A 110,961-nucleotide genomic window follows, 5' to 3' on the forward strand; every position below is an offset into this window, starting at 1 on the left:
CGGCCGACAGGATCGAGGCAAAGCTCATGGCGATGTTCTGTACAAACGCGGCGTCGACCGTGTTCAGGGTCATCACCACGGTGTGCGGGTCGGTTTTCTCGACCTTGGCAATGTTCTTGTTCAGGCTCATCCCGTTGAAGTACGGAAACTCAGTGGGGTAGGCCTTGCGAAACGGGTGGTCGGGGTCAAGCATGCGGTTGAAGGTGAACAGCACGTCGTCGGCGTTGAAGTCGCGGGTCGGCTTGAACTCCTTATTGCTGTGGAATTTCACCCCTTCACGCAGGTGGAAGGTATAGGTCAGGCCATCTGGCGAAATATCCCACTTGGTTGCCAGCCCAGGCACCACGTTAGTCGCCCCCTTTTCAAACTCAACCAGGCGGTTGTACAGCGGCTCGGCCGCATCGTTGTCGGTGGCGGTGGTGTACTGCGCAGTGTCAAAACCTGCCGGGCTGCCCTCAGAGCAGAACACCAGGCTCTTTTTCTCGGCGGCTTGGCCCATCGTGGCCACAGCCAGCAGGCTGGTGGCAAACATTGCGGATAGAACGGTGGTATGGCGCATGACGATCCCGATCCTTGTTTGTAGTTGTCATCAGCGAGCAATCACCCAGGCATGGAGCCCGGGAGACATCACTGATCCCACATACAGCAAGTGCCCATCAGATTGATGCTGCTGCTGTCCTACGACGTTATGGGTCGTAGACCTCGCAGTAAATGCGCCGAATCTGACTGACCTTGTAGGTAACGGAGGCACGAATCGCAGCTCGTTGCCGTAGGACGGCAACGGTTGCGGGTGTGGTCTGTTTCCTATGGTCCAGGCGGATGCAATAACGGCGACGTTATGAAACGTCGCCGTTATTGATCCTTACTTGCCGCTTACGCTCACGCCGTAGAAGGAGTTCAAGCCAAACGGGCTGATCTTGAAGTCCTGTACGTTGTTGCGCATGGGTTGATACACCGTCGAGTGCGCGATAGGTGTCATCGGGACTGCGTCTTTGAGGATATGTTGCGCCTGCTTGTACAGCTCGGTGCGTTTGGCGACATCCGACGTTGCCTTGGCTTCTTTTACGACGCCGTCGAATTTCTTGTCACACCATTTGGAGAAGTTGTTACCGGCCAGCGAGTCGCAGCCGAACAGCACGTTCAGCCAGTTGTCCGGGTCACCATTGTCGCCGCTCCAGCCAATGATCATGGCCTGGTTCTCGCCGCCTTTGGAACGCTTGATGTACTCGCCCCATTCGTAGCTGACGATGTTGACCTTCAGGCCGATCTGTTTCCAGTCGTTCTGCAGCATCTCAGCCATCAGCTTGGCGTTCGGGTTGTACGGACGTTGAACCGGCATGGCCCACAGGGTGATTTCGGTACCCTCTTTAACGCCGGCCTGCTTGAGCAGGTCCTTGGCCTTGGCCACGTCGTACGGCGCATCTTTGATGGTGGTGTCGTAGGACCATTGGGTCGGCGGCATGGCGTTGACGGCCAACTGACCGGCGCCCTGGTACACGGAATCGATGATCTGCTGCTTGTTCACCGACATGTCCAGAGCTTCACGTACGCGCAGGTCGGACAGTGGGTTAGGCGCGGTCTGGCCTTTCAAAACAGGCATGACGTTGTAAGCGATATAACCCAGGTTGAAACCGGCCTGGTGCGGCAGTTTCAGGTCCTTGTCGTCGCCCAGCGCCTTAAGGTCGGCCGGACGTGGGAACAGGGTGATCTGGCATTCGTTTTTCTTGAGTTTCTGGATACGTACCGACGGGTCGGTGGTGATGGCGAAGATCAGGTTGTCGATCTTCACGTCATCCGGTTTCCAGTAGTCCTTGTTGCCGGTGTAACGAATGTTCGAGTCTTTCTGGTAGCTCTTGAACACGAACGGGCCAGTGCCGATCGGCTTCTGGTTGATGTCCTGTGGCGTACCGTTTTTCAACAGCTGGGCTGCGTATTCAGCGGACTGGATCGAAGCGAAGCTCATTGCCAGGTTCTGGATGAAAGCGGCGTCCACGGTGCCAAGGGTGAACTTGACGGTGTGGTCATCGACTTTCTCGATGTTCTTGATGTTGGTGTCCATCCCCATGTCCGTGAAGTACGGGAACTCGGTGGGGTAGGCTTTGCGGAACGGGTCGTCCTTGTTGATCATGCGGTTGAACGTGAACAGCACGTCATCGGCATTGAAGGTACGAGTCGGTTTGAAGTACGAGGTGGTGTGGAACTTCACGCCGTCGCGCAGGTGGAAGGTGTACGTCAGGCCATCCGGGGAAACGTCCCAGCTGGTGGCCAGGCCAGGAACAACGGCGGTGCCGCCACGTTCGAACTGGCTAAGACGGTTGAACATGGTTTCGGCCGAAGCATCGAAGTCTGTTCCGGTGGTGTACTGGCCTGGATCAAAACCGGCCGGGCTCCCTTCGGAGCAGAACACCAGGTTAGTCGCCGCGTGGGCGAAAGGAGCTGCGGCCATAAGGCCAGCACTCACTAAAAGCGGAAGGACTGCGTGTTTAAGCATGTTGGCCTCATGATTTGTTGTCATTTTTGGTGGTGAGGGCGACCTCGTGAGTCGGCCTGCGGATACTTATGCAGGGGCCATACCCATTGCAAGATGCTGAACCGTTGCAAGAGTGAAACTGTGGTACGAACGTACAGGAATGTCGCATTTATGAAAGTTCCTACACAAATGCGTATATATGGGCGTTTTTTTCGGTGCGCGAGGTGCACCAAAAGGGCTCAACCGAGGCGTTTTGCGCACTCGGTTGGGGCGACTCTGTTACTTATCTAGACTGACACCGTAGAACGGCGTGAGCCCAAAAGGGCTGATCTTGAAGTCATGCACTTCCTTGCGAAGTGGCTGGAAAACCGTCGAGTTCGCAATAGGCGTTATAGGTACTTGTTCCTTAAGGATTTTTTGTGCCTGTTGATACCACTTGATGCGCTGCTCGCGGTCGTTGCTGACCTTGGCCTGCTGCACGAGTTTGTCGTAGGCGGGGTTACACCATTTAGCGTAGTTGCTGCCCTTGACCGCAGCACAACTGTAGAGCACGCCGAGCCAGTTATCCGGGTCGCCATTGTCTCCGGTCCAGCCATAAATCATCGCGTCGTGCTCGCCATTTTTGGCGCGCTTGATGTATTCGCCCCACTCATAGCTGATTATGTTGGCTTTGATACCGACTTTATCCCAATCCTGCTGGATCATTTGTGCGGACATTCGCGCATTGGGATTTGAGGCGCGCTGAACGGTCATCGCCCAGAGATTGATGGTGGTACCTGGTGCAACCCCTGCTTCTTTTAGTAGCGCCCGCGCCTTGGTCGGGTCGTAAGGCGCGTCCTTGATATTCGGGTCATAAGACCACTGCGCTGGTGGCAGTGCGTTCTGCGCCAATTGCCCGGCGCTCTGGTACACAGCCTTGATGATTGCCGGTTTGTCGATGGCCATGTCCAGGGCCTGACGCACCTTGAGCTGGTCCAGCGGTGGGTGGGTCACGTTGTAGGCCAGAAAGCCCAGGTTGAAACCGGCTTGTTGCAGCACGCGCAGGTTCGGATCCTGTTTCATCACTTCAATGTCGGAGGGGCGTGGGTAGCCGCTGACCTGGCATTCGCCGGCCTTGAGTTTCTGCAAGCGTGCGGCGGCGTCCGGGGTGATCGCGAACACCAAGTTATCCAGCTTCACATCCTCAGGCTTCCAATACTGTTTATTGGCGACGTAGCGAATCTGCGAGTCTTTCTGGTAACGCTTGAACACGAACGGCCCGGTGCCGACCGGTTTCTGATTGATCTCCTCGGCTTTGCCTTCCTTCAATAGCTGGGCGGCGTATTCGGCGGATTGCACCGAGGCAAAACTCATGGCCAGGTTCTGCACGAACGAAGCATCGACATTGTTCAGGTTGAAACGCACGGTGTGGTCGTCGAGTTTGTCGACGCTTTTGATCGTTGTGTTCAAGCCCATGTCGGTGAAATACGGCGACTCGGATGGGTAGGCCTTACGGAATGGACTGTCGGCATCCAGCAGGCGATTGAAGGTGAACAACACATCATCCGCGTTGAAATCGCGGGTAGGGGTGAAGAAATCCGTGGTGTGGAACTTGACGCCATCACGCAGGTGGAAGGTGTAGGTCAGGCCGTCTTTGGATACATCCCAGCTCGTCGCCAGGCCGGGTTCGATTTCGGTGCCGCCACGCTTGAACTGGGTCAGGCGGTTGAACACGGTTTCGGCGGAGGCATCAAAATCGGTGCCGCTGGTGTACTGGCTGGGGTCGAAACCGGCAGGGCTGGCTTCGGAGCAGTAGACCAAGGTGCTGGCCGCGTGGGCCATTGGCATAAAGGCCAGGAGGCCTGCGGCGAGGAGGAGCGGTTTGATGGCGATTCTTTCCATGGAGACCCCTGAAGTGGCAGGCATATAAGCCGCCCAAACGAAAACGGCGGTCACCGAGGTTACCGCCGTTCAGGTTTGTCAGGTAGAGGTCACTGCATCTGCACTTCAATCACGCCGTCGGCGCTCATATTGACTTGGCTGGTGCCGGCTTCCACTTCAGGCGTCGGCGCTGAATCCGCCATAGCCGCTTTCATCATCATCCCGCCATTTCGGGCGTACGGTTGTGGGTAACCATTGGTGTTGAAGTTCAGGTTGACGATCTTGTAACCCTTGCCGCCCAGCGCGTCGGTGGCCAGTTGCGCACGAGCCTTGAACGCGGCAACGGCGTCTTTGAGCAGCGCATCTTCGCTGGACTTACGCGTGCTGTCGGCGATGGCGAAGTCCATGTTTTCCATTTTCAGGGTGTTCAGCAGGTCACCGGTGAGCTTGGACAGTGCCGGGAAGTCCGCGCTTTCCAGGCGCAGTTCAGCGCGCTCACGCCAGCCGGTGATCTTCTGGTTCTTGTTGTCGTAGATCGGGTAGCTGTTACGGCTGCCCTGGCGCAGGGTCACGCCTTTGACTTCGCGTGCCTCGCCCAACGCCTTGTTCATGGTGGTGGTGATTTCGGCGGCGAGCTTGGCCGGGTCGCTGTTCTGGGACTCGGTGTAAAGGGTGACGATCATCTTGTCGCGGGCAACCTCCTGGCTGACCTCGGCGCGCAGGGAAATCTGGTTGTAATTCAGCGCATCGGCGGCGATTGCCGGGAGGCTGGCAAGGGCGCCAACGCTGAGGGTGATAACAGCTGCACTGCGAGTGAAACGAGACATGGAAGCTCCTTAAGGGTGTTCGTGTTCGGTATGACTGTAGACGGTGGCATCGGGTTCTTCGGGTTTACACATTACCTACAAGTTGTCGGGGTGCCGACGAACGGTCATTTGCCAAGCCTGCGTCAAAGAGCCACACATGCCGTGCCAGCAGGTCTGCTTCGTTTATACTCCTGCCGATCCGCCTGCAGCGCTCATCGGGAGAGCTCATGCTCGCCGCCGTAAAACTGACTTCCGCCACACGCCAGAACCTTTGGCGCCTGACGTTCATTCGCACCTTGGTACTGGCCGCACAGGCCGGCTCCGTCGGGCTCGCGTATTGGTTCGACCTGTTGCCGTTGCCCTGGCTGCAACTGGGCGTGACCCTCGGTTTCTCCATCGTGCTGTGTGTGTTCACCGCCATTCGGCTGCGCACCACGTGGCCGGTGACCGAGTTGGAGTATGCCCTGCAACTGGCCTGCGACTTGTTTATCCACAGTGTGTTGCTTTATTTCTCCGGCGGTTCCACCAACCCGTTTGTTTCTTATTACCTGGTGCCACTGACCATCGCTGCCGTGACTTTGCCATGGCGCTACTCGGTGGTGTTGTCAGGTATAGCGCTGACTCTGTACACCTTGCTGCTGGCGCGGTTCTATCCCTTGCAAACCTTCCCCATCGCCCGGGAAAACCTGCAGATCTACGGGATGTGGCTGAGTTTTGCGCTGTCCGCCGCAGTCATTACTTTCTTCGCTGCACGCATGGCCGAAGAGCTGCGCCGCCAAGAGGAGTTGCGCGCCATTCGCCGCGAAGAGGGCCTGCGTGACCAGCAACTGCTGGCCGTCGCCACCCAGGCCGCCGGCGCCGCCCATGAACTGGGCACGCCGCTGGCCACCATGAGCGTGCTGCTCAACGAAATGGCTCAGGATCACCATGACCCGGCGTTGCAAGAGGATCTCGGCGTGCTGCGCGAGCAGGTCAAGCAGTGCAAGCACACCTTGCAGCAACTGGTGCGCGCCGCTGAAGCCAATCGCCGCCTGGCGGTGGAGATGCAGGACGTTACCCAGTGGCTCGACGAGGCCCTGAACCGCTGGCATTTGATGCGCCCTGAAGCCAGCTACCGCTTCCATTTGCTGGGTCAGGGCAGTGTGCCGCGCATGGCGCCGCCGCCGGACTTGACCCAAGCCTTGCTCAACCTGCTGAACAACGCCGCCGACGCTTGCCCCGAGGGTTTGGGCGTGCAACTGGACTGGGACGCGGAAAACGTGACCATCAGTATTCGTGACCACGGTGCAGGCGTGCCGCTGGCGATTGCCGAGCAGATCGGCAAACCCTTCTTTACCACCAAGGGCAAAGGCTTCGGCCTGGGCCTGTTTTTGAGCAAGGCCAGCGTGACTCGCGCGGGCGGCTCAGTGAAGCTCTATAGTCATGAGGAAGGTGGCACGCTCACCGAGCTGCGCCTGCCCCGTGTCGCACGAGGAGATATCGATGAGTGACGAGATCCAAGTCGAAGGCGAAGAACTGCCGCACCTGTTGCTGGTAGATGACGACGCCACCTTTACCCGCGTCATGGCGCGTGCCATGAGCCGTCGTGGTTTTCGCGTGAGCACCGCAGGCTCGGCCGAAGAGGGCCTGACCATTGCACAGGCCGACTTACCGGACTACGCCGCGCTTGACCTGAAAATGGACGGCGACTCCGGCCTGGTGCTGCTGCCCAAACTGCTGGAACTCGACCCGGAAATGCGCGTGGTGATCCTCACCGGTTATTCCAGCATTGCCACCGCCGTCGAGGCCATCAAGCGTGGCGCCTGCAACTACCTGTGCAAACCGGCCGATGCCGACGACGTGCTGGCCGCCTTGCTGTCCGAGCACGCTGACCTCGACACCCTGGTGCCGGAAAATCCGATGTCGGTGGACCGTCTGCAGTGGGAGCATATTCAGCGCGTGCTGACCGAACACGAAGGCAATATATCCGCCACTGCCCGCGCCCTGGGCATGCACCGCCGCACCCTGCAACGCAAGCTGCAGAAGCGTCCGGTACGGCGCTGAACGAAGTCTGAACAATCTGCTTCAGGCTGCACGGAGCCCTGAACCGATCGTCTATGATCGGTTCAAACGCCTGTCATTTTTTCCCTACCGAGCCTGAACGATGAATCAGAACGCTGAGTATTGCGCGGTCAACGACGCGGTGCGTGGGCAATTTTTCCGCCGAACCTGGGCGATGATCACGCCCTATTGGCGCAGTGAAGAGAAGGGCAAGGCCTGGTTGTTGCTGGCCGCAGTGATCGGCCTGTCGCTGTTCAGTGTGGCGATCTCCGTGTGGATCAACCACTGGTACAAGGATTTCTACAACGCTCTGGAGAAAAAGGACACGGCTGCCTTCTGGCAACTGATTGGCTATTTCGGCGGGATCGCTGCCGTGGCCATTCTCGGCGCGGTGTACCGCCTCTACCTGACCCAGATGCTGACCATCCGCTGGCGTGCCTGGCTCACCGAAAAACACTTCGCGCGCTGGCTAGCGGACAAAAACTACTACCAGCTGGAGCAGGGCGGCTATACCGATAACCCGGACCAGCGGATTTCCGAAGACCTTAACAACTTCACTTCCAGCACTTTGAGCCTTGGGCTAGGGTTGCTGCGCAACGTGGTCAGCTTGGTGTCGTTCTCGATCATCCTGTGGGGCGTGTCGGGCAGTATCGAAGTTTTTGGCATCACCATCCCCGGTTATATGTTCTGGTGTGCGCTGCTGTACGCCGCCGTAGGCAGTTGGCTGACGCACCTGATAGGTCGTCGCTTGATCGGCTTGAGCAACCAACAACAACGTTTCGAGGCGGACCTGCGTTTTTCCATGGTTCGGGTGCGTGAGAACGCCGAAAGCATCGCTCTGTACAATGGCGAGCCGAATGAAAAGCAGCGCTTGAGCACGCGCTTCGGTCAGGTGTGGCACAACTTCTGGGACATCATGAAAGTGTCCAAACGCCTGACTTTCTTCACCGCCGGCTACAGCCAGATCGCAATCATCTTCCCGTTTATCGTCGCCGCGCCGCGCTACTTTACCGGCAAGATCGAGCTGGGCGAGCTGATGCAAATCAACTCGGCGTTCGGCAACGTGCAGGAAAACTTCAGCTGGTTTATCAGCGCGTATTCGGAATTGGCTTCGTGGCGCGCTACCAGCGATCGTCTATTGAGCTTCCATCAGGCCATGAGTGACAACGAGCAACGTGCCCCGGCAATCGATGTACGCCCCGAGGGCGAGCGGCTGGTGGTGCAGGATCTGGGCATGGATCTGGCCGACGGCCGCCACTTGCTCACCGATGCCGACATGACCGTGGAACCGGGTCAGCGAGTCATGCTCAGCGGCCGTTCCGGCAGCGGTAAAAGTACCTTGCTGCGGGCGATGGGTCACCTTTGGCCGGCAGGTCACGGCAGCATTCGCCTGCCGGCTGCGCGTTATTTGTTCCTGCCGCAGAAGCCTTACTTGCCGATTGGCACCTTGAAGGCTGCCTTGAGTTATCCACAGGACGACAGCATCTACCCGACAGAACGTTATGCACAGGTCCTGGAGACTTGCCGTTTGCCGCATCTGGTCGCGCGTTTGGATGAAGCTAACCATTGGCAGCGCATGCTCTCGCCGGGCGAGCAGCAGCGTTTGGCTTTTGCACGAGCGTTGTTGTTTGCACCGCAGTGGCTGTACATGGACGAGGCGACTTCGGCGATGGATGAAGAGGATGAGGCGACGCTGTATCAAGCGTTGATCGATGAGTTGCCGGGGCTGAGCATCGTCAGTGTCGGCCATCGCAGCAGCCTCAAACGCTTCCATGGGCGGCATGTTCGGATTGAGAGTGGGTTGTTGCAGGAGCAGCCGGTCTGATGGAGTGAACACCCACAAAAAAGCCCGGCTGATCATCGATCAGTCGGGCTTTTTTAGTGCTTGAAAATGACTTACTTCTTCAAGCCGTAATGCTCATCCAGCATGCCTGGGGCGTTCGGCGTTTTTGGCGCGTAGTCCCGTGGTGGCTCCTGATTTTCCCGGGGTGGGGTCAGGCGTTCCCGTGGCGCTTGCGGTGTATCGGAATGCAGCGCGGCCAGCAGGCGCTGACGCGTGATGTCGTCGAGGGCCAGGCGGTTGGCGCCATCGGCGAGGTGGTCCTGTACTTCCTGGTAGCTCTGGGTGAGTTTCTTGACCAGGGTCGCGGTGCTGTTGAAGTGGGTAACAACCTCGTTCTGATAACTGTCAAAACGTTCCTGAATGTCATCCAGCTGACGCTGCGTGCGGTTAGGCGCGGCATTCGGCAGCAGGCGAGCAACCAGGAATCCAATGGCGACACCGGCAACCAGGGCGAGAGTCGGCAACAACCAAACTAAGAGCGAGTGTTCCACGAGTCCTTCCTCTATAAACGGCTTTGCTTTACGTTAACGGCTCGGACCTGCGCTGTATACCGCGATTAAGCTCGCAATGATGCCATGCACAGACTTTTAGCTAGACGAGTCGACCCTTTGAGAGGTCACGGAGTTCATTCCTTGCTCATGCGTGAAACCCCCGTTTTGATCGATGGCCCGGTAGGCCAATTGGAAGCCCTGTACCTGGATCACCCCGAACCACGTGGCCTGGCGCTGATTTGCCACCCTAACCCGGTGCAGGGTGGGACCATGCTCAATAAAGTCGTATCGACCCTGCAGCGCACTGCTCGTGATGCGGGTTTGATTACGTTACGTTTCAACTACCGTGGCGTTGGCGCGAGTGCCGGCACCCACGATATGAGCACCGGTGAAGTGGACGATGCCGAAGCGGCTGCCACCTGGCTGCGGGAAAAGCACCCCGACCTGCCGATCACCTTGCTCGGTTTTTCATTCGGCGGCTATGTGGCTGCCAGCCTCGGCGGGCGTCTTGAAGCCAAGGGCGAAAAGCTCGCGCACCTGTTCATGGTCGCCGCCGCAGTGATGCGCCTGCGCGACACCGACGTGTTGCCTCAAGGCTGCCCATTGACCTTGATCCAGCCGGAAACCGACGAAGTGGTTGATCCGCAGACCGTCTACGACTGGTCCGCCGCCCTGAAACGCCCCCATACGCTTCTGAAAGTGGCAGAATGCGGACACTTTTTTCATGGCAAGCTCACCGATCTCAAGGATCTGGTGCTGCCGCGCCTCTCGAATTGATAGCAGTCTGATAAGCGATTACCCATGACGACTCGTACCCGTATCCTCACCGGCATCACCACCACCGGCACGCCGCACCTGGGCAACTACGCCGGTGCGATCCGCCCGGCGATCCTCGCCAGCCAGGACGCCAATGCCGATTCCTTCTACTTCCTGGCCGACTACCACGCCCTGATCAAATGCGATGACCCGCAGCGCATCCAGCGCTCGCGTATGGAAATCGCCGCGACCTGGCTGGCCGGTGGCCTGGATGTGAACCGGGTGACCTTCTATCGACAGTCCGACATCCCGGAAATCCCCGAGCTGACCTGGCTGCTGACCTGCGTCGCCGCCAAAGGCCTGCTCAACCGCGCCCACGCTTATAAGGCGTCGGTGGACAAGAACGTGGAAAACGGCGAAGACCCGGATGCGGGCATCAGCATGGGTTTGTACAGCTACCCGGTGCTGATGGCGGCGGACATCCTGATGTTCAACGCGCACAAGGTGCCGGTTGGCCGCGACCAGATCCAACACGTGGAAATGGCCCGCGATATCGGCCAGCGCTTCAACCACCTGTTCGGCAACGGTAAAGAATTCTTCACCATGCCTGAGGCGTTGATCGAAGAAAGCGTCGCCACCTTGCCGGGCTTGGATGGTCGCAAGATGTCGAAGAGCTATGACAACACCATCCCGTTGTTCACCAGCGCCAAGGACATGAAAGACGCCATCTCGCGGATCGTCACCGACTCCCGCGCGCCCGGCGAGGCCAAGGACCCGGACAACTCGCACCTGTTCACCTTGTTCCAGGCATTTGCCAGCAAGGCACAGGAAGCAGAGTTCCGCGCTGAGCTGTTGCAGGGCCTGGGTTGGGGTGAGGCGAAGAACCGTCTGTTCCAACTGCTGGACGAGCAACTGGGCGAGGCCCGTGAGCGCTACCACCAACTGATGTCGCGCCCTTCGGACATGGAAGACCTGTTGCTGATCGGTGCCAAGAAAGCCCGTGCCGTGGCGGCACCGTTCCTGGCCGAGCTGCGTGAAGCGGTGGGCCTGCGTTCGTTCGTCGAGCAGGCTGCGGCGCCGGTCGCGACCAAGAAGAAAGCCGCTAAAGCTGCGCGTTTTGTGAGCTTCCGCGAAGACGACGGCAGCTTCCGCTTCCGCCTGTTGGCGGCCGATGGAGAACAACTGCTGTTGTCGCGCAATTTTGCCGACGGCAAAGCGGCTGGCGCGGTGACCAAGCAGTTGCAAAGCGGCGACGCGTTGGACGTGCGCACTGAAGCCCTGAGCTTCAGCGTATGGCTGGACGGTGATGTCGTGGCCGACAGTGCCGAGTTCGCCGACGGTGCATCGCGCGATGCCGCCATCGCTGCCTTGCGCGTTGCGTTGACCCCAATCGAGGATTAACCCGACCAAGGGTTGATTGCCATTATCCAGGGCCGTCGTTACAGTGGCGGCCCGTTTTTGTTGCCTTGCTAACGAATTATGACGCCCCTAGAACGATATCAAGCTGATCTGAAACGCCCTGAATTCTTCCATGACGCAGCCCAGGAAAATGCGGTGCGTCATTTACAGCGCCTGTACGACGACCTGGTCGCGGCCTCGCAAAGCAAACCAGGGATGTTCAGCAAGCTGTTTGGCAAGAAAGACCACACGCCGGTTAAAGGCCTGTATTTCTGGGGTGGCGTTGGCCGGGGCAAGACCTACCTGGTAGACACTTTCTTCGAAGCGCTGCCGTTCAGGGAAAAGGTCCGCACGCACTTCCACCGCTTCATGAAGCGTGTGCACGAAGAGATGAAGACCCTGCCGGGAGAGAAAAACCCGCTGACCATCATCGCCAAGCGCTTCTCCGACGAAGCACGGGTGATTTGCTTCGATGAATTCTTTGTCTCCGACATCACCGACGCCATGATCCTCGGCACGCTGATGGAAGAGCTGTTCAAAAACGGTGTGACCCTGGTCGCCACCTCGAACATCGTGCCTGACGGCTTGTACAAGGATGGCCTGCAACGTGCACGCTTCCTGCCGGCCATCGCGCTGATCAAGCAGAACACCGAGATCGTCAACGTCGACAGCGGTGTCGACTACCGCTTGCGTCACCTTGAGCAGGCGGAGCTGTTCCACTTTCCGCTGAACGAAGCGGCGCACGAGAGCCTGCGCAAAAGCTTCCGCGCCCTGACGCCGGAATGCACTCAGGCGGTGGAAAACGACAAGTTGATGATCGAGAACCGCGAAATCATCGCATTGCGCACTTGCGATGACGTGGCCTGGTTCGACTTCCGTGCATTGTGCGACGGCCCGCGCAGCCAGAACGACTACATCGAACTGGGCAAGATCTTCCACGCGGTGATCTTGAGCGGCGTTGAACAGATGAGCGTTACCACTGATGACATTGCGCGCCGTTTTATCAACATGGTCGACGAGTTCTACGACCGTAACGTCAAGTTGATCATCTCGGCGGAAGTCGAGCTCAAGGACCTCTACACCGGCGGTCGCTTGAACTTCGAATTCCAACGCACGCTGAGCCGCCTGCTGGAAATGCAATCCCACGAGTTCCTGTCGCGCGGGCACAAGCCTTAAGCACATGCACGGGCGTTCCCACGCGGAGCGTGGGAACGATCATGTGCTTACGCGGCCTGTTGGAACTGCTGGCGGTACTGGTTAGGCGACAGCTCGGTGTGCTGCCTGAACAACCGCGCAAAGAAGCTCGCATCGTCGTAACCCACCTCGTAACTGATGGTCTTGATGCTTTTGCGGCTGGCCGAGAGCAAGCCCTTGGCGGTCTCTATACGTAAGCGCTGCAAGTAGTGCAGGGGCTTGTCACCGGTGGCTGTCTGGAAGCGGCGCATGAAGTTGCGAATGCTCATGCCGTGTTCCCGGGCGACGTCTTCGAAGCGGAACTTGTCGGCGAAATGCTCTTCGAGCCAATGCTGGATCTGCAGGATAATCACGTCCTGATGCAGCTTCTGGCCACCAAAACCAATGCGTCCCGGCGAGTAGCTGCGTTGCACTTCATAGAGAATGTCGCGGGCCACGGCCTGGGCGATGTTGGCGCCGCAGAAGCGTTCGATCAGATAAATATAGAGGTCGCAGGCGGAGGTGGTGCCGCCAGCGCAATACAGGTTGTCGGCGTCGGTAAGGTGCTTGTCCTGGTTGAGCTGCACCTTGGGGAAGCGTTCGCTGAAGGCGTTGAAAAAACGCCAGTAGGTGGTCGCTTCCTTGCCATCGAGTAACCCTGCTTCGGCGAGCCAGAACACCCCGGTGGCCTCACCGCACAGTACCGCGCCGCGTGCGTGTTGTTCGCGCAGCCACGGCAGCACTTGCGGATATCGGGTGCACAGGGCGTCGAAATCATCCCAGAAGGCCGGCAACACAATGATGTCGGCGTTTTCCAGGCCGCCGTCCACCGGCATGATCACATCACTGAAGCTGCGCACCGATTGCCCGTCCGGGCTGACCAGGCGCGTTTCAAACGCCGGGGTCAGGCCCAGGCCTTGTTGCTTGCCATACCGCAGGCTGGCGAGATGGAAGAAATCCTTGGCTTGCATGAGGGTGGAAGCGAATACCCGATCAATGGCCAAAATGCTGACGCGCCGCAAGGGCGTGGAGATTTGGTTAGACATAATTTCATTTATTCTTATAGGGGAAAGTGGTCACCAGACGGCTGGATCGTCTTATTTTTTGTCGCATGTGTCCAGTGTCCCGTGACGCCTTCGCGGCATAGTCTCTGTGGACTCGTCCTTGTCCGACAATCCACGCAGGTGACCCATGATCCCCAGAACCTTGTTCAGCTCGGAGCACGAACTCTTCCGCGAGAGCGTGCGAACCTTCCTCGAAAAGCACGCTGCACCGTTCCATGGGCAGTGGGAAAAACAGGGTTATATCGACCGTGATCTATGGAACAAGGCGGGGGAGGCGGGCATGTTGTGTTCCCATCTGCCGGAGGAATACGGCGGCCTGGGCGCGGACTTTTTGTACAGTGCGGTGGTGATCGAAGAGATCAGCCGATTGGGTTTGACCGGCATTGGTTTTTCCCTGCATTCGGACATTGTTGCGCCGTACATCCTGCATTACGGCAGCGAAGCGCTGAAGCACAAATACCTGCCCAAATTGATCTCCGGCGAGAAGGTTACGGCCATCGCAATGACCGAGCCGGGTGCCGGTTCCGACCTGCAAGGGGTCAAGACCACTGCGGTTCTGGACGGTGATGAGTATGTGATCAATGGTTCGAAGACTTTTATTACCAACGGCTATCTTGCTGACCTGGTGATTGTCGTGGCCAAGACCGATCCCAAGGCCGGTGCCAAGGGTACCAGCCTGTTTCTGGTGGAAGCCGACACGCCGGGATTCGACAAGGGCAAGCGCCTGGAAAAGGTCGGCATGAAGGCTCAGGACACTTCGGAGCTGTTCTTCCAGGACGTGCGGGTGCCCAAGGAGAACCTGCTGGGGCAGGCGGGCGCAGGCTTCGCGTATTTGATGCAGGAGTTGCCGCAGGAGCGTTTGACTGTGGCGATTGGTGCGTTGTCGTCCGCTGAGGCTGGGCTGCAGTGGACGCTGGACTACACCCGCGAGCGCAAGGCGTTCGGCAAGGCGATTGCCGATTTCCAGAACACCCGGTTCAAGCTGGCGGAGATGGCCACCGAGATTCAGATTGGTCGCGTATTTGTGGACAAATGCATGGCGCTGCATTTGGAGGGCAAGCTCGACGTGCCCACGGCTGCGATGGCCAAGTACTGGGCGACGGACCTGCAATGCAAAGTGCTCGACGAGTGCGTGCAACTGCACGGCGGCTACGGCTTCATGTGGGAATACCCGATCGCGCGGGCCTGGGCGGATGCGCGGGTGCAGCGGATTTATGCGGGGACTAACGAGATCATGAAGGAGATTATTGCGCGGGCGCTTTGAAGGTTTTGTGGTGTGCCGATCGTTCCCACGCTCCGCGTGGGAATGCCGCACTGGACGCTCCGCGTCCGCTTTAAGGTCGTGACGCAGAGCGTCACAGGATGCATTCCCACGCGGAGCGTGGGAACGATCATTGCGGGCTAATCAAGGTGCTGGATTCGGGTGATCCTTTTGAATCGCCTCAATCCCCGCCAACACTTCAGCTGACAACTTCAAATCAGCACTGGCGATGTTGCTATCCAGCTGCTCCAGGCTCGTGGCGCCGATGATGTTGCTGGTCACAAACGGTTGCTGCGTCACAAACGCCAACGCCATCTGTGCCGGGTCCAGGCCGTGTTCCCGAGCCAGTGCCACGTAACGGCTGCACGCCGCCTCCGACTGCGGGTTGAAGTAGCGGCTGAAGCGGCTGTATTCCGTCAGGCGGGCTTTTGCCGGGCGTGCACCGCCTTCGTACTTGCCGCTGAGCATGCCGAACGCCAGGGGCGAGTAGGCTAGCAGGCCGCATTGTTCACGAATTGCGATTTCCGCCAGGCCCACTTCAAAGCTGCGGTTGAGCAGGTTGTAGGGGTTCTGGATTGATACGGCACGGGTCCAGCCACGGGCTTCGGCCAGGGCCAGGAATTTCATGGTGCCCCACGGCGTTTCGTTGGACAGGCCGATGTGGCGGATCTTGCCGGCCTTGACCTGCTCATCCAGCACTTCGAGGGTTTCTTCCAGTGGTGTGAGGTTGTCTTCGTCCTTGTGCTTGTAGCTCAGTTGGCCGAAGAAGTTGGTGCTGCGCTCCGGCCAGTGCAGTTGGTAGAGGTCGATCCAGTCGGTTTGCAGGCGTTTGAGGCTGGCGTCCAGGGCTTCGACGATGTGCTTGCGGTTGTGGCGCAAGTGACCGTCGCGGATGTAGTCGATAGTGTTGCCGGGGCCGGCGATCTTGCTGGCGAGAATCCAGTCGGCACGGTCGCCGCGGCTTTTGAAGTAATTACCGATGTAGCGCTCGGTGGTGGCATAGGTGTCGGCCTTGGGCGGTACCGGGTACATTTCCGCTGTATCGAGGAAGTTGATCCCTGCGGCCTTGGCCCGTTCGATCTGCGCGAAGGCCTCTGTCTCGCTGTTTTGCTCGCCCCAGGTCATGGTGCCCAAGGCTATCGCGCTCACGTTCAGATCCGTACGGCCCAGCTGTCGATAATCCATCGGGTACTCCTTCGGGGAAAACAATCATAAAAGCAGGTTGAATTTTTTTTCGCAATCTGCATAATTGCCCACCTCTTTCTGCAGTGGAAGTGATGCGCCGCCTGCCGAAGAATCTTGCCGTTGAACGGACGCGCCGACCCGAGCCCCCGATAGCGTCTGTATCCGGCTGCCTTTGACTTGTCAAAGTACGCACTATTCAGTAAGATCCGCCGTCTAATTTACAGGGCGGCCCCTGAGGCTATTAAAGAATGACAACTTTTACTGCAAAACCGGAAACAGTTCAGCGCGACTGGTTTGTCGTCGACGCCGCTGGTCAGACCCTGGGTCGTCTGGCCACTGAAGTCGCCAGCCGTCTGCGTGGCAAGCACAAGCCTGAGTACACCCCTCACGTTGACACCGGTGACTACATCGTGATCATCAACGCTGAGCAGGTACGTGTTACCGGCAACAAAGCGCAAGACAAAATGTACTACCGTCACTCCGGTTTCCCAGGCGGTATCAAGTCTTCCAACTTTGAAGGCCTGATTTCCAAGAAGCCTGAAGCCCCGATCGAAATCGCGGTCAAAGGCATGCTGCCGAAGGGCCCACTGGGTCGCGATATGTTTCGCAAGCTGAAAGTCTATGCGGGCGCTGTACACCCTCATGCTGCTCAGCAGCCCCAAGAACTGAAGTTTTAACGGAATAGTTCATTATGTCGGCGACTCAAAATTACGGCACTGGCCGTCGCAAAACCGCAACCGCACGCGTTTTCCTGCGTCCGGGCACTGGTAACATCTCGATCAACAACCGCACTCTGGAAAATTTCTTCGGTCGCGAAACTGCCCGCATGGTAGTTCGTCAGCCGCTGGAACTGACCGAGACCGTTGAAAAGTTCGACATCTACGTCACCGTTATCGGTGGCGGTGTAAGTGGTCAAGCTGGCGCAATCCGCCACGGTATCACTCGCGCTCTGATGCAGTACGACGAAACCCTGCGTGGCGCTCTGCGCAAAGCTGGCTTCGTAACTCGCGATGCCCGTGAAGTTGAACGTAAGAAAGTCGGTCTGCGTAAAGCGCGTAAGCGTCCGCAGTACTCGAAGCGTTAATTCGCTTTACGTTCCACAAAAACGCCCAGCCTCCTCACGGAGCTGGGCGTTTTTTATTGCCTGCGATTTATGCACAAATTTCTCCGTGACAACTTGCCACATCCGTAGACCCCCTATACTACAAGGCCTGGAGGCGGAGGCCCGGGCAATTCCCTTGTCAGACGTGGGGCTTTTCATTACCATTCGGCAAAATTTTTATAAGTTCAGATTTAATACTTAGTAGACGCCTGATTTAACAGGCCAAAAAGCTGATGGGAGAGGACTGAATGAGCAATGACGGCGTGAATGCAGGCCGGCGTCGCTTCTTGGTAGCAGCCACATCCGTGGTGGGTGCTGCAGGAGCGGTGGGGGCTGCGGTCCCGTTCGTGGGGTCATGGTTTCCCAGTGCCAAGGCGAAAGCCGCAGGTGCACCGGTGAAGGTGAATATCAGCAAGATCGACCCAGGCCAGCAAATGATTGCTGAGTGGCGCGGTCAGCCAGTGTTCATTGTTCGTCGTACCGAGGAAATCCTGGGGAATCTGAAGAAAATCGAAGGTCAGCTGTCTGACCCCGACTCGAAGAATTCCGACCAACCCGCCTACGTCGATAAGGAAATCCGTTCGATCAAGCCAGAGATTCTGCTGCTGATCGGTATTTGCACCCATCTGGGTTGCTCGCCTACCTTCCGCCCCGAAGTCGCTCCTGCTGACCTGGGCAAGGACTGGGTCGGTGGCTACTTCTGCCCTTGCCACGGTTCTCACTACGACCTGGCCGGCCGCGTCTACAAGTCACAACCCGCACCCTTGAACCTGCCGGTTCCACCACATCACTACGAGACTGACAGTGTCATTGTCATTGGCGTCGACGAGGGGGAGAAAGCCTGATGAGCAAGTTCATGGATTGGGTCGATGCGCGCTTCCCCGCCACCAAAATGTGGGAAGACCATCTCAGCAAATATTACGCTCCAAAAAACTTCAACTTCTTCTACTTCTTCGGCTCCCTGGCACTGTTGGTGTTGGTCAACCAGATCGTCACCGGCGTCTGGCTGACCATGAGCTACACGCCATCGGCAGAAGAGGCGTTTGCGTCCGTCGAATACATCATGCGTGACGTCGAGTACGGCTCGATCCTGCGCCTGCTGCACTCCACTGGCGCCTCGGCATTCTTCATCGTCGTCTACATGCACATGTTCCGTGGCTTGCTCTACGGTTCGTACCAGAAGCCCCGCGAGCTGGTGTGGGTCTTCGGCATGTTGATCTACCTGGCGCTGATGGCCGAAGCCTTCATGGGTTACCTGCTGCCGTGGGGCCAGATGTCGTACTGGGGTGCCCAGGTGATCATCTCGCTGTTTGGTGCGATCCCGGTCATCGGCAACGACCTGACCCAGTGGATCCGTGGTGACTACCTGATCTCCGGCATCACCCTGAACCGCTTCTTCGCCTTGCACGTGGTGGCCCTGCCGATCGTGATTCTGGGCTTGGTGGTGCTGCACATTCTGGCGCTGCACGAAGTGGGTTCCAACAACCCGGATGGCGTGGACATCAAGAAGCACAAAGACGCAAACGGCGTACCGTTGGACGGCATTCCGTTCCACCCGTACTACACCGTGAAAGACATTGTCGGCGTGGTGGTGTTCCTGTTTATCTTCTGCTCGATCGTGTTCTTTTTCCCGGAGATGGGCGGTTATTTCCTGGAGAAGCCTAACTTCGAACAGGCCAATGCCTTCAAGACACCTGAGCATATTGCCCCGGTCTGGTACTTCACGCCGTTCTACGCCATCTTGCGGGCCATCCCCGACAAGCTTATGGGCGTGATGGCGATGGGCGCTTCGATCGCACTGCTATTCGTCTTGCCGTGGCTCGACCGCAGCCCGGTCAAGTCCATGCGCTACAAAGGCTGGCTGAGCAAGATCTGGCTGTGGGTATTCTGCATCGCGTTCGTGATCTTGGGTGTACTGGGCGTATTGGCGCCAACCCCTGAGCGTACGTTGCTGTCGCAGGTCTGCACCTTCCTGTATTTCGCCTACTTCATTCTGATGCCGTTCTACACCCGGCTCGAGAAGACCAAACCGGTTCCGGAAAGGGTGACTGGCTGATGAAAAAATTATTCGTTGCATTGATGCTTGCGGCCCTGCCGCTACTGTCCTTCGCGGCCGAGCACGGCCCGGATCTGGAAAAAGTCGATATCGACGTATCTGACAAGGCCGCCATGCAAGACGGCGCCCGTACGTTCGCCAACTACTGCATGGGCTGCCACAGCGCCAAGTTCCAGCGTTATGAGCGAGTTGCCGATGACCTGGGCATCCCGCATGACGTGATGCTCAGTAACCTGGTGTTCACCGGTGCCAAAATTGGCGACCACATGACCATCGGCATGCAACCCGCCGACGCCAAGACCTGGTTTGGCGCTGCGCCGCCTGACCTGACCCTGGTGGCTCGCGTTCGCGGCACTGACTGGCTGTATGGCTACTTGAAATCCTTCTACGAAGACCCTGCGCGTCCTTACGGCGTGAACAACAAAGTCTTCCCGAATGTCGGTATGCCTAACGTTCTGGTCGGCCTGCAAGGCAAGCAAGTGATAGGATGTAAGCAGATTCAGCTCGTTGAAGACGGCAAGAAGCAATACGACCCGTTGACCGGTACGCCTTTGACCCATGAAGCGTGCGATCAACTGAAGATAGAAACCCCAGGTTCGTTGACTGACGAGCAGTTTGACGAGAAGGTCAAGAATCTCGTGACCTTCCTGGCCTACTCGGCCAACCCGGTCAAACTGCAACACCAGCGCATTGGTACCTACGTGTTGCTGTACCTGGCGTTCTTCTTTGTATTCGCCTATCTGCTCAAACGCGAATACTGGAAAGATGTGCATTGATCCAACCGTAAGCAATTGCTGTTAATCTTGCGCGCCCAGCGGCATCTCTGAATATGTAGTGGTCGGGTTGAACCTGATGCTACAGAGATGCTCTCTGGGCGCGCTCGTTTTTGAGCTTTCGATAATTTCAACAAGCGAGGAGGACCGCCATGGGCGTGACCAACCGGTTGGCCTGTTACTCCGACCCCGCCGACCACTATTCCCACCGAGTACGTATCGTGCTCGCAGAGAAGGGTGTCAGCGCCGAGATCATTAGTGTGGAAGCGGGTCGTCATCCGCCGAAACTGATCGAAGTGAACCCTTACGGCAGCTTGCCCACCCTGGTCGATCGTGACCTGGCGTTGTGGGAGTCGACCGTGGTGATGGAATACCTGGATGAGCGTTATCCGCATCCGCCTTTGCTGCCGGTGTACCCGGTGGCGCGTGCCAACAGCCGCCTGCTGATCCATCGGATCCAGCGTGACTGGTGTGGGTTGGTGGATGTGATTTTAGATACACGAAGTAAAGAAGCGGCACGTGTGCAGGCGCGTAAGGAATTGCGCGAGAGCCTGACCGGTGTTTCGCCGCTGTTCGCCGACAAGCCTTTTTTCCTCAGCGAGGAACAAAGCTTGGTGGATTGCTGCCTATTACCGATACTCTGGCGTTTGCCGATTCTCGGTATTGAACTGCCGCGGCCGGCCAAGCCGTTGCTTGATTACATGGAGCGCCAGTTTGCGCGTGAGGCTTTCCAGGCAAGTCTGTCTGGTGTCGAACGCGATATGCGCTAAGGCTTAAGGAGCCGCTGATGAACTCCAGTCGACCCTATTTGGTCCGCGCGCTCTATGAGTGGATTGTGGACAACGATTGCACCCCGCACATGCTGGTCAACTCCGAATTTCCGAAGGTTGACGTACCGCAGGGCTTTGCCAGTGATGGGCAAATTGTGCTGAACGTATCGCCGAGTGCCGTGCGCCACCTGCACATGGACAACGAGGCGGTGAGCTTCGAAGGGCGTTTTGGTGGCGTGCCGCATACGCTGTTCGTGCCGATTGGCGCGATTCTCGGGATCTATGCCCGTGAGAATGGCCAAGGCATGGTGTTCGATCTGGAGTCGCCTTTCGAGGACGACGAATCGATCGAAGGCGAAGACGGTGATGATGTGCCGCCGCCGGATGCCGAGCCACCTCGTCCAAGCGGGCGCCCGAGCCTGAAAGTGGTGAAGTAAGCGGTTTCCACCCTCGGGTGAGCCTGAAGGATGCCTCGACCTGTGTCGGGGCATTTTTTTGCGCGAAGGATATGGATGAAAGTCGTGACAGGACGGTGATCGTACAACCGCCATGGGCTATGATGCCCCCTCAAGTTCGCCGAGAAAGATGATTCATCATGGAAAACGCCAACACCGCCCCTCGTCTTCCCCGCAAGCGCCGCAGCCTTGCCCAGGAATTGGTCACGGTGTTGTCCGAGCAGATCCGCGACGGCCAACTCAAACGTGGTGATAAATTGCCCACCGAGTCGGCAATCATGGACGCCCATGGGGTCAGCCGCACCGTTGTGCGTGAAGCCATCTCGCGTTTGCAGGCGGCAGGGCAGGTGGAAACCCGTCATGGTATCGGCACCTTTGTGTTGGACACGCCAAGCCCGAGCGGCTTCCGGATTGACCCGGCCACGGTCGTGACGCTGCGTGATGTGTTGGCGATTCTGGAGTTGCGTATCAGCCTGGAAGTGGAGTCTGCCGGCCTGGCAGCTTTACGCCGTAGCGACGAACAACTGGCAGCCATGCGTGCAGCCCTTGATGCCTTGAATGAAAGCGCGGCGCACGCCGGTGATGCGGTAGCGTCAGACTTTGCCTTCCACTTGGAAATTGCGTTGTCCACCGGCAACCGTTACTTCACTGACATCATGACCCACCTGGGCACCAGCATCATTCCGCGTACCCGTCTGAATTCGGCCCGCCTGGCTCATGATGACCAGCAACACTACATGGGTCGCCTGAGCCGCGAACACGAAGAGATTTACGAGGCGATTGCCCGCCAGGATTCGGACGCGGCGCGAGCGGCCATGCGGCTGCATTTGACCAATAGCCGTGAGCGGCTGCGCCATGCCCATGAAGAAGCAGAAGCGCAGCGTAATTAGACTGAGCGATCCTTCCCACGCTCCGCGTGGGAACGCCACCCTGGACGCTCCGCGTCCCGATGCCGGCGCATGGCTCAAGCCCTGCGCAAGGTGACGCGGAGCGTCACGGGATGCATTCCCACGCTGAGCGTGGGAACGATCAGTCAGACAGGTTGGTTGGGCTTGTAGTCCTTGAGCAACAGATAAGTGCTCCAGCCCCACCAATCATTGGTCCAGTGCTTGTCGTTCAAGTCATTTACGTCCTTGCGGCGCAGCACCTTGTCTCCTTCCATCTTGAACAGCGGCGAGAAATTGTTCGCCGGGTTCTGCGCAGCGTTCAAGTCCGGCACATACAGCGGGGCCTTGAAGTTGGCCGGGGAGGGCGCTACACCGCTGATAAAGGTCTCGAAGATCTCATCGGCCGACGCTTGTACTGCGCGTTTGACCTGCACCCGATTGGCTGCGTCGATAGTGTCGAAGTAGCGTTTATCCCCGTAGGCGTGCCATTGATCACCCATGGCATTGCGCACCTTGAGCCCGAACTTGCTGTCTTCGTCGTGCATGAAGCGGCTGATCAGCGAGCCTAGTTCTCCCGGTGTCACCACGGCTGCCAATTGTTTGCGTGGCACTCGCAGGTGGCCCGCTGAAAACAAGTCGGTCAAAAAGTGATCAGCGAAACTGTTCATGGCGTAAGCCAATTCCAGTGCCTGGTCGGTACCGGTTTGATGAGCCACGACTGCCTGTTGCAGTGCCGCCGTATGGCCAGCCAAGTACGCCGACAGCGCCCACTCACCGAAGTGGTCGGCGTTGTCCGCCGCCAGTTTCAAGTAGCGCCCCAGCGGAATCAGAGCTGAAACAGCACTGCCACCGCCGGTGATGCGGTTCCATTCCTCGGACAACGTATCGCCCAGGGCGTCATAGGCTTCATGGGCTTGTTTGCCATCCTTGATTGCCTGGTTGACTGCGTTGATCTCCTTTTGCATCACCGCGAGGATTTTTTGAGCCTCTTCCCGCGAGGCGGGTAGCACTGCCAGCGTGTTGAAGGCCGCCGTAAAGCGTTGCACGCGATCGGCCGGGGAGGCGCCATCGCTGATGGGCTGGCCGGGAATGCCATAAAAATCGCCACCCAGAGCGATCACTTGTCCATAGGTCAGCGCCAGCCCGTTGGGCAGGTGCAACTCGACTTGTCGTGCAGGAATTGCCGGTGCGTCCTTGACGAAACGCAATAGGGTGTCATCGCCGATGGCGGTGTGTTCACCCCCTTCGAAACGCAGGGTAGGTGGGTTTTTTTCGGGTGCTGCGAGTTCTAGACCTGACATGTTAGCTCCTTGCTATGTCGTAGGAATCTTCCTTAATAACTGTATATACATACAGCTATTCGGAGCATATATGAATAATTTCCTACGTCAAGAGGGCGTGTTTAAACACCCGATCTGAGATGAGGCCCGATGAATTGCAGTTGACGAATTTATTTATAGTTGTACGATGACGTACGACATCATCACAACCAACAACCTTTCGACAGAAAGTCTTCGCCCAGGGTGTTCGAATAATGAATCCACAAGAACTGAAGTCCATCCTCTCCCACGGTCTGCTGTCTTTCCCCGTGACCGATTTCAACGCCCAGGGTGACTTCCACCAGGCGGGCTACATCAAGCGTCTGGAATGGCTGGCCCCTTACGGCGCCACCGCATTGTTCGCAGCGGGCGGCACCGGTGAGTTTTTCTCCCTGGCCGCCAGTGAATACTCCCAGGTGGTGAAGACTGCAGTTGATACCTGTGCCACCAGCGTGCCGATTCTGGCCGGTGTCGGTGGTTCGACCCGCCAAGCCATCGAGTACGCCCAGGAAGCCGAACGTCTCGGCGCCAAAGGCTTGCTGCTGCTGCCGCACTACCTGACTGAAGCCAGCCAGGACGGGGTTGCCGCCCACGTTGAAGCGGTGTGCAAGTCGGTCAAGATTGGCGTGGTGGTCTACAACCGCAACGTCTGCCGCCTGACCGCGCCACTGCTGGAACGCCTGGCTGAGCGCTGCCCGAACCTGATTGGCTATAAAGATGGCCTGGGTGATATCGAGTTGATGGTGTCGATCCGCCGTCGCCTTGGCGACCGTTTCAGCTACCTCGGTGGCCTGCCGACTGCAGAGGTTTACGCCGCTGCCTACAAGGCCCTGGGCGTGCCGGTGTACTCCTCGGCGGTGTTCAATTTCATCCCGAAAACCGCGATGGACTTCTACCACGCGATTGCCAAGGACGATCACGCCACCGTCGGCAAGATCATCGACAACTTCTTCCTGCCTTACCTCGACATCCGTAACCGCAAAGCGGGTTATGCCGTGAGCATCGTCAAGGCAGGTGCAAAAATCGCCGGCTATGACGCAGGCCCAGTACGCACGCCGCTGACCGATCTGCTGCCGGAAGAATACGAAGCTCTGGCCGCGCTGATCGACAAGCAAGGTCCGCAGTAACCCATCTACAAGGCCGCTGAGAAATCAGCGGCCTTTTGCGTCAGGAGAAGATTTGTGTCCCAAGCCAAGCGTTTTGAAAACTACATCAACGGCCAATGGGTGGGCGGCGCGGACTATTGCGTCAACATCAACCCGTCGGAGTTGTCCGATGTCATCGGCGAATACGCCAAGGCTGACGTAGCTCAGGTCAACGCTGCCATCGATGCGGCCCGCGCGGCGTTCCCGGCCTGGTCGACGTCCGGCATTCAGGCTCGCCACGATGCCCTGGATAAAGTCGGCAGCGAAATCCTCGCCCGTCGCGAAGAACTCGGCACTTTGCTGGCTCGGGAAGAGGGCAAGACCCTGCCCGAAGCCATTGGCGAAGTGACCCGCGCCGGCAATATCTTCAAGTTCTTTGCCGGTGAATGCCTGCGTTTGTCTGGTGACTACGTGCCGTCGGTGCGCCCGGGCGTCAACGTTGAAGTCACCCGCGAAGCCTTGGGTGTGGTCGGCCTGATCACCCCGTGGAATTTCCCGATTGCCATCCCCGCCTGGAAAATCGCTCCGGCCCTGGCCTATGGCAACTGCGTGGTGATCAAACCGGCTGAATTGGTGCCGGGCTGCGCCTGGGCCCTGGCCGAAATCATCTCCCGAGCAGGTTTCCCCGCCGGTGTGTTCAACCTGGTGATGGGCAGCGGCCGTGTGGTTGGCGACGTGTTGGTCAACAGCCCGAAAGTCGACGGCATCAGCTTCACAGGTTCCGTGGGTGTGGGGCGCCAGATCGCCGTCAGCTGTGTGTCGCGTCAGGCCAAAGTGCAGTTGGAAATGGGCGGTAAGAACCCGCAGATCATCCTCGACGACGCCGATCTCAAACAGGCTGTCGAGCTGTCGGTGCAGAGCGCGTTCTACTCCACCGGCCAGCGTTGCACCGCCTCCAGCCGCTTGATCGTTACCGCCGGTATCCACGACCAGTTCGTTGCGGCCATGGCTGAGCGTATGAAGTCGATCAGAGTCGGCCACGCCTTGAAAAGCGGTACCGATATTGGCCCGGTGGTTTCCCAGGCCCAATTGGATCAGGACCTGAAATACATCGACATCGGCCAAAGCGAAGGCGCGCGCCTGGTAAGCGGTGGCGGCCTGGTGACCTGCGATACCGAAGGCTACTACTTGGCGCCAACCCTGTTTGCCGACAGCGAAGCCGCCATGCGCATTAGCCGTGAAGAGATCTTCGGCCCGGTGGCCAACGTGGTGCGCGTAGCGGATTACGAGGCAGCGCTGGCCATGGCCAATGACACCGAATTCGGCCTGTCGGCGGGTATCGCTACCACGTCGCTGAAGTATGCCAACCACTTCAAGCGCCACTCCCAGGCCGGGATGGTGATGGTCAACCTGCCGACTGCCGGTGTGGACTATCACGTTCCATTCGGTGGCCGTAAGGGCTCATCCTATGGTTCGCGTGAGCAAGGTCGCTATGCGCAAGAGTTCTACACCGTGGTGAAAACCAGCTACATCGGTTCGTAGGACGCGTAACCAGTGGGAACCGGTTGCCTGTCGGTTCCCACACCCAAAACAGAAATGATTACCCGCAAAAAAAATAATTAGTGGGAGTACTTTTTCATGCAAGCGACCAAGCCGACCCATGTCCGCTATTTGATCCTGCTCATGCTGTTCCTGGTGACCACGATCAACTACGCCGACCGGGCCACTATCGCCATCGCGGGCTCCAGCCTGCAAAAAGACCTCGGCATCGACGCGGTTACCCTCGGTTATATCTTTTCCGCATTCGGTTGGGCTTACGTGGCCGGGCAAATTCCCGGTGGCTGGCTGCTGGACCGGTTCGGCTCGAAAAAAGTCTATGCCCTGAGTATCTTCACTTGGTCGCTGTTCACCGTGCTGCAAGGCTATGTCGGCGAGTTTGGTGTCTCCACCGCTATCGTTGCGCTGTTCATGCTGCGCTTCCTGGTGGGGCTGGCCGAAGCACCCTCCTTTCCCGGAAATGCCCGTATTGTTGCGGCGTGGTTTCCTACAGCTGAACGCGGCACTGCGTCGGCGATCTTTAACTCGGCGCAGTATTTCGCCACCGTGTTGTTCGCACCGTTGATGGGTTGGATCGTCTACACCTTCGGCTGGCAACACGTGTTTATCGTGATGGGCGGCATCGGCGTTGTGTTCTCATTGATCTGGCTGAAAGTTATCCACAGCCCACGCCAGCATCCGATGATCAACGAAGCCGAACTCAAGCACATCGCTGAGAACGGTGCGATGGTCGACATGGATCAGGACAAGGCCAAGGGGCAGAAAACCGACGGTCCGAAGTGGGATTACATTCGCCAACTGCTGACCAACCGCATGATGCTCGGCGTGTATCTGGGCCAGTACTGCATCAATGGCATCACTTATTTCTTCCTGACCTGGTTCCCGGTGTACCTGGTGCAAGAGCGCGGCATGACCATTCTCAAGGCGGGTTTCATCGCTTCGCTGCCGGCTATTTGCGGCTTTATTGGGGGGGTATTGGGCGGGATCATTTCCGACTACCTGTTGCGCAGGGGGCACTCGCTGACCTTCGCTCGTAAGGCGCCGATTATTGGTGGTTTGCTGATTTCCAGCAGCATCGTCGCGTGCAACTACGTGGACATTGAGTGGATGGTGGTGGGCTTCATGGCCCTGGCCTTCTTCGGTAAAGGCGTTGGCGCACTCGGTTGGGCGGTGGTGTCCGACACCTCGCCGAAACAAATCGCCGGGCTCAGTGGCGGGTTGTTCAACATGTTTGGCAACCTGGCCTCGATCAGTACGCCAATCGTCATCGGCTACATCATCAGCACCACCGGCTCGTTCAAATGGGCCTTGGTGTTCGTCGGTGCGAACGCACTGGTGGCGGTGTTCAGCTACCTGGTGATCGTCGGCCCGATCAAACGCGTGGTGCTCAAAGAGCCGCCAAGCAAAGGGTCCGAACTGACCAAACTGACCCAAGCGCATTCCTGAGGGGCGATGTAATGCAGTTGATTGAACATGCCGATTCGCCGCGCTCGATTCGTTTGCACGAGCGCGACAACGTAGTAATCGTGGTCAATGACCAGGGTGTACCGGCCGGGACTGAGTTCCCCGACGGCCTGGTGACGGTGGATTTCATCCCCCAGAGCCACAAGGTGACCCTGGAAGATATCCCTGAAGGCGGTCAGATTATTCGCTACGGCCAAACCATCGGTTACGCCCTGGCGCCGATCCCGCGCGGCAGTTGGGTGCAGGAAGATCAACTGCGCATGCCCACCGCGCCACCGCTGGACAGCTTGCCGCTGTCCACCGAGGTACCTGAAACCCAGGCGCCGCTGGAAGGGTTTACGTTCGAAGGCTATCGCAACGCCGACGGTACCGTGGGCACGCGCAATATCCTGGGCATCACCACCACGGTGCAATGCGTCACCGGTGTGCTGGACCACGCGGTCAAGCGCATCAAGGACGAGTTGCTGCCCAAATACCCGAACGTTGATGACGTGGTGGCGCTGACCCACAGCTACGGCTGCGGCGTGGCGATCACCGCAACAGATGCGTATATCCCGATCCGTACGGTTCGCAACCTGGCGCGCAACCCAAACCTGGGTGGCGAAGCCTTGGTGATTAGCCTGGGCTGCGAGAAGTTGCAAGCCGGGCAGGTGATGCACGACAACGACAGCTCCGTCGACCTGAGCGAGCCGTGGTTGTATCGGTTACAGGACTCCAGCCACGGCTTTACCGAGATGATCGAGCAGATCATGGGGCTGGCTGAAACCCGCTTGAAGAAACTCGACCAGCGTCGCCGGGAAACCGTGCCGGCCTCGGAGCTGATCCTGGGTATGCAGTGCGGCGGCAGTGACGCGTTTTCCGGCATCACCGCCAACCCGGCGCTGGGGTATGCCTCGGATTTGCTGTTGCGGGCCGGGGCGACCGTGATGTTTTCCGAGGTCACTGAAGTCCGTGACGCGATTTACCTGCTGACGTCTCGCGCCGAGACCAAGGAAGTTGCCCAGGAGCTTGTCAGGGAAATGGACTGGTACGACCGTTACCTGGCCAAAGGCGAGGCTGATCGTAGCGCCAATACCACGCCGGGCAACAAGAAGGGCGGGTTGTCGAATATTGTCGAGAAGTCCTTGGGCTCTATCGTCAAATCCGGCAGCAGCGCGATCAACGGCGTGCTGGGTCCGGGCGAGCGTTTCAAGCGCAAGGGCCTGATTTTTTGCGCCACGCCGGCCAGCGATTTTGTGTGCGGTACGTTGCAACTGGCAGCGGGCATGAACCTGCATGTGTTCACTACCGGGCGTGGCACGCCTTATGGGCTGGCGATGGCGCCGGTGGTGAAGGTGTCGACACGTACAGAGTTGGCGCAACGTTGGCCGGACCTGATCGATATCGATGCCGGGCGCATTGCCACCGGGCGAGCGACCATCGAGGCGTTGGGTTGGGAGTTGTTCCACTTCTATCTGGATGTGGCCAGCGGCAAGAAACAGACCTGGGCGGAGCGGCATAAGCTGCATAACGACATCACGCTGTTCAACCCGGCACCGATTACCTGAGTGATCGTTCCCACGCTCCGCGTGGGAATGCTCCGCATCCCTCTTACAGCAGACGCGGAGCGTCCAAACAAGCATTCCCACGCAGAGCGTGGGAACGATCGTGGTGAATCTGGCTTATCATTAGCCACCTGACGACGCTCACCAAGGTTCTCCCCGGCATGCTGGCAATTTTCCTCACCACCCTCACCATCACCGCGCCGGTGTTTGCCATGCTGTTCCTCGGTGTGCTGCTCAAGCGCATCAACTGGATCAACGACAACTTTATCCACACCGCTTCGTCCCTGGTGTTCAACGTCACCATGCCGGCGTTGCTGTTCCTGGGCATTCTGCATGCTGATCTGCACTCGGCGCTCAAGCCGGGTTTGCTGATCTATTTTGCCGTCGCTACGTTGCTGAGCTTCGCCCTGGCCTGGGGCTGGGCGATTTTTCGTTGCCCGCGTGAAGACCGAGGCATCTACACCCAAGGCTCATTTCGCGGCAACAATGGAGTGATTGGCCTGGCGTTGGCCGCCAGCATGTACGGCGACTACGGTATCTCCCTCGGCGCAATCCTCGCGGCGCTGGTGATTCTGTTCTACAACACCCTGTCGACCATTGTGCTGGCGGTGTACAGCCCGGTGATCAAGTCCGACCCGTGGAGCATCTTCAAAAGTGTGGTGGCCAACCCGCTGATCATCAGTGTGATTGCGGCCACGCCCTTCGCCGTCTTCCAGATTGGCTTGCCGGGTTGGCTGGAGTCGTCCGGCCAGTATCTGGCGGACATGACCTTGCCGCTGGCGCTGATCTGCATTGGCGGCACCTTGTCGATGGCGGCGTTGCGCAAAAGTGGCAGCATGGCGTTGAGTGCCAGCCTGGTGAAGATGATCGGTTTGCCCGTACTGGCGACGCTGGGCGCCTGGCTGCTGGGTTTCCGGGGCCCGGAACTGGGGATTTTGTTTCTGTATTTCGGCGCGCCGACCGCTGCGGCGAGTTTCGTGATGGCCAGGGCGGCCGAAGGCAATCATGAACTGGCGGCAGCGATTATCGTGATCACTACCCTGATGGCGGCGGTGACCACGAATGTCGGAATCTTCGTGCTGCAGGCAGGCGGCTGGATCTAGCCTTCTTTCTGATAGGTATCAATCACTTCCTGAGCCGCACGGAACGCATCAATCGCCGCCGGCACGCCCGCGTACACCGCGCAGTGCAGCAGTGCTTCGCGAATCTCCTCCACGGTGCAGCCATTGTTCAACGCGCCGCGCACATGGCCCTTGAGTTCCTGCGGGCATTTGAGGGCGGTGAGCGCGGCGAGGGTGATCAGGCTGCGCGTCTTCAGCGGCAGGCCTTCGCGGTTCCACACGCCGCCCCAGGCATGTTCGTTGACGAAATCCTGCAACGGTTGGGTGAACTCGGTGGCATTGCCCAGAGCGCGGTCGACGAACACATCGCCCATCACCTGGCGACGCATCTCAACACCGGTTTTCTTCTGATCGGTCATTGCGATTCCCTCTTGTGTTGGCGGCGCCAGGCTCGTAGCGACGTGAACAGCAGCAAAACCACTAGCGCTGGCAGGACGTAATACAGCATCAATTGCTCGAGCTTGTTGGCCAGGGGCATGCCGGTGGTGAAGGCCATCACGTGCAGGCCGTACGCCAGGTACAGCCCCAGCATGACCAAGCCTTCGGCGCGTGTGATGCGGTAGCCGGTATAGAACACCGGTAGGCACAACACGACCGCCCCGAGCATCACCGGCAGGTCGAAGACCAGCGCGTTGGGCGACACCGACAGTGGCGAGGGCGCTACCAAAGCGGTAAACCCCAGCACCCCCAGCAGGTTGAACACGTTGCTGCCGATTACGTTGCCCACGGCAATTTCCCGCTCGCCGCGCAGGGCGGCAATCAGCGAGGTGGCGAGACAGGGCAGCGAGGTGCCCACACCAATCAGTGTCAGGCCGATAATGCGCTCCGACAGACCCCAATCGCTCGCCACATCCACCGCCGCACCCAGCAGCAAATGCCCGGCTAGCACCAGCACCAATAACCCACCGAGCATCAGCAGTACGCTGCTCAGCCAAGGTGCCTTGGCCACGGTGTCCAGCGTTCGCGGGCGGCGGGAGTGGCGGGTCTGGTAGTGCAGCAGGGCGAGGTAGGCCAACAACGCTGCGAGCAACACAAGCCCGTCGAACGGCGTCAGCTCCTCATTGGCCGCTAAGGTAAACAAGAGGAGGCTGGCGAGGATCATCACCGGGATGTCCAGGCGTACCAGTTGTCGCGACACCCGCAACGGAATGATCAGCGCGGACAGGCCCAAGGTGACGAGGATGTTGAAGATGTTGCTGCCGATCACGCTGCCCACGGCGATATCAGTATTGCCGGCGAGGGTGGCTTGCAGGCTGACAGTCATCTGCGGAGCGCTGCTGCCGAAGGCAACGATGCTCAAACCGATGATCAAGGGCCGTACCTTGAGGCTGGCCGCCAGGCGCACGGCGGCGCGCACCAGGATTTCGGCGCCGACGATCAGCAGTGCCAGGCCGCCGATCAGTTCGATCAGGCTCCAGGGCGAGAGGGCGGTTAATCCGAAAATGGTCAGGCTCCCTCGTCAGTTGCTCATGGCTTGCACACGAACCCGCGCGGTGCCGCTGCTCAGCATACCCAGCTGCTCGGCGGCCTTGCGTGAAAGGTCGATCAGGCGCCCACGGGTATGTGGGCCGCGATCATTGATGCGCACCACGACGGATTTGTTGTTGTCGAGATTGGTGACCTTGACCTGGGTGCCGAAGGGCAGACGCCGATGGGCGGCGGTCAGGGCGTTCTGGTTGAAGGGTTCACCACTGGCGGTTTTCTTGCCATGGTGCTTGGCGCCGTAATAGGACGCGGTGCCGGTTTCGTCATAGCCGTTGGGGTCGATGAGGCCGCTGGCGCAACCGGCCAACAGGGAGAACAGGGCCAGGAGGCCGAGTAGACGCTTCATGCAATGGTCCCCGAAAAGTCCCTGTAGGAGCCGGCAAGCTGGCTCCTACAGGGATGTGTGCAGCTTGTCAGCCTTCGAGCTTGCTTTTCAGCAGTTCGTTCACTTGCTGCGGGTTGGCTTTGCCTTTGGAGGCCTTCATCGCCTGGCCGACAAAGAAGCCGAACATCTTGCCGCGCTTGGCTTCGTCTGCCGCGCGGTATTGCTCGACCTGTTCAGCGTTGGCCGCCAGCATCTCATCAAGTACGGCCGAAATCGCGCCGCTGTCGGTGACTTGCTTGAGGCCGCGCTTTTCGATGATTTCGTCTGCGCTGCCTTCACCGCCGGCCATGGCTTCAAACACGGTCTTGGCGATTTTGCCGGAGATGGTGTTGTCCTTGATGCGCAGCAGCATGCCGCCCAATTGCTCGGCCGACACCGGTGCCTCGTCGATTTCCAGGCCCTGCTTATTCAACAGGCTGCCCAGTTCAACCATCACCCAGTTGGCCGCCAGTTTGGCGTCGCCGGCGATGCTCAGCACTTTTTCGAAGTAGTTAGCTTGTTCACGGCTGGAGGCCAACACGCTGGCATCGTAGACCGACAGGCCGAACTCTTCCTGGAAACGCTCGCGCTTTTGCTGCGGCAATTCCGGCAATGTGGCGCGCACGTCATTGAGGAACGAATCCTCGATGACCACCGGCAACAGGTCCGGGTCGGGGAAGTAACGGTAGTCGTTGGCTTCCTCCTTGCTGCGCATGGCGCGGGTTTCGTCTTTGTTCGGGTCGTACAGGCGGGTTTGCTGGATGACCTTGCCGCCGTCTTCGATCAGTTCGATCTGGCGACGCACTTCGCTGTTGATCGCTTTTTCGATGAAACGGAACGAGTTGACGTTCTTGATCTCGCAGCGAGTGCCGAATTCGACCTGGCCTTTTGGACGAATCGATACGTTGCAGTCGCAACGCAGCGAGCCTTCGGCCATGTTGCCGTCGCAGATACCCAGGTAGCGCACCAGCGCGTGGATCGTCTTGACGTAAGCCACGGCTTCCTTGGCGCTGCGCATATCCGGTTCGGAAACGATTTCCAGCAACGGTGTGCCGGCACGGTTCAGGTCGATACCGGTAGCGCCCGGGAATTCTTCGTGCAGGCTTTTGCCGGCGTCTTCTTCCAGGTGCGCACGGGTCACGCCGACGCGCTTGATCGTGCCGTCTTCCAACGGGATGTCCAGGTAGCCCTTGCCGACGATCGGCAACTCCATCTGGCTGATCTGGTAGCCCTTGGGCAGGTCCGGGTAGAAGTAGTTTTTGCGCGCAAACACGTTGTGCTGGCCGATCTCGGCATCAATCGCCAAGCCGAACATCACCGCCATGCGCACGGCTTCCTGGTTCAGCACCGGCAGTACGCCGGGCATGCCCAGGTCTACCAGGCTGGCCTGGGTGTTCGGCTCGGAACCGAACGTGGTGGCGCTACCGGAGAAAATCTTCGATTGGGTGGCGAGCTGGGTATGAATCTCCAGCCCGATCACAACTTCCCATTGCATAGTGTTCTCCTCAGAAGCCGGTAGGGGTGCGAGTGTGCCAGTCGGTGTTCAACTGGTACTGGTGCGCCACATTGAGCAGGCGGCCTTCCTGGAAATACGGAGCGAGCAATTGCACGCCCACCGGCAGGCCATCGACGAAACCTGCGGGCATGGACAAGCCCGGCAGCCCCGCGAGGTTGGCGGTGATGGTGTACAGGTCTTCCAGATACTCGGCGATTGGGTCGCCGGTCTTGGCGCCGATTTTCCAGGCCGGGTTCGGCGTGGTTGGACCAAGGATCACGTCGACTTCATTAAAGGCAGCCATGAAGTCGTTCTTGATCAGGCGACGGATCTTTTGCGCCTTGAGGTAGTACGCATCGTAGTAACCGGCCGACAGGGCGTAGGCTCCGACCATGATTCGGCGCTGTACTTCCACACCGAAGCCTTCGCCACGGGAGCGTTTGTAGAGGTCGGTCAGGTCTTTCGGGTTTTCGCAGCGATAGCCGAAACGCACGCCGTCGAAACGCGACAGGTTGGAGGACGCCTCTGCCGGTGCAATCACGTAATAGGCAGGAATCGCGTGCTGGTTGTTCGGCAGGCTGATTTCCTTGATCACCGCGCCGAGCTTTTCCAGCTCCTTGATGCTGTTATGCACCAATTCTGCGATACGCGGGTCGAGGCCGGCGCTGAAATACTCTTTCGGCACGCCGATGCGCAGGCCTTTGATCGAGGTATTGAGGCTGGCGCTGTAGTCCGGAACCGGCTCATCGATGCTGGTGGAGTCTTTAGTATCGAAGCCTGCCATGCCTTGTAACAATATTGCGCAGTCTTCAGCAGTGCGCGCCAAAGGGCCGCCCTGATCAAGGCTGGAGGCATAGGCGATCATGCCCCAGCGGGAAACTCGACCGTAGGTCGGCTTCAAACCGGTGAGGTTGGTGAAGGCCGCAGGCTGGCGGATCGAGCCGCCGGTGTCAGTGGCCGTGGCCGCCGGCAGGAAACGCGCGGCAACGGCTGCAGCCGAACCGCCGGACGAGCCGCCGGGCACGTGCTCCAGGTTCCACGGGTTTTTCACCGCACCGTAGTAGCTCGATTCGTTGGCCGAACCCATGGCGAATTCGTCCATGTTGGTCTTGCCCAGGGTCACGGCCCCGGCGGCAGCCAGCTTGGACACCACGGTGGCGTCGTAGGGTGCTTTGAAGTTGTCGAGCATCCTGGAGCCGCAACTGGTGCGAATGCCCTGGGTGCAGAACAGGTCTTTGTGGGCGATCGGTGCGCCCAGCAGTGCGCCATTCTCACCGTTGGCGCGACGTACGTCGGCGGCCTTGGCCTGGCTCAGGGCCAGCTCTTCGGTGAGGCTGATGAAGCTGTTGACCTGTGGGTCCAGCGCGGCAATGCGCGCCAGCAGGGTCTGGGTCAGCTCTTCGGAGGAAAACTTTTTGTCGGCGAGACCGCGGGCGATCTCGGCCAGAGTCATGTGATGCATGAAAGGCTCTTTCCCTTTAGTCGATGACTTTCGGAACCAGGTACAGGCCGTTTTCGACCGCTGGTGCGATGGACTGGTAGGCCTCGCGATTATCGCGCTCGGTCACGACGTCAGCGCGCAGGCGCTGGCTGGCTTCCAACGGGTGAGCCAAGGGCTCGATGCCGTCGGTATTCACGGCCTGCATTTGGTCAACCAGCCCGAGAATGCTGTTCAGGGCTGCGGTGGTCTGTGGAAGATCGGCGTCATTCAGGCCAAGCGAGGCCAGATGCGCGATTTTTTCCACGTCGGAGCGTTCAAGCGCCATGGGATTCTCCAGTGGAAAACAGAACGGAGGGCGTCCGTGTGTTAGATTGTCGGAACACTACCGCATTTCTACGGTCATAAGGCCGCGATTGTGGGGGTTGGTGCACAGAAAGTCGGCCAATTTAGCACATTGGCGCCTTGCCCAAAATCCCTGTCGTTGTTAGAGTTTGCCGCACTTTTTTACCCACGCGTTGCCTAGGGTCCTTTCCCCATGTTCAAGAAACTGCGTGGCATGTTTTCCAGCGATCTTTCCATTGACCTGGGCACTGCCAACACCCTTATTTACGTGCGCGAGCGCGGTATCGTTCTGAATGAGCCATCGGTTGTGGCCATTCGGACCCATGGTAATCAGAAAAGTGTCGTTGCCGTCGGCACCGAGGCCAAGCGCATGCTCGGCCGTACACCAGGCAATATTGCTGCCATTCGTCCGATGAAAGACGGCGTGATCGCCGACTTCAGTGTCTGCGAGAAGATGCTGCAGTACTTCATCAACAAGGTTCACGAAAACAGTTTCCTGCAGCCCAGCCCCCGTGTGCTGATCTGCGTTCCATGCAAGTCCACCCAGGTGGAGCGTCGTGCCATCCGTGAATCGGCCCTTGGCGCCGGTGCCCGTGAAGTGTTCCTGATCGAAGAGCCAATGGCTGCTGCGATCGGTGCCGGCCTGCCGGTTGAAGAAGCGCGCGGTTCGATGGTGGTGGATATCGGTGGGGGTACCACTGAAATCGCCCTGATCTCCCTGAATGGTGTGGTGTATGCCGAATCCGTACGTGTGGGCGGCGACCGCTTCGACGAAGCGATCATCACCTATGTGCGTCGTAACTACGGCAGCCTGATCGGTGAATCCACCGCCGAGCGCATCAAGCAGGAAATCGGCACTGCCTATCCGGGCGGCGAAGTTCGCGAAGTTGATGTTCGCGGCCGCAACCTGGCCGAAGGCGTTCCACGTGCCTTCACCCTGAACTCCAACGAAGTGCTGGAAGCTCTGCAAGAGTCCCTGGCCACCATCGTTCAGGCGGTGAAGAGCGCCCTGGAGCAATCGCCGCCGGAACTGGCTTCCGACATCGCCGAGCGTGGTCTGGTACTGACCGGTGGTGGCGCCTTGCTGCGTGACCTCGACAAGTTGCTGGCCCAGGAAACCGGCTTGCCGGTGATCGTTGCCGAAGACCCGCTGACTTGCGTCGCCCGGGGCGGTGGTCGTGCACTGGAAATGATGGATAAACACACCATGGACCTGCTCTCCAGCGAATAAGATCGCTTGGTCGGTACATGCTTCGTCGGCAGGCAGCACTTTGCAGTGCTGCCTGTTGGCGTTTATCTTCTTCAATCTGCATCCAGGCCGGTTAGATGCCGTATGAATAAAGAGAACATTTGCCCGGGAGGAGCGGCTTATTAAACCGCTTTTCGCCAAAGGCCCCTCATTGGGCGTGCGCTTATTGGTGCTGGTCGTGCTATCGGTCGCGCTGATGGTGGTCGATGCCCGTTTTGCACTGCTCAAGCCCGTGCGCAGCCAGATGTCGCTGGTATTGATGCAGACCTACTGGATCACCGACCTGCCGCAACGTCTGTATCAGGGTGTGGCCAGCCAATTCGGCAGCCGCACTGAGCTGGTCGCCGAGAACGAAAAACTCAAGACTGAAAACCTGCTGTTGCAGGGGCGCATGCAAAAGCTCGCGGCCCTCACCGAGCAGAACGTTCGGCTGCGTGAGTTGCTCAATTCTTCGGCACTGGTCAACGAGAAGGTCGAAGTGGCCGAGTTGATCGGCATGGACCCCAACCCCTTTACCCATCGCATCATCATCAACAAGGGTGAGCGCGACGGTGTGGTCCTCGGCCAGCCGGTACTCGATGCCCGTGGCCTGATGGGCCAGGTGGTCGAGCTAATGCCTTACACCTCGCGAGTATTGTTGCTGACGGACACGACTCACAGCATTCCGGTGCAGGTCAACCGCAACGGCTTGCGCGCCATTGCCAGCGGCACCGGCAACCCGGAGCGTCTGGAGCTGCGTCATGTGGCCGACACTGCCGACATCAAGGAAGGCGACCTGCTGGTCAGTTCCGGCCTGGGGCAGCGGTTCCCAGCCGGTTACCCGGTAGCGACGGTGAAAGAGGTGATCCATGACTCTGGTCAGCCGTTCGCCATCGTTCGCGCCGTGCCGACCGCGGCCCTGAACCGTAGTCGTTACCTGCTGCTGGTGTTCAGTGACAACCGCACGCCGGAAGAACGCGCTAACGAAGCCGCTCAAGCCCAGGAAGCGGAAGACAAGAAGAACGGCACAGCGCCGATTGTTCCTGCGACAGTGCCGAAGCCGGCATTCGTTGGGCCACCTGCACCTGCTGCGGCGCCGGCAGCACCGGTGGCAACGCCGGTCAAGCCTGCTGCCCGTAGCGTGCACCCGGTTAAGCCGGCGGCCGTCAAACCACCTGCGTCGACGCCCGCAGCCACAACTCCGGCGGTTAAGCCGCCAGCGGCTGTCACTCCGGCAACCCGGCCAGCGGCCGCCGCGCCTGCAACTACACGGCAGAGGGAGGAATAATGGCCGGTACTCATTCGCGCAATGGTTGGATCGTCTGGCTGACCTTCGCCATCGGCTTGCTGCTCAGCGTTTCGCCATTGCCGCAATTCATGGAAATCCTGCGACCGCTGTGGCTGGCGTTGCTGCTCGCGTTCTGGTCATTGAACCTGCCACATAAGGTGGGCATGGTTACCGCGATGTTTCTGGGCTTGGCGGAAGATGTGCTCTATGGCACCTTGCTGGGCCAGAACGCGTTGATCCTGACCCTGATTACGTTCCTGGTGCTGTCGTTGCAACAGCGTTTGCGCATGTTCCCGATGTGGCAGCAGTGCCTGGTTATCCTGGTGATCTTCGGCCTGGCGCAGTTGGTGCAACTCTGGCTCAGCGCCTTGACGGGTAATCGCCAACCAACCTTGGCGTTGGTGTTGCCGGCCCTGGTCAGTGCGTTGCTGTGGCCATGGGTCAGTTTCGGTCTGCGTGGGTTACGTCGTCGCTATAAAATAAATTGAATGGATTGCGAGGCTCTGCCTGGTTATCGAACCCTACAGGGAGAGTCTGGAATGAATTCGCTTTATCTGGCCTCGGGCTCCCCAAGGCGGCGTGAACTGCTGACCCAGATCGGTGTGCCCTTCACCGTGGTCAGCGCCGCAATTGATGAAACTCCTCTTACAAACGAATCTGCCGTTGCCTACGTCGAGCGTCTCGCTCGCAGTAAGGCAGCGGCGGGTTTCGCTACGCTTGAAGACGTCTCGGGCGCCTGTGTGCTGGGTGCTGACACTGCCGTCATCGTTGATGGACAGATCCTCGGCAAGCCCCTGGACCAAGCCGATGCCCTGGCGATGTTGCGGGCCTTGGCGGGGCGTGAGCATGAGGTTCTCACCGCCATTGCCGTGACAGATGGGCTGCGCTGCGAAACTCGATGTGTAAGCAGCCGTGTACGTTTTCGCGGTATTTCTGTCGAGGAGGCTACAACCTACTGGCACAGTGGCGAACCTCAGGACAAGGCGGGCGGCTATGCTATCCAGGGGCTGGGGTCGGTGTTTGTCGCCGGGCTCAATGGCAGCTATTCCGCCGTGGTAGGCCTGCCGGTGTGTGAAACCGCGCAACTGCTCGACCAATTCGGCATACCCTGCTGGCAAAACCTTACCGCGCGCTGAGCGCCTTACTTGCGCGCCAAGCCTTAAGCGATCGGTCACTATTGTGAAAACGCCTGAACGAGACCCAGCCATGAGTGAAGAGATTCTGATCAATATCACGCCGATGGAATCGCGCGTGGCGGTGGTAGAGAACGGTGTTCTGCAAGAAGTGCACGTCGAGCGCACTCAGAAACGCGGGATTGTGGGCAACATTTATAAAGGTAAGGTGGTGCGGGTATTGCCGGGGATGCAGGCCGCATTTGTCGACATAGGGTTGGACCGTGCCGCGTTTATCCACGCTTCGGAAATTTCCCTGCGCGAAGGCCCTGCGGTGGAGAGCATCAGCGCCCTGGTGCATGAAGGGCAGAGCCTGGTGGTACAAGTCACCAAGGACCCCATCGGTTCCAAAGGCGCGCGACTGACCACCCAGCTGTCGATCCCTTCGCGTTATCTGGTGTACATGCCGCGCACGGCCCATGTCGGCATTTCTCTGAAGATTGAAGACGAAGCCGAGCGTGAGCGCCTGAAGAAGGTGGTCAGCGATTGCGTGGCTGCCGAAGGTATCAAGGAGGCGGGGGGCTTCATCCTGCGCACTGCGGCAGAAGGTGCAGGTGCCGATGAAATCCTCATGGACATCCGTTACCTGCGGCGCCTGTGGGACCAAATTGGCGCGCAGATCAAGACTATTGGCGCCCCAAGCGTCATCTATGAAGACCTGGGCCTGGCACTGCGTACGTTGCGCGATTTGGTCAGCCCGAAGATTGAGAAAATTCGCATCGACTCGCGGGAAACCTTCCAGCGCACCACGCAATTTGTTGCCGAGCTGATGCCGGAAATTGCTGACCGACTGGAGCACTACCCTGGCGAACGACCGATCTTCGATCTGTATGGCGTCGAAGACGAAATTCAGAAAGCCCTTGAACGCAAGGTCCCGCTCAAGTCCGGCGGCTATCTTGTGGTGGACCCGGCGGAAGCCATGACCACCATTGACGTCAACACAGGCGCGTTCGTTGGTCATCGCAACCTCGAAGAGACCATCTTCAAGACCAACCTCGAAGCGGCCACCGCGATTGCCCGCCAACTGCGGCTGCGCAACCTCGGCGGGATCATCATCATCGACTTCATCGATATGGAGGACGAAGAGCATCAGCGTCAAGTGCTGCGCACTCTCGAGAAGCAGTTGGAGCGCGATCATGCCAAGACCAACATTATCGGCATCACCGAGTTGGGCCTGGTGCAGATGACCCGCAAGCGCACCCGTGAAAGCCTTGAGCAAGTGCTGTGCGAGCCGTGCAGCAGTTGCCAGGGGCGCGGCAAGTTGAAGACCCCGGAAACAGTTTGCTATGAGATTTTCCGGGAAATCTTACGGGAGGCGCGAGCCTACCAGGCTGAAGGCTATAGAGTGCTTGCCAACCAGAAAGTGGTCGATCGATTGCTGGATGAGGAGTCCGGCAACGTCGCGGAGTTGGAGGTTTTTATCGGGCGTACGATTCGCTTCCAGGTTGAAACCATGTATTCCCAGGAACAATACGACGTGGTGCTGCTCTGATCCCCATTCGCTTTCTTTTCTTGAGACCGGCCGACCTTGATCTGCCGTCCGCTAACTGCCTTGAGGGTCGCCTGACATGGAGCGTCTGAAACGCTTTTTTGCCGCTTTGACCCGTTGGGGCCTGGGCCTCTGTGCGCTGTTGCTGGTGTTGGCGGCGGTGTATGTGAGCCTGGGTCGTGAACTGACCCCACTGGTGGCCGAGTACCGCGCCGAAATCGAAGCCAAGGCCCAGGCAGCGGTGGATATACCCTTGCACATCGGTCGCCTCGAAGGGCGCTGGAGCGGCTTTGCCCCGGTATTACTGGCCCACGACGTGATGGTTGGCGAGGGCAGCAGTGCCTTGCGCCTGGATCAGGTCGAGGTGGTGCCGGATATCTGGGCCAGCCTAATGGCGCGTGATGTACGTATCGCCCATCTGGAGGTCAGTGGCCTGCAAGTGAGCGTCAAGGAGGACAAGGACGGCCACTGGGCGCTACAAGGTCTGCCGGTGCAGGACGACCAGCCGTTGGACCCGGAGCAGTTACTAACACGTATGCAGATGGTCAAGCGCGTGTCGTTGCTTGATAGCCAAGTCACCTTGCAGCCGTTCGACCAGGCGCCGTTGACCCTGACTTATGTGGGCCTGAGCTTGCATACCGGGATGACCCAGCAACGTTTGGATGCACGCCTGACGCTGCCCGATGGCCAGCCGCTGGCCTTGAGCCTGCGTAGCCGCATTCGCGCGAGCCAATGGAAAGACGGTGAAGTCCAGGCCTACCTCAGCCTTCCCCAAAGCGACTGGGCCAAATGGATTCCCGCGAAGCTAACCCAACAGTGGAAGCTCACGCAGTTCAAGGCGGGGGGTGAGTTCTGGCTCACCTGGGCCAAAGGTACCGTCCAAAGTGCTGCGGTACGCCTTAATTCGCCGCAAGTGAAGGGCAGCTACGCCGACCGCCCCCCCGTGAATATTGAAAACCTTGCCCTGACGGCCTATTTGCAGCGCAGTGACAGCGGCCTCAACGTGCTGTTCGACACGCTGGCGATGAATCTGGGGGATACCCGTTGGGAGTCGCGCCTCCAATTGCAGCAAAGCCTGGCCACCGACAAGGATCAGGAAGTCTGGAAGCTGCAAGCCGATCGCCTGGACCTGACCCCAATTACCCCGTTGCTTAATGCCCTGGCGCCGCTACCGGAAGGCTTTGCCAAGACCCTCGAACACCTGAAGGCCACGGGCCTGCTGCGTAACGTGTTGGTAGATTTCCGGCCCCAGGACACCACCGACCAGAAAATCAGCTTTGCGGCTAACCTTGAGCGCATTGGCTTTGACGCCTATTTCGGCGCGCCGGCTGCGCGTAACGTATCCGGCAGCATCAGTGGTGACCTGGGCCATGGCGAGTTGCGCATGGACAGCAAGGACTTTTCCCTGCACCTGTTTCCGATTTTCGCCAAACCCTGGCAGTACATCCAGGCCAATGCGCGTTTGACCTGGAAGCTGGATAAGGAAGGCTTCACGCTGATCGCCCCTTATATCAAGGTGCTGGGCGAAGAAGGCAAGGTCGCCGCCGACTTTTTGATTCGCCTGCATTTCGACCATAGCCAGGAAGACTATATGGACCTGCGGGTCGGCATGGTCGACGGTGATGGCCGTTTCACGCCTAAGTATTTGCCCGCAGTGTTGAGCCCGTCTTTGGACGAATGGCTGCGCACGGCGATTCTCAAGGGCGCTGTAGATCAAGGTTTCTTTCAGTACCAGGGCTCGCTGAATCACGATGCGCTTGCGGCTGCACGCAATATCAGCTTGTTTTTCAAGGTGCATGACGCCGAGCTGGCGTTCCAGCCGGGCTGGCCGCATGTCGGCAAGGTCAATGGCGAAGTGTTTGTCGAGGAGAGCGGCGTGCGCATCGTGGCCAGCAAGGGCCAATTGCTCGACACCAAGGTCAAGGATGTCTACGTCAATATTCCCCACGCGCCTGCCGGCAAGGACAGCCATCTACTGATCACCGGTGGGTTTGCAGGTGGCTTGGGTGATGGTCTGAAGATCCTCCAGGAAGCACCGATCGGCACGGCTTCGACCTTCGCCGGCTGGAAAGGCGAGGGTGACCTGCAAGGTAAGCTGGACCTGGATATCCCTCTGGCCAAGGGCACTGAGCCCAAGATCGTGGTGGACTTCCAGACTGATAAAGCCCGTCTACAATTGGCCGATCCGCCTCTGGACCTGACCCAGCTCAAGGGCGATTTCCGCTTTGACAGCGCTAAAGGCTTGAGCGGCCAGAATATCTCGGCCCAGGCATTTGATCGACCAATCACGGCGCAGATTGTTGCCGATGGCAAGCCTGGCAATATCAGCACGCGCGTTACCGCCAAGGGCCAGGTTACGGTCAAGCGGCTGACGGATTGGTTGAAAATCAGCCAGCCTCTACCGGTGTCCGGCGATATTCCCTACCAGTTGCAGCTCACCCTGGACGGCGCTGACAGTCAATTGATGGTCAGTTCCAATATGAAGGGCGTTGTGGTGGACCTGCCGGCGCCTTTTGGCATGCCCGCCAGCCAAGGCCGCGACAGTGTATTTCGCATGACCCTGCAGGGTGCCGAGCGTCGTTATTGGTTCGATTACGGTGAGCTGGCGAACTTTACTTTTGCGTCGCCTCCCGACAAATTCAACGATGGCCGTGGTGAGCTGTTCCTGGGTAATGGCGACGCCGTACTGCCTGTCACCAAAGGCTTGCGCATTCGCGGTGTGCTGTCAGAGCTGGACGTCGACCCATGGAAAAAGCTGGTAGACCGGTACGCAGGCAATGACCCGGGCGGCAGTGCCAAGCAACTGCTCAGTGGCGCCGACTTCAAGGTGGGCAAGCTGACCGGCTTGGGTACCCAGTTTGATCAGGTCAACTTGCAGCTTGATCGCAAGCCGACGGCTTGGGGTTTGCAACTCGACAGCCAGCAGGCCAAAGGTACTGTGAACCTGCCGGATGCCAAGGGCGCGCCCATTGCGATTAACCTGCAATACGTAAAGTTACCAGCGCCGGACCCGACGGTGCAGGCGGATGAAAATTCGCCGGACCCGTTGGCAAATATCGATCCCAAGGACATCCCAGCGCTGGATATCGCCATCAATCAACTGTTTCAGGGGGCGGACCTGGTGGGTGCCTGGTCGCTGAAGATCCGGCCAACCGCCAAAGGCCTTGCCTTCAACAACCTGGACTTGGGCCTCAAGGGCATGCAGCTCAACGGCGCCGGTGGCTGGGAGGGCGCGCCGGGTGCCAGCAGCAGTTGGTACAAGGGCCGCCTGGATGGCAAGAACATCGCTGATGTGCTCAAGGGTTGGGGCTTTGCACCGACCGTGACCAGCGAGGACTTCCATCTGGATGTGGATGGTCGTTGGCCAGGTTCACCGGCCTGGGTCGGGCCCAAGCGTTTTTCTGGCAGCCTGGATGCGGCGTTTCGTAAAGGTCAGTTCGTTGAAGTGGAAGGCGGCGCCCAGGCCCTGCGGGTGTTTGGTTTGCTCAACTTCAACTCCATCGGCCGCCGTCTGCGCCTGGACTTTTCGGACTTGCTCGGCAAAGGCTTGAGCTATGACCGGGTCAAAGGTTTGCTGGCGGCCAGTAATGGTGTGTTTGTGACCCGTGAGCCCATCACCATGACCGGGCCCTCCACCAACCTGGAGCTCAATGGCACCCTGGACCTGGTCGCTGATCGCGTCGACGCCAAGCTGCTGGTCACTCTGCCTGTGACCAATAACCTGCCGATTGCCGCGCTGATTGTTGGTGCGCCCGCCATTGGCGGCGCGTTGTTCCTGATCGACAAGTTGATTGGTGACCGTGTTTCGCGCTTTGCCAGCGTGCAATACAAGGTGGAAGGCCCATGGAAGGACCCAAAAATCACCTTCGACAAACCATTTGAAAAACCAAACTGAGAGCCTGTGGAGTAGCATGACCGCATGCCCATTACGGAGTGTCGGCCCATGTCCTTTGCGGTAATTCAAATGGTCAGCCAGAGTGATGTGCTGGCTAATCTGGCCCAGGCTCGGCGCTTGCTGGAGCAAGCAGCGGCAGGCGGTGCGAAGCTTGCGGTGCTGCCGGAAAACTTCGCTGCGATGGGTCGCCGCGACGTGGCTGATATCGGCCGCGCCGAGGCGTTGGGTGAGGGTCCGATTCTTCCGTGGTTGAAACAGACCGCCCGCGACCTCACCTTATGGATAGTGGCCGGCACCTTGCCGTTGCCGCCAGAGGATCAACCGAGCGCCAAGTCCAACGCCTGCTCGCTGCTGATCAATGATCAGGGTGAAATCGTTGCCCGTTACGACAAGCTGCACTTGTTCGATGTCGATGTCGCCGATGCGCGAGGTCGTTATCGCGAATCCGACGACTATGCTTTCGGGAGCAATGTGGTGGTGGCGGATACGCCTGTCGGTCGGTTAGGCCTGACGGTGTGTTACGACCTGCGTTTCCCCGAGCTGTACAGCGAATTACGTGCTGCAGGGGCTGAATTGATTACCGCGCCTTCGGCCTTTACGGCGGTGACCGGTGCTGCGCATTGGGATGTGCTGATTCGCGCGCGGGCCATCGAGACCCAGTGCTACTTGCTGGCGGCCGCCCAGGGCGGTGTGCATCCGGGGCCACGGGAAACCTATGGCCACGCGGCAATTGTCGACCCTTGGGGGCGCGTGCTGACACAACAGGATCAAGGCGAAGCGGTGCTGCTGGCCGAACGTGACAGCAGTGAACAAGCGTCGATAAGGGCGCGCATGCCGGTGGTCAACCATCGGCGCTTTTTCTCGCAGGGCGCGCAGCGGCCTGCTTCGGAACGATGAATTTAAGGCCAAACCTATGAGCGAGTTGTTGTCCTCAGTCAGTGAACACCTCCTGGCACCCGGTGGCGTGACCATCGAAAGTTTGCAAACCGTACTCGGCGATTTGGCCGGGCCAGGCATTGATGCGGCCGACCTGTATTTTCAGGGGCAGATTTCCGAGTCCTGGGCCCTCGAAGACGGCATCGTCAAGGAAGGCAGTTTCAACCTTGACCAGGGTGTGGGTGTGCGTGCGCAGTCCGGTGAAAAGACCGGTTTTGCCTACAGCAACGCAATCACCCTGGAAGCCTTGGGCCTGGCGGCCCGTGCAGCACGCTCAATTTCCCGCGCTGGTCAAAATGGCACGGTGCAGGCGTTCAGCACCCAGGACGTGGCCCAGTTGTACGCGCCGGATAACCCCCTGGAAGTGATCAGCCGTGCGGAAAAGGTCGAGCTGCTCAAGCGCGTCGACGCGGCCACTCGTGCCCTGGACCCGCGTATCCAACAGGTCACCGTGAGCATGGCCGGTGTGTGGGAGCGTATCCTGGTGGCGTCCACCGACGGCGGGCTGGCGGCGGATGTACGGCCGTTGGTGCGCTTTAACGTCAGCGTGATCGTCGAGCAGAACGGTCGCCGCGAGCGCGGTGGCCACGGCGGCGGTGGGCGTACTGACTACCGTTATTTCCTCGCGGATGACCGCGCCATGGGTTATGCCCGTGAAGCGCTGCGCCAGGCACTGGTCAACCTGCAAGCCATTCCTGCACCGGCGGGTACCTTGCCGGTGGTGTTGGGCTCGGGTTGGTCTGGTGTCCTGCTGCACGAAGCGGTTGGCCATGGTCTGGAAGGCGATTTCAACCGTAAGGGCAGTTCGGCCTACAGTGGGCGCATGGGCGAGATGGTTGCATCCAAGCTTTGCACCATTGTCGATGACGGCACGCTGGCCGGGCGCCGTGGCTCGTTAAGCATCGATGACGAAGGCACTCCGACCGAGTGCACCACGTTGATCGAGAACGGTGTGCTCAAGGGGTATATGCAAGACAAGCTCAACGCCCGTCTGATGGGTGTGGCGCGTACTGGTAACGGCCGTCGCGAGTCCTATGCACACCTGCCGATGCCGCGTATGACCAACACCTACATGCTCGGTGGCGAAAGCGATCCGGCGGAAATCATCGCCTCGGTAAAACGCGGGATCTACTGCGCCAACCTCGGTGGCGGCCAGGTGGATATCACCAGCGGCAAATTCGTGTTCTCCACCAGCGAGGCGTACCTGATCGAAGACGGCAAGATTACCGCGCCGGTCAAAGGGGCGACGCTGATTGGTAACGGGCCGGAAGCCATGAGTAAGGTGTCGATGGTCGGTAACGACCTGTCGCTGGACAGCGGCGTGGGTACGTGCGGTAAGGATGGGCAGTCGGTGCCTGTGGGTGTCGGCCAGCCAACGCTGAAAATTGATGCGATCACCGTGGGTGGCACGGGGTCGTAAGAGGGGGAGCTTCGGGTGGCGCAGACCGCCACCCGGGGAAGAGGATCAGCGCAGGCCGCGTTGAGTCTCGTCCAGCTCTCGGATGTACTTGAAGATTTTACGGCTGGTGGCCGGCGCCTTGTTATGCGCCTGTTCGTGCTGGGCCTGACGGATCAGGGAGCGCAGTTGCTGGCGGTCCGCGTCCGGGTAGTCCAGTACGAATTTCTCCAGCACCGCGTCATCGCCCGAGATCAGGCGGTCACGCCAACGCTCCAGGTTATGGAAGCGTTCGTTGTACTGGCGAGTGGAGGCATCGGTTTGATCAAGCAACGCCAGAATCGCGTCAGTGTCCTGATCGCGCATCAGCTTGCCGATAAACATGATGTGCCGTTTACGCGCAATATTCGCCGTGTGCTTGGGGGCGTCCGCAAGAGCCCGGCGCATTTCGTCGGTCAGTGGCAGTTTTGCAATCAAGTCTTTCTTGAGCGTTGTAAGGCGCTCGCCAAGGTCAACCAGAGCATGCAGCTCACGTTTGACCTGGGTTTTGCTTTTCTCCCCATCGAGGGAGTCGTCGTAAGAATCAACCATGGTGGCAGTCCGCAAAGAAACGCCGCCATGATAACCAGTCGGGGGCCGCTTGTCCGGCCCGGTCGCTCGATGGCCTTAACCGAAAGCAGAATTTGAGTGGAGAAAACCATGAGTGCAGCCCAAAGCGTCGGTCCGCAAGCGTTACCGGCACTGCAGGAACAAGTCGAGCAGATCATTGCCGAGGCCAAGCGCCAGGGGGCCAGTGCCTGCGAAGTGGCGGTGTCGCTTGAGCAGGGGCTGTCGACGTCGGTACGCCAGCGGGAAGTGGAAACCGTTGAATTCAACCGCGACCAGGGGTTTGGCATCACCTTGTATGTGGGGCAGCGCAAAGGCTCGGCCAGCACCTCTGCCAGCGGCCCTGAAGCGATTCGTGAGACCGTCGCTGCTGCTTTGGCGATCGCCAAGCATACGTCCGAAGATGAAAGCTCGGGCTTGGCCGACAAGGCGCTGATGGCTAAGGACTTGAAGGATTTCGATCTGTTCCACGCGTGGGACATCACGCCCGAGCAGGCCATCGAAAAAGCGTTGATCTGCGAAGCGGCGGCGTTTGATGCCGATGCCCGGATCAAGAACGCGGATGGGACCACGTTGAGCACCCATCAGGGTTGCCGTGTATATGGCAACAGTCATGGGTTTATCGGCGGTTACGCCTCCACTCGTCATAGCTTGAGCTGTGTGATGATCGCCGAAGCTAATGGCCAGATGCAGCGTGATTATTGGTATGACGTGAACCGTCAGGGCGAATTGTTGGCTGACCCCGTCAGCATTGGCCAGCGTGCTGCACAGCGTGCCGCGAGCCGCCTGGGTGCGCGCCCGGTACCGACCTGTGAGGTGCCGGTGCTGTTTTCGGCTGAACTGGCCGGTGGTTTGTTCGGCAGTTTCCTGGGGGCGATTTCCGGCGGCAACCTGTACCGCAAGTCCTCATTCCTTGAGGGCACGATCGGCCAGAAGCTGTTTCCTGAGTGGTTGACCATCGATGAGCGCCCGCACTTGATGCGCGCCATGGGCAGTTCGGCGTTCGACGGTGATGGTCTGGCAACTTATGCCAAGCCGTTTGTCGAGAAGGGTGAGTTGGTCTCATACGTGCTGGGTACCTACGCCGGTCGTAAACTCGGCCTGCCAAGCACCGCCAACTCAGGCGGCGTACATAACTTGTTCGTGACCCATGGCGACGAGGACCAGGCGGCGCTGTTGCGTCGTATGGGCCGTGGCCTGCTGGTGACCGAGTTGATGGGCAGCGGTTTGAACATGGTCACGGGTGATTACTCCCGCGGCGCGGCGGGTTTCTGGGTAGAAAACGGCGAAATTCAATTCGCCGTCCAGGAAGTGACCATCGCCGGCAACATGCGCGACATGTTCAAACAAATCGTTGCGGTGGGTAACGACTTGGAACTGCGCAGTAATATTCGCACGGGTTCTGTGCTGATCGAGCGGATGACTGTCGCCGGCAGCTAATACCACCGACGCTCAAAAAAGGCGCGCCATCTCACAGATGGCGCGCCTTTTTTATGCCTGTGTCACAGGCGGATTGATATGGCATGCTTGTTTTGATTCTCAATATCATTTAATAATAAATATCATTACCGAATGAGTGCGGATCATGAGCCCTGTCCTGCATGAGGATCCTTACCTGGAAAGCTGGCGTTGGATGAGTCGTCAGATTCGCTGCGCCCTCGACCCGAATGAACCTCGCCTGATCGAACATTATCTCAATGAAGGTCGATACCTGGCGTGCTGCACCGCGACCCATCCGTGGACGATCGCCGAAACGTCATTCCGTCTGCTGATCGATACCTCCAGCGATATCGCCTTACCCTGGCACTGGCGATCCATGTGCCTGGACCAGGCCTGGCGCCCGTTGCGCGACCTGGAAAAACTCTCTCACTGTGCCTGCCGCCTCAAGCGCTGGCAGACCTTTGCCTGGCAATTGGCGACCTGCGAATTGCTGCCGTCTATTTCTCACTCCGACTTGGTGCAAGGATCTTCCGATGAGTAACACCCGTATCGAACGCGACAGCATGGGCGAACTGCAAGTGCCTGCCGAGGCCCTGTATGGCGCCCAGACCCAGCGCGCGGTGAACAACTTCCCGATCAGCCAACAACGCATGCCGGCGCAATTCATTCGCGCCCTGATTCTAGCCAAAGCCGCAGCAGCGAAGGTCAACGTCGACCTCAAGCAGATCAGCGAAGGGCAGGGCAAAGCCATCGTCGACGCCGCCCAAGGCTTGCTGGAGGGCGATTTCATGCCGCACTTCCCGGTGGATATCTTCCAGACCGGATCCGGCACCAGCTCCAACATGAACGCCAACGAAGTGATTGCCACGTTGGCCACCCGATTGCTGGGCGAGCCGGTCAACCCCAATGATCATGTGAACTGCGGACAAAGCAGCAACGACATCATCCCGACCACCATCCACGTCAGCGCCGCCTTGGTCCTACATGAACAAACGCTGCCAGCCCTGCTGCACCTGGTGCAGGTGATCGAACGCAAGGCCGAGGAGGTCCATCCGTTTATCAAAACCGGCCGCACGCACCTGATGGACGCGATGCCGGTACGCATGAGCCAGGTGCTCAATGGCTGGGCGCAACAGCTCAAGGCTAACATCGGCCACCTGCAGGATCTGCTCCCGAGTTTGCAGGCCCTGGCCCAGGGCGGCACGGCGGTCGGCACCGGGATCAACGCACACCCTGAATTTGCTGCACGTTTCAGCCAGCAACTGAGCAGCCTGACCGACGTAAAATTCACGCCAGGCAAGAACCTGTTTGCGCTGATCGGCTCCCAGGACACCGCCGTCGCAGTCTCCGGGCAGTTAAAGGCCACCGCCGTTTCGCTGATGAAAATCGCCAACGACCTGCGCTGGATGAACTCCGGCCCGTTGGCTGGCCTGGGGGAAATTGAACTGGAAGGCTTGCAGCCTGGCTCCTCGATCATGCCAGGTAAGGTCAACCCGGTGATCCCGGAAGCGACCGCCATGGTTGCCGCGCAAGTCATCGGCAATGACACAGTGATTACCGTCGCCGGTCAGTCGGGAAACTTTGAGCTGAATGTGATGCTGCCGATCATCGCCCAGAACCTGCTCAGTAGCCTCGAGCTGCTGGCCAATTCCAGCCGCCTGCTGGCCGACAAGGCCATCGCCAGCTTCAAGGTCAATGAAGCCAAGCTCAAGGAAGCGCTGTCGCGCAACCCGATTTTGGTCACTGCTCTCAACCCGATCATTGGTTACCAAAAGGCTGCTGAAATCGCCAAGAAGGCCTATCAGCAAGGCCGCCCGGTGATTGATGTCGCCCTTGAGCACACCGACCTGCCGCGCAGTCAGCTGGAAGCTCTGCTAGATCCTGAAAAACTCACGGCCGGCGGCGTGTAATCACCAAACCTGCTTTGGAGGCTCACCATGGAGCATTGGAAACGTACGATCGAGCGGGCCAATCGCTACTTTATGCAAGGCGATCTGGTCGACGCTCGTGAGGCCTACTTGCAAGCCCTGGCCCTGGCTCAAGTGTTATTCGAGCGCTGGGCAGATGCCGACGAAGCAGTGGCGGCTTGCGTCATTTCCCATCACAACCTGGCGGACCTGCACCTGCGTCTTAACCAGCCTGAAGAAAGCGCGGAGTACCTCTGTGCCATTCACCAGCGCCTGCTCCAGACCATGCAGAACCCGCGTTTGAGCCAGCAATTGCGCGAGGCGGCGCTGCGTCAGAGCAGCAAGACCTACGTCGAACTGTTGAATTTCATCAGCGACCACGGTGAGTACCCGCGTACTTATCGCTTGCTGGGCGGCACTGCGACGCAACCGGATGCGTCGACCCGCAACAGTCCTTATTACGGAGCACATTGATATGTCCTACACCTTGCCTGCCTTGCCTTACGCATACGATGCCCTGGAGCCGCATATTGATGCGCAAACCATGGAGATTCACTACACCAAGCACCATCAGACCTATATCAACAACCTCAATGCCGCCGTCGAAGGCACCGAATTCGCAGGCTGGCCGGTAGAAAAGTTGGTTTCCAGCGTCCAGCAATTGCCGGAAAAACTGCGTGCTGCGGTGATCAACCAAGGTGGTGGCCATGCCAACCACTCGCTCTTCTGGGCGGTAATGTCGCCCAATGGTGGTGGTAAGCCCGAAGGCGCATTGGGCAAGGCCATCGACGAGCAACTGGGTGGTTTCGACCGCTTCAAGGATGCCTTCACCAAGGCGGCGTTGACTCGTTTCGGCAGCGGTTGGGCCTGGCTGAGTGTTACCCCACAAAAGACCCTGGTGGTGGAAAGCAGCGGTAACCAGGACAGTCCGCTGATGAGCGGAAACTCCCCGATCCTCGGCCTGGATGTCTGGGAGCACGCCTACTACTTGCTGTACCAGAACCGTCGTCCGGAATACATCAACGCCTTCTACAGCGTCATCAACTGGCCGGAAGTTACCGCGCGCTACCAGGCCGCCTTGGCCTGATATTCCTCTATAACAAGATCTAAGGCCGACTATGGGCACTGAAACACTGGCGATCAGCAGCGTGCGAATGTTTCGTTATGCGTTTGGTTCGCTGCTGCTATTGGCAGGTACTGCGTTGTTGGTGGCCCAAGGGCTGGCCTGGCTGGACCTGGAACCGCGCATCCTGCGCGCCTTGCAGGGTGGGGCGATTTGCGCGCTCGGCACGGCGTTGGGGGCGGTTCCGGTGTTGGTGATTCGCCGGATGCCGGTGGCGCTGAGCGATACCTTGCTGGGGTTTGGTGCCGGGGTGATGTTGGCTGCGACAGCGTTTTCATTGATCGCTCCCGGCATCACTGCGGCCCAAAGCCTGGGCCTCTCGCCTTGGGGCGCCAGTGGTTTGATCAGCTTTGGCATCATGCTGGGCGCGTTTGGGCTGTACTTGGTTGACCGCAAGGTCTCCGGCGCAAGCCCGGAAATGCTGGTGGGCACCCCGGATAAACCGGTGATCCCCCCGCGCATCTGGTTGTTCGTATTTGCCATCATTGCCCACAACATTCCGGAAGGTATGGCCGTGGGAGTCTCCGCGGGTGGTGGTATGCCGGATGCTGACAGCCTGGCCATGGGGATTGCCCTGCAGGACGTGCCGGAAGGTCTGGTAATTGCGCTGGTTCTGGCTGGGGCGGGGATGTCGCGGGTCAAAGCGTTCTTGATTGGCGCAGCATCAGGCCTGGTCGAACCGGTGTTCGCCGTGCTCTGCGCCTGGCTGGTTAGCCTGGCCGAAGTACTGTTGCCCTTAGGGTTGGCGCTTGCCGCGGGTGCGATGCTGTTGGTGGTGACTCATGAAGTGATTCCTGAATCACGCCGCAATGGTCATGAAAAGCTTGCCAGCCTGGGGCTGTGCATTGGGTTTTGTTTGATGATGGTGATGGATACTGCGTTGGGGTGAAGCTGTTGCGGCTTCACCTGTCTTATTAAAAGGTGGGCTTACTCACCCTCATCAAAGAAGTTATTGATCAGCGCCACCAGTGCGTCCATGGCTTCCTGTTCTTGCTCGCCTTCCGTCTTCAAGTGAATCTTGGTGCCCTTACCGGCGGCCAACATCATCATGGCCATGATGCTTTTGCCATCCACCATGGATTCCGGGGTACGCCCGGCGCGTATCTGACAGGGAAATTGCCCGGCAACACCGACGAATTTTGCTGAGGCGCGGGCATGCAGACCCAGCTTGTTGATGATTTCAATTTCCAGAGCGGGCATCGCGGGGGTGTTCCTTTCAGCTAAGGTCGCGGTGGCGAACCTGGACGTTCTTGAGGGTTTGTTGCAGCACCTGGCCCAGGCGTTCGGTCAGATAGACGGAGCGGTGGTGACCGCCGGTGCAGCCAATGGCAATCGTGACATAGGCCCGGTTGCTCGCAGCGAAGCGCGGCAGCCATTTGAGCAGGTAGCTGGAGATATCCTGGAACATCTCCTCGACATCCGGTTGTGCGGCCAGGTACTCGGCCACAGGCTGGTCCAGCCCGGACTGGTCACGCAGCTCCGGTTTCCAGTAAGGATTAGGCAGGCAGCGTACATCGAACACCAAGTCGGCATCCACCGGCATTCCACGCTTGAAACCAAACGACTCCACGAGAAACGCCGTGCCAGGCTCCGGCTGATTCAGCAGGCGCAACTTGATGGCGTCGCGCAACTGATACAGGTTCAGGCCGGTGGTGTTGATCTTGAGATCGGCGAGGTCAATGATCGGCCCCAGCAGCGCGGTCTCGTCCTCGATGGCTTCGGCCAGGGATCGATGAGGACTGCTGAGGGGGTGGCGTCGACGTGTTTCAGAGAAGCGTTTGAGCAGCGTCTCTTCATCGGCATCCAGGTACAGCACATCGCAATGAATGTGCTTGGCCCGTACTTCCTCAAGCAGCTCAGGGAACCGCGAAAGGTGGCTGGGCAAGTTGCGGGCGTCAATCGAAACGGCGACCAGAGGTTGCGCCAGTTCGGTATGGATCAGGGCACGCTCTGCCAATTCTGGTAGCAGGCCGGCGGGCAGATTGTCGATGCAATAGAACCCGCTGTCCTCAAGAACATTGAGGGCGGTGCTTTTACCCGAGCCGGAGCGGCCGCTGACGATGATCAAGCGCATGATTACTGCCCGTTTTGTTCATCCAGGACAACCTGATAGAGCGCTTCATTGCTTTTGGCGCTGCGCAGTTTGTCACGTACTTCCTTGCGGTCGAGCATGCTGGCGATCTGCCGAAGCAGTTCCAGGTGCGCATCGGTGGCGGCTTGCGGGACCAGCAGCACGAACAGCAGGTCGACCGGAGCACCGTCGATGGCGTCGAAGTCAATGGGGGCGTCCAGGTGGAGCAGGGCGCTCACTGGAGACTCACAGCCTTGCAAGCGGCAGTGAGGAATGGCGATGCCGTTGCCAAAACCGGTCGAACCAAGTTTTTCACGGGCGATAAGCGCTTCGTACACAGCTTGCGTGTCCAGTTCGGGCACTTCGCGGCCGATCAGGTTGGCAATTTGTTCGAGGGCACGCTTTTTACTGCCGCCCGGCACGTTCACAAGGGAACGGCCGGGGGTCAGGATGGTTTCAAGTCGGATCATGGGGGGAGAGTTAGCGACCTGTACCTTGCATCAGGTGCAGATTCTTTTCCTTATGCTTTATGAGTTGGCGGTCCAGCTTGTCGTAGAGCGAGTCAATCGCCGCGTACATATCTTCATGCTCCGCATTGGCGACGAGCTTCGCATTCGGTACGTGCAGGGTGGCCTCGATTTTCTGCTTGAGCTTATCGACCTCCATGATGACCTGCACGTTGGTTATCTTGTCAAAATGCCCCGCAAGCTTGTTCAGCTTACTCTCGGTGTACTCACGCAGGGGCTTGGTCACTTCCAGTTGGTGTCCACTGATGTTGACTTGCATACAGCTTCTCCTTCGTTGCCAGTGCATAAAGCGGCAGGCAGAAATGCCTACCACTGGAACGCTATGGCCCGCCCGTCACATCAAACGCTTACGCTCGCTGGAAGGCGCGATCCCGAGGGACTCGCGGTACTTTGCGACCGTTCGACGGGCGACCTGAATGCCTTGTGCCTCCAGTAAACCAGCGATCTTACTGTCACTCAATGGCTTTTTCTGATTTTCCGCGGCAACCAGTTTTTTGATGATCGCGCGGATCGCCGTGGACGAGCATTCGCCGCCTTCGGAAGTGCTGACATGGCTGGAGAAAAAGTATTTCAACTCATAAATACCCCTCGGGGTATGCATGAATTTTTGCGTGGTAACCCGGGAAATCGTCGACTCGTGCATGCCTACCGCCTCGGCGATGTCATGCAGCACAAGCGGTTTCATCGCTTCGTCGCCATACTCCAGGAAGCCGCGCTGGTGCTCGACGATCTGGGTGGCCACTTTCATCAATGTTTCGTTGCGGCTTTGCAGGCTCTTGATGAACCAGCGTGCTTCCTGCAACTGGTTGCGCATGAAGGTATTGTCGGCGCTGGTGTCGGCACGGCGCACAAAGCCTGCGTATTGCGGATTGACCCGCAGGCGCGGCACCGACTCTTGGTTCAGCTCGACCAGCCAGCGCTCGTTGTCCTTGCGCACGATCACATCAGGGACGACGTATTCGGCTTCACTGGACTCGATCTGCGAACCCGGACGCGGGTTCAGGCTCTGTACCAGCTCGATGACCTGTCGCAGGTCATCTTCCTTAAGCTTCATGCGGCGCATCAACTGGCTGTAGTCACGGCTGCCCAGCAGGTCGATGTAGTCGGTGACCAGGCGCTGCGCTTCGGTGAGCCACGGCGTCTTGGTGGGCAGTTGGCGCAGTTGCAGTAGCAAGCATTCACTCAGGGTGCGCGCACCGATGCCGGCGGGCTCAAACTGCTGGATGCGGTGCAGTACGGCTTCAATTTCGTCCAGCTCAATGTCCAGTTCCGGGTCGAAGGCCTCAAGGATTTCCTCAAGGGATTCGTCCAGGTAGCCCTGGTTGTTGATGCAGTCGATCAAGGTGACGGCGATCAGGCGATCGGTGTCGGACATCGGCGCCAGGTTCAGTTGCCACAACAAGTGGCTCTGCAGGCTCTCGCCGGCGGAGGTGCGGGTGGTGAAGTCCCACTCGTCATCGTCATTGCTGGGCAGGCTACTGGCGCTGGTCTGATAGACGTCTTCCCAGGCGGTGTCCACGGGAAGTTCGTTGGGAATGCGCTCGTTCCATTCGCCTTCCTCAAGGTTATCCACCGTAGGGGCGGTTTCCTGATAAGAGGGTTCCTGAACGTCGGCGTTGGGTTTTTGCTCTATGTTGTCAGCCAGCGGGTCTGCATTATCGAAGTCGTCGCCTTCTTCCTGGCGTTCGAGCATCGGATTGGACTCCAGGGCCTCCTGGATTTCCTGTTGCAGGTCCAGGGTCGACAATTGGAGCAGGCGGATGGCCTGTTGCAGCTGCGGTGTCATCGTCAGCTGCTGGCCCATTCTCAGGACTAGCGATGGTTTCATGGCAGGGGCTTAACACCTTATTCGCCGGCGCAATGCGCCATCCACGACAGGGCGCGTGAGCGCCAAACATAAGCAAATTATATGCCTGATGTCGGGGGCTTTGCCTAGAGCGCGGTAACAATAAAAAAAACGAGGTTTTTATTGACTCCCGCGCGCCTTGGCGAACAGCCGTGACACCGCTCTGCTTACAGGCGGAACTCGTGGCCCAGATACACTTCCTTAACCAGTTCGTTGGCCAGGATAGTGGCGGAATCGCCTTCGGCGATCAGTTGGCCGTCATTGACGATATAAGCTGTTTCACAGATATCGAGGGTCTCACGGACGTTGTGGTCGGTGATCAGTACACCGATGCCCTTGGCCTTGAGGTGATGGATGATCTGCTTGATGTCGCCGACCGAGATCGGATCGACGCCGGCAAACGGTTCGTCCAGCAGGATGAACTTCGGCGCGGTGGCCAAGGCACGGGCGATCTCCACGCGTCGACGCTCACCACCGGACAGGCTCATACCGAGGTTGTCGCGAATGTGGTTGATGTGGAACTCCTGCAACAGGCTTTCCAGTTCCTTGCGGCGGCCGTCACGGTCGAGTTCCTTTCGGGTTTCGAGGATCGCCATGATGTTGTCTGAGACTGACAATTTGCGGAAGATCGACGCTTCCTGGGGAAGATAGCCGATACCTGCGCGCGCACGGCCGTGCATCGGCTGGTGGCTGACGTCCAGGTCGTCGATCAGTACACGGCCTTGGTCCGCCTGGACCAATCCGACGATCATGTAGAAGCAAGTGGTTTTGCCGGCGCCATTGGGGCCGAGCAAGCCGACGATCTGGCCGCTGTCGATCGACAGGCTGACGTCGCGCACGACCTGACGGCTTTTATAGGCCTTGGCCAGATGCTGGGCTTTCAGGGTTGCCATTACTCGGCCTTCTTCTTCGGCTGGATAACCATGTCGATACGCGGACGAGGTGCAGTGACCTTGTTGCCATTGGCACGACCGGCGTTAGCGATCTGTTTCACGGTGTCATAGGTGATTTTTTCACCTTCCGTGGTGTTGCCGTCGGTGCTGATAACCTTGGCCTGGTCGATCAGGATGATGCGATTCTGTTGGGCGTGATACTGGATGGTCTTGCCATAGCCCTTCATCGGGGCGGTATCGGCAGGCGCCTGCTTCTGCTCGAAATACGCCAGATTGCCTACCGATGTCACGACATCAATGTCGCCGGCTGGGGTGCGCGTGAGCGTCACCGTATTGCCGGTGATTTTCATCGAGCCCTGGGTAATGATCACTGCGCCTGTGTAGGTCGCAACGCCTTGTTTATCATCCAGTTGCGCATCGTCAGCCTGAATGTGGATCGGTTGCTGGCTATCGTTCGGCAGAGCCCAGGCGCTCACGCTTCCCAGTGCTGCGCCCAGACCGAGCAAAATAGGGAGGGTTTTAACGAGCCTCATACTGTCCTCTTACGTTCGATAGCAGGTGTATCCTGCTTTCTTTCAAATACGCTTTCATTCCCTTGCCAGTCGATACACCGCCAGCGCCGTCAATTCTAACGTCTTGCTCGGTCTGCGCATATTGCTGTTGTGGGAATACGGTCATGCGACTGCTGGTAATAATGGTGTCACGGTTCTTGTCGTCAGTGCGTGCAACACGTACCGAGTCGATCAGCTCTACCTGGGTGCCGTCCGGGTTGACCTCGCCACGTTTGCTGGTGACGTGCCACGGAAACTCGGTGCCTCGGTACAGGTTCATGTCCGGGTTCGTCAGCAAGGTGACCTCTGAGGCCTTCAAATGCTCGACCTTGTCGGCGGTCATCTCGTACTGCACCTTGCCATCGGGTAGGAACTGCACGCTGTAGGCATTGGTCGCGTAATAGTCGATAGCGCCTTCGTCAAGCTGCGCGACAGGCTTGTCCAGGAAGCGCTCCGGGCTGATATTCCAGTAGCCCACCGCCAGGAACAGCGCGGCGATGACCCCGAATAACAGGAAGTTGCGAATCTTTTTGCTCAGCATAAAACGCTCTATAGGTAGGCGGCGTGGGCCGCTTCAAGACTGCCTTGGGCACGCAGAATCAGCTCGCAGAATTCGCGGGCGGCACCTTCACCGCCGCGGGCGGTGGTGATGCCATGTGCGTGTTCGCGTACAAAAGCCGCAGCATTCGCGACGGCCATACCCAAGCCCACCCGGCGAATGACCGGCAGGTCAGGCAGATCGTCGCCCAGGTAGGCGACCTGCTCATAGCTTAGGTTGAGTTGGCCAAGAAGCTCGTCCAGGACCACCAGTTTATCCTCGCGGCCCTGATACAGGTGAGGAATCCCCAGGTTTTGTGCGCGGCGTTCCACAACCGGTGTTTTTCGACCACTGATAATCGCCGTTTGCACACCCGCTGCCATCAACATTTTGATGCCTTGGCCGTCGAGGGTGTTGAACGTCTTGAATTCGCTGCCGTCTTCGAGAAAGTAGAGGCGGCCATCGGTCAGCACGCCATCCACGTCGAAGATTGCCAATTTGATGTTTTTGCCGCGTTTCAGCAGGTCGCTGGTCATTTACATCACTCCCGCACGCAGCAAGTCGTGCATGTTCAGGGCGCCGATCGGGCGGTCGTCATTATCGACCACCACCAGTGCGCCGATCTTGTGGTCTTCCATGATCTTCAGTGCTTCGGCTGCCAGCATTTCAGGGCGGGCGGTCTTGCCGTGGGGCGTCATCACCGCATCAATGGTTGCGGTGTGGATGTCGATGGTGCGGTCCAGCGTGCGGCGCAGGTCACCGTCGGTGAATACTCCGGCCAGGCGTCCGTCGGCCTCCAGAATCACCGTCATGCCAAGCCCTTTGCGGGTCATTTCCATCAACGCGTCCTTCAACAGCGTACCGCGTTGGACGTGGGGTAGTTCATCGCCGGCATGCATGACGTTTTCCACTTTCAGCAACAAGCGACGGCCCAGGGCGCCACCTGGGTGGGAAAATGCGAAGTCTTCAGCGGTAAATCCACGGGCTTCCAGCAGCGCCACGGCCAGAGCATCGCCCATAACCAGTGCAGCGGTAGTGGAGGACGTTGGAGCAAGATTCAGCGGGCAGGCCTCGTGATCCACGTGAACATTCAGGTTGACTTCGGCGGCCTTGGCAAGCGTTGATTCCGGGTTGCCGGTGACACTGATCATCTTGATGCCCAAGCGCTTGATCAGCGGCAACAGGGTCACGATTTCGTTGGTGGTGCCGGAGTTGGACAGCGCCAGGATGATGTCATCCTTGGTGATCATGCCCATGTCGCCGTGGCTGGCTTCGGCCGGATGCACGAAAAACGCAGTGGTTCCGGTGCTTGCCAGGGTGGCGGCGATTTTGTTGCCGACGTGGCCTGATTTGCCCATGCCGACCACCACAACGCGGCCCTTGCTGGCCAGAATCATCTCGCAGGCGCGTACGAAATCCGCGTCGATGTGGGCCAGTAAGCCTTCTACGGCTTCAAGCTCGAGTCGGATGGTACGTTGTGCGGATTGAATAAGGTCGCTGGATTGGCTCATGTCTGAAATCGTATAGCCTGACGAAAAGTCGGCGATTATAGCGGTAATGATCAATTCCCTCACGTAAGTTCGTCAGGCTTTATTCTGTGGCTACCTGAGATTCATAGTCAGTAACATAGCCGGCAACGTTTTTTCCCTGTCCTGAATCTGAACGAGCTCAGTTCCGGCCTTGGGGGCTCTGTACCAGCAGTGATATAGTTCGCCGCCAGTTCGGTCCGCCCAACCCATGTGGCTAACTATTGCGCATCCGTTGCAAACGAAATCCGCAAGCATGGTGTCTGAGTGAAAGGCTGCATCCCAAGGAGATTAGATGAGTGCCGATAACGCCTACGCGGTCGAGCTGAAGGGACTTACCTTCAAGCGCGGGACGCGCAGCATCTTCAATAACGTCGATATTCGCATTCCCCGCGGCAAGGTCACGGGCATCATGGGGCCCTCCGGTTGTGGCAAGACCACCCTGTTGCGCCTGATGGGCATGCAATTGCGCCCCAGCGCCGGCGAAGTGTGGGTCAACGGCCAGAACCTGCCGACGTTGTCGCGCAGCGATCTGTTCGATGCGCGCAAGCATATGGGTGTGCTGTTCCAGAGCGGCGCCCTGTTCACAGACCTCGATGTTTTCGAAAACGTGGCATTTCCGCTGCGGGTGCACACCCAGCTGTCCGACGAAATGATTCGTGACATCGTGTTGCTGAAACTGCAGGCCGTGGGCCTTCGTGGTGCCATCGACCTGATGCCCGACGAGTTGTCCGGCGGCATGAAGCGCCGTGTTGCCTTGGCGCGAGCTATCGCTCTTGACCCGCAGATCCTCATGTACGACGAGCCCTTCGTAGGCCAGGACCCGATCGCCATGGGCGTGCTGGTGCGCCTGATCCGTCTGCTCAACGATGCGCTGGGGATCACCAGTATCGTGGTGTCCCACGACCTGGCCGAAACAGCGAGCATTGCCGACTACCTTTATGTCGTCGGCGATGGTCAGGTTTTGGGTCAGGGCACGCCTGAGGAACTGATGAACGCCGACAACCCGCGTATTCGTCAATTCATGACCGGCGATCCCGACGGCCCGGTGCCTTTTCATTTTCCGGCAGCGGACTACCGCTCAGATCTTCTGGGGAAGCGCTGATGCGCAAGACATCTCTCATCGAGAAGGTTCGCCTTTTCGGCCGCTCGGGCATCGACATTGTCGAAGTGCTGGGCCGTTCGACGATTTTCCTGTTCCATGCCTTGTTAGGTCGCGGCGGCATTGGCGGCGGTTTCGGTCTGTTGATAAAACAGTTGCACTCGGTGGGCGTGATGTCCCTGGTGATTATCGTCGTCTCCGGCGTGTTCATCGGCATGGTGCTGGCGTTGCAAGGCTTCAATATCCTTTCCAGCTACGGTTCGGAGCAGGCAGTGGGGCAGATGGTCGCCCTGACGCTGTTGCGTGAACTGGGGCCGGTGGTGACCGCGTTGCTGTTCGCCGGGCGTGCCGGCTCTGCGCTGACCGCCGAAATCGGCAACATGAAGTCTACTGAACAGCTGTCCAGCCTGGAAATGATCGGCGTGGACCCGCTCAAGTACATTGTTGCCCCGCGCCTGTGGGCCGGCTTCATTTCCCTGCCGCTGCTGGCGATGATTTTCAGCGTGGTCGGCATCTGGGGTGGTTCTTGGGTGGCGGTTGACTGGCTGGGCGTCTATGACGGCTCCTACTGGGCCAACATGCAAAACAGCGTGACGTTCAGCGGTGACGTGCTCAACGGCATCATAAAGAGCATTGTCTTTGCGTTTGTAGTGACCTGGATTGCCGTATTCCAAGGCTACGACTGTGAGCCCACCTCAGAAGGGATCAGTCGCGCCACCACCAAGACCGTTGTGTACGCCTCGCTGGCGGTACTGGGCCTTGACTTCATTTTGACCGCCTTGATGTTTGGAGATTTCTGATGCAAAACCGCACTGTGGAAATCGGTGTCGGCCTTTTCTTGCTGGCTGGCATCCTGGCTTTACTGTTGCTGGCCCTGCGAGTCAGTGGCCTTTCGGCCAGCCCTACGGCCGATACTTATAAACTTTACGCGTACTTCGACAATATCGCCGGTTTGACTGTCAGAGCTAAAGTGACCATGGCCGGTGTCACCATCGGCAAGGTCACGGCAATCGATCTGGATCGCGACAGCTTCACGGGCCGAGTGACGATGCAGGTGAACAAGAAGGTAGATAATCTGCCGACTGACTCCACTGCATCTATCCTCACTGCGGGTCTGCTGGGCGAGAAGTACATCGGTGTCAGCGTGGGTGGGGAAACAACCCTGCTCAAGGAAGGTTCGACCATCCACGACACACAGTCGTCGCTGGTGCTTGAAGACCTGATCGGTAAATTCCTGCTCAACACGGTCAATAAAGACGCTAAATGAGGAATCTGTTCATGATCTCTACCTTGCGACGTGGCCTGCTGGTACTGCTTGCAGCGCTGCCGCTGATGGCCAACGCGGCAGGTTCTGCGCACGATCTGGTGCAGGACACGACTACCAAGATGTTGGCTGACCTGACTGCCAACAAAGCACAGTACAAGCAGGACCCGACCAAGTTTTACGATGCACTGAACACAATTGTTGGTCCGGTGGTCGATGCTGAAGGCATTTCCCGCAGCATCATGACGGTCAAGTATTCGCGCAACGCTACGCCTGCGCAGATGCAGACATTCCAGGAAAACTTCAAGAAGGGCCTGTTCCAGTTCTACGGCAACGCCCTGCTGGAGTACAACAACCAGGGTATTACCGTCGACCCTGCCAAGGATGAGTCGGGCGACCGCACCAGCATTGGCATGACCGTCAAAGGCAACAACGGCGCCGTCTATCCTGTGCAGTACACGCTGGAGAAGGTCAACGGTGAGTGGAAGCTGCGCAACGTAATCATCAACGGCATTAACATCGGCAAGCTGTTCCGTGATCAGTTCGCCGACGCCATGCAGCGCAATGGCAATGACCTGGACAAGACCATCAATGGTTGGGCCGGTGAAGTCGCCAAGGCCAAAGAAGAAACCGACAAACAAGCTGCCGGGAAGCCCGCACAATGACCGAGTCGGCTGTTCGTCTCGGTAATGCCGGCGAGCTGTTCCTCAGCGGTGTGCTGGATTATCGCTCGGGGCCTGAGCTGCGCAAGCAGGGCCAGGCGCTGATCAAGACCAGTACTGCGCCTGCGCTGGTGCTGGATTGTTCGGCGGTGACCAAGTCCAGCAGTGTCGGCCTGTCGTTGCTGTTGTGCTTCATCCGTGACGCCGAAGCGGCGAAGAAACCGGTCAGCATCCGTGCATTGCCTGAAGACATGCGTGAAATTGCTGAGGTTTCTGGTCTGACCGAGCTGTTGGCGCATCCTTAATACACATTTTCAAGGAAGCCCCCCGTCAGAGTCCTGCTATGCGGGGTTCGCAGGCGCGGGGCTTTTTTGTATGATGTGCGACCCGTGCGCACTGGGCGCCGATAGAGGTTGAGCATGCAGGCCCTAGAAGTTAAAAGCTTCCTTGAAGGAAAGCTGCCGGAAACGAACGTAGAAGTTGAAGGCGAAGGCTGCAACTTCCAGCTGAATGTGATTAGCGATGAACTGGCGGCATTGAGCCCGGTCAAGCGTCAACAGCAGATCTATGCCCATTTGAACCCGTGGATCACCGATGGCAGCATCCACGCGGTCACTATGAAATTTTTCAGCCGCGCGGCCTGGGCCGAGCGCACCTGAGCCCCCAAGGCGTCGAGATTCTTATGGATAAATTGATTATTACCGGTGGTGCCCGCCTAGATGGCGAGATTCGTATTTCCGGTGCGAAAAACTCCGCCCTGCCGATCCTGGCAGCGACCCTGCTGTGCGATGGCCCGGTGACTGTGGCCAACCTGCCGCACCTGCACGACATCACTACCATGATCGAGCTGTTCGGTCGCATGGGTATTGAGCCGGTGATCGACGAGAAACTGTCGGTTGAAATCGACCCACGTACCATCAAGACCCTGATTGCTCCGTACGAACTGGTGAAAACCATGCGTGCGTCGATCCTGGTGCTGGGCCCGATGGTTGCCCGTTTCGGCGAAGCCGAAGTGGCTCTGCCTGGCGGTTGCGCCATTGGTTCGCGTCCGGTCGACTTGCACATCCGTGGCTTGGAAGCCATGGGCGCGACCATCGACGTCGAAGGTGGTTACATCAAGGCCAAGGCGCCGGAAGGCGGCTTGCGTGGTGCGCACTTCTTCTTTGATACCGTAAGCGTGACCGGTACCGAGAACATCATGATGGCGGCTGCACTGGCCAACGGTCGCAGTGTCCTGCAAAACGCGGCACGCGAACCAGAAGTGGTCGATCTGGCCAACTTCCTGATCGCCATGGGTGCCAACATCACCGGCGCCGGTACTGACACCATCACCATTGAAGGTGTTAAGCGCCTGCATTCGGCCACCTATAAAGTGATGCCGGACCGTATCGAGACCGGCACCTACCTGGTTGCTGCTGCCGTCACCGGTGGCCGCGTCAAGGTCAAGGATACCGATCCGACTATCCTTGAAGCCGTTCTGGAAAAACTCAAGGAAGCCGGTGCTGAAATTACCACCGGTGACGACTGGATCGAGCTGAACATGCACGGTAAACGGCCAAAAGCCGTCAACTTGCGTACGGCTCCGTACCCAGCGTTCCCGACCGACATGCAAGCGCAGTTCATCTCCCTGAACGCAATTGCCGAAGGCACCGGTGCGGTGATCGAGACCATCTTCGAAAACCGCTTCATGCACGTGTATGAACTGCACCGCATGGGCGCCAAGATCCAGGTCGAAGGCAACACTGCCATCGTCACCGGCATCGACAAGCTCAAGGGCGCGCCAGTGATGGCCACCGACCTGCGTGCCTCGGCCAGCCTGGTCATTTCGGCGCTGTGCGCTGAAGGCGACACCTTGATCGATCGCATCTACCACATCGACCGTGGTTACGAGTGCATCGAAGAAAAACTGCAGATGCTTGGCGCGAAAATTCGCCGCGTACCGGGCTAGTCCCCGCTGCATGGGCGCAGGGAAGCGCCCGCCCGGGGTGTGCACGTGCATTGGTGCTTGCACACCCCGGCTGAATTTGTTTCAAATCGAGGCTGTAATGGCCTCGATCTGTGTCTGGCGCCGTTTGCGACCGGACAGCAATAGCCTGATGAAGGACTGACGTTTCCCATGTTGACCATCGCACTGTCCAAGGGCCGCATCCTTGACGACACTTTGCCGCTTCTGGCTGAAGCGGGCATCGTGCCGACCGAGAATCCGGACAAGAGCCGCAAGCTGATCATCCCCACGACCCAGGACGACGTCCGCCTGTTGATCGTACGGGCTACCGACGTGCCGACCTACGTTGAACATGGCGCTGCAGACCTCGGTGTCGCCGGTAAAGACGTGCTGATGGAATACGGTGGTCAGGGTTTGTACGAACCGTTGGACCTGCGTATTGCCCTGTGCAAGCTGATGACTGCCGGCCGTGTGGGTGATGTCGAGCCCAAAGGCCGCCTGCGAGTTGCCACCAAGTTCGTCAACGTCGCCAAGCGCTACTACGCCGAACAAGGCCGTCAGGTCGACATCATCAAGCTCTACGGCTCGATGGAGTTGGCGCCGCTGATCGGCCTGGCCGACAAGATCATCGACGTGGTCGACACTGGCAACACCTTGCGTGCCAATGGCCTCGAGCCTCAGGATTTCATTGCTGACATCAGCTCCCGCCTGATCGTCAACAAAGCTTCGATGAAGATGCAGCACGCCCGTATCCAGGCGTTGATCGACACCCTGCGCAAGGCAGTGGAGTCGCGACACCGCGGTTGACCTACCTGCGCGGCCCTAGGTCGCGCCCGTCTATCCGCCTCATAGCCAGAATTCTCAGGTGCCCAAGCGGATCGACTGCTAACTTTCGGCGCCTGAGCATTTTTGCCAATCCTATGAGGCCCTCGCTATGACCACGTCCACTGCAATTGCCCGACTCAACGCTGCCGACCCGGATTTCGCCCATCATCTGGATCATCTGTTGAGCTGGGAAAGCGTGTCTGACGACTCGGTCAACGGGCGAGTGCTCGACATCATCAAGGCTGTGCGTGAGCGCGGTGATGCGGCGCTGGTGGACTTCACTCGCCAGTTTGACGGCCTGGACGTAAAGTCCATGTCCGACCTGATCCTGCCTCGCGAACGCCTGGAACTGGCCCTGACGCGCATCACTGCGCCCCAGCGCGAAGCCCTGGAAGTCGCAGCGGCGCGGGTGCGCAGCTACCACGAGAAGCAGAAACAGGATTCCTGGAGCTACACCGAGGCCGACGGCACCGTGCTGGGCCAGAAGGTCACGCCGCTGGATCGTGCCGGTCTGTACGTGCCGGGCGGTAAAGCCTCTTATCCGTCGTCGGTGCTGATGAACGCGATCCCGGCCAAAGTGGCGGGCGTGATCGAAGTGGTCATGGTAGTGCCGACTCCGCGCGGTGAAATCAACGAGCTGGTACTGGCAGCGGCGTGCATTGCCGGTGTCGACCGCGTCTTCACCATTGGCGGCGCCCAAGCGGTAGCAGCCCTGGCCTACGGCACTGAAAGCGTACCCAAGGTCGACAAGGTGGTTGGGCCAGGCAACATTTATGTCGCCACCGCCAAGCGTCATGTGTTTGGCCAGGTCGGCATCGACATGATCGCAGGTCCCTCGGAAATCCTGGTTGTATGCGATGGCCAGACCGATCCGGACTGGATTGCCATGGACTTGTTCTCCCAGGCCGAGCACGACGAAGATGCCCAGGCGATCCTGGTCAGCCCGGACGCAGAGTTTCTCGACAAGGTCGCCGCGAGCATCGACAAGCTGCTGCCGACCATGGACCGTGCCGAGATCATCGAGAAGTCGATCAATGGCCGTGGCGCGCTGATCCTGGTGCGCGACATGGAGCAGGCCATCGAAGTGGCCAACCGTATTGCGCCGGAGCACTTGGAGCTGTCTGTGGCCGATCCACAGGCCTGGCTGCCGTCGATTCGCCACGCCGGAGCGATCTTCATGGGGCGCCATACCAGCGAAGCCTTGGGCGACTACTGTGCTGGCCCGAACCACGTGCTGCCGACTTCCGGCACCGCGCGCTTCTCGTCGCCGCTGGGGGTGTATGACTTCCAGAAGCGTTCGTCGATTATCTTCTGCTCGCCGCAGGGCGCTTCCGAGCTGGGCAAGACCGCCTCGGTGCTGGCCCGTGGTGAATCGCTGAGCGCGCACGCACGCAGCGCTGAATATCGCATCGTTAAGGGAGAGTAAGACATGAGCAAATTCTGGAGCCCTTTCGTCAAGGACCTCGTGCCTTACGTGCCCGGCGAGCAACCGAAGCTGACCAAGCTGGTCAAGCTCAACACCAATGAAAACCCCTACGGCCCGTCGCCCAAGGCGCTGGCCGCGATGCAGGCCGAGTTGAATGACAACTTGCGCCTGTACCCGGACCCCAACAGCGACCTGCTCAAGCAGGCCGTGGCCAAGTACTACGGGGTCGACGCCGGCAAAGTGTTCCTCGGCAATGGTTCCGACGAAGTCCTGGCGCACATCTTCCACGGTTTGTTCCAGCACGACCTGCCGCTGCTGTTCCCGGATATCAGCTACAGCTTCTATCCGGTTTACTGCGGCCTCTATGGCATCAAGTCTGACCCGGTACCGCTGGATGAGCAGTTCCAGATTCGCGTAGCGGACTATGCCAAGCCCAACGGCGGGATCATCTTCCCCAACCCGAACGCGCCGACCGGCTGTGTGCTGGCACTGGACGCGGTTGAGCAGATCCTCAAGGCCAGCCCGGACTCGGTGGTGGTGGTTGATGAGGCCTACGTCGATTTTGGCGGCGAAACGGCGATTAGCCTGGTGGATCGTTATCCGAACCTGCTGGTCACCCAGACCCTGTCCAAATCGCGTTCACTGGCCGGTTTGCGCGTTGGGCTGGCGGTGGGCCATCCGGACCTGATCGAGGCGCTGGAGCGGGTCAAGAACAGCTTTAACTCCTACCCGTTGGATCGCCTGGCGATTGTCGGTGCGGCGGCGGCGTTTGAAGATCGTGAGTACTTCGAGAAGACTTGCCAACGGGTGATCGACAGCCGCAACAAGGTGGTCGCGCAACTGGAGGGCAAAGGTTTTGAAGTATTGCCGTCGGCTGCGAACTTCATCTTTGCTCGTCACCCGAAACACGATGCAGCGGGCCTGGCGGCCAAGTTGCGCGAGCAAGGCGTGATCGTGCGGCATTTCAAGCAGGAACGGATTGCCCAGTTCCTGCGGATCAGCATCGGTACGCCGGAGCAGAACCAGGCGCTGATCGATGGTCTGGGTGAGCTTTAACAACCACTGAAAATGATCGTTCCCACGCTCCGCGTGGGAACGATCTGGTTACAGTAACGGCTCATCCGGCTTCTTGTTCTTCCAGCCATCATTGCCCGGTAGCAGCAGGTTCAAACCAATCGCTACCACCGCGCACAGGGCAATGCCCTTGAGGCCGAAATCGTCCGGGCCAGTGCCGGTGCCGACCAGCACACCACCAATCCCGAACACCAGGGTCACCGACACAATTACCAGATTGCGCGCCTCCCCAAGGTCGATCTTGTGACGGATCAGCGTGTTCATGCCCACCGCGGCAATCGAACCGAACAGCAGGCACAGAATCCCGCCCATCACCGGTACCGGGATGCTTTGCAGCAGGGCACCAAACTTCCCGATAAACGCCAGGCTGATGGCAAACACTGCCGCCCAGGTCATGATTTTCGGGTTGTAGTTCTTGGTCAGCATTACCGCGCCAGTCACTTCGGCGTAGGTGGTGTTCGGCGGGCCGCCAAACAGTCCGGCGGCCGTGGTGGCAATGCCGTCACCCAGCAGGGTGCGGTGCAGGCCAGGCTTTTTCAGGTAGTCGCGTCCGGTCACGCTGCCTACCGCAATCACTCCGCCGATATGTTCGATCGCCGGCGCCAGGGCCACTGGGACGATGAACAGAATCGCCTGCCAGTTGAATTCCGGTGCGGTGAAGTGGGGCAGGGCGAACCAAGGTGCAGCGGCGATTTTTGCGGTGTCGACCACGCCAAAGTAGAACGACATGGCAAAACCGACCAACACGCCGGAAATGATTGGCACCAAGCGGAAAATACCTTTGCCGAACACCGCCACGATCAGTGTGGTCAGCAGCGCTGGCATCGAGATCAGCATGGCCGTCTGGTAGTGGATCAGCTCGCTGCCATCACCGGCTTTGCCCATCGCCATGTTAGCGGCAATCGGCGCCATGGCCAGGCCGATGGAGATTATCACCGGGCCGATCACCACTGGCGGCAGCAGTCGGTCGATAAAACCGGTGCCCTTGATCTTCACCGCCAGGCCCAGGAAGGTATAAACGAAACCGGCCGCCATCACACCGCCCATGGTCGCTGCGAGGCCGAACTGGCCCTTGGCGAGAATGATCGGGGTGATAAACGCAAAGCTCGATGCCAGGAATACCGGCACCTGCCGCCCTGTCACCACCTGGAACAGCAACGTGCCCAGGCCTGCGGTAAACAGTGCGACGTTTGGATCAAGACCTGTGATCAGCGGCATCAACACCAGCGCGCCAAATGCCACGAAGAGCATTTGTGCGCCAGACAGGATCTGGCGCCAAAGCGGGTCGTTGAATTCATCCTGCATGCTCACGCGTCCTTCTGTTTGGTGCCGAAGATCTTGTCACCGGCATCGCCCAGGCCCGGGATGATGTAGCCGTGTTCGTTCAGGCGCTCATCGATGGATGCGGTGTAGATCTGTACATCCGGGTGAGCCTTTTCGACGGCCGCGATACCTTCTGGCGCAGCGACCAGCACCATCGCGCGGATATCCTTGCAACCGGCCTTTTTCAGCAGGTCGATGGTAGCGACCATGGAGCTGCCGGTGGCGAGCATCGGGTCGATGATCATCGCCAGTCGCTCGTTGATTTCCGGGACGAGTTTTTCCAGGTAGGTGTGGGCCTGCAGGGTTTCTTCGTTGCGGGCCACGCCCACGGCGCTGACTTTGGCGCCCGGGATCAGGCTGAGCACGCCTTCGAGCATGCCGATACCGGCGCGCAGGATCGGGACTACGGTGATTTTCTTACCGGCGATTTTCTCGACCTGGACAGCGCCAGCCCAACCTTGGATCTCGTAGCTTTCCAGGGGCAAGTCTTTGGTGGCTTCGTAAGTGAGCAGCGCTCCGACTTCCTGAGCAAGCTCACGGAAATTCTTCGTGCTAATGTCGGCACGGCGCATAAGGCCGAGTTTGTGTCGGATCAGCGGGTGGCGGATCTCGCGAGTGGGCATGGGAAAGGCTCCGGCGGCGGGCAAAAAAACCGGCCTAGATTAATCTATCCGAGGGTGTTGTCCTATAGACATCTAGTACGTTAGTCCATTAAGGCTTGATCGTTGCGCCTCACATGCGTACCTTTGCCCGCTTTTCTTGCCACAGCACCCCCTTGGAGAGCGCCATGTCCGCTGATCTCGAGCATATCCGTCAAATCATGCGCGAGGCTGACTGCCTGTACACCGAAGCGCAAGTCGAAGAAGCGATCGCCAAGGTTGGCGCACACATCACCCGCGAAATGGCTGACACCAACCCGGTGGTCTTTTGTGTGATGAACGGCGGCTTGATCTTCGCTGGTAAATTGCTGACCTACCTGCAATTTCCGTTGGAGGCGTCCTACCTGCACGCTACTCGCTATCGCAACGAAACCAGCGGCGGCGACCTGTTCTGGAAAGCCAAGCCGGAAGTCTCTTTCATCGACCGCGACGTGCTGATCATCGACGACATCCTCGACGAAGGTCACACCCTGGGCGCGATCATCGACTTCTGCAAACACGCCGGTGCGCGCAAAGTGCACACCGCTGTGCTGATCGACAAAGACCACGACCGCAAGGCTCGCCCGGACCTGAAAGCCGACTATGTTGGCCTGCCGTGCATCGACCGCTACATTTTCGGCTACGGCATGGACTACAAAGGCTACTGGCGTAACGCCAACGGCATCTACGCCGTTAAGGGGATGTAAGCCATGACCCGCTTTCTTGATCAGACGCTGTTTGCCGAATTGGCCGAGAAAGCGGCCGCCAGTCCTCGGGGCCGGCACCACAACAACTTTCACCAGATGGAAGAGCCGTGCCATCGTCTGGCGGTGGGCCTGCAACCCAACACTTATGTGCCCCCTCATCGGCACCTGAGCGCCGACAAAGCGGAAACCCTGCTGGTGCTCAAGGGCAGCCTGGGCTTGCTGGTTTTCAGCGAGGCCGGTGAAGTCATCGCCAAACGTGTGATGCAGGCCGGTGGCGAGTGCTCCGGCGTCGATCTGCCGCCGGGGGTGTTCCATGGTTTGGTGGTACTGGAGCCTGACACGGTAATGTTCGAGTGCAAGGCCGGACCTTATCGGCCAGCGGGCGAGGGTGAGTCGGCTGATTGGGCTCCCCGTGAAGGTGATGCCGGCGTGGCCGAGTATCAACGCTGGATGCTTGCCCAGTTCGATTGAGCTACAGTGCTCGGCCATCTTCCACGGAGCGGCCCATGAGCCTGTTGATACGCACTTGCGCCGCCCTGGCGCTGACCCTCAGTCTGCCTCTCGCCGCCGCACCGACACCGATGCACAGCCAATTCCTGCCGCCGGACGAGCTCACCCTTCGCGCCGAGACCCCGGACCAGCAGCAACTGCTGCAAGTCACCGAGTATGCGGTGGTGGTGGGTAACCAGCGCCAATCCAGCCAGCAGCCGATTCCGATAACGTCGCCGCTGATGATTCGCCTCAAGGGCAAATCCTTGAACAAGGGCGCGACCATTGCTCAGGTGGTGCTCAATTTTGACGCCGAAAGCAAAAGCCTGAAAAAGCCGGCCTTCGATGACAGCAGCAAAACCCTGACCTTGTCCTATCCGATGTCCCAGTACCGCGTGATTGTCGATCTGCTGCGCAATGAAACCCTGTATGTGCAGTTCCTGAGCTACGCCAATGGCCATATTTGGGCGGATCTGCATACTGGCGCCGTTCGCTCTAAATAGCACACTGCTACGGACGTAAATGGTGTGGGTGCTTTCGAAGAAAAGGCCCCGCAGGTAGACTTCTAGCCCCGTGTAAATGTCTGCAGGCTGGAGTCGGTAATGCGTAAAGATAAGAAACAGGTGATTGGTGATGAGATCGGCGACGATCAGATCAAATTGTTCCTGGACTTCGAGCCGGTTGACGCGACTTCACCGTCCCTGCACAAACTGATCAAGGCCTACCGTGGCCTGCGTATCGACGACTTCGAGCGGTTCCTGGGCTTTTTCAAGGAAGCTGGCCTGGACCTCGACGGCAAGGATGAGCATGGCCAGACGTTCGTCGACCTGATCAAAGACCAGCGCAACGCGGACGAGTACATCGAGTTGATCGAAAACGCTCGCGGCTGATTATTCGTGACATAAAAAACGCCCCGTTCTCATGAGGAGAGCGGGGCGATCGTTCCCACGCTCTGCGTGGGAATGCATCCTGTGACGCTCTGCGTCACGACCTCAAGCGTAGCTTTCGGCCTCGCTGCTTTGTTCAACCAGCTCTAGGCTGATGTTGTTCTGCGTGTTGATCTTGCGGTACAGCTCGGCATCGGTCTCAAGGACCTTTTCCCGCGCCGGGAAGATCTCGTGCAGCTTGGCTGCCCACTCGCCGGCAGCCTTGGCCGGGAAGCAGCGCTCGATCAGTTCCAGCATGATCGAAACAGTCACCGAAGCGCCTGGGGACGCGCCCAGCAGGGCTGCCAGCGAACCATCTTTAGCCGCGACCAGCTCGGTGCCGAATTGCAGCACGCCGCCTTTTTTCGGGTCTTTCTTGATGATCTGCACCCGTTGGCCGGCCACTTCCAGGCGCCAGTCTTCGGCTTTCGCCTCAGGGTAGAAGCGGCGCAAGGATTCCAGGCGTTGCTCCATGGACTGCATGACTTCGCTGACCAGGTACTTGGTCAGGTCCATGTTGTCCCGGGCCACGGCCAGCATCGGGCCGATGTTGCCGGCGCGAACCGACATCGGCAGGTCCAGGAACGAGCCGTGCTTGAGGAACTTGGTGGTGAAACCGGCGTAAGGCCCGAACAACAGGGACTTCTTGCCATCGACCACGCGAGTGTCCAGGTGCGGCACGGACATCGGCGGCGAACCCACGGCAGCCTGGCTGTAGACCTTGGCCTGGTGGTGCTTGACCACTTCCGGGTTGTCGCAACGCAGCCACTGGCCGCTGACCGGGAAGCCGCCAAACCCTTTGCTTTCTTCGATGCCTGAAGCTTGCAGCAACGGCAGGGCCGCGCCACCGGCGCCGAGGAAGACGAACTTGGCGTCCACTTCACGGCTGTTGCCGCTGTTGACGTCCTTGATGCTCACGGTCCAGCCCGCGCCGTTGCGCTTGAGGCCGGTGACGCGCTTGCTGTACTTGACCTGGGCATCGGCCGAGCTGGTCAGGTGGCTGAGCAACTGGTTGGTCAGGGCGCCGAAGTTGACGTCGGTGCCATTCATTACACGGGTGGCAGCGATTTTTTCGTCGAGCGGGCGGCCCGGCATCATCAGCGGCATCCACTCGGCCATCTCGCTACGGTCTTCGGTGTAGTGCATGTCCGAGAACGCGTGGTGCTGGCTGAGGGTTTCAAAGCGCTTCTTGAGGAAGGACACGCCGTTTTCGCCCTGCACGAAGCTCAGGTGCGGCACTGGGCTAATAAAGGATTTGGACGAGCCAAAGGTGCCCTTTTTAGTCAGGTACGCCCAGAACTGCTTCGACACCTCGAACTGGGTGTTGATGTGCACGGCCTTTTTGATGTCGATAGAGCCGTCGCCTGCCTGCGGTGTGTAGTTCAGCTCACACAGCCCGGCGTGGCCGGTCCCGGCGTTGTTCCACGGGTTGGAACTTTCCGCGGCACCCGAATCCATCAGCTCAACGACTTCCAGCTTGAGGCCGGGGTCGAGCTCTTTGAGCAGTACGGCCAGGGTGGCACTCATGATGCCGGCCCCTACCAGTACTACGTCGACTGCTTCGTTATGCGCCATTTAACGCGTCTCCAAAATCTGCAGCACCAAATTGACGGCATGGCTGCCAGGAGTGACGGGGCGGTTCACGTGTTGCCCCAGGTTACCCATGGCCAGGATCGCCATGTCCGTTTCGCAATTCTTTGCAACTTCAGCACACGCTTCCTGCCGGGCTAATCTGCCTATGAACGCATTCATGGGCCCCTGTGGCAATTCGACTTATGGTCAAAGCGTGCGATTCGTGCAACCAATCCGTAGCGGACAGGCTCAAGCTCCGGTTTTTGAGGAGTACTCGGTCCTGTGTGGTTGGGCTGTTCCAGACGCTGATGGTGCTTGTACAAACGCCAAACTATTCATTTGCTCGCCACACTCTTGTGAAGTTGTGAAAACCCGTTTTTTCACGCTCTTTTGAAGACGTGAACCTCAAAAAAGGGCTGCCCCAGCCTGGCACCTGGCCCGAAATCCATGCCGACACGCGGCAAAACGGGCAAACAACTCAAGTGGCCGAGCGCAATGGCAGCTCTGGCAGATTCGGTAAAGGCGGGTGGTTTGCAACGAAAACAGCAAGCGCGCCAGCTTCACTCGATCTGTGTGGGCGGCTCTCTGTGGGCGATTTTTGAGTTAATACCGAGGCATTAACGATGTTGCGAGGCCCGATCAGGAGACGTCCTTATAATCGGGGGGAGATTGTAGCGAAGAACGCCAAGGAAATGGGTGTGTTTTATGACTTTTATTAGTGCTCCAGTCAGGAGACCAGTGCTTGCTGTGGTTGTGCAAGCACGACCTGTGGGCAGACCCGCGCACTGGCCGGCAGCGGGCGGTGCATCCAGCCCAGGTGAGTTTCTGCGACTTCTACCCAGCCCTCGCCGACGGGCGGCAGGCTGCACTGCTTAAACGCCAGGCAATGACCATGTGCGTCGAGCAGGGCATAGTTGCGATGGCGGGCGTGTGGCATGAACAGCGTTTTGAGAAGGCGCATGGCTTTGTACCTGTTACGTTACATGCTCGAAGAATGCCAGTGTGCCATGACATTGGAATGACGGATTTATACGAAATTGTAATTTCAACATGCCTTCAGCTGCCGTTCAGGATTGCTGGTGAGTGGCGCACGTGCACCGTTATACTGGCGGCCTGTTTGCACCTAGTCCTGGAGAAATGAGTATGTTGCAACGCCTGTTGTTCGGTTTGATCACTGTGACCAGTTTGACCCTGGTTGGCTGCGCCAACAGCCCGCAACAACTCAGCCCGCAACCGAAAATCACCACGCAGCTGGCCCCGGTCGGCCACGGCCAGCCGGTATCGGTGCGTGTGGTGGATGGTCGTCCATCGCCAACCCTCGGTTCCCGTGGTGGTCTCTACCCGGAGACCGCCCTTATTTCAGTGACCGGCCAAGACGTGCTCCCCAAGCTGCAAGCCCAGGCTGAAGCTGCCGTGCGCCTGCTGGGTTTCACCCCGGCCAACTCGCCAGGCGCTCCTCAATTGACCATCACCTTGGCCGAACTGAAATATCAGTCGCCGAAGGAAGGCCTGTATGTGACTGAAGCCACCATCGGCGCGGCATTCAAGTCCGACGTCAGTGCTGGCACGCGTCGCTACAGCGGCCGCTACGGTGCCTCCCTGAACCAGCGCTTTGGTATGTCGCCGAACGAGGAAACCAATACCAAGCTGGTCAGCGATGTGCTGAGCGATGCACTGACCCGTCTGTTTAAGGATCCAAGCATCGGCCAACTGCTCAGCTCGCAGTAACTGCCGACAAGCTGTTCACAAAAAAACCGGGCTCAGTGATGAGTCCGGTTTTTTTGTACCTGCAGTTTCACGCCGCGGTGTCGATACAGAAGTCCAGCAGGCTCACCCCGGTCAACAAGTCCGCCTCCGGCAAGTCCGCATGCTGGTGCCCTCCGAGGGCGCAATACACCAGCCAGTGGCGGTCCTGGACGTTGAATGCCAGACCGCCGACCAGTGCCTCCTGCTCGTCGCTTTGGGCAATCAGATACAGCCGATCCTGGTTTTGCGCGTGCAACATGACAAGCTCCTAAGCGTCGAAGGGCAACAGAGTGGCTTGTTAAGGTGACGTTCAGGTGACGCCGCAAATTACTGGATACATTGGCGGTTATTGGAGCCGGTAGTCGCAGGAGGCGGATATCATTCAGGTTTGTATCTGAATTGATACTCTGACACTGATTCTCCGAGGTTTGCGATGGCACCGCCCGCACTGCTTATCAATGCTGCCGCTTTGTTGGTCGCCTGCCCGAGTTCGGCGCTGCTGTTCATTACCCGCCTGCGAGCGCAGCGCGCGATGGCCGAGCTGGCCGCACGAAGCGAAGATCGCGCGATCGACCAACCGATGTTGTTTCTGGATGTGCGCACCGAACGGGCGCATCGCCTGGCTTACCGCGTCGGGTTTGCCTTTCTTGGGCTGGCACTGGCGACGTCTTGGCTCAGCACCCACCTTTAAGAACACCGCAAAGCAAATGTGGGAGCTGGCTTGCCTGCGATACAGACACCTCGGTCTATCCGTCAGACCGTAGTGATGCTATCGCCGACAAGCCAGCTCCCACATTTTGTTTCGGTGTTTACAGAGGGATCCCGGCTTTAACTCGATACTGATTACGCACAGGCGTTGCATATTGCACCACCAAAAACGGTCGGTGCTCTGCCGGGCATTCGTTCAGCCTCCGTTCCCACTCCGCTTTCGCCTTGGCCAACTCATCGGCCGGGAAGACCTCGGCTGCCGTCGGCACCTGCAATTGTGGGTCAGCGTCGTTCCACTGCGCGTACGCCAGGTAGTGCACCGGGAATAACCGATAGCCACCGAGAATCTGTCGGTCCATTTCCACGGCCAGCAGCTTGGTGTCTTCAAAGCGCTCGGTGATCGGCGGCGCAAAGTTCACGTGCACCCGGCCCTTGTAGCCGGTGATGCCCAAGGCAATGCTCACATCGTCTTCGCCCGGCGCCTTGCTGTAGGTGCCGGTGGTGGCGCGGACGTACAACTCGCGGGCCTTGGCTGCATCGCACGGGTCGTATTCGTAACTGATGGAAACCGGCGTCAGGTTCAACGACTGGATCACCTCGGCAAACGGCTCGTCCTTGCGGCTGACGTGGAACATCTTGAGGATCGCCGATTCGGTGCGATCATCCCCATCCTTGGCACGGCCTTCGGCTTGGGCGATCCAGATCGACTGGCAATCGTTGCGGATCGAATGGTTGATGTAGGCCGACAGCAGTTGGTACGCCGCCATCTTTTCCTTTCGGCCAGTGATCGAGCGGTGCACGATAAAACTCTTGTTCAGGCGCATCAGGTCGCTGACAAACGGCTTTTGCAGCAGGTTGTCGCCGATGGCGATGCGTGGCGTCGGCAAACCGGCGTGGTACACGGCGTAGTTGACGAAGGCCGGGTCCATCACGATGTCGCGATGGTTGGCCAAAAACAGGTAGGCGGTGCCGGACTTGAGCTGCTCGACGCCGGTGTAGGTCACGCCGTCGGTCGCCCGATCAATGGTGTGATCGACGTAATACTCGACTTTGTCCTGGAGCGTTGCCACGGTGGTGACACCGGCGAACTCACGGCGCAGTTTGCGGGCGATCATCGGCTTGAGCAGCCAGCCCAGGGCGCCTGCAAAGCGCGGGAAGCGGAAGTGGGTCAGGATGTCCAGAAAGGCCTTGTCACTGAACAGACGTGCCAGCACCGCCGGGACTTCGCTGTCGTTGTAAGGTCGGATGGTATCGAATTCGCCCATCATGCTCTCTTGTTAGAAACGGCTAGGGTAAGTAAAGGAAGTATCAGGGTGCGGCCGCAGTATTGGCGTTGCCGAGAATGGCCCTGTAAATAGACCGGCGATTATACGCACAAGTCACCTGGGAGACCGCGATGGAAGAGGAGTCGTACGAATGTCCTTATTGTGGAGAGGTGGTCACGGCGTTGCTGGACCTGTCCGCAGGCGATCAGGAATATATAGAAGATTGCCCGGTGTGCTGCCGGCCGATTACTTTTGAACTCCAGGTGCACGGAAACGAATGGATGCTGAACGTGCGCAGCGAAAACGAATAACAGGTACGCCCATGCAGCGAATTTATGAACCTGAAAACCTGATGGAGGGCGAGTTGCTGCAGCAGATGCTCGCCAGCGAGGGGATCGAGGCGCATTTGGTGGGGCGCCATTTGCTCGGTGGCACCGGCGAGCTGCCGATTTTCGGGCTGCTGGGGTTGGAAGTGGACAACGATCAGGCCGTCTACGCCCGCGAGCTGATTACCGGCTACATCGGCGCGCAACCCCTGCCCGGTGATGAACCCGACAGCTTCCCCGACGTGTTGGTCTGTTAGGCTGTCGGTCGGTTTACCCCAAGAGTCGTGTTACCCCATGTGTGGACGTTATGCCCTGTTTCGCTGGAACCCCGCCTTTGCTGCCTTGCCGGGCTTTCCGGTCGACCAGCAGGCCCAGTGGAACATCTCCCCCAATGATTCGGTGCTGATCCAGCGTGCCACTGACGGCCAGTGCACCCTGGCGCGCGCCCGCTGGGGGCTCACGCCGCCCTGGCTGACCGATCTTTCCCGTACCCCGGCCCATGCCCGCGCCGAAACCCTGGCTGAGCAACCGATGTTTCGCGAGGCGTTTCGCCAGCGCCGCTGCCTGCTGCCGGCCAACGGTTTTTACGAGTGGCGTGGCACTCAGCGCAAGCGCCCCTATTGGCTGACGCCGGGGGAGGGCTCGACCCTGTTTTTTGCGGCGATCTGGGAAGCCTATCCGGTGCAGGAACAGGTGTGGTTGAGCACGGCGGTGGTGACTCAGGCGGCGCAGAGTCAGCGGCGGCCGCTGATTCTGGATGCGGCGGGGCAGGAGGCTTGGTTGAATCCCGAGACGCCGTTGCCTGTGCTTCAGGCCTTGTTGGCCAGTGAGCCTGCCGCTCTGCGTGAGCGGGTATTGGCCAATATGGTGAATGATCCGAAGCTGAATGGGCCTGAGTGTTTGACGCCGGGTTGAGGGCTGATCTGAAACCTTGAGCTGATTAATCAACCGCCGTTGCTGGTGTGTAGGATGTATCCGAAATTCAGCGGTTACACGTCTGTTGTATCTGGCGCCGATACAAATGACCGCCTACGATACGCGCCATGTTTTCAGGGAGCGTGTTCATGAAGAAGTCATTGGCGATAAGTGGATTGGTTGTAGCGATGCTGTTGGCCGGTTGCCAGTCGGTTAACACCACCAGTGGCGGTGCCGTTGGGGTAGAGCGCAAGCAGTACATGTTCAGCATGCTGTCGAGCCAGGAAGTCGACCAGATGTACGCCCAGTCCTATCAGCAGACGTTGGGTGAAGCCAGTGGTAAAGGCTTGGTGGACAAGACCAGTGCCAACGCCAAGCGCGTGCAGGCCATTGCCAATCGCTTGATCGCCCAGGCGCCTACCTTCCGTCCGGATGCGGCGCAATGGAAGTGGGAAGTGAACCTGATCAAGAGCGATGAGATGAACGCCAACTGCGGGCCTGGCGGCAAGATCTTTGTGTACAGCGCGTTGATCGACAACCTCAAGCTCACCGATGACGAACTGGCTGCGGTAATGGGGCATGAAATTGCCCACGCTTTGCGCGAACACGGCCGTGAAGCCATGTCCAAGGCTTACGGCATTCAGATGGCCAAGCAGGGCGCCGGTGCCTTGTTCGGCCTGGGTCAGGACAGCATGGCATTGGCCGATACCGTGGCCAACTACGGTATGACCTTGCCCAACAGTCGCGCCAACGAAAACGAAGCGGACCTGATCGGCTTGGAACTGTCGGCCCGCGCCGGCTACAACCCAAATGCAGCCATCACGTTGTGGAACAAGATGGCCAAGGCTTCGGAAGGCGCGCCACCTGAGTTCATGAGTACTCACCCGGCTTCCGATAGCCGAATTGCCTCGTTGCAAGCGGCGATTCCAAAAGTGATGCCGCTCTACCAGCAGGCCAAGAAGTCCTGATAATCCAAGCCTTGTGATCGTTCCCACGCTCCGCGTGGGAATGCATCCTGTGACGCTCTGCGTCACGCCTCCAGGAGCCGACGCAGAGCGTCAGGTGCGGCGTTCCCACGCGGAGCGTGGGAACGATCATGAGGTTTAGATCCAGCCGCTGCTCTGCATGGCTTTGTAAACCGCCACCACCGCCAGGATGAAAAACGCCGTGGCCGCCAGTCGACGAATCAAGGTCAGCGGCAGTTTCTCAGCCGCAAAACTCCCCGCCAATACCACCGGCACGTTGGCAATCAGCATGCCCAGGGTGGTGCCGATAATCACCAGCCACAATTCGGGGTACTGTGCCGCCAGCATCACCGTGGCGATCTGCGTCTTGTCGCCGATTTCCGCGAGGAAGAATGCAATCAGTGTGGTCAGGAATGGCCCGAATTTGCGCGTGGTACTGGCTTCGTCGTCGTCGAGTTTGTCCGGCACCAGGGTCCACAACGCCGTGGCGCAGAAGCTCGCCGCGAGGATCCAATGCAACACCGCATCCGAGAAGAAGCTTCCGAACCAGGCCCCCACGGCACCGGCCGCCGCATGGTTGGCCAAGGTCGCGGCGACGATGCCGGCGATGATTGGCCAAGGTTTGCGAAAGCGTGCAGCAAGGATGAGTGCGAGCAGTTGCGTCTTGTCGCCAATTTCGGCCAAGGCAACGATTGCGGTAGGAACGAGTAATGAATCCAGCATCAGGTAAGTTTCCGGGGGCGGGTCGACACGGCTATGACACGTACAGCCTTCCCGCCCCGGGTAAGGTGTGCGTGTCATAGGTCTTGTCAAACCCCGGTCCGTCTGTGCGGACTCCTGGGTCGCATACGCCATGGTCTGTTGACCAAGTATGTTGACGTATGCCGGACGAGCGTGGCGCTCGTGGGAGACTACTCCCCTAGGACGGAGCGGATTCTGCCTAGGCAAAATCCATTCGGCAAGCCTTCTTTTTCAAACGCTCGTCAGCCGCGCTTGGCACGGTAAATGCGGAAACCATTGCCTTCTGCCTTGATTGCACACACGCCCAAGTGCTCTTCGATCAGCGGCTGGTACTTGAGGAAACTATTCGCAACCAAGCGAAGTTCGCCACCTTTTGCCAGATGTTTAGCTGCTTTTCGCAGCAGGTTTTCAGTGGCGAAATAATCGGTGTGTACCCCGACGTGGAACGGTGGGTTGCTTAAAATCGCGTTCAAACCCATGGGTGCTGCGTCGATGCCGTCACCGGTTAACACCTCGGCTTCCAGACCGTTGGCGGCCAATGTCAGGCGACTGCTGGCGGCGGCAAACGCATCTACATCCAGCAGGGTTACGCTGTTATGCGGGTAGCGACGTTTGACCGCAGCGCCTAGCACCCCCGCGCCACAACCGAAGTCCAGCAGATGACCGCTGGGTAGCTTGTCCAAATGTTCCAGCAACAACTCGGTGCCGCGATCCAGGCGACCGTGGCTGAATACGCCCGGCAGGCTCACCACCTTGAGAGGCCCTTCGGCCAGCGGGACTTCGAAAACTTGGGCGAGGCTCTCCAATTCGACCGCTTGTGGCGCGTTGGCCACGGTGACTTGCCACAGCTGGCAGTGCCGCGCGTTATCGAGCTTGCGCGGTTTGCCGAAGGGAAGCATCTGTTTGGCGGCGCTTTCGATACCGCCTTTTTTCTCCCCCACCAGAAACAGCTCGGCGCCCGGCAGGCGCGCAGCCACGGCGTTGAGCAGGTAGTCGGTGAGGTCCTTGGATTTGGGCAGGAAAATCACCGCTGCATCAAATGAACGCTCGGGCACGTTCACACCGAACTGGCTGCGCTCGGGGAAACGTGCATCCAGCGCCGCCTGGTCACCGGCGTGCCAGCACCAGCCGTGGGCGTTGGGCAGGCGACCTAGCAGGTCGTCGGCGGGCAGGCCGACCAGCAGCAAGTTGCCTTGAAAAAGTTCGGCCTGACGAAGCAGTACTTCACTGCGCGGATCCATGGTCTGCTCCTTGAAAAGGGGCGCAGTTTATCAACTGACGACGCGCAGCGGGGCGCCGCTGAAAAAGCCCCGGGCGTTTTCAGCCAATTGGCCGACGATACGCTGTCGCGCTTCGCGGCTGCCCCAGGCGTTGTGGGGCGTGACGATCAACCGAGGAATGTCACCGGCCAACAGCGGGTTGCCATTCACCGGTGGCTCCACGCTCAGTACATCGGTCGCCGCACCGCCCAGGTGGCCGTTGCGCAAGGCGTCCGCCAGCGCTTGTTCGTTGATCAAACCGCCGCGTGCCGTGTTGACGATAAACGCGCCAGGCTTGAGCAACGCCAGCTCGCGGGCGCCGATAAAGTTGCGGGTGTGATCGTTGAGCGGGCAGTGCAGGGTCAACGCATCGACCTGCGCCAGCAGTTCATCCAGCGGCACGCGGTCGGCACGGGCAGGGCGGCCCGGAATCGCGCCGAGCACTACGCGCATGCCAAAGGCTTCGGCCAGGCGTGCCACGGCACGACCCAGTTCACCATGGCCGAGCAGGCCGAGGGTTTTGCCCTCCAGCTCAACAATCGGGTAATCCAGCAGGCAGAATTGCTTGGCTTCTTGCCACCTGCCGGCGCTGACGTCGCGTTGATAGTCGTTCAAGCGCGTCGCCAGGTTGAGCAGCAGCATGATCGTGTGTTGCGCCACCGACGGCGTGCCGTAGCCCTGGCAGTTGCTCACCGTGATGCCGTGGGCGCGGGCGGCGGCGAGGTCGACGTTGTTGGTGCCGGTGGCCGACACCAGGATCAACTTGAGCTCAGGGCAGGCCGCCAGGGTTTCGGTGTTAAGGGCGATCTTGTTGCTGATGGCGACTTGGGCGCCTTGCAGGCGTTCGACCACATTCTGCGGTGTAGTTTGCTCAAACAACTGCAAGTCGCTGAAGCAGTTTCGCAGTTCGCTGAGGTCGAGGTCTCCCAGGTCCAGGGACGGATGATCAAGGAAGACGGCGCGGCGATTGTTCGTCATCAACTGTACCTTTTGCGACTGGGTTCGAAGGCGTAATCTGCCGAGCCTATCAGATGAAATAATCAGTTACTTAATGGAGTGAGCATGTACGTCGCCGAGTTTTTGACCGTAGCCTTGATTCACTTGTTGGCGGTAGCCAGCCCCGGCCCGGATTTCGCCGTGGTGGTGCGCGAGAGTGTTACCCATGGCCGTCGCGCCGGTACGTGGACTGCCTTGGGTGTCGGTTCGGCGATTTTCCTGCACGTGGGTTATTCGTTGCTCGGCATTGGTTTGATCGTGTCCCAGTCCATCGTGCTGTTCAACGCGTTGAAATGGGCGGCAGCCGCTTACCTGCTGTACATCGGCTTCAAGGCCCTGCGCGCGCAGCCGGCCAAGCCTGCCGGCGAAGATGACCTGCATCGCGAAGTGGGTGAGCGCACTGCTCGCGGCGCGTTCACCTCGGGCTTTGTGACCAATGGCTTGAACCCCAAGGCCACGCTGTTCTTCTTGTCGCTGTTCACTGTGGTGATCAACCCCCACACACCGCTGGCGATCCAGGCCGGTTACGGCGTGTACCTGGCGGTGGCGACGGCGTTGTGGTTCTGCCTGGTGGCCATGTTGTTCAGCCAGCAGCGTGTTCGCGCCGGTTTTGCGCGCATGGGCCACTGGTTCGACCGGACCATGGGCGCGGTGCTGATTGCCATCGGTGTGAAGTTGGCGTTTACCAGTATCAAATAAGTCGAATGCTGGCGCAAAGCTAGCATTCACTGGGGTCTGCAAATCATTCCTTTGGCTGATTTGGCTGACACATAAGGTCTCTACAGTGCAGGTCTTCAAGCCAAGACCGTGCAGTCATATAAGGGATTCGTATGTTGCAGACCCGTGTTATCCCGCCCGCCGAAGGCGCTTACCAATACCCGCTCTTGATCAAACGCCTGTTGATGTCCGGGACCCGTTACGAGAAGACCCGGGAAATTATCTACCGCGACAAACTGCGCTACACCTACCCGACCCTGATCGAGCGCGTCGCTCGCCTGGCCAATGTGCTGACCGAAGCCGGGGTCAAGGCTGGTGACACCGTCGCGGTGATGGATTGGGACAGCCATCGTTACCTGGAATGCATGTTCGCCATTCCGATGATTGGTGCGGTGATTCACACCATCAACGTGCGCCTGTCACCGGAACAGATCCTCTACACCATGAACCATGCCGAAGACCGCTTTGTACTGGTCAACAGCGAATTTGTGGGCCTCTATCAGGCCATCGCCGGGCACCTGACCACGGTCGACAAGACCTTGCTGCTGACCGACGGCGACTCCAAAACCGCCGAGTTGCCCCACTTGGTCGGCGAGTACGAAACCCTGCTGGCGGCCGCCAGCCCCAAGTACGACTTCCAGGACTTCGACGAAAACTCCGTCGCCACCACCTTCTACACCACCGGCACCACCGGCAACCCGAAAGGGGTGTACTTCACCCATCGCCAACTGGTGCTGCATACCATCGGCGTGGCAACCATCATGGGCAGTGTCGACAGCGTGCGCCTGTTGGGCACCAACGACGTGTACATGCCGATCACGCCGATGTTCCACGTGCATGCCTGGGGCCTGCCGTATGTGGCGACCATGCTCGGCCTGAAGCAGGTCTACCCTGGCCGTTACGACCCGGAATACCTGGTGGAGTTGTGGCGCAAGGAAAAGGTCACCTTCTCCCACTGCGTACCGACCATTCTGCAAATGCTGCTCAACGCCAAGGCTGCCCAGGGCGTGGACTTTGGCGGTTGGAAAATCGTCATCGGCGGCAGCGCGCTCAACCGCACGCTGTATGAAGCGTCCAAGGCGCGTGGCATTCAACTGACCGCTGCGTACGGTATGTCCGAGACCGGGCCGCTGGTGTCCTGTGCCCACCTCAACGAAGAGTTGATGGCCGGCAGCGAAGATGAACGCACCACTTACCGCATCAAGGCTGGCGTGCCCGGGCCATTGGTGGAAGCGGCGATCATCGACAGCGATGGCAACTTCTTGCCCGCTGATGGCGAGTCTCAGGGCGAGCTGGTGCTGCGTGCGCCGTGGCTCAGCGAAGGTTATTTCAACGAGCCACAGAAGGGCGCCGAGCTGTGGGCCGGCGGCTGGATGCACACGGGCGATGTGGCCACCCTCGATGCTTTCGGGGTGATCGATATCCGCGACCGCATCAAGGACGTGATCAAGACCGGCGGCGAGTGGATTTCCTCCCTGGCCCTCGAAGACCTGGTCAGCCGTCACCCGGCGGTACGTGAAGTAGCGGTAGTGGGCATCGCCGACCCGCAATGGGGCGAACGCCCATTTGCGTTGCTGGTAGTGCGTGATGGCCATGTGATAGATGCCCGCGAGCTCAAGGAACATCTCAAGCCCTTCGTCGAATTGGGCCATTTGAGCAAGTGGGCGATTCCGAGTCAGATCGCCGTTGTTACTGAAATTCCCAAGACCAGTGTCGGCAAGCTCGACAAAAAACGTATCCGCGTTGACATCATTGAATGGCAGGCCAACAACAGCACGTTCCTGTCCACCCTTTGAGGCCTCTCGCCGCGCCCGTCCGGGCGCGGCAATGCTCTATCTTGCGCCTTCACTTGTGATTTACCGATTTTCAGCCATCCTTGCCGCGTCGACCTTCGTCGGCGTGGCGAAAGGGCTGTGGCAGACGGGTTGGTGATGCAAATCACACTTTAGAGGGATCAAGCGGTACCCCCTGCTGGCTATAGTCCCTTCCAGAGTTTTTCAAGGATGTTGCGCTTCGGGCCATGGGGGCTCGGTTGCCGTGCGGCATTGGAATCGTTGTATTCCGGCCGTTACATGCATCCAGAAGAAAGAACTCACTGCCATAACAATAATGCACATGGAGTAGCGTCGATGACCTCAGTAAACCAGTTCTGGCGCCGGGCGAGATTGCCCCTGGCCGTCAGTCTCGCTTCTACGCTCGCCGGGCCCGCATTCGGCGTCAGTTTCAACATTGGTGAAATCGAAGGTAGCTTTGACTCATCCCTGTCGGTAGGGGCGAGCTGGTCGACTGCCGGTCGCAATAAAGACCTGATCGGCGTTAACAACGGTGGCAGAGGGTTGTCGCAAACGTCTGATGACGGTCACCTGAACTTCGACAAGGGCGATGCCTTCTCGAAGATCTTCAAGGGTATCCATGACCTTGAGTTGAAATACGGCGATACCGGCGTATTTGTCCGGGGCAAGTACTGGTATGACTTCGCGCTGCAAAATGAAGACCTGGACTTCAAGAACGTCAGTAACGAGCATCGACCAACGGGGGCCAGATCTTCCGGCGCGCAGATTCTCGACGCCTTCGTCTACCACAACTACTCGATTGCCGATGAGCCGGGTTCCGTGCGTTTGGGTAAGCAGGTGGTGAGCTGGGGTGAAAGCACCTTTATTGGTGGCGGTATCAACGCCATCAACCCGATTGACGTGTCCGCGTTCCGTCGTCCAGGGGCTGAAATCAAGGAAGGCCTGATTCCGGTCAACATGTTCTACCTGTCGCAGACCTTGACCGATAACTTGTCGGCTGAGGGCTTCTATCAGATTGGCTGGGACAAGACCGTTACTGATAACTGCGGGACCTTCTTCTCGCAGCCGGACATTATTACCACCGGTTGTAACGATAACCTGCGGGTTCTCAACAAGCGTTCGACGATTCCAGTGCCGTCGGCTACTTTGCCGTTGCTCGCAAGAAATGGCGTGGACGTGAACGAAGAAGGTGTTCTGGTTCGTCGTGGTGCAAACCATAACGCGAGGGATAGCGGCCAGTTTGGTGTAGCGCTGCGTTACAACTTCGAGCCGCTCGATACCGAGTTCGGCGCGTACTTCATGAACTACCACAGCCGGGCGCCGATATTCAGTGCACACGGCGCTCCGCAGTCGGTGTATGACCGTATCCGCTCCGGTGGCTTGGGGCCTTTTGGCGCGCTTGCTCCGCTGGTGGTCGCAGGTAACTCCAATTACTTCGTTGATTACCCGGAAGACATTCGTCTCTACGGTTTGAGCTTCTCGACCACCTTGCCTACAGGCACGGCGTGGAGCGGTGAATTGAGCTATCGGCCGAATGCGCCGGTGCAGTTGAACTCTACCGATATCTTGTACGCAGGCGTGGTGCCGCTGGGTGGCCCGCTGTTGGGTAATGCTTCGCTGTTGAGGGGTGTTCCAGGGCAAGACCTCGATGGTTATCGTCGTAAGGAAATCACTCAGCTTCAAACCACGTTCACGCACTTCTTCGATCAGGTCATGGGGGCAAGTCGCCTGACGCTGGTGGGTGAAATCGGTATGACTTATGTCGGTGGTTTGGAGAGCAAGTCCAAGGTCCGTTACGGTCGTGATCCGGTGTTTGGCCCAGGCACTTTGCCTAACGGTGCGTGCGCTGCCCTCAACAACTCGACAGCTCAGGGCGCAGGGCTGCCTAACGCGTCGAGTCTGAACACCAACTGCAATAACGACGGCTTCACCACCGCCACTTCCTGGGGCTACCGTGGCCGGGCCATCTGGGAATACCCGGATGTATTTGCCGGTGTGAACCTCAAGCCGAACATTGCCTGGTCTCACGATGTGAAAGGCTACTCGCCTGGCCCTGGCGGCAACTTCGAAGAAGGTCGCAAGGCCGTCAGCCTGGGTCTGGATGCTGAATACCAGAACACCTACACCGCGAGCCTGAACTACACCAACTTCTTTGGTGGGGACTACAGCACCGTGGATGACCGCGACTTTATTGCTCTGAGCGTTGGCGTGAACTTCTAAGCACACTGTATTTCAGGAAGAACCAGAACATGAAAATAACTAAAAGTCTGTTGCACGTGGGTGTGCTTGGGCTGTCGATCCTGGCGAGCAACGTCATGGCGGCAGTGTCGGCGGATGAAGCCGCCAAGCTGGGTACGACCCTGACTCCGATGGGCGCCGAGATGGCCGGTAACGCGGCAGGCACCATCCCAAAATGGTCGCCACTGCCCACCAACGCCGGTGCCGTCGACGCCCGGGGTTTCCTGGCCAACCCTTACGCCAGCGAACAACCGCAGTTCACCATCACCGCGCAGAACGTCGAGCAGTACAAAGACAAGCTGGCCCCAGGGCAGTACGCGATGTTCAAGCGTTACCCGGACACCTTCAAGATGCCGGTCTACCCGACCCATCGCGGCGCAACCGTGCCGGCTGATGTGTTTGCCGCCATCAAGAAGAACGCCACCAACACCAACCTGGTGTCCGGCGGCAATGGCCTGGAGAACTTCGAAACCGCCGTGCCGTTCCCGATTCCTAAAAGCGGCGTCGAAGTCATCTGGAACCACATCACCCGTTATCGCGGTGGCAGTGTGACCCGTCTGGTGACCCAGGCTACCCCGCAAACCAACGGCTCGTTCAGCCTGGTGTACTTCCGCGACCAGTTCGTGTTCCGCGACAAGATGAAGGACTTTGACCCGAAAAACCCGGGCAACGTGCTGTTCTACTTCAAGCAGCAAGTGACCGCCCCGGCGCGTCTGGCCGGTGGTGTGCTGCTGGTGCACGAAACCCTGGACCAAGTGAAAGAGCCGCGTTCGGCGTGGGTCTACAACGCGGGTCAGCGCCGTGTGCGTCGGGCACCGCAAGTGTCCTATGACGGCCCAGGTACTGCCGCCGACGGCCTGCGGACGTCCGACAACCTCGACATGTACAACGGCGCACCGGATCGTTACGACTGGAAACTTGAAGGCAAGAAAGAAATCTACATCGCCTCCAACAGCTACAAGCTCGACGATCCGAAGCTCAAATACGTCGACATCATCAAGGCTGGCCACATCAACCAGGACCTGGCGCGTTACGAGCTGCGCCGCGTCTGGCATGTGGTCGCCACCTTGAAGGAAGGTCAGCGTCACATCTACGCCAAGCGTGACTTCTTCATCGACGAAGACACCTGGCAGGCTGCCGTGATCGACCACTACGACGGCCGTGGCCAACTGTGGCGCGTCGCCGAAGCCCATGCCGAGAACTACTACGACAAGCAAGTGCCGTGGTATGCCCTGGAAACCCTCTACGACCTGCAGTCCGGCCGTTACCTGGCCTTGGGCATGAAGAACGAAGAGAAGCAGGCCTATGACTTCGGCTTCACCGCCACCACCAGCGACTTCACCCCAGCGGCCCTGCGCCAGGACGGTGTTCGCTAAACCGCGTTAACCGAGGCCGCATCCTCGGAAGGAAGCCCCGACTGGTTCGGGGCTTTTTTATGTGGCGATATTTTTTGTCGCAGTTCTTTTTCAGGCAAATGTTGCAAAGATCTACAAAACCACCACTTTTACCGCTAGTCTGCGGACATCTGCAATGCCGACAACAGCCTTCTACAAGAGCCCGGCGATGACTGATCTGTCCCGAATCCAAGGGCCTGCTAGCGCAGTGATTCCGACCCTGGAAGCGCGCTTCTACAGGCCTCCGCTGCCTGACGGCTACGTGCTGCGACCGCGCCTGTGCGAACGGCTGAGTGCTGGCCTGGAAGGGCGATTGTTACTGGTCAGCGCGCCTGCCGGGTTTGGCAAGAGTTCGTTGGCGGTGGAGTTCTGCCAGAGCCTGCCGGCGCATTGGCAAAGCCTGTGGCTAGGCCTGAGCCCACGGGATAGCGACCCCGGCCGTTTCCTCGAGCGCCTGCTCGACGGTTTACAACAATACTTTCCGCAACTCGGCGCTCAATCCTTGGGCTTGCTGAAAATGCGTCAGCGCCATCAACCCTTTGCCTTTGAGGAATGGCTTGATGGTTTACTCGATGAGCTGGCGGAGCATTTGTCCACAAGCGCGCCTTTATTGCTGGTGCTGGATGACTACCATCTGGCCCAAGGCCCTGTACTTGATCGCTGCCTGCAGTTTTTCCTCAATCATTTGCCCGATGGGTTGGTTGTACTGGTCACCAGTCGCCAGCGCCCGGATTGGCACCTGGCACGACTGCGGTTGTCGCGGCACCTGCTGGAGCTGCACGAACAAGACCTGCGCCTGACCCACGACGAGTCCCTGGCTTTGCTGGATCGGCATAGCAGCTCATTGCGCGGCGAGGCTTTGGACAACTTGATTCGTCGCAGCGAGGGTTGGGTGGCCGGTCTGCGTTTCTGGTTACTGGCCGTCTCCGAAGCGGGCAATGAAGGTTCGTTGCCGCAAAATCTGCACGGCGGGGAAGGGCTGATTCGTGATTACCTGCTCGAAGAAGTCATCGACTGCCTGCCCGCAGAAGTTCAAGCGTTCTTGTACGACACCGCCCCCCAGGATCGTTTTTGCAGCGAACTGTGTGACGCTGTACGTGAGGCCCACGACAGCGCGGAAGTCCTGCGTTATTTGCAGGCTCATCAAGTGTTTCTGGTGCCGCTGGACGAGCAGGGTCACTGGTTCCGCTACCACCATCTGTTTTCCGACTTGCTGCGTACTCGCCGTGCAAGCAATGCCGCATTGTCGATTGCCAGCCTTCACCTGCGTGCATGTCGCTGGTTCAACGCCCAGGGTTTGATTGATGAGGCGGTGGAGCAAGCGTTGCGTGCGGGCCACCTCGATGTGGCGGCGAACCTGGTGCAGAACCTGTCGGAGGAGCAACTGCTGGCGGAGCAGAATGTCGGCATGCTGCTGCGCTGGAAAATGGACTTGCCCGACAGCCTGCTGATCAGCACGCCGCGGTTGATCGTGCTCTACAGCTGGGCCTTGGGTCTGGCCTGTCAGTTGGATGCCGCAGAAGAGTTGTCCGGCTACCTTAGCCGCTTCTTGCCGGCACCGTCGGCCACTGCGCAAAAATCGATGTTGGCCCAATGGCTGGCGCTGAGCGGGATCATTGCCCGGGGGCGAGGGGATCGCGAGTTGACCCAGCGCTATTGCGGCGAGGCTTTGGAGAGCCTGCCGCACAAGCGCTACGGCCAACGCCTGATGTGTCTGTCGACCCTTTCCAACCTGGCCATCGTCGACGCCGACCTGTGGCGTGCCCGTGGCCTGAACCGCGAATCCCTTGAGCTGGCGCAGCGCGTCGGCAACCCGCTGTTTGAAGCCTTGGCCCATTACGACCGGGCACGTGTCTTACAAGCGCGGGGCGAAATCCTGCGTTCCCTGGACGAAGTCCGCCAGGGCTTGCAACGGCTGCATGGCCTGGCGCCCCAGAGGCTGTACGCCGTACGCGCCCGGTTATCACTCTATGAAGGTTTTTTGCTGTTGGTGCGTTATCAGCCTGACGCCGGCCTTGCCCGCCTGCGCGCGGGCCTCGGCGAAGCACGCGCCTGCCGGGATATCAGTGTGCTGATCGGGCATTGCGTCATCGCCAATTTTGAAGGGCGACGCAATGACTTTCCCAAAGCCTTCGCCGAACTCGCTGAGGCCGAGCGCTTGATGCATATCTGGGATGTGCCGCCGATCTACTACCTGGCGATGATCACCCTGATCAAATGCGAGTTGTGGCTGGCCCAAGGCCGCACAGACCTGGCTGACGCCTGGTTGACCCGGCTGGGGCAGACTTACAACGGCGAGCACGCGGCCGCCGCACCGGAGTTTCATCCGCACCTGCCGCAACATATCGAGCTGCAACAGGCGGCGCTGGATGCCACTCGCCATCAGCCCGCCGCGGCGTTGCAACGGCTCGAAGAGCTGGCGCAACAGGCCCATAACAGTGGGCGTCAGATGATTGCCTTGATGGCTCTGACCCAGCAGGCGCATTTGCTGTTGGAGTGCGGCCAGGAAGCCAAGGCGCGGCGGATAGTGGCCCAGGCTCTTGAGGCGGGTGCTGGTGGTGCGTTGCAACCTTTCCAGCGTCTGCTGGAAAGTTACCCGGACTGGATGCGCGAACAACTCGGCAAAGACCCGCATGGCTTGCTGAACCAGAGCTTGCTGGCGCTTCTGCCGGCAGTCGTTGTCGTTGAGGCCTCGTCCAGCCACGAAACCCTGAGCACCCGCGAACTGGCGGTATTGCAACTGATCGCCCAAGGCTGCTCAAACCAGGAGATCAGCAATCAGCTGTTCATCTCCCTGCACACAGTGAAAACCCACGCCAGCCATATCAACAGCAAGTTAGGCGTGGAGCGCCGAACCCAGGCGGTGGCGCGGGCCAAGTCAATGGGTTTGCTGGTCTGAGTGCACGGCGGTTCACTTCGTGGTCGGGCACTCTGTCAGGGGCTTGTCGGCCACCTGGCTGATCAGAGTCGCCAAGCGCTTGAGGTTGTTCTGGTGTGCAATCACCAAGTCATCAATGGTCGGGCCGGCGGGTGACTGCAAGGTTGTGCGGCAGGTCAACGGCGGGCGATCACCACCACCGGTTTGCCTGAGACGCCACCTGACGTCGAGCAGCGCGTACTGCCCGGGCACCGAGTCAAAACGTTGCACTTCAAGGCGCAAGGACACGGCTTGCCGGGCGTGACTGTTGGCCAATTGGTCCACCAGCGCACTCTTGAGCTCGTCCGCCAGGCTGGCGGCCCACCACTGGGTTTCAAGAATCGCCACGCCACTGTCGCCCTGGCGAATCACAATCTGCGGGCGGTCCACCTGGGGCGGGACGCTGATGCTTTCAATGCGGATATCGCCTGCATCAGACCGAGTCGTGTTGCTCCAGTGCGCCGGGGTCAGGGTGTGGAACGCAATCGGCTCACTGCTACACGCTGCGAGTAACAGCAACGTGGCAACAGAGGTGATTTTCAACGGAAACGTCATGGCTGCTCCAATGCTCATTTGCGTGGTGGCCCTTGCAGGTCCAGTGGCGCGGCGTTGTCCGGGCGACCGCGAATCAGCGATTCCGGATGCCGGCCGAGGTAATCCGACAGCTCGCGCAACGAGCGCGACATGCGGCTCAGTTCATCCAGGGTTTGGGTCAGTTGCTCGCGCTGCGGCGAGTCTTCGGCCAAGGTTGAACTGGCTGATTGCAAGGTCTTGCTCACGTCGGCCAGGGTGTTCTGCACGCCGGGCAGGGTCTTGGCGTTGAACTGGGTCAGCCCCTTACGCAGCTCAACCAGGTTACTGTCGAGGTTGCCGGCAATCCGTTCGATGGGCAGTTGGTTGATCTTGTTGACGATGCTTTCGAGTTTTTCCTGCAACTGCTCCAGGTTGCCGGGAATGGTCGGAATGCTCACCGGGCGCAGGCTCGGGTCAAACTTCACCTTCTCGGCTTTCGGGTAGAAATCCAGGGCGATGTACAACTGGCCGGTCAACAGGTTGCCGCTGCGGGCTTGGGCGCGCAGGCCGTTTTCGATAAACGTGCCGATCAACTGTACGCCGCCCACTTCATCGCTGACATTATGATTCATGGTCTTGAGCAGCTTGGTATGCGCCTGACCAAGCAACTGTGGATAGATCACAATGCCAACGTTGATCGGAAAGCTGCGTTTCTGGGCATCGAAGTCCAGGTTGACCGACACCACCTTGCCGAATTCGACACCGAGGAACTCCACCGGCGCACCAACCTTCAGCCCCCGCAGTGCCTGATCAAACCGCAGGGTCATATATTGCCCCTCGCCACTGGGCGGGGCGAGGGCGCTTTGCTGATCGTCGAACAGCTCAAAGGAGTGCTCTTCGTCGGCTGGCTTGTCGTTGGGGCTGTAGGGGGGCGCCACGAAGGCGATTCCTCCAACCAACATTGACGACAAGGATTCGGTTTTCAGCGCGAAGCCATTGGCGCCGACGCTGAGGTCTACACCACTGGCATTCCAGAAACGGGTGTTTTCGGTGACATACACATCATTGGGTGCATGTACGAAGACCTCGATATTCACGCCCTTGCCATCGGCGTCCAGCTCGTAGGCCACGACTTGGCCTACCGGGATTTTCCGGTAGTAGACCGGCGAACCGATATCCAGCGAGCCCAGGCCCTGGGTATGCAGGGTGAAGCGTTTGCCTGGCTCGCCGTAGGTAATGGGCGGCGGGTTTTCCAGGCCTTTGAACTGTTTGGCGCGCGTGTCGGACTGGCCGATGTCGGCGCCGATATAATCACCTGAGAGCAAGGTATCGATGCCGGAAACTCCGCCGGCGCCGATGCGCGGCCTGACCACCCAAAATTTCGAATCTTCGCGGGTGAAGCTTTCAGCCTGCTTGGCCAGTTTGATGGTGGCGTTGACGCTTTTCTGGTCATCACTCAAGGCGACGTCGGAGACTTGGCCGATTACCACGTTGCGGTATTTGACGTCGGTTTTGTTGGCGACCAGGCCGCTGCCGGTCTTGAAGTTGAGGACGATGGTCGGGCCCTGTTGAAGCATGCTGTGAACCACCAGCGATATGCCCACCAGCACTGCGACAATTGGCACGATCCACACCAGCGAAACGCTGAAGCGTCGTGTCTTGATCTCGGGCGATCCTGGGGGCGTGTCAGTGTTGTGTGGCGTCATCCAAGATTTCCTTGTTGTGTGGGTTTTCCCAGATCAATCGTGGATCGAAACTCATGGCCGCCAGCATCGTAAACACGACCACCAGGCCAAAAAACAGGATGCCCAGGCGTGGCTCGATGGTGCCCAGCGCCTGGAACTTCACCAACGCGGCTACCAACGCGACCACGATCACATCCAGCATTGACCAGTAGCCAATCAGTTCGACAAACCGAAACAGCTTCGAGCGTTCCTTGCGCGCCCAGAGGCTGTTGCGTTGCGCGGTGACCAGCAGCAGCGTCAGCGACACGAACTTGATGCCCGGCACCGCAATACTGGCGATGAAAATGATCAGGGCAATGTCCCAGGCGCCGTGCTGCCAAAACTCCAACACGCCGCTCATGATGGTGCTGTCAGCCCCCGAGCCGAGCATGGTGGTGTTCATCACGGGTAATAAATTCGCTGGAATATAAAACGCCAGTGCTGTGAGCATATAGGCCCAGGTCCGAGTCAGCGACTGTACTTTGCGTCGGTGCAGGGGCGCGCCGCAGCGGTCGCACTCGGTGGGCCCAGTGCTCATGTCGCAGGTCTGGCCGCAGGTGTGGCACAGGCACAGGTTGAGTTCGCGGGCAGTCGGCGGTGAGTTCATACGGTGTCCCACAGGTCGCGCACATCGCGCCCGGCAATGCGGATCAGCAACAGGCTGAGGACGGCCAGCGCAAACAGTCCGGTACCGGGCACCACGTCGAGCATGCCGGCCAGCTTGAACACCGCCACCATGGCGCCCAGCAGGCAGACCTCCAGCATGCTCCAGGGCCTGAGTGCTTCCAGCCAGCGCATGCACAGTTTGAACGCCGGAGAGCGCCTGCCGGACAGGGCGAAACTCAAGACCCAGGTCAGCAAAACCAGTTGAAACACCGGCGCGATAATGATGGAAATCGCCGCCACCAACGCAATAAAGGTGATCGGCCCCAGGCTCAACGCGACCACCGAGTCCCATAGGGTCGCACTGCTTTTCAAGCCCTGCAGGCTGATGCTCATCACCGGATAAAAATTGGCGAACGTCCATAAAACAGCGGCAGTGACGGTCAGGGCGAGCCGCTGTTGCACCGACAGGCCGTTGTAGCGCTGGAGTACGCCTGCGCAGCGTGTGCACAGGGCTTTTTGATGTTTGGCGAGCGTGACTTTTTCGTACACGCAGTCGCAGTGTTCGCAGATGATCCGTTGATTCGCCATAGGTCTTGCTCCCAACGCGAAGCGCTGCGGTCTTGGATGATTCAACTGATTTAATGGCGCTTGCCAAGCTTAGCAGTGGGGGCATCACAGGCTTGATCCCTTCCGGAATCGGGGCAGCGTCACCCATACTGCGTCTGGAATGTGCCACAGAGCTTTCAGGAACGCCCATGAATATCGAAAAAAACGCGTTGATCCGCGAAACCTTTCCCGTCGGCCCGTTGCAGTGTAACTGCACTATCATCGGTGACCCGATCACCAAAAAAGCGATTGTGGTGGATCCTGGCGGCAATCACGAGCTGATCCTTGCACGGCTTGATGCGCTGGGCCTCAAAGTGGTGAGCATCATCCACACGCATGCTCACCTTGATCACTTCCTGGCGTCCGGCCAGTTGAAGGAGAAGACCGGTGCAACGTTGCACCTGCACAAGGAGGATCAATTCCTGTGGGATAACCTGGAAATGCAATGCCAGATGTTTCGTGTGCCTTATACCCCGGTGCCGTCGCCTGATCGCTGGCTGGAAGATGAGGAGGAGTTGGCCTGTGGTTGCGGTGTGGCGTTGCACACTCCTGGACACACACCGGGCTCGATGAGCTTCTGGTTTGCCGATGCCAAGTTGCTGATCGCCGGCGACACGTTGTTTCGTCGAGGTGTGGGGCGAACGGACTTGTGGGGTGGGGACCAGGCGACCATCGTACGCTCGATCAAGCAGCGCTTGTACACCTTGGATGAGGGCGCGACGGTGGTGACAGGTCATGGGCCTGACACGCGCCTGGGCGACGAAATGCGTGAGAATCCGTTCGTGAGGGCTTAAGTGACAAGTCGGTATATTTGCGGATACCAAGTGGCGACCGTCCGGCGATCCATATAGAGAAAACGACAATTCCCGTTCAGGAAGTCTCTGCTAGGGTTTTAGTGTGCTCACTTGTTGTAGAGCGCGGGCCTGCCGGGCAGGGAATTTTTACCGTTTGTCGCGTTCCAAGCTCGGCACAGGTCTTTTGCCAACGTCCTCTGCATCACAGAATGCAAAAGTAGGAGCTTCCTTCATGTTCACGTCACGTCGTCTGCTTGTCGTTGCCACGGCTGTTGCCTTGTTGTCCGGCTGTGCTTCCCCCAACCCTTATGATGGTAGCCAAGGACAGGCAAACGGCTCCTCGGGTGTCAGCAACACGGTCAAGTATGGTGGCCTGGCGGCAATAGCCGGTGGGTTGGCCGGTGCCGCGATCGACCATAACAACCGTGGCAAGGGCGCCCTGATTGGTGCCGCTGTCGCAGGTCTTGGTGGTGCGGGTTATGGCTACTACGCCGACCAGCAGGAAAAGAAGTTGCGGGCCAGCATGGCCAATACCGGGGTTGAAGTTCAGCGCCAGGGCGACCAGATCAAGCTGATCATGCCGGGCAACATCACCTTCGCCACCAACTCGGACGCGATCTCCAGCAGCTTCTACACGCCGCTGAACAACCTGGCTAACTCGCTCAAGCAGTTCAATCAGAACACTATCCAGATCGTCGGCTACACCGACAGTACCGGTAGCCGTCAGTTGAACATGGACCTGTCCCAGCGCCGTGCGCAGAGCGTGGCCAACTACCTGACTTCCCAGGGTGTCAGCCCGACCAACCTCAGCGCTCGCGGTGCCGGCCCGGATAACCCGATTGCCAGCAACGCCGACGTGAATGGCCGTGCCCAGAACCGTCGCGTAGAGGTCAACCTCGGCCCGATCCCTGGCCAGCAATACGGCCAGCCTGCTCAGCAGCAACAGCAGGCGCCACAGCAGAATAACCAGTTCCAAGGCAACCCGTACCAGCAGTACCAATAAACGCTGGACACTAAAAAGGGCGCCGTGCAGTCAATGCACGGCGCCCTTTTTTGTGGCTGTCGTTTACATCAGTCGATGTATTCGAACACCTTCACGATCTTCTGCACGCCGGATACGCCTTGTACCAGGTTGGCCGCGCGGGTGGCTTCCGCCTGGGTCAGCAGGCCCATCATGTAGACGATACCGTTATCGGTGACGATTTTGATCCGCGAGCCGGGAACCGCGTTATCAGTCAGCATCTGTGCCTTGATCTTGGTCGTCAGCAAGGCATCGTTGCTGATGGCCAGCAGTGTGATCGGGTCCATGACCTGCAGTTCGTTGTGAACCTTCTTCACCCGTTGCACGGCGGCAGCGGCTTGTTCGGCCTGGGCCTTGAGGTCGGCACGCGGTGTTTGGCCGGCGAGCAGTACCACACCGTTGAAGCTGGTCACGACGATGCGCGATGCGCCGTTGCCCAGATCCGTTGCGGCTTTGGCGACGTTGACTTCGACCTTGGTTTCAATCAACGAGTCGTCAATTTTGCTGCCAAAGGTGCGTGTGCCCTTGTCGTCCTGGATGGGGGTGTCACGTGTCGCAGTGATTGCCGTGCTGCAGCCGCTGATGGCGAGGCACAGCGTGATGGCCAAAAGGCTGATGCGGTTAACGGTCATTCTTCACTCCCGAACAGTTGGCTGTCGATCAGATCACACAAGCAGTGGATCGCCAGCAGGTGGACTTCCTGAATGCGTGCAGTGACATTGGCCGGGACGCGAATCTCCACGTCCTCAGGCAGTAGCAACGAAGCCATGCCGCCGCCATCGCGTCCAGTCAATGCTACGACAATCATTTCACGATCATGTGCGGCCTGGATCGCTTGAATAATATTTGCCGAGTTGCCGCTGGTGGAAATCGCCAGCAGCACGTCGCCTGGTTGGCCCAGGGCGCGGATCTGCTTGGAGAAAATTTCGTTGTAGCTGTAGTCGTTGGCGATCGAGGTGATCGTCGACGAATCAGTGGTCAGGGCGATGGCCGGCAGGCTCGGGCGCTCGCGCTCGAAGCGGTTGAGCAGCTCGGAGGAGAAATGCTGGGCATCACCGGCCGAACCGCCGTTGCCGCACGAAAGCATTTTGCCCTCGTTGAGCAAGGCATTGACCATGACCTGACTGGCTTGCTCGATGTGCGGTGCAAGTACGTCCATCGCCTGTTGCTTGGTGTCGATGCTGGCCTGGAAAAGCTGGCGAATTCGGGATTGCATGTCCATCTGTGTGACCTTAAGTAGCGCGGCTGTTTGGCACAGGAATGTGCAGCCCGCAAAGCAAAGAGCAAAAGTGTGTGGTGAAGATGTCCGGTGAATCAGCTGTCGAAGGCATTTTTGAGCCAGTTCAGATCAGCGTGAGCAGGCGGTGTGCTTTCTATGGCAACCACATCGAAACGACAGGGGGAGTCAGCCCAGCGATGCTCTTTTTGCAGGAAAAACTGCGCGGCGAGTATCAGCTTTTGACGCTTGCGCCCGTCGATACTGGCGAGCGCGCCACCCCATTGTGCATGTTTTCTGTAGCGGACTTCGACGAATACTACTGTATCGCCGTCAAGCATGACCAGATCAAGCTCACCGCGTTTACACAACCAGTTCTGCGCCAGAAGGCGCAGACCCTGTTGTTGCAGATACTTTAGGGCTTGAAGTTCGGCATCCTTGCCGCTTTGTGCGCTGGACCGCTCGGGCATCAGCGCGGGGTGTCCGGCAGGCGCTGGATATCGCCACCGACGAACTTGGCCCATGGCATCTGGCGGTCAACGCGCTGGTTGGCGCTGATGCCCAGGCTGCCTGAAAGGCCGTCAACACGCGTATCCGGCAGCGCCTTGAGTTGACCCAGGCGTGGTGCCAGGCGGTAGGCGTCGACGCCCATCGCGTACAGGCGGCCGAGGCTGCCGTTGGCCTGTGGCCATTGCGCGGCAACCTGGTTGCGCAGCGGGTCGGTGGTGTTAAGCAACCAAGGCGTTTCGCAGAACATCACGTTAGTCATGTCCAGGTACTGGTTCTTGTCGCCACTGGCGCTGAATACATGGGACGTCGCGTAGACAGGCACATCACCGGCGTACTGGAAGTTCAGGGTCGGCTTGATCTGCTGTGCCAGTTGCGGGGGCACGGCCAGGAAGATGAATTCGATGTCCTGGCGACGTGATGGCTGCGCGGCTACGTCGGTACCGACGGTGCTTTGCAGGCTCTTGGCGCGACCTTCGCTTTTACGCAGTTGGAACAGGTCGGCAATCTGCTGGGCGAGAGCAACCGGCTGATCGACGTACTCGACGCCGACGACGGTGCCGCCATTGGCTTCCCAATCCTGGCGGAAGGCTTTGTAGACCCGCTCGCCCCATTCCCCTTTCGGCACCATGGCAGCGGCGCGGTGCAGGCCGTCAGCGCGGGCGCGGCGCGAGACTTCGCGGGCTTCATCTTCGGCGGCCAGGCCGAACTGGAACAGTTGCGCCGGGTTCTGGTTGATTTCGCTGTAGTTCAGCGCGAGGGTGGTGATAGGCAGTTGCGGGCGGGTGCTGAGTTGTTTGACCAGCGGCTTCTCCAGTGGGCCGACTACCAGTTGCACGCCAGCGGCCTGGGCCTTGGCGTAGAAATCGTCGATGGAGGTCAGGCGCGAGCTGTCATAGAACTCGATAACCGGCGGCTTCTGCCCGGCTTGTTCGGCTTGGTAGTGAGCGGCCATAAAGCCTTCACGCAGCGCCTTGCCTACGGAGGCCAACGGACCTTCCTGTGGCAGCAGCAGGGCGATCTTGTTCAGGGGCTGGCTTGCCAGTTCCTTGAGCTTGGTCAGCGGCAATGGCAGTTGTACCGCCGCTGGGTGGCCTGGGTTCTGAGCGCGCCAGGTATCGATGGCGGCTTGTTGTTGCTCCAGGGTGCCGGCGCCCTTGACCGCCTGGGCCAAGGTGATCCAACCGTCCAGTACCGGGTTGCCACTGGCTTGCAGTTGTTCCGCAGGTAGCGCAGCAATCAACGCCCAGATGGCTTCGTGGTTGCTTTTGGCAGCATCGCCAGTGAGCAGCGGAGCCAGGGCGACACGCTCGCGAGCGGCGGCCAGGGTCTGGCCATCGGCTTCATAAGCACGGGCATGCACGGTGCCTGTGCGGATCTGCTGGTCTGTCGGCAGGTCCTTCAGGCTTTGCAGGCTAGGGTGGCTCAGGGCTGTCAACGCTGCCTTGGGCTGGTTGCGCGCCATGGCCAATTCAGCCGCCAGGGTACTGGCAAAAACTTGTGCGGCCGGCTTCAGGGTGTCCAGGGGCACTTGCGCAAGAATCTGCGACGAGCGACTGGGGTTGTTCTGGTGGTACGCCAGGTCTGCCGCACTCAGGCGCAGTAATGCGGCCTTTTCTGGCGTCTTGGCGGTCGAGGCCTGTTCGAGCAGTTGCTCGATACTGGCGTCCGGGGTCCGTGGAAGGTCGCCAAGACCGGACGAGGGCGAGCTGGCGCAAGCGGCCAACAGGGCAGCGAGGCAGAGGGCGGAGAGCAGCCGCAGGCAAGCGATCATGTAAGTGTTCCTGATACCGATCAAATTAGCGTGGAATTGTACCCAAGCACTGGCTCAGGCGCGATGTTACTGGCGTGAAACCGTCGATTTAGGTCGTGCAAATGTTGCGATTGGCCATCGATTACTAAAAAGGCATCGACCTTGATGGCGCATTTTCAAGGCGTCTACGCGCTACAATGTGGCTTTTGCCAACCATCGAGGTGTGCGTTTTGACTGCTCCAGGTCCTTTGAATTCCACTGCAGGCTCGCTTTTTGTCGTGGCGACGCCCATTGGCAACCTGGACGACATCAGTGCCCGGGCGCTGAAAGTGTTGCGCGAGGTTAAATTGATCGCGGCGGAAGACACGCGTCACTCCCAACGTTTGATGCAGCATTTTGGTATCAGCACGCCATTAGCCGCGTGCCACGAGCACAACGAGCGCGAAGAGGGCAGCCGTTTTATCACCCGATTGCTGGCCGGGGATGACGTGGCGCTGATCTCCGATGCGGGCACGCCGCTGATTTCCGATCCTGGTTACCACTTGGTGCGCCAAGCGCGCGCCGCTGGTATCAATGTAGTGCCTGTTCCGGGGGCGTGCGCGCTGATTGCTGCATTATCCGCTGCCGGCTTGCCGTCGGACCGCTTTATTTTTGAGGGTTTCCTGCCGGCCAAGGCTGTTGGGCGTCGCGCACGTCTTCAAGCCTTAAAGGAAGAACCGCGCACTCTGATCTTCTACGAAGCCCCGCATCGCATTCTGGAGTGCCTGCAGGATATGGAGCTGGTGTTCGGCGGTGAGCGTCTGGCGTTGCTGGCCCGCGAACTGACCAAGACCTTTGAAACCCTCAAGGGCCTGCCACTGGAAGCGTTGCGCGCCTTTGTCGAGGGCGATAGCAATCAGCAGCGAGGTGAGTGCGTGGTGTTGGTGGCCGGCTGGACCGCGCCGGAAGATGAAGATGCTGTTGGCAGCGAAGCCATGCGTGTCCTTGATTTGTTACTTAAGGAGATGCCACTTAAGCGGGCCGCCGCCCTCGCCGCGGAAATTACCGGCGTGCGCAAAAATGTGTTGTATCAAGTGGCGCTGGATAAACAGAAAGGCGAATAGTTCCGGGGTTAAACTGGTATTCCGTCCGAACGTGATGGCACACCTGCACTTTAATACTTGTCCTAAGTCCGCTGTGCCGTTAACCTGCGCGGCGGAGAGTCGATTGGACAGTCGCTGCCCTCTATGAAAATTAGGGGGGGGAGGAAAGTCCGGGCTCCATAGGGCGAAGTGCCAGGTAATGCCTGGGAGGCGTGAGCCTACGGAAAGTGCCACAGAAAATAACCGCCTAAGCACTTCGGTGCCGGTAAGGGTGAAAAGGTGCGGTAAGAGCGCACCGCACGACTGGCAACAGTTCGTGGCTAGGTAAACCCCACTTGGAGCAAGACCAAATAGGGTCCCAAGGCGTGGCCCGCGCTGGGACCGGGTAGGTTGCTAAAGATGTCCAGTGATGGCCATCGTAGACGAATGACTGTTCAAGACAGAACCCGGCTTACAGATCGACTCTCCACCTTTTTCCTTCTGTCCGAATCTCGTGCAGAAAACCGGTAGTAACGCAAGAATCCCTCCCTGCCAAATCATTGGCAGATGCATCTTCGTAATACCAAAAAAATCTTACTCTTAATAAATTACTTTAACTTTAAGCCGTAGCTCTATGAGCTATTTGCGATTGTTGAGTCAAAAACACCGCCGAACTCTCGTTTCTTCTCCTTTTACGTTCCTAAATCTCCGTTCTGTAAGGCTTTTCCTTGAATCCGCGCCTTGACGGTGTGGTGGGCGCATTCCTATAGTGTGCGCAAGTGGCGGAAAGTGGCATAAAGTGGGTTTTTTGAACGTAAAACGCTAAAATTTGGAGAAACGCATCTGTGTTTCGCGGAGCTAACGCTATCAGTCTCGATGCAAAAGGCCGTCTCGCTATGCCGAGCCGGTATCGTGACGAGCTCATTTCGCGAAGTTCCGGACAGTTAATCATCACGATTGATGCCGTTGACCCTTGTTTGTGTGTTTACCCCCTCGATGAGTGGGAGTTGATTGAAACCAAGTTGCGCGCTCTGCCTTCATTGCGTGAAGAAAACCGCCGCCTGCAGCGTTTGCTGATTGGTAATGCCGTCGATCTCGAACTCGATGGCAGTGGTCGTTTCCTGGTGCCTCCGCGTCTGCGCGAGTACGCCAAGCTCGACAAGCGCGCAATGCTGGTGGGCCAACTGAACAAGTTCCAATTGTGGGACGAAGATGCCTGGGATGCTGTTTCTGCAGCAGACCTGGCTGCTATTCAACAACCGGGCGCTATGCCTGATGAACTGCGTGATTTGATCCTGTGACTATTGATAGCGGCTTTAACCACATCACCGTACTGCTTGACGAAGCCGTTGAGGCTCTCGCCGTACGCGCGGATGGCTGCTATTTGGATGGCACCTTCGGCAGAGGCGGGCACAGCCGGTTGATACTCAGCCAGCTCGGGTCCGACGGTAAACTCCTCGGGTTCGACAAAGACCCTCAAGCGATTGCCACCGGGCAAGCGCTAGCGGCCGAAGACGGCCGCTTTGTCGTTGTGCAGCGCAGCTTTGCCGAACTGGGTGCCGAAGTGGCCGAACGCGGCATGGCAGGCAAGGTGGCCGGGGTTTTGCTCGACCTGGGTGTGTCTTCGCCACAGCTAGATGACCCTGAGCGCGGCTTCAGCTTCATGAACGACGGCCCGCTCGACATGCGCATGGACCCCACTCGTGGCGTCAGTGCTGCCCAGTTCATCGCCACCGCTCCCCATGAAGAAATCGCCCGTGTGTTCAAGGAATACGGTGAAGAGCGCTTCGCCGGTCGAATGGCTCGTGCCGTGGTCGAGCGCCGCGAAATCCAGCCGTTCGAGCGCACCGCCGATTTGGCCGAAGTACTGAAAGTCGCCAACCCGGCGTGGGAAAAGGGCAAGAACCCGGCCACCCGTGCGTTCCAGGGCCTGCGAATTCACGTCAACAACGAATTGGGCGATTTGGAGGCTGGCCTCGAGGCTGCCCTGGAATCACTGGAAGTGGGCGGCCGCCTGGTGGTGATCAGCTTCCACTCCCTGGAAGACCGCATCGTCAAACTGTTCATGCGTCGTCTGGTCAAGGGCGAGTCCGACAACCTGCCGCGCAATCTGCCGGTGCGTTTCGAAGCCTTTGTGCCGAAAATCAAAATCCATGGCAAAGCGCAGTTCGCTTCCGAAGCTGAACTCAAGGCCAACCCACGTTCCCGTAGCGCCGTCATGCGTGTTGCGGAGAAGTTGCGGTGAGCAAGCTTTTCGCCAAGCCCCTCCCGGGCGGCAGCTTCTTTATGTTGCTGCTGTTTATCGGCGTGCTGGTGTCCGCGATTGCGGTGTCTTACAGCGCGCACTACAACCGCCAGTTGCTCAATACCTTGTATGGGGAATTGAGTGTGCGTGACAAAGCGCAAGCGGAGTGGGGGAGGCTGATCCTTGAGCAAAGCACTTGGACGGCCCACAGCCGCATCGAAGTGCTGGCTACTGAACAGCTGAAAATGCATATTCCGGGCGCGGCCGAAGTTCGCATGGTGGCGCCATGATGAAACTCGAAGGTGCACTCTACCCGTGGCGCTTCCGCCTGATGCTCGGTCTGTTGGCCTTGATGGTCGGCGCGATTGCCTGGCGGATCATTGACCTGCAAGTGGTCGATCGCGACTTCCTGATCGGGCAGGGCGATGCCCGTAGCCTGCGGCACATTCCGATTCCTGCACACCGCGGTCTGATCACCGACCGTAACGGTGAGCCCCTGGCTGTCAGTACCCCGGTGACCACCCTGTGGGCCAACGCCAAGGAACTGCAAACCGCCAAGGAAAAATGGCCGGAACTCGCTGCTGCGCTGGGGCAGGACCCGAAAGCCTTGGCTGAGCGCCTGGACGCCCAGGCCAATAAAGAATTCATCTATCTGGTTCGCGGGCTTACCCCTGAGCAAGGTCAGCAAGTGCTCGACCTTAAAGTCCCCGGTGTCTACGGCATCGAGGAGTTTCGTCGTTTCTATCCGGCCGGTGAAACCACCGCACACATGGTCGGCTTTACCGACATCGATGACCACGGTCGCGAAGGTGTCGAACTGGCCTACGATGAATGGCTGGCCGGGGTTCCTGGCAAGCGCCAAGTCATCAAGGATCGTCGCGGCAGACTGATCAAAGATGTCCAGGTCACCAAAAACGCCAAGGCTGGTAAGCCCTTGGCGTTGTCGATTGACCTGCGCCTGCAGTACTTGGCCAACCGCGAACTGCGTAACGCCATTATCGAGAACGGCGCCAAGGCCGGTAGCCTGGTAATCATGGACGTGAAGACCGGCGAGATTCTTGCCATGGTCAACCAGCCGACCTACAACCCGAACAACCGTCGCAACCTGCAACCGGCGATGATGCGTAACCGCGCAATGATCGACGTGTTCGAGCCTGGGTCGACCATGAAAGCCATTTCCATGAGTGCTGCTCTGGAAACCGGGCGCTGGAAGCCAAGCGACAAAGTCGAGGTCTACCCAGGTACTTTGCAGCTGGGTAAATACACTATTCGTGACGTGTCCCGTACCGAAGGGCCAGTGCTGGATCTGACAGGTATCCTGATCAACTCCAGTAACGTGGGCATGAGTAAGGTCGCTTTCGATATCGGCGGCGAAACCATCTATCACCTGGCGCAAAAAATCGGTTTGGGCCAACCCACCGGCCTGGATTTCCCAGGCGAACGCGTGGGCAATCTGCCGAACTACCGCGACTGGAAAAAGGCTGAGACCGCTACGCTTTCCTACGGCTACGGCCTGTCGGTAACGGCGATCCAACTGGCCCACGCTTTCTCTGTATTGGCCAATAACGGCCGCATGGTTCCCTTGAGCCTGATCCACGTCGACGAGGCGCCGAAGGCCACCCAGGTGATCCCGGAAAATGTCGCCAAGACGATGCAGGGCATGTTGCAACAAGTGATCGAAGCGCCGCGCGGTGTATTCCGTGCCCAGGTGCCGGCGTATCACGTGGCAGGCAAGTCCGGTACCGCGCGTAAAACGTCGGTGGGTACCAAGGGCTACGCCGAAAACTCTTACCGCTCGTTGTTCGCCGGTTTCGGCCCGATGAGCGATCCGCGCTACGCCATCGTCGTAGTGATTGATGAACCGAGTAAAGCCGGCTACTTCGGTGGTCTGGTATCGGCGCCGGTGTTCAGCAAAGTGATGTCCGGCACCCTGCGCCTGATGAATATCACGCCGGACAACTTGCCGCCGACTCAACAAGCGAACGCCGGACCACCGGCCGCTGCTGTAAAAGCCAATGGAGGGCGCGGCTGATGTCTCTTAGCCTGAACAAGATTTTTGCCCACGCCGGTCGCGATCTGTTGATTCGCGAGTTGAGCCTGGACAGCCGTAATGTGCGCGCCGGTGACCTGTTCCTGGCGGTGCCTGGCGGTAAATTCGATGGCCGTGCACATATCGCGGATGCCTTGCAGCGCGGTGCGGCAGCTGTGGCTTATGAAGTGGAAGGCGCCACCGTGCTGCCGATCACCGACGTGCCGTTGATTCCGGTCAAAGGCCTGGCGGCGCAACTGTCCGATATCGCTGGGCGCTTTTATGGCGACCCGAGTCGTCAACTGAACCTGGTGGGCGTCACCGGCACCAATGGCAAGACCAGCGTGACCCAATTGGTCGCGCAAGCGCTTGATCTGCTGGGCCAGCACTGCGGCATTGTCGGCACGTTGGGTACCGGTTTTTATGGCGCGCTGCAAAGCGGTCTGCACACCACGCCAAACCCGATTGCCGTGCAAGCCACCCTGGCTGACCTGAAAAAGGCCGGCGCCAAGGCGGTTGCCATGGAAGTGTCGTCCCACGGTCTGGACCAGGGGCGCGTTGCTGCTCTGGCCTTTGATGTGGCGGTGATGACCAACCTGTCTCGCGATCACCTGGACTACCACGGCACCATGGAAGCCTACGCCGCTGCCAAGGCCAAGCTGTTTGCCTGGAATGACCTGACGTGCCGGGTGGTTAACCTGGACGACGAATTCGGTCGCCAACTGGCCGCTGAAGACCGTGAATCACGCTTGATCAGCTACAGCCTGGAAGATTCCAGCGCGTACCTGTATTGCCGCGAAGCCCAATTTAATGACGAAGGTGTGCGCGCCACATTGGTCACGCCCCAGGGCGAGCACCACTTGCGCAGCACCTTGCTCGGTCGTTTCAACTTGAGCAACGTCCTCGCCGCCATCGGCGCGTTGCTGGGGCTGGATTACGCCCTGGATGAAATACTTCACGTGCTGCCGAAGCTGGAAGGTCCGGTCGGGCGCATGCAGCGCCTGGGTGGCGGTAAACAGCCGCTGGTGGTGGTCGACTACGCCCATACCCCGGATGCGCTGGAAAAAGTGTTGGTAGCCCTGCGCCCACATGCCAAAGGTAAGCTGCTGTGCCTGTTCGGTTGCGGTGGTGACCGTGATCGCGGCAAGCGTCCGCTGATGGCGGAGATCGTCGAGCGTTTGGCCGACGGCGTGCTCGTCACTGACGACAACCCGCGTAGCGAAGACCCGAGCCAGATTTTCGACGATATCCGCGTCGGCTTCAAAGACGTGTCCAAGGCTACCTTCGTTGCTGGTCGTGGCGCGGCCATTGCCCAGTTGATCGCCAGCGCTGGTGCTGATGACGTGGTGGTGCTGGCCGGTAAAGGTCACGAGGACTATCAGGAAATCAACGGTGAGCGTCACGCCTTCTCCGACTTGGTCGAGGCCGATCACGCCTTGACCGCCTGGGAGGTCGCCCATGCTTAAAGCGATGAAGTTCAGTGAACTGACCCAGGCCCTGTCGGCCCGAGTACTGTCGAGCGATTGCAGCTTCGACGGCGTCAGTATCGACAGTCGCAATATCAAACCCGGGCAGTTGTTTGTCGCATTGGCAGGCCCGCGTTTCGATGGTCACGACTACCTGAGCGAAGTCGCCGCCAAAGGCGCCGTCGGTGCCTTGGTCCAGCGTGAAGTCGCGGACTCCACTTTGCCGCAATTGCTGGTCGCTGATACGCGTTTGGCCTTGGGTCAACTGGGTGCACTGAACCGCGCAGCCTTTAATAAGCCGGTTGCAGCCATCACCGGCTCCAGCGGCAAGACCACGGTTAAGGAACTGCTCGCTGGCGTCCTGCGTACGCGCGGGCCGGTGCTCGCCACCCGTGGCAACTTGAACAATGATTTCGGCGCGCCACTGACCCTGCTTGAACTGGCCCCGGAACACACGGCAGCGGTGATCGAGCTGGGGGCTTCGCGCGTCGGCGAAATCGCTTACACCGTGGCGCTGACCAAACCCCACGTTGCGATTATCAACAACGCGGGTACTGCTCATGTCGGCGAATTCGGCGGCCCGGAAAAAATCGTCGAAGCCAAAGGCGAAATCCTTGAAGGCCTCGATGCCTCGGGTACCGCTGTACTGAACCTTGACGACAAGGCCTTCGAGACCTGGCGTGTACGTGCCGCCGGTCGTAAGGTCCTGACGTTTGCCGTGTTGAATGCGGCGGCTGATTTCCATGCTTCGAATATCACGGTCGATGCCCGTGGCTGTCCTTCCTTCACCTTGCACACCCCGCAAGGTAGCGAGCATGTGCAGTTGAACCTGCTGGGCAACCATAACGTCGCCAATGCCTTGGCCGCTGCTGCTGCTGCGCATGCCTTGGGTGTGTCGCTGTTCGGTATTGCCACCGGCTTGGGCGCAGTACAGCCGGTCAAAGGCCGCACCGTGGCGCAACTGGCTACCAACGGCATGCGGGTGATCGACGACACCTACAACGCCAACCCGTCCTCCATCAACGCCGCCGTTGATCTGCTCAAAGGCTTTACCGGGCGCAAGGTGCTGGTGCTCGGTGATATCGGCGAGCTGGGTGATTGGGCTGAGCAAGGCCACCGCGAAGTCGGTGCCTACGCAGCAGGCAAAGTCGACGCGCTCTACGCCGTCGGCCCGAACATGGCCCACGCGGTGGGCGCCTTCGGCCTAGGTGCGCGGCATTTCGCGACCCAGGCTGAGCTGATCCAGGCGCTGGCTGCGGCTGAACAAGACAAACACACAACCATTTTGATCAAGGGATCGCGCAGCGCGGTGATGGAAAACGTCGTCGCGGCCTTGTGTGGCTCAAGTACGGAGAAACATTAATGCTGCTGCTGCTGGCTGAGTATCTGCAACAGTTCCACAAAGGCTTCGCGGTCTTTCAGTACCTGACCCTGCGCGGGATTCTGGGTGTGCTGACGGCGCTGTCTCTGTCGCTGTTCCTGGGGCCGTGGATGATCCGCACCCTGCAGAACCTGCAAATTGGTCAATCGGTTCGTAATGACGGCCCGCAGTCGCACCTGTCCAAATCCGGCACTCCGACCATGGGCGGCGCGCTGATCCTGTCGTCCATCGGCATCAGCACCTTGCTGTGGGCTGACCTGCACAACCGCTACGTCTGGACTGTGTTGCTGGTGACCCTGTTGTTCGGCGCCATCGGCTGGGTCGATGACTACCGCAAAGTGATCGAGAAAAACTCCAAGGGGCTGCCAAGCCGCTGGAAGTATTTCTGGCAGTCGGTGTTCGGCCTCGCCGCCGCGATCTTCCTCTACACCACCGCCCCAAGCGCAGTAGAAACCACCTTGATCATCCCGATGCTCAAGGACGCCAGCATTCCACTGGGCATTGGTTTCGTGGTGCTGACCTATTTTGTGATCGTCGGCTCCAGCAACGCAGTGAACCTGACCGACGGCCTCGACGGCCTGGCGATCATGCCAACGGTGATGGTGGGCGGCGCGCTTGGCATCTTCTGCTACCTGTCGGGTAACGTGAAGTTCGCTGAATACCTGCTGATCCCTTACGTACCGGGTGCAGGTGAACTGATTGTGTTCTGCGGTGCGCTGATCGGTGCCGGCCTGGGTTTCCTGTGGTTCAACACCTACCCCGCGCAAGTCTTCATGGGCGACGTCGGCGCACTGGCGCTGGGCGCAGCCTTGGGCACCATCGCGGTGATCGTCCGCCAGGAAATCGTGCTGTTCATCATGGGCGGTGTGTTCGTGATGGAGACCCTGTCGGTAGTCATCCAGGTGGCTTCCTTCAAATTGACCGGGCGTCGTGTGTTCCGCATGGCGCCGATTCACCACCACTTTGAACTCAAGGGTTGGCCCGAGCCTCGCGTGATTGTCCGCTTCTGGATTATCACCGTGATTCTCGTGCTGATTGGCCTTGCCACCCTGAAACTGAGGTAGAAACGAGTGTCCCTGATCGCTTCAGACCACTTCCGCATCGTTGTCGGCCTCGGCAAGAGCGGCATGTCCCTGGTTCGCTTCCTGGCGAACCGGGGCACGTCGTTTGCCGTGGCCGATACGCGGGAAAATCCACCGGAGCTGGTCACGCTGCGCCGTGACTACCCGCACGTGGAAGTGCGTTGTGGCGAGCTGGATGTCGAGTTTCTGTGCCGCGCCGATGAGCTTTACGTGAGCCCAGGCCTGGCCTTGGCGACACCGGCCCTGCAAGCGGCAGCGGCGCGTGGCGTGAAACTGTCCGGCGATATCGACCTGTTCGCGCGCAACGCGAAGGCGCCGATCGTGGCCATTAGCGGTTCCAACGCGAAAAGCACCGTGACCACTCTGGTCGGTGAGATGGCGGCTGCGGCCGGCAAGCGCGTGGCGGTGGGCGGCAACCTTGGCACCCCGGCGCTGGATTTGCTCAGCGATGACGTCGAGCTGTACGTGATGGAACTGTCGAGCTTCCAGCTGGAAACCACTCATGACCTGGGGGCTGAAGTGGCCACTGTGTTGAACGTCAGCGAAGACCATATGGACCGCTACAGCGGCCTGCCGGCATATCACTTGGCCAAGCACCGGATCTTCCGTGGCGCCAAGCAAGTCGTGGTCAATCGCCAGGATGCCTTGAGCCGTCCGCTGATGGGCGAGGGCCTGCCGTGCTGGACCTTCGGTCTCAGCAAACCCGATTTCAAGGCCTTCGGTATTCGCGAAGAGAACGGCGAGAAATTCCTGGCGTTCGAATTCCAGAACCTGATGCCGGTGCGCGAACTGAAAATCCGTGGCGCGCATAACCAGTCCAACGCCCTGGCGGCGCTGGCACTGGGGCACGCCGTCGGCTTGCCGTTCGATGCCATGCTTTCGAGCCTGCGCACCTTCGCCGGTCTTGAGCACCGCTGCCAGTGGGTGCGCGACCTCAACGGCGTCAGCTATTACAACGATTCCAAGGCCACCAACGTCGGTGCTG

Annotated in this window: 112 protein-coding genes, 1 other RNA gene and 1 riboswitch (2 of these 114 running past the window's edge); of the genes, 71 read left to right on the forward strand and 42 right to left on the reverse strand. The window is 59.1% G+C overall.

The features are described 5' to 3' along the window. The 4 genes from BFL40_RS22165 to BFL40_RS22180 form a co-directional block, all read right to left on the reverse strand. On the reverse strand, positions 1–532 hold the 5' portion of the coding sequence (locus BFL40_RS22165; protein ID WP_408003983.1) for an ABC transporter substrate-binding protein. Its footprint begins 1,046 nt before the window's first position; the window shows 532 of its 1,578 coding nt (coding positions 1–532); its start codon is at positions 530–532; the stop codon falls past the left edge of the window. 330 nt (positions 533–862) lie between these two features. Further along, positions 863–2,491: an ABC transporter substrate-binding protein gene (locus BFL40_RS22170; protein ID WP_071485936.1), complete on the reverse strand. Its 1,629-nt coding sequence runs from the start codon at positions 2,489–2,491 to the stop codon at positions 863–865. Between the two features lie 258 nt (positions 2,492–2,749). Further along, a complete protein-coding gene (locus BFL40_RS22175; RefSeq protein ID WP_071485937.1) occupies positions 2,750–4,351 on the reverse strand; it encodes an ABC transporter substrate-binding protein in 1,602 nt (533 codons plus the stop codon). A gap of 89 nt (positions 4,352–4,440) precedes the next feature. Then, positions 4,441–5,157 carry an SIMPL domain-containing protein gene (locus BFL40_RS22180; protein ID WP_071485938.1) on the reverse strand — a complete coding sequence of 239 codons (717 nt, stop codon included), beginning with the start codon at positions 5,155–5,157 and terminating at the stop codon, positions 4,441–4,443. A gap of 206 nt (positions 5,158–5,363) precedes the next feature. On the opposite strand from BFL40_RS22180, the gene BFL40_RS22185 reads away from it, so the two are divergent. From BFL40_RS22185 to BFL40_RS22195, 3 genes are all read left to right on the forward strand, one after another. Continuing rightward, complete coding sequence (locus BFL40_RS22185; RefSeq protein WP_071485939.1) at positions 5,364–6,626, forward strand: ATP-binding protein; 1,263 nt, start codon at positions 5,364–5,366, stop codon at positions 6,624–6,626. Beyond that, positions 6,619–7,179 carry a response regulator transcription factor gene (locus BFL40_RS22190; RefSeq protein WP_003171731.1) on the forward strand — a complete coding sequence of 187 codons (561 nt, stop codon included), beginning with the start codon at positions 6,619–6,621 and terminating at the stop codon, positions 7,177–7,179. Before BFL40_RS22185 ends, BFL40_RS22190 begins: the two co-directional genes overlap by 8 nt. A 100-nt stretch (positions 7,180–7,279) precedes the next feature. Then, positions 7,280–9,001: an ABC transporter ATP-binding protein/permease gene (locus BFL40_RS22195; RefSeq protein WP_071485940.1), complete on the forward strand. Its 1,722-nt coding sequence runs from the start codon at positions 7,280–7,282 to the stop codon at positions 8,999–9,001. Positions 9,002–9,072: 71 nt separating this feature from the next. On the opposite strand, the gene BFL40_RS22200 is transcribed toward BFL40_RS22195, so the two are convergent. Further along, positions 9,073–9,510, reverse strand: coding sequence for a Z-ring associated ZapG family protein (locus tag BFL40_RS22200; protein ID WP_071485941.1), 438 nt, complete (start codon positions 9,508–9,510; stop codon positions 9,073–9,075). Between the two features lie 147 nt (positions 9,511–9,657). Between BFL40_RS22200 and BFL40_RS22205 the strand changes: the two genes are divergently transcribed. From BFL40_RS22205 to zapE, 3 genes are all read left to right on the forward strand, one after another. Then, complete coding sequence (locus BFL40_RS22205; RefSeq protein WP_071485942.1) at positions 9,658–10,287, forward strand: alpha/beta hydrolase; 630 nt, start codon at positions 9,658–9,660, stop codon at positions 10,285–10,287. A gap of 24 nt (positions 10,288–10,311) precedes the next feature. After that, the gene (locus BFL40_RS22210) at positions 10,312–11,667 is read left to right on the forward strand and encodes a tryptophan--tRNA ligase (RefSeq protein WP_071485943.1); all 1,356 of its coding nucleotides are present in this window, start codon (positions 10,312–10,314) and stop codon (positions 11,665–11,667) included. A 78-nt stretch (positions 11,668–11,745) separates the two neighbouring features. Next, a complete protein-coding gene (gene zapE / locus BFL40_RS22215) occupies positions 11,746–12,840 on the forward strand; it encodes a cell division protein ZapE (RefSeq protein WP_071485944.1) in 1,095 nt (364 codons plus the stop codon). Positions 12,841–12,887: 47 nt separating this feature from the next. Here the strand turns inward: zapE and BFL40_RS22220 are convergent, their stop codons facing one another. After that, positions 12,888–13,808, reverse strand: coding sequence for a GlxA family transcriptional regulator (locus tag BFL40_RS22220; RefSeq protein ID WP_174555609.1), 921 nt, complete (start codon positions 13,806–13,808; stop codon positions 12,888–12,890). A gap of 220 nt (positions 13,809–14,028) precedes the next feature. Between BFL40_RS22220 and BFL40_RS22225 the strand changes: the two genes are divergently transcribed. Next, positions 14,029–15,165 (forward strand): acyl-CoA dehydrogenase family protein, encoded by a 1,137-nt coding sequence (locus tag BFL40_RS22225; protein WP_071485946.1) that lies wholly within the window; start codon positions 14,029–14,031, stop codon positions 15,163–15,165. A gap of 141 nt (positions 15,166–15,306) precedes the next feature. Here BFL40_RS22225 and BFL40_RS22230 read toward each other — a convergent pair whose 3' ends face one another. Then, complete coding sequence (locus BFL40_RS22230) at positions 15,307–16,347, reverse strand: NADP(H)-dependent aldo-keto reductase (RefSeq protein ID WP_071485947.1); 1,041 nt, start codon at positions 16,345–16,347, stop codon at positions 15,307–15,309. Positions 16,348–16,595: 248 nt separating this feature from the next. On the opposite strand from BFL40_RS22230, the gene rplM reads away from it, so the two are divergent. The 8 genes from rplM to BFL40_RS22270 all read left to right on the forward strand — a co-directional run bounded on the left by rplM (position 16,596) and on the right by BFL40_RS22270 (position 22,393). Further along, on the forward strand, positions 16,596–17,024 hold the full coding sequence (gene rplM / locus BFL40_RS22235) for a 50S ribosomal protein L13 (protein ID WP_003171742.1): 429 nt from the start codon (positions 16,596–16,598) through the stop codon (positions 17,022–17,024). A gap of 14 nt (positions 17,025–17,038) precedes the next feature. Further along, positions 17,039–17,431: a 30S ribosomal protein S9 gene (gene rpsI / locus BFL40_RS22240; RefSeq protein ID WP_003216038.1), complete on the forward strand. Its 393-nt coding sequence runs from the start codon at positions 17,039–17,041 to the stop codon at positions 17,429–17,431. Positions 17,432–17,697: 266 nt separating this feature from the next. Further along, entirely contained in the window at positions 17,698–18,294 is a 597-nt protein-coding gene (gene petA / locus BFL40_RS22245; protein WP_017477750.1) for a ubiquinol-cytochrome c reductase iron-sulfur subunit, read from the forward strand. Further along, positions 18,294–19,505 carry a cytochrome b gene (locus BFL40_RS22250; RefSeq protein WP_071485948.1) on the forward strand — a complete coding sequence of 404 codons (1,212 nt, stop codon included), beginning with the start codon at positions 18,294–18,296 and terminating at the stop codon, positions 19,503–19,505. The genes petA and BFL40_RS22250 overlap by 1 nt, the downstream gene beginning before the upstream one ends. Then, entirely contained in the window at positions 19,505–20,281 is a 777-nt protein-coding gene (locus tag BFL40_RS22255) for a cytochrome c1 (RefSeq protein WP_071485949.1), read from the forward strand. Before BFL40_RS22250 ends, BFL40_RS22255 begins: the two co-directional genes overlap by 1 nt. A 149-nt stretch (positions 20,282–20,430) precedes the next feature. Beyond that, a complete protein-coding gene (locus BFL40_RS22260) occupies positions 20,431–21,048 on the forward strand; it encodes a glutathione S-transferase N-terminal domain-containing protein (protein ID WP_024073431.1) in 618 nt (205 codons plus the stop codon). 17 nt (positions 21,049–21,065) lie between these two features. After that, positions 21,066–21,485: a ClpXP protease specificity-enhancing factor gene (locus tag BFL40_RS22265; RefSeq protein ID WP_071485950.1), complete on the forward strand. Its 420-nt coding sequence runs from the start codon at positions 21,066–21,068 to the stop codon at positions 21,483–21,485. Between the two features lie 158 nt (positions 21,486–21,643). Next, entirely contained in the window at positions 21,644–22,393 is a 750-nt protein-coding gene (locus tag BFL40_RS22270) for a FadR/GntR family transcriptional regulator (protein ID WP_071485951.1), read from the forward strand. A gap of 143 nt (positions 22,394–22,536) precedes the next feature. On the opposite strand, the gene BFL40_RS22275 is transcribed toward BFL40_RS22270, so the two are convergent. Next, positions 22,537–23,691 carry a phospholipase gene (locus BFL40_RS22275; RefSeq protein ID WP_071485952.1) on the reverse strand — a complete coding sequence of 385 codons (1,155 nt, stop codon included), beginning with the start codon at positions 23,689–23,691 and terminating at the stop codon, positions 22,537–22,539. Positions 23,692–23,924: 233 nt separating this feature from the next. Here BFL40_RS22275 and kdgD point away from each other — a divergent pair, with 233 nt between their 5' ends. The 5 genes from kdgD (at position 23,925) to BFL40_RS22300 (ending at position 30,462) form a co-directional block, all read left to right on the forward strand. Further along, the gene (kdgD, locus tag BFL40_RS22280; RefSeq protein WP_064450699.1) at positions 23,925–24,836 is read left to right on the forward strand and encodes a 5-dehydro-4-deoxyglucarate dehydratase; all 912 of its coding nucleotides are present in this window, start codon (positions 23,925–23,927) and stop codon (positions 24,834–24,836) included. 54 nt (positions 24,837–24,890) lie between these two features. After that, entirely contained in the window at positions 24,891–26,336 is a 1,446-nt protein-coding gene (locus BFL40_RS22285; protein ID WP_071485953.1) for an aldehyde dehydrogenase family protein, read from the forward strand. Between the two features lie 96 nt (positions 26,337–26,432). Next, a complete protein-coding gene (locus BFL40_RS22290; RefSeq protein WP_071485954.1) occupies positions 26,433–27,797 on the forward strand; it encodes an MFS transporter in 1,365 nt (454 codons plus the stop codon). Positions 27,798–27,808: 11 nt separating this feature from the next. Continuing rightward, entirely contained in the window at positions 27,809–29,362 is a 1,554-nt protein-coding gene (gene garD / locus BFL40_RS22295; protein WP_071485955.1) for a galactarate dehydratase, read from the forward strand. Between the two features lie 158 nt (positions 29,363–29,520). Next, the gene (locus tag BFL40_RS22300) at positions 29,521–30,462 is read left to right on the forward strand and encodes an AEC family transporter (RefSeq protein WP_071485956.1); all 942 of its coding nucleotides are present in this window, start codon (positions 29,521–29,523) and stop codon (positions 30,460–30,462) included. On the opposite strand, the gene BFL40_RS22305 is transcribed toward BFL40_RS22300, so the two are convergent. The 6 genes from BFL40_RS22305 to gatC form a co-directional block, all read right to left on the reverse strand. Further along, positions 30,459–30,839 carry a carboxymuconolactone decarboxylase family protein gene (locus tag BFL40_RS22305; protein ID WP_071485957.1) on the reverse strand — a complete coding sequence of 127 codons (381 nt, stop codon included), beginning with the start codon at positions 30,837–30,839 and terminating at the stop codon, positions 30,459–30,461. The two genes, BFL40_RS22300 and BFL40_RS22305, sit on opposite strands and share 4 nt — an antisense overlap. Beyond that, positions 30,836–31,882 (reverse strand): calcium/sodium antiporter, encoded by a 1,047-nt coding sequence (locus BFL40_RS22310; RefSeq protein WP_074851677.1) that lies wholly within the window; start codon positions 31,880–31,882, stop codon positions 30,836–30,838. The genes BFL40_RS22305 and BFL40_RS22310 overlap by 4 nt, the downstream gene beginning before the upstream one ends. Before the next feature lie 57 nt (positions 31,883–31,939). After that, a complete protein-coding gene (locus BFL40_RS22315; RefSeq protein ID WP_071485959.1) occupies positions 31,940–32,311 on the reverse strand; it encodes a septal ring lytic transglycosylase RlpA family protein in 372 nt (123 codons plus the stop codon). A gap of 67 nt (positions 32,312–32,378) precedes the next feature. After that, a complete protein-coding gene (gene gatB, locus BFL40_RS22320; RefSeq protein ID WP_071485960.1) occupies positions 32,379–33,824 on the reverse strand; it encodes an Asp-tRNA(Asn)/Glu-tRNA(Gln) amidotransferase subunit GatB in 1,446 nt (481 codons plus the stop codon). 10 nt (positions 33,825–33,834) lie between these two features. Continuing rightward, on the reverse strand, positions 33,835–35,286 hold the full coding sequence (gatA, locus tag BFL40_RS22325; RefSeq protein WP_071485961.1) for an Asp-tRNA(Asn)/Glu-tRNA(Gln) amidotransferase subunit GatA: 1,452 nt from the start codon (positions 35,284–35,286) through the stop codon (positions 33,835–33,837). Between the two features lie 16 nt (positions 35,287–35,302). Then, complete coding sequence (gene gatC, locus BFL40_RS22330) at positions 35,303–35,590, reverse strand: Asp-tRNA(Asn)/Glu-tRNA(Gln) amidotransferase subunit GatC (RefSeq protein WP_057006884.1); 288 nt, start codon at positions 35,588–35,590, stop codon at positions 35,303–35,305. Between the two features lie 210 nt (positions 35,591–35,800). Between gatC and mreB the strand changes: the two genes are divergently transcribed. The 8 genes from mreB to tldD all read left to right on the forward strand — a co-directional run bounded on the left by mreB (position 35,801) and on the right by tldD (position 47,035). Further along, complete coding sequence (gene mreB / locus BFL40_RS22335; protein WP_002555108.1) at positions 35,801–36,838, forward strand: rod shape-determining protein MreB; 1,038 nt, start codon at positions 35,801–35,803, stop codon at positions 36,836–36,838. 139 nt (positions 36,839–36,977) lie between these two features. Beyond that, complete coding sequence (mreC, locus tag BFL40_RS22340; RefSeq protein WP_074851679.1) at positions 36,978–38,123, forward strand: rod shape-determining protein MreC; 1,146 nt, start codon at positions 36,978–36,980, stop codon at positions 38,121–38,123. Beyond that, positions 38,123–38,611 (forward strand): rod shape-determining protein MreD, encoded by a 489-nt coding sequence (gene mreD / locus BFL40_RS22345; protein WP_071485963.1) that lies wholly within the window; start codon positions 38,123–38,125, stop codon positions 38,609–38,611. Before mreC ends, mreD begins: the two co-directional genes overlap by 1 nt. Positions 38,612–38,662: 51 nt before the next feature. After that, positions 38,663–39,259, forward strand: coding sequence for a Maf family protein (locus BFL40_RS22350; protein WP_071485964.1), 597 nt, complete (start codon positions 38,663–38,665; stop codon positions 39,257–39,259). Between the two features lie 70 nt (positions 39,260–39,329). Further along, positions 39,330–40,787, forward strand: coding sequence for a ribonuclease G (rng, locus tag BFL40_RS22355; protein ID WP_071485965.1), 1,458 nt, complete (start codon positions 39,330–39,332; stop codon positions 40,785–40,787). Between the two features lie 76 nt (positions 40,788–40,863). Continuing rightward, positions 40,864–44,679 (forward strand): YhdP family protein, encoded by a 3,816-nt coding sequence (locus BFL40_RS22360; RefSeq protein WP_071485966.1) that lies wholly within the window; start codon positions 40,864–40,866, stop codon positions 44,677–44,679. A 48-nt stretch (positions 44,680–44,727) separates the two neighbouring features. Next, on the forward strand, positions 44,728–45,576 hold the full coding sequence (locus tag BFL40_RS22365) for a carbon-nitrogen hydrolase family protein (RefSeq protein WP_071485967.1): 849 nt from the start codon (positions 44,728–44,730) through the stop codon (positions 45,574–45,576). A 16-nt stretch (positions 45,577–45,592) separates the two neighbouring features. After that, the gene (gene tldD, locus BFL40_RS22370; protein ID WP_071485968.1) at positions 45,593–47,035 is read left to right on the forward strand and encodes a metalloprotease TldD; all 1,443 of its coding nucleotides are present in this window, start codon (positions 45,593–45,595) and stop codon (positions 47,033–47,035) included. A 45-nt stretch (positions 47,036–47,080) separates the two neighbouring features. On the opposite strand, the gene yjgA is transcribed toward tldD, so the two are convergent. Beyond that, positions 47,081–47,602: a ribosome biogenesis factor YjgA gene (yjgA, locus tag BFL40_RS22375; protein WP_017138246.1), complete on the reverse strand. Its 522-nt coding sequence runs from the start codon at positions 47,600–47,602 to the stop codon at positions 47,081–47,083. A 108-nt stretch (positions 47,603–47,710) separates the two neighbouring features. On the opposite strand from yjgA, the gene pmbA reads away from it, so the two are divergent. The 6 genes from pmbA to BFL40_RS22405 all read left to right on the forward strand — a co-directional run bounded on the left by pmbA (position 47,711) and on the right by BFL40_RS22405 (position 52,976). Then, on the forward strand, positions 47,711–49,057 hold the full coding sequence (pmbA, locus tag BFL40_RS22380; RefSeq protein ID WP_071485969.1) for a metalloprotease PmbA: 1,347 nt from the start codon (positions 47,711–47,713) through the stop codon (positions 49,055–49,057). A 145-nt stretch (positions 49,058–49,202) separates the two neighbouring features. Further along, positions 49,203–49,598, forward strand: coding sequence for a FagA protein (locus BFL40_RS22385; protein ID WP_071485970.1), 396 nt, complete (start codon positions 49,203–49,205; stop codon positions 49,596–49,598). Further along, on the forward strand, positions 49,591–50,967 hold the full coding sequence (locus BFL40_RS22390) for a class II fumarate hydratase (protein ID WP_071485971.1): 1,377 nt from the start codon (positions 49,591–49,593) through the stop codon (positions 50,965–50,967). Before BFL40_RS22385 ends, BFL40_RS22390 begins: the two co-directional genes overlap by 8 nt. 27 nt (positions 50,968–50,994) lie before the next feature. Then, positions 50,995–51,438, forward strand: a complete 444-nt coding sequence (locus BFL40_RS22395) for a DUF2753 family protein (protein ID WP_071485972.1) — start codon at positions 50,995–50,997, stop codon at positions 51,436–51,438. Position 51,439: 1 nt separating this feature from the next. Further along, the gene (locus BFL40_RS22400) at positions 51,440–52,051 is read left to right on the forward strand and encodes a superoxide dismutase (RefSeq protein WP_071485973.1); all 612 of its coding nucleotides are present in this window, start codon (positions 51,440–51,442) and stop codon (positions 52,049–52,051) included. 31 nt (positions 52,052–52,082) lie between these two features. Beyond that, positions 52,083–52,976, forward strand: coding sequence for a ZIP family metal transporter (locus tag BFL40_RS22405; RefSeq protein WP_071485974.1), 894 nt, complete (start codon positions 52,083–52,085; stop codon positions 52,974–52,976). A gap of 38 nt (positions 52,977–53,014) precedes the next feature. On the opposite strand, the gene BFL40_RS22410 is transcribed toward BFL40_RS22405, so the two are convergent. The 10 genes from BFL40_RS22410 to BFL40_RS22455 form a co-directional block, all read right to left on the reverse strand. Next, positions 53,015–53,287 carry an HPr family phosphocarrier protein gene (locus tag BFL40_RS22410; RefSeq protein WP_003216108.1) on the reverse strand — a complete coding sequence of 91 codons (273 nt, stop codon included), beginning with the start codon at positions 53,285–53,287 and terminating at the stop codon, positions 53,015–53,017. A 16-nt stretch (positions 53,288–53,303) separates the two neighbouring features. After that, positions 53,304–54,161 (reverse strand): RNase adapter RapZ, encoded by an 858-nt coding sequence (gene rapZ, locus BFL40_RS22415; protein ID WP_071485975.1) that lies wholly within the window; start codon positions 54,159–54,161, stop codon positions 53,304–53,306. Positions 54,162–54,163: 2 nt separating this feature from the next. Further along, a complete protein-coding gene (ptsN, locus tag BFL40_RS22420; protein ID WP_016974290.1) occupies positions 54,164–54,628 on the reverse strand; it encodes a PTS IIA-like nitrogen regulatory protein PtsN in 465 nt (154 codons plus the stop codon). Between the two features lie 10 nt (positions 54,629–54,638). Then, entirely contained in the window at positions 54,639–54,944 is a 306-nt protein-coding gene (hpf, locus tag BFL40_RS22425; RefSeq protein WP_003171804.1) for a ribosome hibernation-promoting factor, HPF/YfiA family, read from the reverse strand. Positions 54,945–55,019: 75 nt separating this feature from the next. Next, positions 55,020–56,513 (reverse strand): RNA polymerase factor sigma-54, encoded by a 1,494-nt coding sequence (locus tag BFL40_RS22430; RefSeq protein ID WP_071485976.1) that lies wholly within the window; start codon positions 56,511–56,513, stop codon positions 55,020–55,022. Positions 56,514–56,698: 185 nt separating this feature from the next. Continuing rightward, on the reverse strand, positions 56,699–57,424 hold the full coding sequence (gene lptB, locus BFL40_RS22435) for an LPS export ABC transporter ATP-binding protein (RefSeq protein WP_016974288.1): 726 nt from the start codon (positions 57,422–57,424) through the stop codon (positions 56,699–56,701). Then, positions 57,424–57,957 carry a lipopolysaccharide transport periplasmic protein LptA gene (gene lptA / locus BFL40_RS22440; protein WP_071485977.1) on the reverse strand — a complete coding sequence of 178 codons (534 nt, stop codon included), beginning with the start codon at positions 57,955–57,957 and terminating at the stop codon, positions 57,424–57,426. The genes lptB and lptA overlap by 1 nt, the downstream gene beginning before the upstream one ends. Then, positions 57,944–58,516, reverse strand: a complete 573-nt coding sequence (lptC, locus tag BFL40_RS22445; protein WP_071485978.1) for an LPS export ABC transporter periplasmic protein LptC — start codon at positions 58,514–58,516, stop codon at positions 57,944–57,946. The genes lptA and lptC overlap by 14 nt, the downstream gene beginning before the upstream one ends. A gap of 8 nt (positions 58,517–58,524) precedes the next feature. Then, positions 58,525–59,049, reverse strand: a complete 525-nt coding sequence (locus tag BFL40_RS22450) for a KdsC family phosphatase (RefSeq protein WP_071485979.1) — start codon at positions 59,047–59,049, stop codon at positions 58,525–58,527. Next, positions 59,050–60,024: a KpsF/GutQ family sugar-phosphate isomerase gene (locus BFL40_RS22455; protein ID WP_071485980.1), complete on the reverse strand. Its 975-nt coding sequence runs from the start codon at positions 60,022–60,024 to the stop codon at positions 59,050–59,052. A 310-nt stretch (positions 60,025–60,334) separates the two neighbouring features. Between BFL40_RS22455 and BFL40_RS22460 the strand changes: the two genes are divergently transcribed. From BFL40_RS22460 to hisC, 10 genes are all read left to right on the forward strand, one after another. Then, positions 60,335–61,144: an ATP-binding cassette domain-containing protein gene (locus BFL40_RS22460; RefSeq protein WP_003171811.1), complete on the forward strand. Its 810-nt coding sequence runs from the start codon at positions 60,335–60,337 to the stop codon at positions 61,142–61,144. Then, entirely contained in the window at positions 61,144–61,941 is a 798-nt protein-coding gene (gene mlaE / locus BFL40_RS22465; protein ID WP_010213107.1) for a lipid asymmetry maintenance ABC transporter permease subunit MlaE, read from the forward strand. Before BFL40_RS22460 ends, mlaE begins: the two co-directional genes overlap by 1 nt. Then, positions 61,941–62,408 (forward strand): outer membrane lipid asymmetry maintenance protein MlaD, encoded by a 468-nt coding sequence (gene mlaD, locus BFL40_RS22470; RefSeq protein WP_071485981.1) that lies wholly within the window; start codon positions 61,941–61,943, stop codon positions 62,406–62,408. The genes mlaE and mlaD overlap by 1 nt, the downstream gene beginning before the upstream one ends. An 11-nt stretch (positions 62,409–62,419) precedes the next feature. Then, positions 62,420–63,070 (forward strand): MlaC/ttg2D family ABC transporter substrate-binding protein, encoded by a 651-nt coding sequence (locus BFL40_RS22475; RefSeq protein ID WP_071485982.1) that lies wholly within the window; start codon positions 62,420–62,422, stop codon positions 63,068–63,070. Continuing rightward, positions 63,067–63,372, forward strand: coding sequence for an STAS domain-containing protein (locus tag BFL40_RS22480; RefSeq protein ID WP_071485983.1), 306 nt, complete (start codon positions 63,067–63,069; stop codon positions 63,370–63,372). The genes BFL40_RS22475 and BFL40_RS22480 overlap by 4 nt, the downstream gene beginning before the upstream one ends. Before the next feature lie 114 nt (positions 63,373–63,486). Then, positions 63,487–63,726: a BolA family protein gene (locus BFL40_RS22485; RefSeq protein WP_008434291.1), complete on the forward strand. Its 240-nt coding sequence runs from the start codon at positions 63,487–63,489 to the stop codon at positions 63,724–63,726. A gap of 23 nt (positions 63,727–63,749) precedes the next feature. Further along, positions 63,750–65,015, forward strand: coding sequence for a UDP-N-acetylglucosamine 1-carboxyvinyltransferase (gene murA, locus BFL40_RS22490; protein WP_071485984.1), 1,266 nt, complete (start codon positions 63,750–63,752; stop codon positions 65,013–65,015). A gap of 168 nt (positions 65,016–65,183) precedes the next feature. Further along, complete coding sequence (hisG, locus tag BFL40_RS22495) at positions 65,184–65,819, forward strand: ATP phosphoribosyltransferase (RefSeq protein WP_003188599.1); 636 nt, start codon at positions 65,184–65,186, stop codon at positions 65,817–65,819. A gap of 127 nt (positions 65,820–65,946) precedes the next feature. Continuing rightward, positions 65,947–67,263 (forward strand): histidinol dehydrogenase, encoded by a 1,317-nt coding sequence (hisD, locus tag BFL40_RS22500; protein WP_071485985.1) that lies wholly within the window; start codon positions 65,947–65,949, stop codon positions 67,261–67,263. Positions 67,264–67,266: 3 nt separating this feature from the next. Beyond that, entirely contained in the window at positions 67,267–68,319 is a 1,053-nt protein-coding gene (gene hisC / locus BFL40_RS22505) for a histidinol-phosphate transaminase (protein WP_071485986.1), read from the forward strand. Positions 68,320–68,367: 48 nt separating this feature from the next. On the opposite strand, the gene BFL40_RS22510 is transcribed toward hisC, so the two are convergent. Next, the gene (locus tag BFL40_RS22510; RefSeq protein ID WP_071485987.1) at positions 68,368–69,642 is read right to left on the reverse strand and encodes a uracil-xanthine permease family protein; all 1,275 of its coding nucleotides are present in this window, start codon (positions 69,640–69,642) and stop codon (positions 68,368–68,370) included. Positions 69,643–69,644: 2 nt separating this feature from the next. Further along, on the reverse strand, positions 69,645–70,283 hold the full coding sequence (upp, locus tag BFL40_RS22515) for a uracil phosphoribosyltransferase (protein ID WP_071485988.1): 639 nt from the start codon (positions 70,281–70,283) through the stop codon (positions 69,645–69,647). A 164-nt stretch (positions 70,284–70,447) separates the two neighbouring features. Here upp and BFL40_RS22520 point away from each other — a divergent pair, with 164 nt between their 5' ends. From BFL40_RS22520 to BFL40_RS22535, 4 genes are all read left to right on the forward strand, one after another. Then, the gene (locus BFL40_RS22520; protein WP_071485989.1) at positions 70,448–71,005 is read left to right on the forward strand and encodes a hypoxanthine-guanine phosphoribosyltransferase; all 558 of its coding nucleotides are present in this window, start codon (positions 70,448–70,450) and stop codon (positions 71,003–71,005) included. Positions 71,006–71,008: 3 nt separating this feature from the next. Next, on the forward strand, positions 71,009–71,476 hold the full coding sequence (locus BFL40_RS22525; protein WP_071485990.1) for a WbuC family cupin fold metalloprotein: 468 nt from the start codon (positions 71,009–71,011) through the stop codon (positions 71,474–71,476). A gap of 35 nt (positions 71,477–71,511) precedes the next feature. Next, positions 71,512–71,997, forward strand: a complete 486-nt coding sequence (locus tag BFL40_RS22530) for a hypothetical protein (protein WP_071485991.1) — start codon at positions 71,512–71,514, stop codon at positions 71,995–71,997. Between the two features lie 99 nt (positions 71,998–72,096). Continuing rightward, entirely contained in the window at positions 72,097–72,384 is a 288-nt protein-coding gene (locus BFL40_RS22535) for a PA4642 family protein (RefSeq protein ID WP_016976601.1), read from the forward strand. A gap of 102 nt (positions 72,385–72,486) precedes the next feature. On the opposite strand, the gene mqo is transcribed toward BFL40_RS22535, so the two are convergent. After that, entirely contained in the window at positions 72,487–73,995 is a 1,509-nt protein-coding gene (gene mqo, locus BFL40_RS22540; RefSeq protein ID WP_071485992.1) for a malate dehydrogenase (quinone), read from the reverse strand. A 724-nt stretch (positions 73,996–74,719) separates the two neighbouring features. Further along, positions 74,720–74,953: a hypothetical protein gene (locus tag BFL40_RS22545; RefSeq protein ID WP_071485993.1), complete on the reverse strand. Its 234-nt coding sequence runs from the start codon at positions 74,951–74,953 to the stop codon at positions 74,720–74,722. Between the two features lie 182 nt (positions 74,954–75,135). Here BFL40_RS22545 and BFL40_RS22550 point away from each other — a divergent pair, with 182 nt between their 5' ends. Continuing rightward, on the forward strand, positions 75,136–75,720 hold the full coding sequence (locus tag BFL40_RS22550; RefSeq protein WP_071485994.1) for a YajG family lipoprotein: 585 nt from the start codon (positions 75,136–75,138) through the stop codon (positions 75,718–75,720). A 67-nt stretch (positions 75,721–75,787) separates the two neighbouring features. On the opposite strand, the gene BFL40_RS22555 is transcribed toward BFL40_RS22550, so the two are convergent. Further along, on the reverse strand, positions 75,788–75,997 hold the full coding sequence (locus BFL40_RS22555; RefSeq protein ID WP_071485995.1) for a hypothetical protein: 210 nt from the start codon (positions 75,995–75,997) through the stop codon (positions 75,788–75,790). Positions 75,998–76,171: 174 nt separating this feature from the next. Between BFL40_RS22555 and BFL40_RS22560 the strand changes: the two genes are divergently transcribed. Further along, the gene (locus BFL40_RS22560) at positions 76,172–76,429 is read left to right on the forward strand and encodes a GNAT family N-acetyltransferase (protein ID WP_071485996.1); all 258 of its coding nucleotides are present in this window, start codon (positions 76,172–76,174) and stop codon (positions 76,427–76,429) included. Between the two features lie 118 nt (positions 76,430–76,547). Here BFL40_RS22560 and BFL40_RS22565 read toward each other — a convergent pair whose 3' ends face one another. Then, positions 76,548–77,711 carry a 1-acyl-sn-glycerol-3-phosphate acyltransferase gene (locus BFL40_RS22565; protein ID WP_174555582.1) on the reverse strand — a complete coding sequence of 388 codons (1,164 nt, stop codon included), beginning with the start codon at positions 77,709–77,711 and terminating at the stop codon, positions 76,548–76,550. A 131-nt stretch (positions 77,712–77,842) separates the two neighbouring features. Here BFL40_RS22565 and BFL40_RS22570 point away from each other — a divergent pair, with 131 nt between their 5' ends. The 4 genes from BFL40_RS22570 (at position 77,843) to BFL40_RS22585 (ending at position 79,920) form a co-directional block, all read left to right on the forward strand. Further along, on the forward strand, positions 77,843–78,022 hold the full coding sequence (locus BFL40_RS22570) for a CPXCG motif-containing cysteine-rich protein (protein ID WP_071485998.1): 180 nt from the start codon (positions 77,843–77,845) through the stop codon (positions 78,020–78,022). A gap of 11 nt (positions 78,023–78,033) precedes the next feature. After that, a complete protein-coding gene (locus tag BFL40_RS22575; RefSeq protein WP_071485999.1) occupies positions 78,034–78,294 on the forward strand; it encodes a putative signal transducing protein in 261 nt (86 codons plus the stop codon). Between the two features lie 37 nt (positions 78,295–78,331). Further along, complete coding sequence (locus tag BFL40_RS22580) at positions 78,332–78,952, forward strand: SOS response-associated peptidase (RefSeq protein ID WP_071486000.1); 621 nt, start codon at positions 78,332–78,334, stop codon at positions 78,950–78,952. Between the two features lie 149 nt (positions 78,953–79,101). Beyond that, on the forward strand, positions 79,102–79,920 hold the full coding sequence (locus tag BFL40_RS22585) for a M48 family metallopeptidase (RefSeq protein WP_071486001.1): 819 nt from the start codon (positions 79,102–79,104) through the stop codon (positions 79,918–79,920). Positions 79,921–80,055: 135 nt separating this feature from the next. On the opposite strand, the gene BFL40_RS22590 is transcribed toward BFL40_RS22585, so the two are convergent. The 3 genes from BFL40_RS22590 to BFL40_RS22600 all read right to left on the reverse strand — a co-directional run bounded on the left by BFL40_RS22590 (position 80,056) and on the right by BFL40_RS22600 (position 82,895). Then, the gene (locus BFL40_RS22590) at positions 80,056–80,640 is read right to left on the reverse strand and encodes a TMEM165/GDT1 family protein (protein ID WP_071486002.1); all 585 of its coding nucleotides are present in this window, start codon (positions 80,638–80,640) and stop codon (positions 80,056–80,058) included. 88 nt (positions 80,641–80,728) lie between these two features. Continuing rightward, positions 80,729–80,850, reverse strand: a riboswitch (yybP-ykoY riboswitch). Between the two features lie 50 nt (positions 80,851–80,900). Further along, positions 80,901–81,899 (reverse strand): methyltransferase, encoded by a 999-nt coding sequence (locus BFL40_RS22595; protein ID WP_071486003.1) that lies wholly within the window; start codon positions 81,897–81,899, stop codon positions 80,901–80,903. A gap of 30 nt (positions 81,900–81,929) precedes the next feature. Then, positions 81,930–82,895 carry a 2-hydroxyacid dehydrogenase gene (locus BFL40_RS22600; protein ID WP_071486004.1) on the reverse strand — a complete coding sequence of 322 codons (966 nt, stop codon included), beginning with the start codon at positions 82,893–82,895 and terminating at the stop codon, positions 81,930–81,932. Positions 82,896–82,979: 84 nt separating this feature from the next. Between BFL40_RS22600 and BFL40_RS22605 the strand changes: the two genes are divergently transcribed. From BFL40_RS22605 to BFL40_RS22625, 5 genes are all read left to right on the forward strand, one after another. Then, positions 82,980–83,612 (forward strand): LysE family translocator, encoded by a 633-nt coding sequence (locus tag BFL40_RS22605; protein ID WP_071486005.1) that lies wholly within the window; start codon positions 82,980–82,982, stop codon positions 83,610–83,612. Positions 83,613–83,743: 131 nt separating this feature from the next. After that, a complete protein-coding gene (locus BFL40_RS22610) occupies positions 83,744–85,426 on the forward strand; it encodes a fatty acid--CoA ligase (protein WP_071486006.1) in 1,683 nt (560 codons plus the stop codon). 333 nt (positions 85,427–85,759) lie between these two features. Further along, entirely contained in the window at positions 85,760–87,643 is a 1,884-nt protein-coding gene (locus BFL40_RS22615) for a DUF1302 domain-containing protein (protein ID WP_071486007.1), read from the forward strand. Between the two features lie 29 nt (positions 87,644–87,672). Then, positions 87,673–89,037 (forward strand): DUF1329 domain-containing protein, encoded by a 1,365-nt coding sequence (locus BFL40_RS22620; RefSeq protein WP_071486008.1) that lies wholly within the window; start codon positions 87,673–87,675, stop codon positions 89,035–89,037. Positions 89,038–89,224: 187 nt separating this feature from the next. Further along, positions 89,225–91,954 (forward strand): winged helix-turn-helix domain-containing protein, encoded by a 2,730-nt coding sequence (locus BFL40_RS22625; RefSeq protein ID WP_071486009.1) that lies wholly within the window; start codon positions 89,225–89,227, stop codon positions 91,952–91,954. A 12-nt stretch (positions 91,955–91,966) separates the two neighbouring features. Here BFL40_RS22625 and BFL40_RS22630 read toward each other — a convergent pair whose 3' ends face one another. The 4 genes from BFL40_RS22630 to BFL40_RS22645 are packed head-to-tail and all read right to left on the reverse strand — an operon-like array spanning position 91,967 to position 95,403. Beyond that, the gene (locus tag BFL40_RS22630) at positions 91,967–92,527 is read right to left on the reverse strand and encodes a PqiC family protein (RefSeq protein ID WP_071486010.1); all 561 of its coding nucleotides are present in this window, start codon (positions 92,525–92,527) and stop codon (positions 91,967–91,969) included. Positions 92,528–92,541: 14 nt separating this feature from the next. Continuing rightward, a complete protein-coding gene (locus tag BFL40_RS22635; protein ID WP_071486011.1) occupies positions 92,542–94,191 on the reverse strand; it encodes a PqiB family protein in 1,650 nt (549 codons plus the stop codon). Beyond that, the gene (locus BFL40_RS22640) at positions 94,172–94,816 is read right to left on the reverse strand and encodes a paraquat-inducible protein A (RefSeq protein ID WP_071486012.1); all 645 of its coding nucleotides are present in this window, start codon (positions 94,814–94,816) and stop codon (positions 94,172–94,174) included. Before BFL40_RS22640 ends, BFL40_RS22635 begins: the two co-directional genes overlap by 20 nt. Continuing rightward, positions 94,813–95,403 carry a paraquat-inducible protein A gene (locus BFL40_RS22645; protein WP_071486013.1) on the reverse strand — a complete coding sequence of 197 codons (591 nt, stop codon included), beginning with the start codon at positions 95,401–95,403 and terminating at the stop codon, positions 94,813–94,815. The genes BFL40_RS22640 and BFL40_RS22645 overlap by 4 nt, the downstream gene beginning before the upstream one ends. Positions 95,404–95,570: 167 nt before the next feature. Between BFL40_RS22645 and BFL40_RS22650 the strand changes: the two genes are divergently transcribed. Together BFL40_RS22650 and BFL40_RS22655 are read left to right on the forward strand one after the other, a co-directional pair. Then, positions 95,571–96,215, forward strand: a complete 645-nt coding sequence (locus tag BFL40_RS22650) for an MBL fold metallo-hydrolase (protein WP_071486014.1) — start codon at positions 95,571–95,573, stop codon at positions 96,213–96,215. A 232-nt stretch (positions 96,216–96,447) separates the two neighbouring features. After that, complete coding sequence (locus tag BFL40_RS22655; protein ID WP_071486015.1) at positions 96,448–97,218, forward strand: YiaD family glycine zipper/OmpA-like lipoprotein; 771 nt, start codon at positions 96,448–96,450, stop codon at positions 97,216–97,218. A gap of 68 nt (positions 97,219–97,286) precedes the next feature. Here BFL40_RS22655 and BFL40_RS22660 read toward each other — a convergent pair whose 3' ends face one another. From BFL40_RS22660 to BFL40_RS22675, 4 genes are all read right to left on the reverse strand, one after another. After that, on the reverse strand, positions 97,287–97,868 hold the full coding sequence (locus tag BFL40_RS22660) for a BON domain-containing protein (RefSeq protein ID WP_071486016.1): 582 nt from the start codon (positions 97,866–97,868) through the stop codon (positions 97,287–97,289). Next, positions 97,865–98,458: a phosphoheptose isomerase gene (locus BFL40_RS22665; RefSeq protein WP_007904374.1), complete on the reverse strand. Its 594-nt coding sequence runs from the start codon at positions 98,456–98,458 to the stop codon at positions 97,865–97,867. The genes BFL40_RS22660 and BFL40_RS22665 overlap by 4 nt, the downstream gene beginning before the upstream one ends. A 92-nt stretch (positions 98,459–98,550) precedes the next feature. After that, on the reverse strand, positions 98,551–98,922 hold the full coding sequence (locus BFL40_RS33230; protein WP_074851681.1) for a YraN family protein: 372 nt from the start codon (positions 98,920–98,922) through the stop codon (positions 98,551–98,553). Further along, on the reverse strand, positions 98,922–100,733 hold the full coding sequence (locus BFL40_RS22675) for a penicillin-binding protein activator (RefSeq protein ID WP_071486018.1): 1,812 nt from the start codon (positions 100,731–100,733) through the stop codon (positions 98,922–98,924). The genes BFL40_RS33230 and BFL40_RS22675 overlap by 1 nt, the downstream gene beginning before the upstream one ends. Before the next feature lie 176 nt (positions 100,734–100,909). On the opposite strand from BFL40_RS22675, the gene rsmI reads away from it, so the two are divergent. The 10 genes from rsmI to murD form a co-directional block, all read left to right on the forward strand. Further along, entirely contained in the window at positions 100,910–101,815 is a 906-nt protein-coding gene (rsmI, locus tag BFL40_RS22680; RefSeq protein ID WP_162493879.1) for a 16S rRNA (cytidine(1402)-2'-O)-methyltransferase, read from the forward strand. A gap of 95 nt (positions 101,816–101,910) precedes the next feature. Then, positions 101,911–102,264, forward strand: an RNA gene (rnpB, locus tag BFL40_RS22685) — RNase P RNA component class A. A 354-nt stretch (positions 102,265–102,618) separates the two neighbouring features. Continuing rightward, positions 102,619–103,074 carry a division/cell wall cluster transcriptional repressor MraZ gene (gene mraZ / locus BFL40_RS22690; RefSeq protein WP_003171868.1) on the forward strand — a complete coding sequence of 152 codons (456 nt, stop codon included), beginning with the start codon at positions 102,619–102,621 and terminating at the stop codon, positions 103,072–103,074. After that, positions 103,071–104,018, forward strand: a complete 948-nt coding sequence (gene rsmH / locus BFL40_RS22695; RefSeq protein ID WP_071486019.1) for a 16S rRNA (cytosine(1402)-N(4))-methyltransferase RsmH — start codon at positions 103,071–103,073, stop codon at positions 104,016–104,018. The genes mraZ and rsmH overlap by 4 nt, the downstream gene beginning before the upstream one ends. Then, positions 104,015–104,308 carry a cell division protein FtsL gene (gene ftsL, locus BFL40_RS22700; protein WP_016974244.1) on the forward strand — a complete coding sequence of 98 codons (294 nt, stop codon included), beginning with the start codon at positions 104,015–104,017 and terminating at the stop codon, positions 104,306–104,308. The genes rsmH and ftsL overlap by 4 nt, the downstream gene beginning before the upstream one ends. Then, a complete protein-coding gene (locus BFL40_RS22705; RefSeq protein ID WP_162843053.1) occupies positions 104,308–106,050 on the forward strand; it encodes a peptidoglycan D,D-transpeptidase FtsI family protein in 1,743 nt (580 codons plus the stop codon). The genes ftsL and BFL40_RS22705 overlap by 1 nt, the downstream gene beginning before the upstream one ends. Then, positions 106,050–107,513 carry a UDP-N-acetylmuramoyl-L-alanyl-D-glutamate--2,6-diaminopimelate ligase gene (locus BFL40_RS22710; protein ID WP_071486021.1) on the forward strand — a complete coding sequence of 488 codons (1,464 nt, stop codon included), beginning with the start codon at positions 106,050–106,052 and terminating at the stop codon, positions 107,511–107,513. Before BFL40_RS22705 ends, BFL40_RS22710 begins: the two co-directional genes overlap by 1 nt. Beyond that, positions 107,506–108,876 (forward strand): UDP-N-acetylmuramoyl-tripeptide--D-alanyl-D-alanine ligase, encoded by a 1,371-nt coding sequence (locus BFL40_RS22715; protein ID WP_071486022.1) that lies wholly within the window; start codon positions 107,506–107,508, stop codon positions 108,874–108,876. The genes BFL40_RS22710 and BFL40_RS22715 overlap by 8 nt, the downstream gene beginning before the upstream one ends. Continuing rightward, the gene (gene mraY, locus BFL40_RS22720) at positions 108,876–109,958 is read left to right on the forward strand and encodes a phospho-N-acetylmuramoyl-pentapeptide-transferase (protein ID WP_071486023.1); all 1,083 of its coding nucleotides are present in this window, start codon (positions 108,876–108,878) and stop codon (positions 109,956–109,958) included. Before BFL40_RS22715 ends, mraY begins: the two co-directional genes overlap by 1 nt. Before the next feature lie 6 nt (positions 109,959–109,964). Beyond that, positions 109,965–110,961: the 5' portion of a UDP-N-acetylmuramoyl-L-alanine--D-glutamate ligase gene (gene murD / locus BFL40_RS22725; protein WP_071486024.1), read on the forward strand. It continues 350 nt past the right edge of the window; 997 of the gene's 1,347 nt are visible here — the first part of the coding sequence; its start codon is at positions 109,965–109,967; its stop codon lies off the right edge, out of view.

The organism is Pseudomonas costantinii, from assembly GCF_001870435.1.
In the GTDB taxonomy this organism is placed as follows: Bacteria; Pseudomonadota; Gammaproteobacteria; order Pseudomonadales; family Pseudomonadaceae; genus Aquipseudomonas; species Aquipseudomonas costantinii.

What these genes read in the sequence shown, in the direction of transcription:
- BFL40_RS22170 (WP_071485936.1), bottom strand. Translation starts at nt 2,491, where the DNA reads ATGCTTAAACACGCAGTCCTTCCGCTTTTAGTGAGTGCTGGCCTTATG.
- BFL40_RS22175 (WP_071485937.1), bottom strand. Translation starts at nt 4,351, where the DNA reads ATGGAAAGAATCGCCATCAAACCGCTCCTCCTCGCCGCAGGCCTCCTG.
- BFL40_RS22180 (WP_071485938.1), bottom strand. Translation starts at nt 5,157, where the DNA reads ATGTCTCGTTTCACTCGCAGTGCAGCTGTTATCACCCTCAGCGTTGGC.
- BFL40_RS22185 (WP_071485939.1), top strand. Translation starts at nt 5,364, where the DNA reads ATGCTCGCCGCCGTAAAACTGACTTCCGCCACACGCCAGAACCTTTGG.
- BFL40_RS22190 (WP_003171731.1), top strand. Translation starts at nt 6,619, where the DNA reads ATGAGTGACGAGATCCAAGTCGAAGGCGAAGAACTGCCGCACCTGTTG.
- BFL40_RS22195 (WP_071485940.1), top strand. Translation starts at nt 7,280, where the DNA reads ATGAATCAGAACGCTGAGTATTGCGCGGTCAACGACGCGGTGCGTGGG.
- BFL40_RS22205 (WP_071485942.1), top strand. Translation starts at nt 9,658, where the DNA reads ATGCGTGAAACCCCCGTTTTGATCGATGGCCCGGTAGGCCAATTGGAA.
- BFL40_RS22210 (WP_071485943.1), top strand. Translation starts at nt 10,312, where the DNA reads ATGACGACTCGTACCCGTATCCTCACCGGCATCACCACCACCGGCACG.
- zapE (WP_071485944.1), top strand. Translation starts at nt 11,746, where the DNA reads ATGACGCCCCTAGAACGATATCAAGCTGATCTGAAACGCCCTGAATTC.
- BFL40_RS22220 (WP_174555609.1), bottom strand. Translation starts at nt 13,808, where the DNA reads ATGCAAGCCAAGGATTTCTTCCATCTCGCCAGCCTGCGGTATGGCAAG.
- BFL40_RS22225 (WP_071485946.1), top strand. Translation starts at nt 14,029, where the DNA reads ATGATCCCCAGAACCTTGTTCAGCTCGGAGCACGAACTCTTCCGCGAG.
- BFL40_RS22230 (WP_071485947.1), bottom strand. Translation starts at nt 16,347, where the DNA reads ATGGATTATCGACAGCTGGGCCGTACGGATCTGAACGTGAGCGCGATA.
- rplM (WP_003171742.1), top strand. Translation starts at nt 16,596, where the DNA reads ATGACAACTTTTACTGCAAAACCGGAAACAGTTCAGCGCGACTGGTTT.
- rpsI (WP_003216038.1), top strand. Translation starts at nt 17,039, where the DNA reads ATGTCGGCGACTCAAAATTACGGCACTGGCCGTCGCAAAACCGCAACC.
- petA (WP_017477750.1), top strand. Translation starts at nt 17,698, where the DNA reads ATGAGCAATGACGGCGTGAATGCAGGCCGGCGTCGCTTCTTGGTAGCA.
- BFL40_RS22250 (WP_071485948.1), top strand. Translation starts at nt 18,294, where the DNA reads ATGAGCAAGTTCATGGATTGGGTCGATGCGCGCTTCCCCGCCACCAAA.
- BFL40_RS22255 (WP_071485949.1), top strand. Translation starts at nt 19,505, where the DNA reads ATGAAAAAATTATTCGTTGCATTGATGCTTGCGGCCCTGCCGCTACTG.
- BFL40_RS22260 (WP_024073431.1), top strand. Translation starts at nt 20,431, where the DNA reads ATGGGCGTGACCAACCGGTTGGCCTGTTACTCCGACCCCGCCGACCAC.
- BFL40_RS22265 (WP_071485950.1), top strand. Translation starts at nt 21,066, where the DNA reads ATGAACTCCAGTCGACCCTATTTGGTCCGCGCGCTCTATGAGTGGATT.
- BFL40_RS22270 (WP_071485951.1), top strand. Translation starts at nt 21,644, where the DNA reads ATGGAAAACGCCAACACCGCCCCTCGTCTTCCCCGCAAGCGCCGCAGC.
- BFL40_RS22275 (WP_071485952.1), bottom strand. Translation starts at nt 23,691, where the DNA reads ATGTCAGGTCTAGAACTCGCAGCACCCGAAAAAAACCCACCTACCCTG.
- kdgD (WP_064450699.1), top strand. Translation starts at nt 23,925, where the DNA reads ATGAATCCACAAGAACTGAAGTCCATCCTCTCCCACGGTCTGCTGTCT.
- BFL40_RS22290 (WP_071485954.1), top strand. Translation starts at nt 26,433, where the DNA reads ATGCAAGCGACCAAGCCGACCCATGTCCGCTATTTGATCCTGCTCATG.
- garD (WP_071485955.1), top strand. Translation starts at nt 27,809, where the DNA reads ATGCAGTTGATTGAACATGCCGATTCGCCGCGCTCGATTCGTTTGCAC.
- BFL40_RS22300 (WP_071485956.1), top strand. Translation starts at nt 29,521, where the DNA reads ATGCTGGCAATTTTCCTCACCACCCTCACCATCACCGCGCCGGTGTTT.
- BFL40_RS22305 (WP_071485957.1), bottom strand. Translation starts at nt 30,839, where the DNA reads ATGACCGATCAGAAGAAAACCGGTGTTGAGATGCGTCGCCAGGTGATG.
- BFL40_RS22315 (WP_071485959.1), bottom strand. Translation starts at nt 32,311, where the DNA reads ATGAAGCGTCTACTCGGCCTCCTGGCCCTGTTCTCCCTGTTGGCCGGT.
- gatB (WP_071485960.1), bottom strand. Translation starts at nt 33,824, where the DNA reads ATGCAATGGGAAGTTGTGATCGGGCTGGAGATTCATACCCAGCTCGCC.
- gatA (WP_071485961.1), bottom strand. Translation starts at nt 35,286, where the DNA reads ATGCATCACATGACTCTGGCCGAGATCGCCCGCGGTCTCGCCGACAAA.
- gatC (WP_057006884.1), bottom strand. Translation starts at nt 35,590, where the DNA reads ATGGCGCTTGAACGCTCCGACGTGGAAAAAATCGCGCATCTGGCCTCG.
- mreB (WP_002555108.1), top strand. Translation starts at nt 35,801, where the DNA reads ATGTTCAAGAAACTGCGTGGCATGTTTTCCAGCGATCTTTCCATTGAC.
- mreD (WP_071485963.1), top strand. Translation starts at nt 38,123, where the DNA reads ATGGCCGGTACTCATTCGCGCAATGGTTGGATCGTCTGGCTGACCTTC.
- BFL40_RS22350 (WP_071485964.1), top strand. Translation starts at nt 38,663, where the DNA reads ATGAATTCGCTTTATCTGGCCTCGGGCTCCCCAAGGCGGCGTGAACTG.
- rng (WP_071485965.1), top strand. Translation starts at nt 39,330, where the DNA reads ATGAGTGAAGAGATTCTGATCAATATCACGCCGATGGAATCGCGCGTG.
- BFL40_RS22360 (WP_071485966.1), top strand. Translation starts at nt 40,864, where the DNA reads ATGGAGCGTCTGAAACGCTTTTTTGCCGCTTTGACCCGTTGGGGCCTG.
- BFL40_RS22365 (WP_071485967.1), top strand. Translation starts at nt 44,728, where the DNA reads ATGTCCTTTGCGGTAATTCAAATGGTCAGCCAGAGTGATGTGCTGGCT.
- tldD (WP_071485968.1), top strand. Translation starts at nt 45,593, where the DNA reads ATGAGCGAGTTGTTGTCCTCAGTCAGTGAACACCTCCTGGCACCCGGT.
- yjgA (WP_017138246.1), bottom strand. Translation starts at nt 47,602, where the DNA reads ATGGTTGATTCTTACGACGACTCCCTCGATGGGGAGAAAAGCAAAACC.
- pmbA (WP_071485969.1), top strand. Translation starts at nt 47,711, where the DNA reads ATGAGTGCAGCCCAAAGCGTCGGTCCGCAAGCGTTACCGGCACTGCAG.
- BFL40_RS22385 (WP_071485970.1), top strand. Translation starts at nt 49,203, where the DNA reads ATGAGCCCTGTCCTGCATGAGGATCCTTACCTGGAAAGCTGGCGTTGG.
- BFL40_RS22390 (WP_071485971.1), top strand. Translation starts at nt 49,591, where the DNA reads ATGAGTAACACCCGTATCGAACGCGACAGCATGGGCGAACTGCAAGTG.
- BFL40_RS22395 (WP_071485972.1), top strand. Translation starts at nt 50,995, where the DNA reads ATGGAGCATTGGAAACGTACGATCGAGCGGGCCAATCGCTACTTTATG.
- BFL40_RS22400 (WP_071485973.1), top strand. Translation starts at nt 51,440, where the DNA reads ATGTCCTACACCTTGCCTGCCTTGCCTTACGCATACGATGCCCTGGAG.
- BFL40_RS22405 (WP_071485974.1), top strand. Translation starts at nt 52,083, where the DNA reads ATGGGCACTGAAACACTGGCGATCAGCAGCGTGCGAATGTTTCGTTAT.
- BFL40_RS22410 (WP_003216108.1), bottom strand. Translation starts at nt 53,287, where the DNA reads ATGCCCGCTCTGGAAATTGAAATCATCAACAAGCTGGGTCTGCATGCC.
- rapZ (WP_071485975.1), bottom strand. Translation starts at nt 54,161, where the DNA reads ATGCGCTTGATCATCGTCAGCGGCCGCTCCGGCTCGGGTAAAAGCACC.
- ptsN (WP_016974290.1), bottom strand. Translation starts at nt 54,628, where the DNA reads ATGATCCGACTTGAAACCATCCTGACCCCCGGCCGTTCCCTTGTGAAC.
- hpf (WP_003171804.1), bottom strand. Translation starts at nt 54,944, where the DNA reads ATGCAAGTCAACATCAGTGGACACCAACTGGAAGTGACCAAGCCCCTG.
- BFL40_RS22430 (WP_071485976.1), bottom strand. Translation starts at nt 56,513, where the DNA reads ATGAAACCATCGCTAGTCCTGAGAATGGGCCAGCAGCTGACGATGACA.
- lptB (WP_016974288.1), bottom strand. Translation starts at nt 57,424, where the DNA reads ATGGCAACCCTGAAAGCCCAGCATCTGGCCAAGGCCTATAAAAGCCGT.
- lptA (WP_071485977.1), bottom strand. Translation starts at nt 57,957, where the DNA reads ATGAGGCTCGTTAAAACCCTCCCTATTTTGCTCGGTCTGGGCGCAGCA.
- lptC (WP_071485978.1), bottom strand. Translation starts at nt 58,516, where the DNA reads ATGCTGAGCAAAAAGATTCGCAACTTCCTGTTATTCGGGGTCATCGCC.
- BFL40_RS22450 (WP_071485979.1), bottom strand. Translation starts at nt 59,049, where the DNA reads ATGACCAGCGACCTGCTGAAACGCGGCAAAAACATCAAATTGGCAATC.
- BFL40_RS22455 (WP_071485980.1), bottom strand. Translation starts at nt 60,024, where the DNA reads ATGAGCCAATCCAGCGACCTTATTCAATCCGCACAACGTACCATCCGA.
- BFL40_RS22460 (WP_003171811.1), top strand. Translation starts at nt 60,335, where the DNA reads ATGAGTGCCGATAACGCCTACGCGGTCGAGCTGAAGGGACTTACCTTC.
- mlaE (WP_010213107.1), top strand. Translation starts at nt 61,144, where the DNA reads ATGCGCAAGACATCTCTCATCGAGAAGGTTCGCCTTTTCGGCCGCTCG.
- mlaD (WP_071485981.1), top strand. Translation starts at nt 61,941, where the DNA reads ATGCAAAACCGCACTGTGGAAATCGGTGTCGGCCTTTTCTTGCTGGCT.
- BFL40_RS22475 (WP_071485982.1), top strand. Translation starts at nt 62,420, where the DNA reads ATGATCTCTACCTTGCGACGTGGCCTGCTGGTACTGCTTGCAGCGCTG.
- BFL40_RS22480 (WP_071485983.1), top strand. Translation starts at nt 63,067, where the DNA reads ATGACCGAGTCGGCTGTTCGTCTCGGTAATGCCGGCGAGCTGTTCCTC.
- BFL40_RS22485 (WP_008434291.1), top strand. Translation starts at nt 63,487, where the DNA reads ATGCAGGCCCTAGAAGTTAAAAGCTTCCTTGAAGGAAAGCTGCCGGAA.
- murA (WP_071485984.1), top strand. Translation starts at nt 63,750, where the DNA reads ATGGATAAATTGATTATTACCGGTGGTGCCCGCCTAGATGGCGAGATT.
- hisG (WP_003188599.1), top strand. Translation starts at nt 65,184, where the DNA reads ATGTTGACCATCGCACTGTCCAAGGGCCGCATCCTTGACGACACTTTG.
- hisD (WP_071485985.1), top strand. Translation starts at nt 65,947, where the DNA reads ATGACCACGTCCACTGCAATTGCCCGACTCAACGCTGCCGACCCGGAT.
- hisC (WP_071485986.1), top strand. Translation starts at nt 67,267, where the DNA reads ATGAGCAAATTCTGGAGCCCTTTCGTCAAGGACCTCGTGCCTTACGTG.
- BFL40_RS22510 (WP_071485987.1), bottom strand. Translation starts at nt 69,642, where the DNA reads ATGCAGGATGAATTCAACGACCCGCTTTGGCGCCAGATCCTGTCTGGC.
- upp (WP_071485988.1), bottom strand. Translation starts at nt 70,283, where the DNA reads ATGCCCACTCGCGAGATCCGCCACCCGCTGATCCGACACAAACTCGGC.
- BFL40_RS22520 (WP_071485989.1), top strand. Translation starts at nt 70,448, where the DNA reads ATGTCCGCTGATCTCGAGCATATCCGTCAAATCATGCGCGAGGCTGAC.
- BFL40_RS22525 (WP_071485990.1), top strand. Translation starts at nt 71,009, where the DNA reads ATGACCCGCTTTCTTGATCAGACGCTGTTTGCCGAATTGGCCGAGAAA.
- BFL40_RS22530 (WP_071485991.1), top strand. Translation starts at nt 71,512, where the DNA reads ATGAGCCTGTTGATACGCACTTGCGCCGCCCTGGCGCTGACCCTCAGT.
- BFL40_RS22535 (WP_016976601.1), top strand. Translation starts at nt 72,097, where the DNA reads ATGCGTAAAGATAAGAAACAGGTGATTGGTGATGAGATCGGCGACGAT.
- mqo (WP_071485992.1), bottom strand. Translation starts at nt 73,995, where the DNA reads ATGGCGCATAACGAAGCAGTCGACGTAGTACTGGTAGGGGCCGGCATC.
- BFL40_RS22545 (WP_071485993.1), bottom strand. Translation starts at nt 74,953, where the DNA reads ATGCGCCTTCTCAAAACGCTGTTCATGCCACACGCCCGCCATCGCAAC.
- BFL40_RS22550 (WP_071485994.1), top strand. Translation starts at nt 75,136, where the DNA reads ATGTTGCAACGCCTGTTGTTCGGTTTGATCACTGTGACCAGTTTGACC.
- BFL40_RS22555 (WP_071485995.1), bottom strand. Translation starts at nt 75,997, where the DNA reads ATGTTGCACGCGCAAAACCAGGATCGGCTGTATCTGATTGCCCAAAGC.
- BFL40_RS22560 (WP_071485996.1), top strand. Translation starts at nt 76,172, where the DNA reads ATGGCACCGCCCGCACTGCTTATCAATGCTGCCGCTTTGTTGGTCGCC.
- BFL40_RS22565 (WP_174555582.1), bottom strand. Translation starts at nt 77,711, where the DNA reads ATGGGCGAATTCGATACCATCCGACCTTACAACGACAGCGAAGTCCCG.
- BFL40_RS22570 (WP_071485998.1), top strand. Translation starts at nt 77,843, where the DNA reads ATGGAAGAGGAGTCGTACGAATGTCCTTATTGTGGAGAGGTGGTCACG.
- BFL40_RS22575 (WP_071485999.1), top strand. Translation starts at nt 78,034, where the DNA reads ATGCAGCGAATTTATGAACCTGAAAACCTGATGGAGGGCGAGTTGCTG.
- BFL40_RS22580 (WP_071486000.1), top strand. Translation starts at nt 78,332, where the DNA reads ATGTGTGGACGTTATGCCCTGTTTCGCTGGAACCCCGCCTTTGCTGCC.
- BFL40_RS22585 (WP_071486001.1), top strand. Translation starts at nt 79,102, where the DNA reads ATGAAGAAGTCATTGGCGATAAGTGGATTGGTTGTAGCGATGCTGTTG.
- BFL40_RS22590 (WP_071486002.1), bottom strand. Translation starts at nt 80,640, where the DNA reads ATGCTGGATTCATTACTCGTTCCTACCGCAATCGTTGCCTTGGCCGAA.
- BFL40_RS22595 (WP_071486003.1), bottom strand. Translation starts at nt 81,899, where the DNA reads ATGGATCCGCGCAGTGAAGTACTGCTTCGTCAGGCCGAACTTTTTCAA.
- BFL40_RS22600 (WP_071486004.1), bottom strand. Translation starts at nt 82,895, where the DNA reads ATGACGAACAATCGCCGCGCCGTCTTCCTTGATCATCCGTCCCTGGAC.
- BFL40_RS22605 (WP_071486005.1), top strand. Translation starts at nt 82,980, where the DNA reads ATGTACGTCGCCGAGTTTTTGACCGTAGCCTTGATTCACTTGTTGGCG.
- BFL40_RS22610 (WP_071486006.1), top strand. Translation starts at nt 83,744, where the DNA reads ATGTTGCAGACCCGTGTTATCCCGCCCGCCGAAGGCGCTTACCAATAC.
- BFL40_RS22615 (WP_071486007.1), top strand. Translation starts at nt 85,760, where the DNA reads ATGACCTCAGTAAACCAGTTCTGGCGCCGGGCGAGATTGCCCCTGGCC.
- BFL40_RS22620 (WP_071486008.1), top strand. Translation starts at nt 87,673, where the DNA reads ATGAAAATAACTAAAAGTCTGTTGCACGTGGGTGTGCTTGGGCTGTCG.
- BFL40_RS22625 (WP_071486009.1), top strand. Translation starts at nt 89,225, where the DNA reads ATGACTGATCTGTCCCGAATCCAAGGGCCTGCTAGCGCAGTGATTCCG.
- BFL40_RS22630 (WP_071486010.1), bottom strand. Translation starts at nt 92,527, where the DNA reads ATGACGTTTCCGTTGAAAATCACCTCTGTTGCCACGTTGCTGTTACTC.
- BFL40_RS22635 (WP_071486011.1), bottom strand. Translation starts at nt 94,191, where the DNA reads ATGACGCCACACAACACTGACACGCCCCCAGGATCGCCCGAGATCAAG.
- BFL40_RS22640 (WP_071486012.1), bottom strand. Translation starts at nt 94,816, where the DNA reads ATGAACTCACCGCCGACTGCCCGCGAACTCAACCTGTGCCTGTGCCAC.
- BFL40_RS22645 (WP_071486013.1), bottom strand. Translation starts at nt 95,403, where the DNA reads ATGGCGAATCAACGGATCATCTGCGAACACTGCGACTGCGTGTACGAA.
- BFL40_RS22650 (WP_071486014.1), top strand. Translation starts at nt 95,571, where the DNA reads ATGAATATCGAAAAAAACGCGTTGATCCGCGAAACCTTTCCCGTCGGC.
- BFL40_RS22655 (WP_071486015.1), top strand. Translation starts at nt 96,448, where the DNA reads ATGTTCACGTCACGTCGTCTGCTTGTCGTTGCCACGGCTGTTGCCTTG.
- BFL40_RS22660 (WP_071486016.1), bottom strand. Translation starts at nt 97,868, where the DNA reads ATGACCGTTAACCGCATCAGCCTTTTGGCCATCACGCTGTGCCTCGCC.
- BFL40_RS22665 (WP_007904374.1), bottom strand. Translation starts at nt 98,458, where the DNA reads ATGGACATGCAATCCCGAATTCGCCAGCTTTTCCAGGCCAGCATCGAC.
- BFL40_RS33230 (WP_074851681.1), bottom strand. Translation starts at nt 98,922, where the DNA reads ATGCCCGAGCGGTCCAGCGCACAAAGCGGCAAGGATGCCGAACTTCAA.
- BFL40_RS22675 (WP_071486018.1), bottom strand. Translation starts at nt 100,733, where the DNA reads ATGATCGCTTGCCTGCGGCTGCTCTCCGCCCTCTGCCTCGCTGCCCTG.
- rsmI (WP_162493879.1), top strand. Translation starts at nt 100,910, where the DNA reads ATGTGGCTTTTGCCAACCATCGAGGTGTGCGTTTTGACTGCTCCAGGT.
- BFL40_RS22705 (WP_162843053.1), top strand. Translation starts at nt 104,308, where the DNA reads ATGAAACTCGAAGGTGCACTCTACCCGTGGCGCTTCCGCCTGATGCTC.
- BFL40_RS22710 (WP_071486021.1), top strand. Translation starts at nt 106,050, where the DNA reads ATGTCTCTTAGCCTGAACAAGATTTTTGCCCACGCCGGTCGCGATCTG.
- BFL40_RS22715 (WP_071486022.1), top strand. Translation starts at nt 107,506, where the DNA reads ATGCTTAAAGCGATGAAGTTCAGTGAACTGACCCAGGCCCTGTCGGCC.
- mraY (WP_071486023.1), top strand. Translation starts at nt 108,876, where the DNA reads ATGCTGCTGCTGCTGGCTGAGTATCTGCAACAGTTCCACAAAGGCTTC.